The organism is Pectobacterium peruviense (assembly GCF_003312355.2).
GTDB classification, from domain to species: Bacteria; Pseudomonadota; Gammaproteobacteria; order Enterobacterales; family Enterobacteriaceae; genus Pectobacterium; species Pectobacterium peruviense.
Genome location: NZ_CP161826.1, coordinates 2,362,875 through 2,478,217, shown reverse-complemented (window position 1 = coordinate 2,478,217; position 115,343 = coordinate 2,362,875). Strand labels below are relative to the sequence as shown.

General features: G+C 49.7%; 107 protein-coding genes, 1 tRNA gene, 1 other RNA gene and 1 other annotated feature (2 of these 110 cut by a window edge). Of the genes, 42 read left to right on the top strand and 67 right to left on the bottom strand.

Annotated elements, in window-relative coordinates; genetic code table 11:
- On the top strand, positions 1-382 hold the 3' portion of the coding sequence (locus DUT67_RS11210) for a trimeric intracellular cation channel family protein (RefSeq protein WP_113627542.1). It extends 245 nt beyond the left edge of the window; only the last 382 of its 627 coding nucleotides appear in the window; its start codon lies beyond the left edge, outside the window; the stop codon is at positions 380-382.
- Between the two features lie 190 nt (positions 383-572).
- Here DUT67_RS11210 and DUT67_RS11205 read toward each other — a convergent pair.
- From DUT67_RS11205 to DUT67_RS11190, 4 genes are all read right to left on the bottom strand, one after another.
- Positions 573-702, bottom strand: a non-coding RNA gene (locus DUT67_RS11205) — RtT sRNA.
- Positions 703-744: 42 nt separating this feature from the next.
- Positions 745-829: transfer RNA gene (locus DUT67_RS11200), tRNA-Tyr, on the bottom strand.
- 154 nt (positions 830-983) lie between these two features.
- The gene (gene purU / locus DUT67_RS11195) at positions 984-1,832 is read right to left on the bottom strand and encodes a formyltetrahydrofolate deformylase (protein ID WP_039291718.1); all 849 of its coding nucleotides are present in this window, start codon (positions 1,830-1,832) and stop codon (positions 984-986) included.
- An 83-nt stretch (positions 1,833-1,915) separates the two neighbouring features.
- Positions 1,916-2,383, bottom strand: coding sequence for a YchJ family protein (locus DUT67_RS11190; protein ID WP_113627541.1), 468 nt, complete (start codon positions 2,381-2,383; stop codon positions 1,916-1,918).
- A gap of 132 nt (positions 2,384-2,515) precedes the next feature.
- On the opposite strand from DUT67_RS11190, the gene rssA reads away from it, so the two are divergent.
- The 3 genes from rssA (at position 2,516) to galU (ending at position 5,692) form a co-directional block, all read left to right on the top strand.
- Entirely contained in the window at positions 2,516-3,421 is a 906-nt protein-coding gene (gene rssA, locus DUT67_RS11185) for a patatin-like phospholipase RssA (RefSeq protein WP_048260196.1), read from the top strand.
- 137 nt (positions 3,422-3,558) lie between these two features.
- Positions 3,559-4,575: a two-component system response regulator RssB gene (gene rssB, locus DUT67_RS11180; protein ID WP_113627540.1), complete on the top strand. Its 1,017-nt coding sequence runs from the start codon at positions 3,559-3,561 to the stop codon at positions 4,573-4,575.
- Positions 4,576-4,780: 205 nt separating this feature from the next.
- Positions 4,781-5,692, top strand: a complete 912-nt coding sequence (galU, locus tag DUT67_RS11175) for a UTP--glucose-1-phosphate uridylyltransferase GalU (RefSeq protein ID WP_048260193.1) — start codon at positions 4,781-4,783, stop codon at positions 5,690-5,692.
- Between the two features lie 144 nt (positions 5,693-5,836).
- Here the strand turns inward: galU and hns are convergent, their stop codons facing one another.
- On the bottom strand, positions 5,837-6,244 hold the full coding sequence (gene hns, locus DUT67_RS11170; protein ID WP_048260190.1) for a histone-like nucleoid-structuring protein H-NS: 408 nt from the start codon (positions 6,242-6,244) through the stop codon (positions 5,837-5,839).
- Positions 6,245-6,637: 393 nt separating this feature from the next.
- Here hns and DUT67_RS11165 point away from each other — a divergent pair, with 393 nt between their 5' ends.
- Positions 6,638-7,234 carry a thymidine kinase gene (locus DUT67_RS11165; RefSeq protein ID WP_048260188.1) on the top strand — a complete coding sequence of 199 codons (597 nt, stop codon included), beginning with the start codon at positions 6,638-6,640 and terminating at the stop codon, positions 7,232-7,234.
- Between the two features lie 135 nt (positions 7,235-7,369).
- Here the strand turns inward: DUT67_RS11165 and adhE are convergent, their stop codons facing one another.
- Positions 7,370-10,045, bottom strand: a complete 2,676-nt coding sequence (gene adhE / locus DUT67_RS11160) for a bifunctional acetaldehyde-CoA/alcohol dehydrogenase (protein ID WP_113627539.1) — start codon at positions 10,043-10,045, stop codon at positions 7,370-7,372.
- Between the two features lie 1,079 nt (positions 10,046-11,124).
- Between adhE and oppA (DUT67_RS11155) the strand changes: the two genes are divergently transcribed.
- From oppA (DUT67_RS11155) to oppF, 6 genes are all read left to right on the top strand, one after another.
- Positions 11,125-12,723, top strand: a complete 1,599-nt coding sequence (gene oppA / locus DUT67_RS11155; protein ID WP_368350131.1) for an oligopeptide ABC transporter substrate-binding protein OppA — start codon at positions 11,125-11,127, stop codon at positions 12,721-12,723.
- Positions 12,724-12,914: 191 nt separating this feature from the next.
- Positions 12,915-14,552, top strand: coding sequence for an oligopeptide ABC transporter substrate-binding protein OppA (oppA, locus tag DUT67_RS11150; protein WP_113627537.1), 1,638 nt, complete (start codon positions 12,915-12,917; stop codon positions 14,550-14,552).
- A 53-nt stretch (positions 14,553-14,605) separates the two neighbouring features.
- Positions 14,606-15,526 (top strand): oligopeptide ABC transporter permease OppB, encoded by a 921-nt coding sequence (oppB, locus tag DUT67_RS11145; protein WP_011093880.1) that lies wholly within the window; start codon positions 14,606-14,608, stop codon positions 15,524-15,526.
- Positions 15,527-15,537: 11 nt separating this feature from the next.
- Positions 15,538-16,446 (top strand): oligopeptide ABC transporter permease OppC, encoded by a 909-nt coding sequence (oppC, locus tag DUT67_RS11140; RefSeq protein WP_113627536.1) that lies wholly within the window; start codon positions 15,538-15,540, stop codon positions 16,444-16,446.
- Between the two features lie 11 nt (positions 16,447-16,457).
- Positions 16,458-17,453, top strand: coding sequence for an ABC transporter ATP-binding protein (locus tag DUT67_RS11135; protein ID WP_113627535.1), 996 nt, complete (start codon positions 16,458-16,460; stop codon positions 17,451-17,453).
- Positions 17,450-18,484, top strand: a complete 1,035-nt coding sequence (oppF, locus tag DUT67_RS11130; RefSeq protein ID WP_113631963.1) for a murein tripeptide/oligopeptide ABC transporter ATP binding protein OppF — start codon at positions 17,450-17,452, stop codon at positions 18,482-18,484. Before DUT67_RS11135 ends, oppF begins: the two co-directional genes overlap by 4 nt.
- Positions 18,485-18,573: 89 nt before the next feature.
- Here the strand turns inward: oppF and DUT67_RS11125 are convergent, their stop codons facing one another.
- Both DUT67_RS11125 and cls read right to left on the bottom strand, forming a co-directional pair.
- On the bottom strand, positions 18,574-18,897 hold the full coding sequence (locus DUT67_RS11125) for an HI1450 family dsDNA-mimic protein (protein WP_005968702.1): 324 nt from the start codon (positions 18,895-18,897) through the stop codon (positions 18,574-18,576).
- Between the two features lie 55 nt (positions 18,898-18,952).
- On the bottom strand, positions 18,953-20,413 hold the full coding sequence (gene cls, locus DUT67_RS11120; RefSeq protein WP_048260174.1) for a cardiolipin synthase: 1,461 nt from the start codon (positions 20,411-20,413) through the stop codon (positions 18,953-18,955).
- Between the two features lie 195 nt (positions 20,414-20,608).
- Here cls and DUT67_RS11115 point away from each other — a divergent pair, with 195 nt between their 5' ends.
- Positions 20,609-20,785, top strand: a complete 177-nt coding sequence (locus DUT67_RS11115; protein WP_005968698.1) for a YciY family protein — start codon at positions 20,609-20,611, stop codon at positions 20,783-20,785.
- Positions 20,786-20,853: 68 nt separating this feature from the next.
- On the opposite strand, the gene DUT67_RS11110 is transcribed toward DUT67_RS11115, so the two are convergent.
- A complete protein-coding gene (locus DUT67_RS11110) occupies positions 20,854-22,527 on the bottom strand; it encodes a Tar ligand binding domain-containing protein (RefSeq protein ID WP_113631964.1) in 1,674 nt (557 codons plus the stop codon).
- A gap of 320 nt (positions 22,528-22,847) precedes the next feature.
- Positions 22,848-23,144, bottom strand: coding sequence for a YciI family protein (locus DUT67_RS11105; RefSeq protein ID WP_113627532.1), 297 nt, complete (start codon positions 23,142-23,144; stop codon positions 22,848-22,850).
- Positions 23,145-23,397: 253 nt separating this feature from the next.
- Between DUT67_RS11105 and tonB the strand changes: the two genes are divergently transcribed.
- Positions 23,398-24,150: a TonB system transport protein TonB gene (gene tonB, locus DUT67_RS11100; protein ID WP_113631965.1), complete on the top strand. Its 753-nt coding sequence runs from the start codon at positions 23,398-23,400 to the stop codon at positions 24,148-24,150.
- A gap of 133 nt (positions 24,151-24,283) precedes the next feature.
- Here the strand turns inward: tonB and yciA are convergent, their stop codons facing one another.
- The 8 genes from yciA to DUT67_RS11060 form a co-directional block, all read right to left on the bottom strand.
- Complete coding sequence (gene yciA, locus DUT67_RS11095; protein ID WP_103860731.1) at positions 24,284-24,706, bottom strand: acyl-CoA thioester hydrolase YciA; 423 nt, start codon at positions 24,704-24,706, stop codon at positions 24,284-24,286.
- 24 nt (positions 24,707-24,730) lie between these two features.
- Positions 24,731-25,297 (bottom strand): septation protein A, encoded by a 567-nt coding sequence (locus DUT67_RS11090; protein WP_113627530.1) that lies wholly within the window; start codon positions 25,295-25,297, stop codon positions 24,731-24,733.
- Positions 25,298-25,893: 596 nt separating this feature from the next.
- The gene (locus DUT67_RS11085) at positions 25,894-27,036 is read right to left on the bottom strand and encodes a hypothetical protein (protein ID WP_113631966.1); all 1,143 of its coding nucleotides are present in this window, start codon (positions 27,034-27,036) and stop codon (positions 25,894-25,896) included.
- A gap of 102 nt (positions 27,037-27,138) precedes the next feature.
- Positions 27,139-27,549 carry a hypothetical protein gene (locus DUT67_RS11080; protein WP_113631967.1) on the bottom strand — a complete coding sequence of 137 codons (411 nt, stop codon included), beginning with the start codon at positions 27,547-27,549 and terminating at the stop codon, positions 27,139-27,141.
- Between the two features lie 331 nt (positions 27,550-27,880).
- Entirely contained in the window at positions 27,881-28,597 is a 717-nt protein-coding gene (locus tag DUT67_RS11075) for a KilA-N domain-containing protein (protein WP_113631969.1), read from the bottom strand.
- Between the two features lie 726 nt (positions 28,598-29,323).
- Complete coding sequence (locus tag DUT67_RS11070; protein WP_113631970.1) at positions 29,324-30,040, bottom strand: BRO family protein; 717 nt, start codon at positions 30,038-30,040, stop codon at positions 29,324-29,326.
- A 315-nt stretch (positions 30,041-30,355) separates the two neighbouring features.
- The gene (locus tag DUT67_RS11065; protein ID WP_223254582.1) at positions 30,356-31,654 is read right to left on the bottom strand and encodes a site-specific integrase; all 1,299 of its coding nucleotides are present in this window, start codon (positions 31,652-31,654) and stop codon (positions 30,356-30,358) included.
- Positions 31,655-32,071: 417 nt separating this feature from the next.
- A complete protein-coding gene (locus DUT67_RS11060; protein WP_113627529.1) occupies positions 32,072-32,824 on the bottom strand; it encodes a YciC family protein in 753 nt (250 codons plus the stop codon).
- A 348-nt stretch (positions 32,825-33,172) separates the two neighbouring features.
- Here DUT67_RS11060 and ompW point away from each other — a divergent pair, with 348 nt between their 5' ends.
- Positions 33,173-33,808, top strand: a complete 636-nt coding sequence (ompW, locus tag DUT67_RS11055) for an outer membrane protein OmpW (protein ID WP_113631973.1) — start codon at positions 33,173-33,175, stop codon at positions 33,806-33,808.
- A 138-nt stretch (positions 33,809-33,946) separates the two neighbouring features.
- On the opposite strand, the gene DUT67_RS11050 is transcribed toward ompW, so the two are convergent.
- The 7 genes from DUT67_RS11050 to DUT67_RS11020 form a co-directional block, all read right to left on the bottom strand.
- Positions 33,947-34,678, bottom strand: coding sequence for an oligogalacturonate-specific porin KdgM family protein (locus DUT67_RS11050; protein WP_113631974.1), 732 nt, complete (start codon positions 34,676-34,678; stop codon positions 33,947-33,949).
- A gap of 385 nt (positions 34,679-35,063) precedes the next feature.
- Positions 35,064-35,870 carry a tryptophan synthase subunit alpha gene (gene trpA / locus DUT67_RS11045; RefSeq protein WP_113631975.1) on the bottom strand — a complete coding sequence of 269 codons (807 nt, stop codon included), beginning with the start codon at positions 35,868-35,870 and terminating at the stop codon, positions 35,064-35,066.
- Positions 35,870-37,063, bottom strand: coding sequence for a tryptophan synthase subunit beta (gene trpB, locus DUT67_RS11040; protein ID WP_173361630.1), 1,194 nt, complete (start codon positions 37,061-37,063; stop codon positions 35,870-35,872). The genes trpA and trpB overlap by 1 nt, the downstream gene beginning before the upstream one ends.
- 13 nt (positions 37,064-37,076) lie before the next feature.
- Positions 37,077-38,444 (bottom strand): bifunctional indole-3-glycerol-phosphate synthase TrpC/phosphoribosylanthranilate isomerase TrpF, encoded by a 1,368-nt coding sequence (gene trpCF, locus DUT67_RS11035; RefSeq protein WP_113631976.1) that lies wholly within the window; start codon positions 38,442-38,444, stop codon positions 37,077-37,079.
- A 7-nt stretch (positions 38,445-38,451) separates the two neighbouring features.
- Positions 38,452-39,450: an anthranilate phosphoribosyltransferase gene (gene trpD, locus DUT67_RS11030; protein ID WP_113631977.1), complete on the bottom strand. Its 999-nt coding sequence runs from the start codon at positions 39,448-39,450 to the stop codon at positions 38,452-38,454.
- An 83-nt stretch (positions 39,451-39,533) separates the two neighbouring features.
- A complete protein-coding gene (locus DUT67_RS11025; protein WP_113631978.1) occupies positions 39,534-40,112 on the bottom strand; it encodes a gamma-glutamyl-gamma-aminobutyrate hydrolase family protein in 579 nt (192 codons plus the stop codon).
- Positions 40,112-41,674, bottom strand: a complete 1,563-nt coding sequence (locus DUT67_RS11020) for an anthranilate synthase component 1 (protein WP_113631979.1) — start codon at positions 41,672-41,674, stop codon at positions 40,112-40,114. Before DUT67_RS11020 ends, DUT67_RS11025 begins: the two co-directional genes overlap by 1 nt.
- A gap of 31 nt (positions 41,675-41,705) precedes the next feature.
- Positions 41,706-41,810: a sequence feature (Trp leader region), on the bottom strand.
- 220 nt (positions 41,811-42,030) lie between these two features.
- On the opposite strand from DUT67_RS11020, the gene DUT67_RS11015 reads away from it, so the two are divergent.
- From DUT67_RS11015 to rluB, 3 genes are all read left to right on the top strand, one after another.
- Positions 42,031-42,903 (top strand): PHP domain-containing protein, encoded by an 873-nt coding sequence (locus DUT67_RS11015; RefSeq protein ID WP_113627522.1) that lies wholly within the window; start codon positions 42,031-42,033, stop codon positions 42,901-42,903.
- Positions 42,904-43,045: 142 nt separating this feature from the next.
- Positions 43,046-43,666: an L-threonylcarbamoyladenylate synthase gene (locus tag DUT67_RS11010; RefSeq protein WP_113627521.1), complete on the top strand. Its 621-nt coding sequence runs from the start codon at positions 43,046-43,048 to the stop codon at positions 43,664-43,666.
- A 160-nt stretch (positions 43,667-43,826) separates the two neighbouring features.
- Positions 43,827-44,711, top strand: a complete 885-nt coding sequence (gene rluB, locus DUT67_RS11005) for a 23S rRNA pseudouridine(2605) synthase RluB (RefSeq protein WP_113627520.1) — start codon at positions 43,827-43,829, stop codon at positions 44,709-44,711.
- Positions 44,712-44,782: 71 nt separating this feature from the next.
- Here rluB and cobO read toward each other — a convergent pair whose 3' ends face one another.
- Entirely contained in the window at positions 44,783-45,373 is a 591-nt protein-coding gene (cobO, locus tag DUT67_RS11000) for a cob(I)yrinic acid a,c-diamide adenosyltransferase (RefSeq protein WP_113627519.1), read from the bottom strand.
- 18 nt (positions 45,374-45,391) lie between these two features.
- A complete protein-coding gene (locus tag DUT67_RS10995) occupies positions 45,392-46,153 on the bottom strand; it encodes a YciK family oxidoreductase (protein ID WP_039294970.1) in 762 nt (253 codons plus the stop codon).
- Between the two features lie 357 nt (positions 46,154-46,510).
- Here DUT67_RS10995 and sohB point away from each other — a divergent pair, with 357 nt between their 5' ends.
- A complete protein-coding gene (sohB, locus tag DUT67_RS10990) occupies positions 46,511-47,557 on the top strand; it encodes a protease SohB (RefSeq protein ID WP_039294973.1) in 1,047 nt (348 codons plus the stop codon).
- Positions 47,558-47,613: 56 nt separating this feature from the next.
- On the opposite strand, the gene DUT67_RS10985 is transcribed toward sohB, so the two are convergent.
- Positions 47,614-47,883: a YciN family protein gene (locus DUT67_RS10985; protein WP_113627518.1), complete on the bottom strand. Its 270-nt coding sequence runs from the start codon at positions 47,881-47,883 to the stop codon at positions 47,614-47,616.
- Positions 47,884-48,252: 369 nt separating this feature from the next.
- Between DUT67_RS10985 and topA the strand changes: the two genes are divergently transcribed.
- A complete protein-coding gene (gene topA, locus DUT67_RS10980; RefSeq protein ID WP_048260152.1) occupies positions 48,253-50,853 on the top strand; it encodes a type I DNA topoisomerase in 2,601 nt (866 codons plus the stop codon).
- A 581-nt stretch (positions 50,854-51,434) separates the two neighbouring features.
- Positions 51,435-52,409, top strand: coding sequence for an HTH-type transcriptional regulator CysB (gene cysB, locus DUT67_RS10975; protein ID WP_048260151.1), 975 nt, complete (start codon positions 51,435-51,437; stop codon positions 52,407-52,409).
- Positions 52,410-52,543: 134 nt separating this feature from the next.
- On the opposite strand, the gene dtpA is transcribed toward cysB, so the two are convergent.
- From dtpA to DUT67_RS10920, 11 genes are all read right to left on the bottom strand, one after another.
- Positions 52,544-54,058: a dipeptide/tripeptide permease DtpA gene (dtpA, locus tag DUT67_RS10970; RefSeq protein ID WP_113627515.1), complete on the bottom strand. Its 1,515-nt coding sequence runs from the start codon at positions 54,056-54,058 to the stop codon at positions 52,544-52,546.
- Positions 54,059-54,742: 684 nt separating this feature from the next.
- Entirely contained in the window at positions 54,743-55,378 is a 636-nt protein-coding gene (gene nth / locus DUT67_RS10965; RefSeq protein WP_113627514.1) for an endonuclease III, read from the bottom strand.
- Complete coding sequence (locus DUT67_RS10960; RefSeq protein ID WP_113627513.1) at positions 55,375-56,082, bottom strand: electron transport complex subunit E; 708 nt, start codon at positions 56,080-56,082, stop codon at positions 55,375-55,377. The genes nth and DUT67_RS10960 overlap by 4 nt, the downstream gene beginning before the upstream one ends.
- Entirely contained in the window at positions 56,079-56,708 is a 630-nt protein-coding gene (gene rsxG, locus DUT67_RS10955; RefSeq protein ID WP_113627512.1) for an electron transport complex subunit RsxG, read from the bottom strand. Before rsxG ends, DUT67_RS10960 begins: the two co-directional genes overlap by 4 nt.
- Before the next feature lie 10 nt (positions 56,709-56,718).
- The gene (gene rsxD / locus DUT67_RS10950; protein WP_113627511.1) at positions 56,719-57,774 is read right to left on the bottom strand and encodes an electron transport complex subunit RsxD; all 1,056 of its coding nucleotides are present in this window, start codon (positions 57,772-57,774) and stop codon (positions 56,719-56,721) included.
- On the bottom strand, positions 57,775-59,856 hold the full coding sequence (gene rsxC, locus DUT67_RS10945) for an electron transport complex subunit RsxC (protein ID WP_113627510.1): 2,082 nt from the start codon (positions 59,854-59,856) through the stop codon (positions 57,775-57,777). It abuts the gene before it with no gap.
- Entirely contained in the window at positions 59,849-60,427 is a 579-nt protein-coding gene (rsxB, locus tag DUT67_RS10940; protein WP_048260136.1) for an electron transport complex subunit RsxB, read from the bottom strand. The genes rsxC and rsxB overlap by 8 nt, the downstream gene beginning before the upstream one ends.
- Positions 60,427-61,008, bottom strand: a complete 582-nt coding sequence (rsxA, locus tag DUT67_RS10935) for an electron transport complex subunit RsxA (protein WP_011093834.1) — start codon at positions 61,006-61,008, stop codon at positions 60,427-60,429. Before rsxA ends, rsxB begins: the two co-directional genes overlap by 1 nt.
- Positions 61,009-61,233: 225 nt before the next feature.
- A complete protein-coding gene (gene ydgT, locus DUT67_RS10930) occupies positions 61,234-61,449 on the bottom strand; it encodes a transcription modulator YdgT (protein WP_113627509.1) in 216 nt (71 codons plus the stop codon).
- Positions 61,450-61,723: 274 nt separating this feature from the next.
- Positions 61,724-63,229: an L-arabinose isomerase gene (araA, locus tag DUT67_RS10925; protein WP_113627508.1), complete on the bottom strand. Its 1,506-nt coding sequence runs from the start codon at positions 63,227-63,229 to the stop codon at positions 61,724-61,726.
- 36 nt (positions 63,230-63,265) lie between these two features.
- A complete protein-coding gene (locus DUT67_RS10920) occupies positions 63,266-64,951 on the bottom strand; it encodes a ribulokinase (protein ID WP_113627507.1) in 1,686 nt (561 codons plus the stop codon).
- Positions 64,952-65,324: 373 nt separating this feature from the next.
- Between DUT67_RS10920 and DUT67_RS10915 the strand changes: the two genes are divergently transcribed.
- The 7 genes from DUT67_RS10915 to DUT67_RS10885 all read left to right on the top strand — a co-directional run bounded on the left by DUT67_RS10915 (position 65,325) and on the right by DUT67_RS10885 (position 72,923).
- The gene (locus tag DUT67_RS10915) at positions 65,325-66,308 is read left to right on the top strand and encodes an arabinose ABC transporter substrate-binding protein (RefSeq protein ID WP_048260129.1); all 984 of its coding nucleotides are present in this window, start codon (positions 65,325-65,327) and stop codon (positions 66,306-66,308) included.
- Between the two features lie 96 nt (positions 66,309-66,404).
- Positions 66,405-67,928, top strand: a complete 1,524-nt coding sequence (gene araG / locus DUT67_RS10910; protein WP_113627506.1) for an L-arabinose ABC transporter ATP-binding protein AraG — start codon at positions 66,405-66,407, stop codon at positions 67,926-67,928.
- An 18-nt stretch (positions 67,929-67,946) separates the two neighbouring features.
- On the top strand, positions 67,947-68,933 hold the full coding sequence (araH, locus tag DUT67_RS10905) for an L-arabinose ABC transporter permease AraH (RefSeq protein WP_113627505.1): 987 nt from the start codon (positions 67,947-67,949) through the stop codon (positions 68,931-68,933).
- Positions 68,934-68,998: 65 nt separating this feature from the next.
- Positions 68,999-69,931 (top strand): arabinose operon transcriptional regulator AraC, encoded by a 933-nt coding sequence (gene araC / locus DUT67_RS10900; RefSeq protein WP_048260125.1) that lies wholly within the window; start codon positions 68,999-69,001, stop codon positions 69,929-69,931.
- Between the two features lie 116 nt (positions 69,932-70,047).
- Complete coding sequence (locus tag DUT67_RS10895; RefSeq protein WP_113631980.1) at positions 70,048-71,094, top strand: oxidoreductase; 1,047 nt, start codon at positions 70,048-70,050, stop codon at positions 71,092-71,094.
- Between the two features lie 146 nt (positions 71,095-71,240).
- Positions 71,241-72,233: a bile acid:sodium symporter family protein gene (locus DUT67_RS10890; protein WP_113627503.1), complete on the top strand. Its 993-nt coding sequence runs from the start codon at positions 71,241-71,243 to the stop codon at positions 72,231-72,233.
- 231 nt (positions 72,234-72,464) lie between these two features.
- Positions 72,465-72,923 carry an SgcJ/EcaC family oxidoreductase gene (locus DUT67_RS10885; RefSeq protein ID WP_048260121.1) on the top strand — a complete coding sequence of 153 codons (459 nt, stop codon included), beginning with the start codon at positions 72,465-72,467 and terminating at the stop codon, positions 72,921-72,923.
- A 98-nt stretch (positions 72,924-73,021) separates the two neighbouring features.
- Here DUT67_RS10885 and add read toward each other — a convergent pair whose 3' ends face one another.
- From add to manA, 4 genes are all read right to left on the bottom strand, one after another.
- Positions 73,022-74,035 (bottom strand): adenosine deaminase, encoded by a 1,014-nt coding sequence (gene add, locus DUT67_RS10880; protein WP_113631981.1) that lies wholly within the window; start codon positions 74,033-74,035, stop codon positions 73,022-73,024.
- Positions 74,036-74,156: 121 nt separating this feature from the next.
- Positions 74,157-75,134, bottom strand: a complete 978-nt coding sequence (locus DUT67_RS10875; protein WP_113631982.1) for an arsenic resistance protein — start codon at positions 75,132-75,134, stop codon at positions 74,157-74,159.
- Positions 75,135-75,235: 101 nt separating this feature from the next.
- Positions 75,236-76,786 (bottom strand): YdgA family protein, encoded by a 1,551-nt coding sequence (locus DUT67_RS10870; RefSeq protein WP_113631983.1) that lies wholly within the window; start codon positions 76,784-76,786, stop codon positions 75,236-75,238.
- 118 nt (positions 76,787-76,904) lie between these two features.
- A complete protein-coding gene (manA, locus tag DUT67_RS10865; protein ID WP_113631984.1) occupies positions 76,905-78,077 on the bottom strand; it encodes a mannose-6-phosphate isomerase in 1,173 nt (390 codons plus the stop codon).
- A gap of 239 nt (positions 78,078-78,316) precedes the next feature.
- Here manA and fumC point away from each other — a divergent pair, with 239 nt between their 5' ends.
- The gene (gene fumC / locus DUT67_RS10860) at positions 78,317-79,714 is read left to right on the top strand and encodes a class II fumarate hydratase (protein ID WP_113631985.1); all 1,398 of its coding nucleotides are present in this window, start codon (positions 78,317-78,319) and stop codon (positions 79,712-79,714) included.
- A gap of 63 nt (positions 79,715-79,777) precedes the next feature.
- On the opposite strand, the gene tus is transcribed toward fumC, so the two are convergent.
- Both tus and DUT67_RS10850 read right to left on the bottom strand, forming a co-directional pair.
- Positions 79,778-80,713: a DNA replication terminus site-binding protein gene (tus, locus tag DUT67_RS10855; RefSeq protein ID WP_113631986.1), complete on the bottom strand. Its 936-nt coding sequence runs from the start codon at positions 80,711-80,713 to the stop codon at positions 79,778-79,780.
- A 170-nt stretch (positions 80,714-80,883) separates the two neighbouring features.
- A complete protein-coding gene (locus tag DUT67_RS10850) occupies positions 80,884-82,152 on the bottom strand; it encodes an MFS transporter (RefSeq protein WP_048260109.1) in 1,269 nt (422 codons plus the stop codon).
- Between the two features lie 114 nt (positions 82,153-82,266).
- Between DUT67_RS10850 and DUT67_RS10845 the strand changes: the two genes are divergently transcribed.
- The 4 genes from DUT67_RS10845 (at position 82,267) to DUT67_RS10830 (ending at position 86,989) form a co-directional block, all read left to right on the top strand.
- The gene (locus DUT67_RS10845; RefSeq protein ID WP_113631987.1) at positions 82,267-83,163 is read left to right on the top strand and encodes a LysR family transcriptional regulator; all 897 of its coding nucleotides are present in this window, start codon (positions 82,267-82,269) and stop codon (positions 83,161-83,163) included.
- Positions 83,164-83,397: 234 nt separating this feature from the next.
- Entirely contained in the window at positions 83,398-84,615 is a 1,218-nt protein-coding gene (locus tag DUT67_RS10840) for an ROK family transcriptional regulator (protein ID WP_048260106.1), read from the top strand.
- 133 nt (positions 84,616-84,748) lie between these two features.
- A complete protein-coding gene (gene bioD, locus DUT67_RS10835; RefSeq protein ID WP_113631988.1) occupies positions 84,749-85,414 on the top strand; it encodes a dethiobiotin synthase in 666 nt (221 codons plus the stop codon).
- Positions 85,415-85,516: 102 nt separating this feature from the next.
- Positions 85,517-86,989 carry an MDR family MFS transporter gene (locus tag DUT67_RS10830; RefSeq protein WP_113631989.1) on the top strand — a complete coding sequence of 491 codons (1,473 nt, stop codon included), beginning with the start codon at positions 85,517-85,519 and terminating at the stop codon, positions 86,987-86,989.
- A 65-nt stretch (positions 86,990-87,054) separates the two neighbouring features.
- Here the strand turns inward: DUT67_RS10830 and DUT67_RS10825 are convergent, their stop codons facing one another.
- The 11 genes from DUT67_RS10825 to DUT67_RS10775 form a co-directional block, all read right to left on the bottom strand.
- Positions 87,055-87,354: a DUF1161 domain-containing protein gene (locus DUT67_RS10825; RefSeq protein WP_113627495.1), complete on the bottom strand. Its 300-nt coding sequence runs from the start codon at positions 87,352-87,354 to the stop codon at positions 87,055-87,057.
- A 104-nt stretch (positions 87,355-87,458) separates the two neighbouring features.
- Positions 87,459-88,079 carry a hypothetical protein gene (locus tag DUT67_RS10820; protein WP_113631990.1) on the bottom strand — a complete coding sequence of 207 codons (621 nt, stop codon included), beginning with the start codon at positions 88,077-88,079 and terminating at the stop codon, positions 87,459-87,461.
- A 152-nt stretch (positions 88,080-88,231) separates the two neighbouring features.
- Positions 88,232-88,582 carry a DUF1283 family protein gene (locus DUT67_RS10815; protein ID WP_048260097.1) on the bottom strand — a complete coding sequence of 117 codons (351 nt, stop codon included), beginning with the start codon at positions 88,580-88,582 and terminating at the stop codon, positions 88,232-88,234.
- A gap of 274 nt (positions 88,583-88,856) precedes the next feature.
- Positions 88,857-89,606, bottom strand: coding sequence for a bifunctional NADP-dependent 3-hydroxy acid dehydrogenase/3-hydroxypropionate dehydrogenase YdfG (gene ydfG, locus DUT67_RS10810; RefSeq protein ID WP_039291800.1), 750 nt, complete (start codon positions 89,604-89,606; stop codon positions 88,857-88,859).
- Positions 89,607-89,812: 206 nt separating this feature from the next.
- Positions 89,813-90,997: a histidinol-phosphate transaminase gene (locus DUT67_RS10805; RefSeq protein ID WP_113631991.1), complete on the bottom strand. Its 1,185-nt coding sequence runs from the start codon at positions 90,995-90,997 to the stop codon at positions 89,813-89,815.
- Between the two features lie 297 nt (positions 90,998-91,294).
- A complete protein-coding gene (locus tag DUT67_RS10800) occupies positions 91,295-92,512 on the bottom strand; it encodes a glycosyl transferase (RefSeq protein WP_113632011.1) in 1,218 nt (405 codons plus the stop codon).
- Between the two features lie 30 nt (positions 92,513-92,542).
- Complete coding sequence (locus DUT67_RS10795) at positions 92,543-93,367, bottom strand: mannosyl-3-phosphoglycerate phosphatase-related protein (RefSeq protein ID WP_113631992.1); 825 nt, start codon at positions 93,365-93,367, stop codon at positions 92,543-92,545.
- Between the two features lie 202 nt (positions 93,368-93,569).
- Entirely contained in the window at positions 93,570-94,532 is a 963-nt protein-coding gene (locus tag DUT67_RS10790; protein WP_113627490.1) for a GlxA family transcriptional regulator, read from the bottom strand.
- A gap of 43 nt (positions 94,533-94,575) precedes the next feature.
- Complete coding sequence (locus tag DUT67_RS10785) at positions 94,576-95,352, bottom strand: MBL fold metallo-hydrolase (RefSeq protein WP_113631993.1); 777 nt, start codon at positions 95,350-95,352, stop codon at positions 94,576-94,578.
- A gap of 206 nt (positions 95,353-95,558) precedes the next feature.
- A complete protein-coding gene (locus DUT67_RS10780; RefSeq protein WP_048260091.1) occupies positions 95,559-97,397 on the bottom strand; it encodes a hypothetical protein in 1,839 nt (612 codons plus the stop codon).
- Between the two features lie 28 nt (positions 97,398-97,425).
- Positions 97,426-98,316 (bottom strand): hypothetical protein, encoded by an 891-nt coding sequence (locus tag DUT67_RS10775; RefSeq protein WP_113631994.1) that lies wholly within the window; start codon positions 98,314-98,316, stop codon positions 97,426-97,428.
- A gap of 238 nt (positions 98,317-98,554) precedes the next feature.
- On the opposite strand from DUT67_RS10775, the gene pptA reads away from it, so the two are divergent.
- Positions 98,555-98,785 carry a tautomerase PptA gene (gene pptA / locus DUT67_RS10770; protein WP_048260089.1) on the top strand — a complete coding sequence of 77 codons (231 nt, stop codon included), beginning with the start codon at positions 98,555-98,557 and terminating at the stop codon, positions 98,783-98,785.
- A 70-nt stretch (positions 98,786-98,855) separates the two neighbouring features.
- On the opposite strand, the gene DUT67_RS10765 is transcribed toward pptA, so the two are convergent.
- Complete coding sequence (locus DUT67_RS10765) at positions 98,856-100,367, bottom strand: aspartate aminotransferase family protein (protein ID WP_113627486.1); 1,512 nt, start codon at positions 100,365-100,367, stop codon at positions 98,856-98,858.
- 9 nt (positions 100,368-100,376) lie between these two features.
- Complete coding sequence (locus DUT67_RS10760; RefSeq protein ID WP_048260087.1) at positions 100,377-101,759, bottom strand: diaminobutyrate--2-oxoglutarate transaminase; 1,383 nt, start codon at positions 101,757-101,759, stop codon at positions 100,377-100,379.
- Between the two features lie 412 nt (positions 101,760-102,171).
- On the opposite strand from DUT67_RS10760, the gene DUT67_RS10755 reads away from it, so the two are divergent.
- Positions 102,172-102,498 (top strand): hypothetical protein, encoded by a 327-nt coding sequence (locus DUT67_RS10755; RefSeq protein WP_223254583.1) that lies wholly within the window; start codon positions 102,172-102,174, stop codon positions 102,496-102,498.
- 65 nt (positions 102,499-102,563) lie between these two features.
- Here the strand turns inward: DUT67_RS10755 and DUT67_RS10750 are convergent, their stop codons facing one another.
- The gene (locus tag DUT67_RS10750) at positions 102,564-103,856 is read right to left on the bottom strand and encodes a glycoside hydrolase family 10 protein (RefSeq protein ID WP_113627484.1); all 1,293 of its coding nucleotides are present in this window, start codon (positions 103,854-103,856) and stop codon (positions 102,564-102,566) included.
- Positions 103,857-103,861: 5 nt separating this feature from the next.
- Positions 103,862-104,149, bottom strand: a complete 288-nt coding sequence (locus DUT67_RS10745; RefSeq protein ID WP_048260084.1) for a VF530 family DNA-binding protein — start codon at positions 104,147-104,149, stop codon at positions 103,862-103,864.
- Positions 104,150-104,338: 189 nt separating this feature from the next.
- Between DUT67_RS10745 and DUT67_RS10740 the strand changes: the two genes are divergently transcribed.
- The 3 genes from DUT67_RS10740 to DUT67_RS10730 all read left to right on the top strand — a co-directional run bounded on the left by DUT67_RS10740 (position 104,339) and on the right by DUT67_RS10730 (position 106,219).
- Positions 104,339-104,551 carry a DUF6500 family protein gene (locus tag DUT67_RS10740; protein WP_113631995.1) on the top strand — a complete coding sequence of 71 codons (213 nt, stop codon included), beginning with the start codon at positions 104,339-104,341 and terminating at the stop codon, positions 104,549-104,551.
- Positions 104,552-104,574: 23 nt separating this feature from the next.
- A complete protein-coding gene (locus DUT67_RS10735) occupies positions 104,575-105,222 on the top strand; it encodes a hypothetical protein (protein WP_048260082.1) in 648 nt (215 codons plus the stop codon).
- 238 nt (positions 105,223-105,460) lie between these two features.
- Positions 105,461-106,219, top strand: a complete 759-nt coding sequence (locus DUT67_RS10730) for a hypothetical protein (protein ID WP_048260081.1) — start codon at positions 105,461-105,463, stop codon at positions 106,217-106,219.
- 87 nt (positions 106,220-106,306) lie between these two features.
- On the opposite strand, the gene DUT67_RS10725 is transcribed toward DUT67_RS10730, so the two are convergent.
- From DUT67_RS10725 to DUT67_RS10710, 4 genes are all read right to left on the bottom strand, one after another.
- Positions 106,307-106,750, bottom strand: a complete 444-nt coding sequence (locus tag DUT67_RS10725) for a nuclear transport factor 2 family protein (protein ID WP_053075311.1) — start codon at positions 106,748-106,750, stop codon at positions 106,307-106,309.
- 219 nt (positions 106,751-106,969) lie between these two features.
- Complete coding sequence (locus DUT67_RS10720) at positions 106,970-107,743, bottom strand: SDR family oxidoreductase (RefSeq protein ID WP_048260080.1); 774 nt, start codon at positions 107,741-107,743, stop codon at positions 106,970-106,972.
- A 201-nt stretch (positions 107,744-107,944) separates the two neighbouring features.
- Positions 107,945-108,241, bottom strand: coding sequence for a YciI family protein (locus DUT67_RS10715; protein ID WP_048260079.1), 297 nt, complete (start codon positions 108,239-108,241; stop codon positions 107,945-107,947).
- A 199-nt stretch (positions 108,242-108,440) separates the two neighbouring features.
- Positions 108,441-109,247, bottom strand: a complete 807-nt coding sequence (locus tag DUT67_RS10710; RefSeq protein WP_048260078.1) for an SDR family NAD(P)-dependent oxidoreductase — start codon at positions 109,245-109,247, stop codon at positions 108,441-108,443.
- Between the two features lie 318 nt (positions 109,248-109,565).
- Between DUT67_RS10710 and DUT67_RS10705 the strand changes: the two genes are divergently transcribed.
- The 4 genes from DUT67_RS10705 to DUT67_RS10690 all read left to right on the top strand — a co-directional run bounded on the left by DUT67_RS10705 (position 109,566) and on the right by DUT67_RS10690 (position 112,586).
- Positions 109,566-110,054: a helix-turn-helix domain-containing protein gene (locus DUT67_RS10705; RefSeq protein ID WP_048260077.1), complete on the top strand. Its 489-nt coding sequence runs from the start codon at positions 109,566-109,568 to the stop codon at positions 110,052-110,054.
- Positions 110,023-110,622 carry a DUF1349 domain-containing protein gene (locus DUT67_RS10700; RefSeq protein ID WP_113631996.1) on the top strand — a complete coding sequence of 200 codons (600 nt, stop codon included), beginning with the start codon at positions 110,023-110,025 and terminating at the stop codon, positions 110,620-110,622. The genes DUT67_RS10705 and DUT67_RS10700 overlap by 32 nt, the downstream gene beginning before the upstream one ends.
- Before the next feature lie 55 nt (positions 110,623-110,677).
- Positions 110,678-111,574, top strand: coding sequence for an alpha/beta fold hydrolase (locus tag DUT67_RS10695; RefSeq protein ID WP_113631997.1), 897 nt, complete (start codon positions 110,678-110,680; stop codon positions 111,572-111,574).
- A 94-nt stretch (positions 111,575-111,668) separates the two neighbouring features.
- Positions 111,669-112,586 carry an aminoglycoside phosphotransferase family protein gene (locus DUT67_RS10690; protein WP_113631998.1) on the top strand — a complete coding sequence of 306 codons (918 nt, stop codon included), beginning with the start codon at positions 111,669-111,671 and terminating at the stop codon, positions 112,584-112,586.
- A 244-nt stretch (positions 112,587-112,830) separates the two neighbouring features.
- Here DUT67_RS10690 and DUT67_RS10685 read toward each other — a convergent pair whose 3' ends face one another.
- Positions 112,831-113,142: a nuclear transport factor 2 family protein gene (locus tag DUT67_RS10685; RefSeq protein WP_223254585.1), complete on the bottom strand. Its 312-nt coding sequence runs from the start codon at positions 113,140-113,142 to the stop codon at positions 112,831-112,833.
- Positions 113,143-113,284: 142 nt separating this feature from the next.
- Between DUT67_RS10685 and DUT67_RS10680 the strand changes: the two genes are divergently transcribed.
- A complete protein-coding gene (locus tag DUT67_RS10680; RefSeq protein ID WP_048260072.1) occupies positions 113,285-113,551 on the top strand; it encodes a DUF3811 domain-containing protein in 267 nt (88 codons plus the stop codon).
- On the opposite strand, the gene DUT67_RS10675 is transcribed toward DUT67_RS10680, so the two are convergent.
- Together DUT67_RS10675 and DUT67_RS10670 are read right to left on the bottom strand one after the other, a co-directional pair.
- Positions 113,548-114,414: an HTH-type transcriptional regulator ArgP gene (locus DUT67_RS10675; protein ID WP_368350130.1), complete on the bottom strand. Its 867-nt coding sequence runs from the start codon at positions 114,412-114,414 to the stop codon at positions 113,548-113,550. The genes DUT67_RS10680 and DUT67_RS10675 overlap by 4 nt on opposite strands.
- 224 nt (positions 114,415-114,638) lie before the next feature.
- On the bottom strand, positions 114,639-115,343 hold the final stretch of the coding sequence (locus tag DUT67_RS10670) for a methyl-accepting chemotaxis protein (protein ID WP_113632000.1). It continues 1,269 nt past the right edge of the window; the window shows 705 of its 1,974 coding nt (coding positions 1,270-1,974); its start codon lies beyond the right edge, outside the window; its stop codon occupies positions 114,639-114,641.

Below are 115,343 nucleotides of genomic sequence, written 5' to 3'. Positions count from 1 at the left end.
CCATTTGCATCGCTTGTTTCTAGTGCTGGATGCGATGGGGCTCATTGCTTTTACCATTATTGGTTGCAATGTGGCGCTGAAGCTGAATTATTCGATGACAGTAGTCGTCATGGCGGGGATTGTGACCGGGATTTTCGGTGGCATATTGCGTGATATTTTCTGTAACCGTACGCCAATGGTGTTGAAGAAAGAGCTGTATGCCAGCGTCTCGCTTCTCGTCGCACTTTTATATCTGGGTCTAAAATCGCTTAATATCAATCACGATATTAACCTGCTGGCGTCATTCACTATCGGTCTGGCTGTGCGTCTGGCGGCGATTCGCTGGTCATGGCAGCTTCCCGTATTCTCTTATGTTCCTGGACGCTGGAAAGGGAAGGTGTAAGGATATCTTTTCCCCCATTCCATAATATTGTGCTGATGATTGGTGCAAGTGGCGGTGGGGGAGAAATAACGCTAAGCGTTGCTCAAAACCGTACCGGTTTTGTCGAACCTTAGTCGAAGGTTCTCACCTTCCCCTGACGGGAATTTGATGCTTTGGTGTTGGGATGTAATTCAGAGGTGTTGCTTTGAAATGGTGGTGGGGGAAGGATAATTCGGCGCTTCGCACCTCACCCTGTGGGTCAACGCTAAGCGTTGCTCAAAACCGTACCGGTTTTGTCGAACCTTAGTCGAAGGTTCTCACCTTCCCCTGATGGGAATTTGTTGCTTTGGTGTTGGGATGTAATTCAGAGGTGTTACTTGAAATGGTGGTGGGGGAAGGATTCGAACCTTCGAAGTCTGTGACGGCAGATTTACAGTCTGCTCCCTTTGGCCGCTCGGGAACCCCACCACTGGCCTTGCTGCAAGAAGCTTTCGCTTCAAGCGGGGCGCATCATATCAAATGTCACGCCCCTGTAAAGCGGTATATATCAAAAATAAATGCGTCTGCCGTTTTTTTATTCCGTTCGGCGCATCCTTATACAAAAAGATGTCCGATCAACCAATTACAGAATAATGGTACGGTTCCCGTAGACAAAAACACGCTGCGCCAGCACGCGGTATAGTGCACGGCTCAGGACATTTTTCTCAACGTCGCGACCTGCACGCATCATGTCGTCACCTGAGTACGTATGGTCGACGTGAATGACGTCCTGCATGATGATCGGGCCTTCATCCAGATTATCGTTGACGTAGTGAGCTGTCGCGCCAATGATTTTCACACCACGCTCGTATGCCTGATGGTATGGGCGAGCACCGATAAACGCGGGTAAGAACGAATGGTGAATGTTGATCACCTGATTCGGATAGTGCTGAACAAACGCTGGGGTCAGTACTCGCATGTATTTCGCCAGCACAACGTAATCAGGTTTGTATTGGTCGATCTGCGCGATCATCTGTTGATCGTGCTCTTCGCGAGTCAGCCCTTCATGGCTAACCAAATGGAAAGGGATATCAAACCGCTCGACCAGCGTCTGTAACGTATCGTGGTTGCCGATGACGGCAGAGATTTCGACATCCAGACCGCCATACGCGCTTTTCATCAACAGATCGCCCAGACAGTGAGCTTCTTTCGTTACCAGAACGACGATGCGACGACGGCCTGCCGCGGTTAATTCGCGAGACGATCCTTCGGGAAGTGCGCTATCCAGATCGGCTAACAGTGTGGTGTCGTTGAAAATCCCTTCCAACTCGGTCCGCATGAAAAAGCGTCCAGTGCGATGATCGACAAACTCATTGTTTTGCACGATGTTCAGTTCGTGCTTATAACAAATATTCGTAATTTTCGCGATGAGCCCTTTTGCGTCGGGGCAAATGGTTCGTAATACTTTTCTTTGTATATTTTGGGATTGCATGAGTGTGTGGATCCTGTCCAAAAGCTAAAATAACGATCTGATGGTAACGCAGCGGTAAGGCCGCGTGGGCGACTGCCTGTGTTCTATTGTCCGCAACACTTTTTGTATTTTTTGCCGGAACCACACGGGCAAGATTCATTTCTGCCTGTCTGCAAATGAACGCCATCTATATAGTACCAGCGATTATGCTGGCGAAGGAAGCGTGAGCGCTCTCGCATCACTTCTGTACGCTGACTGTCGATTTCCGATATATAACGCGCGGCAAATTCCACATCCCCCTCATCGGGGGTTTTCCCTGAAGATGTTGCCAGTATAGTGAGGCCGAGCCACTGTGAATTCTGGCAGCTTTCAGTGAGAGACTCGCGCCATTTCTCGGGTTGGAGATCGGGATGCCAGGTAGCGATAAGGTAATCGACATCGAGCCTGACGTAGGCGGTGTAGCGCGACCTCATTAATATGACAGGCTCGGCGGCTATGGCGGCGTGCGTGAGGTAGGGTTGACAGCATGCGTTATACTGCAACCCACTGCAGCAAGGGCAAGATTCAGACACGATGTCTCCTGAAGAAAATTTAAGATAAAAACTGATAGATAATAAACAGATCCCTATGCAGGATGCCGATATGTTACCTAAGAAACTCTACGTGTAGCAATGTGCGCTAAAATGAAAACAGGTGGAACAATCATGCAGCGGAAGAAAATTGGCGTAGCCTTGGGATCTGGGGCCGCGAAAGGATGGGCGCATATTGGCGTATTTAATGCGTTAACTGAAATGGGGATCGAGGTTGATATTGTAGCCGGTTGTTCTATTGGCGCACTGGTTGGCGCGGCGTATGCCACAAACAATTTATCTTCAATGGATCGCTGGGTGAGAAGTTTTGGCTACTGGGACGTGATTCGTCTGATGGATCTTTCCTGGCAGCGCGGCAGTTTGTTACGTGGCGATCGCGTTTTTAACAGTGTGAAGCATTTGTTACATACAACAAAGATCGAAGATTGTGATATCAAATATGGCGTAGTGACAACAAACCTGAGTACAGGGCGTGAGCTCTGGTTGACAGAAGGTGATTTACATCAGGCAATGCGGGCCTCTTGCAGTATGCCAGGTCTGCTATCTCCCGTTAGATTTAACGATTATTGGCTGGTGGATGGTGCGGTGGTTAACCCTGTTCCCGTTTCTTTGGCACGGGCAATGGGGGCTGACATCGTAATTGCGGTTGATCTCCAGCACGACGCGAGCCTTAATCATCAGGATTTGCTGTCGATCAAACCGACGGCATCGGACATTGATGCGGAGAATGTTCCACAAGATTGGCGTAGTAGGATTCGGGAACGGTTACTGCGTGGGCGACGTCATCCAGCAGAAAATTCGCCAACGGCGATGGAGATAATGAGTACATCGATCCAGATTCTTGAAAACCGATTGAAGATGACAAGGATGGCGGGCGATCCGCCCGACGTGTTGCTGCAACCGCATTGTCCCCAGATTGCTACGTTAGATTTTCATCGGGCGCAGGAGGCGATTGATGCGGGCTATAAGGCGGTGGAAAAAATGCGTGATGAATTGCTGCCGCTAGCGAAAGAGGCATAGTGAAGAACCTATGCATGTCGTTCAGAGCGCACACGTAGCGAAGAAGACATGTATTAAGAAGATATAGTGTGCCGTCTATCCGGCGCATTGACGCTAAAGCAGATGTGATTATTCGGTGTTTGAAGTAAGGGGTACTGATGGAACAACCACTAGCGGGTAAGCATATTTTAGTCATTGATGACGAGGCCGTTTTTCGATCTGTGCTCGCTGGTTATCTGACTTCTCTTGGCGCTTTAGTTCAGGAGGCGGTTAATGGATTAGATGCTCTAAGTATTCTTGAACATTACCAACCCGATTTAATAATTTGCGATCTGAAGATGCCGACGATGGGCGGAATTGAATTCCTTGAGTGTCTGCGTTTGAAGGATAACGATACGCCAATACTGGTTATTTCTGCGACCAGCCAGATGGCGGACATCGCCAAAGTCTTGCGCCTTGGTGTTCAAGATGTATTGCTGAAACCGATTCGTGATTACATGCGTTTGCGTGAGGCGGTTATGTCTTGCCTCTATCCTGACATGTTCACCTCACAGTTGAATGAGATGGATCAACTGATGCAGGATATGGATTCCTTAAATCAATCTCCTGAAGCGGTAACGAAACTGCTCGCTCAGTTGCAGCCGCCCGTTCAGCAAACGCTTGCTCGCTGCCGTGTTAATTATCGTCAGTTGACGACAGCGGAACAACCGGGTCTGGTGCTGGATATTGCCGCGCTGTCGGACACAGAGCTAGCGTTCTATTGCCTTGATGTCACTCAGGGCGTCAATAATAATGGGACGTTGGCAGCGTTGCTGCTTCGGACGTTGTTTAATGGGTTACTTCAGGAGCATTTGGCCGATCAGCAACATCGTTTACCGTATCTGCCGACGTTATTAAAGCAGGTAAACCAGCTGCTGCGACAGGCGAGCCTAGACGGTCGTTTTCCTTTGCTTGTGGGATATTACCATCGGCAATTAAAACAGCTGATACTGATTTCTGCTGGGTTAAACGCGACGTTGAATGTTAACGAGCAGCAAATAGCATTGAATAGCGGTATCCCTTTAGGAACGCTTGAAGGCGCTTATCTCAACCAGCTAAATTATCAGTGCGAAGCGTGGCAGTGTCAGATATGGGGTGGCGGCGGTCGTTTACGGCTCATGTTGGCGACAGAATAGTCTGATAGACGAGACTGGCGCTGGTTTTGCGTAATACTTCTCTTTCGGTACTATTTTTTATTTCCTACTCTGTAGGGAGTTATCTTATTTTTATTGAACGCCAACGTTGGGACAAGCGTACCCTTGTTAAAGTCGTTATACTCTTCCGGTTATCTTGATTAGATAAATAAAGTTCATTATTTGAACGGTATATAAGAGGCTGTTTATGTCTATTGTGAATAAAAAAGTAAAAAAAGCGGTCATACCGGTTGCTGGATTAGGTACGCGTATGCTGCCTGCCACCAAAGCCATTCCTAAAGAAATGCTGCCGTTGGTAGATAAGCCGCTGATCCAATATGTCGTTAATGAGTGTATCGCCGCAGGGATTACTGAAATTATTCTGGTTACGCACTCCTCTAAGAATTCCATCGAAAACCATTTCGATACCAGTTTTGAGCTGGAAGCGATACTGGAAAAGCGTGTTAAACGTCAGCTGTTGGAAGAAGTCCAATCCATCTGCCCTAAACACGTCACCATTATGCAAGTCCGTCAGGGATTGGCGAAAGGGTTAGGCCATGCCGTATTATGCGCGCACCCGCTAGTTGGGGATGAGCCAGTCGCGGTTATTCTGCCGGATGTGATTATTGATGAATATGAATCCGATCTGAAGAAAGATAACCTGAGCGAAATGCTACAGCGTTTTTCTACTACAGGTCACAGCCAGATTATGGTTGAACCAGTTGAGAATGTAAGTAGCTACGGCGTGGTTGATTGCAAAGGCGTGGAATTAAAAGCAGGGGATAGTGCACCGATGGTTGGTGTGGTTGAAAAACCGAAAGCTTCCGAAGCGCCATCTAATTTAGCCGTTGTTGGTCGTTATGTCCTCTCTGCGGATATTTGGTCTTTGCTGGAGAAAACACCGCCAGGCGCGGGTAATGAAATTCAGTTAACTGATGCCATTGCGATGCTGATGGAAAAAGAAACGGTAGAAGCGTATCACCTGAAAGGTGTGAGCCATGACTGTGGTAACAAATTAGGCTATATGCAGGCATTCGTAGAATATGGCTTACGTCATGATGGTTTAGGCGAAGACTTCGCGCAATGGTTGCAGGAAACGATTGACGCAGAAGAAAAATAACAGAATGTAATAATTACCCTCTGTTTACAAAAACAGAGGGTAGCCTAAAACGGCGACATATCTGTTTTCTCTTTGCACAATGCGTTATAAAGAAAAACCCCCGATAAGTATCGGGGGTTTTTAGTATTCAGTACTTATAAACAATTACAGCAGGAAATCGTCTAAAGATTTACCTTGCTCTTCGATTGCTTTCTTGATTACTGCTGGAGTACGACCTTGACCAGTCCAGGTTTTAGCTTCACCGTTCTCGTCAATGTATTGATATTTTGCCGGACGGGCAGCGCGTTTGCTTTTACCTGCAACTTTCACTGAACCTAAAGATTGCAATAATTCGTTAGGGTCAATACCATCGGCAATCAGCATATCGCGGTATTGTTGCAATTTACGCGCACGTTCTTCAACTTCAGCCTGAACCTGGGTATCTTCTTCGCGGCGTTCATTAACCACGACTTCCAGTTTTTCCAGCATTTCTTCCAAAGTATCCAGGGTACATTCTCTTGCCTGGGCACGCAGAGTACGGATGTTGTTAAGAATCTTTAGTGCTTCGCTCATTGTGATAATCTCAAATTAATATTATTGGTGGCGTGTAGTGTGATAATAGAGTGCTATTTTCTTTTCTGCAATAGTCAAATTTGTAAGTTTGTTAAAAAACATCATTTTTAAAACAGAACTCACATCGTATGTTACATAAATATAAATACTTTCCTGTTATCATAAAAATACATTTTGTATGCCGTTTTTCTCTCTCAAACGACAGTGAATGGCTTATTGATGCCGCGCCGTTGTTATAAGGAATGTTTATATCTTTTATCGTAATGGTTAGCCAGTGGCTGCCGTATGGACAAGATATGGTCGGGGAATAGCCCATTGCACAGCATGAAGACGAGTTGTTACAATAAGTTTTTACGACACGACGATCATATAGCCTGTGTTTGGAGTAGCTGAGTGGCCCAACTTTATTTTTATTATTCTGCAATGAATGCAGGGAAATCGACGGCGCTATTGCAGTCGTCATATAACTACCAGGAACGCGGGATGCGCACGCTGGTGTTCACCGCAGAAATAGATAATCGGCATGGAGTAGGGATAGTAAGTTCACGGATCGGTCTTTCTTCCCCAGCATTATTGTTTAATCCGCAGACATCCTTATTTGAACTGCTGGAGAAAGAGCACCGCACTCAGCCCGTAGATTGTGTATTAATTGACGAATGTCAATTTTTAACCCGCGAGCAGGTGAACGAGCTTTCCGATGTCGTGGACCAATTAGATATCCCGGTATTGTGTTACGGGTTGCGTACTGATTTTCGTGGTGACTTGTTTTCCGGGAGTCACTATTTATTAGCGTGGGCTGATAAGCTGATTGAGTTAAAAACGGTCTGTCATTGCGGCCGTAAAGCCAACTGTGTATTGCGGTTAGATGCGCAGGGTAATGCCGTCCACGAAGGAGAGCAGGTCGTTATTGGTGGCAATGAGAGTTATGTTTCTGTGTGTCGTAAGCATTATAAAATTGCGTTGGGATTAACCCGTAAGGAAAGCGTGTAAGGCGGTTAAATATCCGGCTTGCGGGATGATTAATAAACGGTGCATTGAGACCTGCGCGTGTAATAAAAATGCCCAACCTTAAAAGCGTTGGGCATTTGTAGTGGACTAAACGATGAGGCCGTAACGGCTTACACCTTAATGTGCGGCTTTCTTGCCAGTTTTGGCGGCTTTTGCTACAGGTTCAACGGCTTCCGCTTTTACCTCTTCAGAGAACTTACGTCCATAGTAAGTATCCAGCAGAATCTGTTTCAGCTCGGAAATCAGCGGGTAGCGTGGGTTAGCGCCAGTACACTGATCGTCGAATGCATCTTCTGACAGCTTATCAACCTTGGCCAGGAAATCGGCTTCCTGTACGCCCGCTTCACGAATGGACGTTGGGATCCCCAACTCGGTCTTAATTTCTTCCAACCAGTTCAGTAATTTCTCGATTTTCTGTGCAGTACGGTCGCTAGGCGCAGTCAAACGCAGATGGTCAGCTATCTCTGCATAACGGCGACGCGCTTGCGGACGGTCATACTGGCTGAATGTCGTCTGTTTGGTCGGGTTGTCGTTCGCGTTATAGCGAATCACGTTAGAGATCAGCAGGGCGTTAGCCAGGCCATGCGGAATATGGAACTCCGAGCCCAGTTTATGCGCCATTGAGTGGCAGACGCCGAGGAAGGCGTTGGCAAACGCGATACCTGCAATCGTCGCAGCGTTATGCACGCGCTCGCGGGCAACCGGGTTTTTCGCACCGTCACGGTAGCTGTCTGGCAGATTTTCCTTCAGCAGCTTCAGCGCTTGTAACGCCTGTCCGTCTGAATATTCATTTGCCAGCACGGAAACATAGGCTTCCAGTGAGTGTGTTACGGCATCGAGTCCACCAAACGCACACAGTGATTTCGGCATGTTCATTACCAGATTGGCATCAACAATCGCCATATCCGGCGTCAGCGCATAGTCCGCCAACGGATATTTCTGCCCCGTTGCATCGTCGGTCACGACGGCAAACGGCGTGACTTCGGAACCGGTACCGGATGTGGTGGTAATCGCCACCATTTTGGCTTTGACGCCCATTTTCGGGAATTTATAGATACGTTTACGGATATCCATAAAGCGTAGTGCCAGCTCTTCGAAGTGTGTTGTAGGGTGTTCATACATCACCCACATGATCTTCGCGGCATCCATTGGAGAACCGCCACCCAGCGCAATAATCACATCGGGCTTGAAGGAGTGCATTTGTTCTGCGCCTTTGCGCACTATGCTCAGTGTTGGGTCAGCTTCAACTTCAAAGAAAACTTCGGTTTCCAGTCCGTGCTGTTTCAAGACGGAAGTTACCTGATCGACATACCCGTTATTGAACAGGAAGCGGTCAGTTACGATAAATGCGCGTTTTGCGCCATCGGATGCGACTTCTTCAAGTGCGATAGGCAGTGAGCCACGACGGAAGTAAATGGATTTAGGAAGTTTATGCCACAACATATTCTCTGCTCGCTTGGCTACCGTTTTCTTGTTGATCAAGTGCTTCGGACCGACGTTTTCGGAGATGGAGTTTCCGCCCCATGAGCCACAGCCCAGCGTCAGAGACGGAGCGAGTTTGAAGTTGTAGAGATCGCCGATACCACCCTGAGACGCCGGTGTGTTAATCAGGATACGCGCGGTTTTCATCATATTGCCGAAATGATTCACGCGCTCTGGCTGATTGTCTTGATCGGTATACAAACAAGATGTGTGACCGATCCCACCCATTGCGACCAGTTTTTCCGCTTTAATGACGGCGTCATTGAAGTCTTTCGCTCGGTACATTGCCAGCGTTGGAGACAGTTTTTCATGGGCAAACGGTTCGGATTCATCGACTGCCGTCACTTCACCGATCAGCACTTTGGTGTTTGCAGGGACGGTGATACCCGCCATTTCGGCGATCTTCGGTGCTGGTTGGCCCACAATGTCGGCATTCAGTGAACCGTTTTTCAGCAGAATGCCCTGTACGGCATGAAGTTCTTTGCCTTTCAGCATGTAGCCGCCGTGGGTGGCGAAACGCTCACGTACGGAATCATAAGCGCTGTCTACCACGATGACTGACTGCTCTGATGCACAAATGACGCCGTTATCGAAGGTTTTCGACATCAGGATAGAGGCAACGGCACGCTTAATATCCGCCGTTTCGTCAATAACAACGGGGGTGTTACCGGCACCTACGCCGATCGCGGGTTTACCTGAACTGTATGCCGCTTTCACCATACCCGGTCCGCCGGTAGCCAGAATCAGGTTGATATCCGGGTGGTGCATAAGCTGGTTGGATAAATCGACGGACGGTTGATCGATCCAGCCGATGATATCTTTCGGGGCACCTGCGGCAATCGCGGCTTGCAGAACAATGTCTGCGGCTTTATTGGTCGCGTTTTTTGCTCGTGGATGAGGAGAGAAGATGATCCCGTTACGGGTCTTCAGGCTGATCAGCGCTTTAAAAATCGCGGTAGAAGTGGGGTTGGTGGTGGGAACAATACCGCAAATCAGGCCAATAGGCTCTGCAATCGTAATGGTACCGAAAGTGTCATCAGTAGAGAGGACGCCACAGGTTTTTTCATCCTGATAGGCGTTATAAATGTATTCGGATGCGAAGTGGTTTTTGATGACTTTATCTTCCACGATCCCCATACCGGATTCAGCAACTGCCATTTTTGCTAGCGGGATACGGGCATCCGATGCCGCGAGTGCGGCAGCACGGAAAATCTTATCCACTTGTTCCTGACTGTAAGTGGCAAATTCCTGCTGTGCCTTTCTTACTCTTTCGACCAGTGCGTTAAGTTCAGCAACGTTGGTTACGGCCATAATGCTCTCCTGATAAATGTTAAACTCTTTCAGTCAATTGTTCGCCGGATAGAACAGTATAGATAAACGAGCGGGGTATGTTTCCGTTACCAAGCTATTCTTTCCTACCGACCTCACGTTAATTGACTCAAAGAGCTTGTCAGACGCCGTTATGGCGTGATTTCTACTTTTTAAAATACTGTAACCGCCGATATCGTAAAATTTTGAAATATTGTTTTGAAAATAGGTCAAAATTAAGAGGATTTACGCGTTCACTACGGTATGGAATGAGCATACCTATTTGTGGGTGCCTTTTTTGTGATCAATATCGAATTTTCTTTAAGCTGACACCATTCAGCATGATGGAGTTGATAATCAATATCATTCATTGAGTAAAGACGGGCGTTTTTCTACTCACAACGGAGCGGAAAGGCAGAATCGACGGCGGTGATGCCGATAATTGTCGGCGTCAATTCCGAGCTCAGCCTGTTCGTATAATAGAGACAACCCGTCGTATAAAACGTATTCGTATAAATATTGCTTATATCTTAATCGGGTTAGTTATTTTACGTGCCGCCTATAGCTGGGAAGTTGGGGACCATAAGGCGTGTATGGTTAGTAATGGAATTGTTAAAATAATAACATTTCGCTCAGATAATGACGCGGATAGGTAAGCATGCGTCATCATTTTTGTGCTGTGAAAATGATGAAACCCACTACGATGTTTTTTTGTTCAAAATCTATAAATTGCTGAATATTTAAAAAATACTTGCAAAATAAGATAAAAGACATTGATTATCATGGGGTTAATGTTTGTATCACGCTATTGCAATAAAACATCTACCCGCCTGTAGTAAAGAAAATTAAGCAACATCAATGTAAAAATATTGGCGAATGTGTCCGCTTTTGATAGCTTCGAGTGTCGACCTGTTATTCGTTATTCACCCATAAATTAATTTTATGATTTATTTGGATAATAGGCGTTCTTTTCTGCTCTATGTGACGGCAATTTTACGCATAGAGTCCGGTATGGCGTTGTATCAGACAGGGGCGTTTATAAAGTGAAAATTTGCAAAACAAAACGATGCTTTGTTACCAGTATGATTGCCGCAGCAGTGATGGCGTCATGCGTGAATGTTCAAGCTGCTAATGTACCTGCCGGTGTTGAGCTGGCGAAAGAACAGGTTTTGGTGAGAAACAATGGCGCCGAGGTGTCATCACTGGATCCACATAAAATAGAAGGCGTACCGGAATCCAACGTCGCGCGCGATTTATATGAAGGATTGGTGATTTCCGATCCTGATGGACACCCGATTCCCGGTGTGGCTGAGCGTTGGGAAAGCAGTGATTTTAAAGTTTGGACGTTCCATTTACGTAAAGATGCCAAGTGGTCAAATGGCGAACCCGTTACTGCACAGGATTTCGTTTATAGCTGGCAGCGTCTGGCCGATCCGAAAACCGTTTCCCCTTATGCCAGCTATTTGCAATATGGTCATCTGTTGAATATCGATGACATTATTGCCAGCAAGAAATCTCCCGATACGCTGGGCGTAAAAGCGCTCGATGACCATACGTTGGAAGTCACCTTAAGCGAGCCGATCCCTTATTTTTATAAATTACTGAATCACTCATCCATGTCCCCGGTAAATAAAGCGGCAGTGGAGAAGTTTGGTGATAAATGGACCCAGCCGGAAAACTGGGTAGGGAACGGCGCCTACCGTCTTAAATCCTGGGTAGTGAATGAACGGCTTGTGCTGGAGCGTAACACCCAATATTGGGATAACGCGAAGACCGTGATTAATCAGGTCACCTACTTGCCGATTTCTTCTGAAGTTACGGATGTTAACCGTTACCGTGCGGGGGAAATTGATGTCACCAATAATAAATTACCCATCGAGCTCTTTCAGAAGCTAAAAAAAGAAATCCCACAAGAAGTTAACATCAATCCCTATCTCTGCACGTATTATTACGAAATCAATAACCAGAAGCCGCCATTTAACGATGTACGGGTACGTACAGCTCTGCGCATGGGGCTTGATCAGGACATATTGACCAATAAAGTTAAAAATCAGGGTGACATTCCTGCCTATGGCTATATTCCACCCTTTACTGATGGCCTGAAAGCGCATACGCCAGAGTGGTTTACCTGGCCACAGGCGAAACGTAATGAAGAAGCGAAAAAACTACTGGCGGAAGCGGGTTATACCGCAGATAAGCCGTTGACGTTTAATTTGCTTTATAACTCGTCTGATTTGCATAAAAAAATGGCGATTGCGGCGGTATCGATCTGGAAACAGAATCTGGGCGTCGACGCGAAGTTAGAAAATCAGGAGTGGAAAACCTATCTCAGCACACGCCATCAAGGCAATTATGATGTCGCGCGTGCGGGATGGTGTGCGGACTATAACGAACCGACATCGTTCCTGAATAGTATGCTGTCAGATAGCAGTAACAACACGGCGCATTATAAGAGCCCGGCGTTCGACAAGCTGATGGAGCAGGCTGTTCAGGCGAAAACGGACGATGAACGTGCACAAGTTTATCAGCAGGCAGAATCGCAGTTAGATAAAGATGCGGCCATTGTACCGGTCTATTACTATGCGAACGCCAGGCTGATAAAACCGTATGTCGGTGGCATTACCGGCAAAGATCCGTTGGACAATGTACGGGTGAAGGACCTCTATATCATTAAGCATTAATCCGCAGCTATTTACGGTTTGATGCAAATGAAGTGAGCGAGCAGCGATTAATTTGGTGTTTAATCTCTGGTTACCCATTCCTACTCTGTGGGAATGGGTCGTGAGTCGAATCGATTAATCGTTTTCTCACAGGACTCTAATTCAGGAATCGTGCTGGGATAACTAACACGACAACATTACAGGAGAAAATAATGACACACATCACAACTAAAAAAAGAGTAGCTGCCGCTATTATCGCGGCATTAAGTAGCACGATGGCTGTTTCTGCCTTCGCCGCGACCGTTCCCGCAGGCGTTCAGTTAGCAGACAAACAAGAATTGGTTCGTAACAACGGCGCTGAAGTTTCCTCTCTTGACCCGCATAAAATCGAAGGTGTGCCGGAATCTAACGTGTCGCGCGATTTGCTGGAAGGGTTGGTCATTTCTGACGTTAACGGCAAAACCAGCCCCGGTGTAGCGGAAAGCTGGGATAACAAAGATTTTAAAGTGTGGACATTCCACCTGCGCAAAGATGCCAAATGGTCTAACGGTGAGCCGGTTACCGCGCAAGATTTCGTTTACAGCTGGCAGCGTCTGGCCGATCCAAAAACGGCATCGCCTTACGCCAGCTACCTGCAATATGGTCATCTGCTGAATATCGATGACATCATCGCCGGCAAAAAATCCCCAGATACGCTGGGTGTGAAAGCGATCGACGACCATACGTTTGAGGTCACGCTGTCCGAAGCCGTACCTTACTTCTATAAGCTGCCTGTTTACGTCGCAATGTCCCCAATCAATAAAACCGTTGTCGAAAAGTTCGGCGAAAAATGGACGCAGCCGCAAAACTGGGTTGGTAATGGTGCCTACAAGCTGAAAAGTTGGGTGGTGAATGAAAAAATGGTGCTGGAGCGTAACCCGCAATATTGGGACAACGCCCATACAGTGATTAACCAAGTGACGTATTTGCCGATTGCGTCTGAAGTGACGGACGTTAACCGCTACCGCAGCGGTGAAATCGACATGACGTACAACAATCTGCCAATCGAACTCTTCCAAAAACTGAAGAAAGAAATCCCGGATGAAGTGAAGGTTAACCCGTACCTGTGTACCTACTACTACGAAGTTAACAACCAGAAACCACCGTTTAATGATGTGCGCGTACGTAACGCACTGCGTCTGGGCCTGAGCCAGGATATTCTGACCAACAAGGTGAAGAATCAAGGCGACATTCCTGCCTATGGCTTTGTACCACCCTATATCGATGGCCTGAAAGCATCAGTACCTGAGTGGTTTACCTGGTCACAGACCAAACGTAATGAAGAAGCGAAAAAACTGTTGGCCGAAGCGGGTTATACCGCAGAAAAACCGCTGACGCTGAGCCTGCTGTATAACACTTCCGATCTGCATAAGAAAATGGCGATCGCGGCGGCTTCTATCTGGAAACAGAATATCGGTGTAGACGTTAAGCTGGAAAATCAGGAATGGAAAACCTTCCTCAGCACCCGTCATCAGGGGACCTATGATGTTGCACGTGCCGGATGGTGTGCGGATTATAACGAACCGTCAACCTTCCTGAACAGCATGCTGTCCGACAGCAGCAGTAACACCTCGCACTATAAGAGCAAAGAGTTTGATGCACTGGTGGCGAAATCCTTGCAGGTGAAAACTGACGAGGAGCGCGCTGCGGTTTACCAGCAGGCGGAATCACAGCTGGATAAAGACGCTGTCACCATACCGGTCTATTACTATGCGAATACCCGACTGGTGAAACCTTATGTTGGTGGATTAACGGGCAAAGATCCCCAAGATAATGTTTACGTGAAAGATCTTTATATCATCAAGCACTAATAATAATGGCTGGCGCACGCAACTGTGCTGCCAGCCTTTTATAGGTACGAGCAATGTTAAAATTTATTCTTCGCCGCTGTTTAGAGGCGATTCCAACGCTACTTATCCTGATCACCATCTCGTTCTTCATGATGCGATTGGCACCCGGCAGCCCTTTTACCGGTGAACGTAATTTACCGCCGGAAGTGATGGCGAATATTGAAGCTAAATATCATCTGAACGACCCAATACTGACGCAGTACGGTAATTACTTGCTGCAATTGGTACAGGGTGATTTCGGTCCTTCTTTTAAATACAAAGACTATTCCGTGAACGATTTGGTCGCGACGTCTTTTCCTGTCTCTGCAAAATTAGGGTTCGCGGCATTCATTCTTGCCATCGTTTTTGGTGTGAGTGCTGGCGTGATCGCCGCGCTGAATCAAAATACGAAATGGGATTATACCGTGATGGGCTTTGCCATGACGGGGGTGGTTATTCCCAGCTTTGTCGTCGCGCCGTTATTGGTGCTGATTTTTGCCATTACGCTGCGTTGGCTACCTGGCGGTGGCTGGAACGGCGGGGCACCCAAATACATGATTTTACCGATGGTAGCGCTGTCTTTGTCTTATATCGCCAGCATCGCGCGTATAACCCGAGGATCTATGATCGAGGTTTTGCACTCTAACTTTATCCGCACCGCGCGCGCCAAAGGGCTACCGATGCGTCGCATCGTTCTGCGCCACGCGTTAAAGCCTGCGTTGCTGCCCGTGCTTTCCTATATGGGACCCGCGTTTGTAGGGATTATTACCGGCTCAATGGTCATTGAAACCATTTTTGGTTTACCTGGTATTGGGCAACTGTTCGTGAACGGTGCGCTGAACCGCGACTATTCACTGGTACTGAGCTTGACGATTCTGGTCGGCGGCTTAACCATTTTATTTAATGCGATCATTGACGTGCTCTACGCTGTTATCGATCCGAAAATTCGCTATTAATTGGAGGCGTTATGTTTTGGAATCGAAAAAACGTTGAAGCGTTAGAGAACTTCACCGAGCAGACTGAGATTGAAGGCCGTAGTTTGTGGCAGGATGCGCGCCTGCGCTTTATCCATAACCGCGCTGCGCTGGCCAGTCTGTTTGTTTTGGCTGTGATTACTGTGTTTGTGATTTTTGCACCTCTGCTGTCTGCATTTGACTACGCCGATACGGACTGGGGAATGATGTCAGCCGCGCCGGATATGACGTCTGGTCACTATTTTGGTACAGACTCCTCCGGTCGTGATTTGTTGGTCCGCGTTGCCATTGGTGGCCGCGTCTCGCTGATGGTGGGTGTCGCGGCAGCGCTGGTTGCCGTGGTTGTTGGAACGCTGTATGGCGCGATGTCCGGTTATTTGGGCGGAAAAGTGGATTCAGTGATGATGCGTCTACTGGAGATCCTCAACTCGTTCCCGTTCATGTTCTTCGTCATTCTGCTGGTCACGTTCTTCGGGCAAAACATGCTGTTGATCTTCGTGGCCATCGGCATGGTGTCTTGGCTAGATATGGCGCGTATCGTGCGCGGCCAGACACTCAGCCTGAAACGTAAAGAGTTCATTGAAGCGGCGATGGTTTCCGGTGTCTCCACGCGCGGTATCGTGCTGCGTCACATTGTTCCTAACGTGCTCGGTGTGGTGGTGGTTTATGCCTCTTTGTTGGTGCCAAGCATGATTCTGTTTGAGTCCTTCCTGAGCTTCCTGGGGCTAGGAACGCAGGAGCCGTTAAGCAGCTGGGGTGCTTTGCTGAATGATGGTGCGAACTCAATGGAAGTGTCGCCATGGTTACTGTTCTATCCGGCGGCGTTTCTTGTTGTCACGTTGTTTTGTTTTAACTTTATCGGCGATGGCCTGCGTGATGCCCTCGACCCGAAAGATCGCTGAGGAGCATTAACATGAGCAAGATTGATTTAACGGGCGCGCAAGACGCGCTGCTACATGTTCAGGATCTACGGGTAACGTTTAAAACGCAGGATGGAGACGTGACGGCGGTTAATGACCTGAACTTCACGCTCAATGCTGGTGAAACTCTGGGGATTGTCGGTGAGTCTGGTTCCGGTAAATCACAAACAGCATTTGCGTTGATGGGGCTGCTGGCCCGCAATGGCCGTATTGGCGGATCGGCGCGTTTTCGTGGCAGAGAGATCCTCAATTTACCCGAAAGCCAGCTGAATAAGCTGCGTGCTGAAGAAATCAGTATGATCTTCCAGGATCCGATGACTTCGCTGAACCCTTACATGCGCGTCGGTGAACAACTGATGGAAGTGCTGATGCTGCACAAACGTCTGAGTAAAAGCGAAGCGTTTGAAGAGTCGGTCAAAATGCTGGATGCGGTCAAAATGCCAGAAGCGCGTAAGCGTATGAAGATGTATCCGCATGAATTTTCCGGTGGGATGCGTCAGCGCGTGATGATTGCGATGGCACTGTTGTGTCGGCCGAAATTGCTGATTGCCGATGAACCGACAACAGCATTGGATGTAACGGTTCAGGCGCAGATTATGACGCTGCTGAACGAGCTGAAGCGCGAGTTTAATACCGCTATTATTATGATCACGCATGACCTGGGCGTGGTTGCCGGTATTTGTGACAAAGTGCTGGTGATGTACGCAGGGCGCACGATGGAATATGGCGTTGCACGCGATGTCTTTTATCATCCGAGCCATCCGTATTCCGTCGGCCTGCTTAATGCCGTACCGCGTCTGGATGCGGAAGATGAGGTGTTGGCGACCATTCCGGGTAATCCGCCTAACTTATTACGCTTGCCGAAAGGGTGTCCGTTCCAACCGCGCTGCCCGTATTCAATGGATGTCTGCCATAGCGCACCTGCGCTGGAATCTTTTGGTGATGGCCGCTTGCGCGCCTGCTTTAGAGCTATTGAGGAGGTGGTATGAACAACGCGGACGAGAAAAAGGTGTTGTTAGAAGTGGACGATCTGAAAGTTCACTTTGATGTCAGAGATGATAAGCAGTGGTTCTGGCAGCCGCCGAAAAAACTGAAAGCGGTCGATGGTGTGACGCTGCGTTTGTATGAAGGTGAAACGCTGGGCGTGGTAGGGGAATCCGGCTGCGGCAAGTCTACGCTGGCGCGTGCCATTATCGGGCTGGTAAAAGCGACTGACGGGCGAGTCACGTGGCTGGGGAAAGATCTGCTAGGGATGAGCGCCGCCGAATGGCGCGCAGCGCGTAGCGATATTCAGATGATATTTCAGGATCCGCTGGCGTCGCTGAATCCGCGTATGAATATCGGCGAAATTATTGCCGAGCCGTTGAAAGTTTATCATCCAGAGCTTGATCGACAGACGGTGAAAGATCGCGTTAAAACGATGATGTTGAAGGTTGGACTGCTGCCGAGCCTGATCAACCGCTATCCACATGAATTCTCTGGCGGACAGTGCCAGCGTATTGGGATCGCGCGGGCACTGATTCTGGAGCCTAAGTTGATTATCTGTGATGAGCCGGTTTCTGCACTAGACGTATCGATTCAGGCACAGGTAGTGAACCTGCTGCGTCAGCTACAGCGTGAAATGCGCCTGTCGCTGATTTTCATCGCTCATGACTTATCGGTAGTGAAGCACATTTCCGACCGTGTGTTGGTCATGTACCTGGGTCATGCGGTAGAGCTGGGAACGTACGATCAGGTCTATCAAAACCCACAGCATCCGTATACCCGCGCGCTGATGTCTGCTGTACCGATTCCCGATCCCGATCAGGAACGCAACAAGAAGATACAACTACTGGAGGGGGATTTGCCGTCACCGATCAATCCGCCATCAGGTTGCGTATTTTGCACTCGTTGTCCCGTAGTCGGCCCTGAATGCTCGAAAACGCGGCCATTGCTGGAAGGGAGCTTTACACATGCGGTTTCGTGTCTGAAAGTCGATCCGCAAGCGCTGCTACCGATCTCGGAAGCGGAAGCACAGTAACGGGTTTTATCGGTTATTCATGTAAAAAAGGCGTCTCCTGCGGGAGACGCCTTGCGTTTAGGCGAGATAACTTATTCTTTCCACAGGGCTTATTCTTTCCACAGAATGTGACAAAGCTTGTGGTCTTTTTCTCGGCAAATCAGTACGCGAGCAAAAATATCAGTAATTTCTTCACCGTCTTGTTCAGCCAACCCAATCACGACTTCAGCGAAGAAATCCGGGTTCAGATCGAAATCAACGTGCTCCGCCCAGTCTTCAGCAGGATCGAATAACTCAGCACCGCCGCGCTCTTCGAATTGCAGGTTGAACAGCAGAATATCTGCCGGATCGAGGTTGTCGGCAGCGAGTTCCAAGAAAATGTCGTAGGCCTGTTCCAATGCTTCGTCTTCGGTCAGGCGATTATTCAAATCCATAAAGCGATTCCTGTTAATTCCCAATGGCCTTATTAGAACACGGTAAAACACGTATTTATAGCAGAGGGCTGAAAAAGTAGAACAGCCGCTCGACGATACGTTGCCAATAAGGGCGATTTTGCCACTGCGTCGCGTTTAACAGGCGTGAACGGGCGATATAGTCTTCCTGCACGCAGGCTAAATCGGTGCCGAATCCGGCATCGTCAATCACCAGCGTGATTTCAAAATTCAGCCACAGGCTGCGCATATCCAAATTCACCGTACCAACCAGGCTGAGCTGCCCATCAACCAACACGCTTTTCGTGTGCAGCAACCCGTCCTTGAATTGGTAAATTTTCACACCTGCGGCCAACAGTTCTGTGAAGAACGCACGGCTGGCCCAGCCGACCAACACGGAGTCGTTCTTGTGTGGAACAATAATGCTGACATCAACGCCGCGCTGGGCGGCGGTACAGATGGCATGTAGCAGATCATCGCTGGGCACGAAGTAGGGGGTCGTCATGATCAACTGCTTGCGCGCCGAATAGACGGACGTCAGCAGCGCCTGATGAATCATTTCTTCTGGGTAACCGGGGCCGGAGGCAATAACCTGAATGGTGTGACCACTCTCCTGTTCGAACGGCATGACGTTAACATCAGGCGGCGGCGGAAGCAGGCGTTTGCCGGTTTCCATTTCCCAGTCGCAGCAGTAAATAATGCCCAGTGTGGTCGCTACCGGGCCTTCAATACGTGCCATCAGGTCAATCCATTGCCCAACGCCAGCATCCTGCTTGAAGAGGCGGGGATCAACCATGTTCATGCTGCCGGTATAAGCAATACGGCTGTCGATCAGGATAATTTTACGGTGCTGTCGCAAATCCATACGGCGCAGGAAAGCACGAAACAGATTCACTTTCAGGGCTTCGACCACTTCTATCCCTGCGGTGCGCATTAGTTCAGGATGATGTTGACGGAAGAATTGAACGCTGCCAGCCGAATCCAGCAGAATGCGGCAATGTACACCGCGTCGTGCGGCCGAGATAAGAGAAGAGGTGACTTGCTCAACCAGACCACCGGGCTGCCAGATATAGAACACCATTTCGATGTTATTACGTGCGAGTTCAATGTCACGTAATAGCGCCTTAATCGTGTCATCAAACGTGGTCATCAACTGCAACTGATTGCCTTTAACGCCACCAACCCCTTGTCGGCGTTCACAGAGCTGGAATAATGCGCTAGCGACTTCACTGTTTTCCGTCGCGAAAATACGGCGATATTCCTTTAATTCACGTAGCCATTTTGCCGTTGATGGCCACATTTTGCTGGCGCGCTCAGCCCGACGTTTGCCGAGATGGAGTTCGCCAAATGAAAGATAAGCGATAATGCCGACAAGTGGCAGAATATAAATCACCAGTAGCCAGGCCATCGCTGAAGGCACGGCCCTACGTTTCATCAGAATACGTAAGGTCACACCTGCGATAAGCAACCAGTAGCTAAAAACCAGTAACCAACTTATTACGGTATAAAATGTCGACATAAAAGCAGCACAGTTCCCTTCTGCAAAGAATTAACAAAGTGTACGCATAGATTTATAAAAGGGGAAATGCCTTTCCTCTGAATAAAATAGCGTAATTGGATAAGAAGAGAATGACGGAGGGGGTGATTCACCGATTGTGGTCACGCATTAGGGGTATATAATGCCCAGCGCGAGTGGATTAACAAGAGTCGCATAATGAAACGCAGTCGGAATGAAGTGGGCCGCTGGCGGATGTTGCGTCAGGTCCAGCGTAGAAGAAGTCGCTGGTTGGAGGCGCAATCGCGTACTTACCGCCATATTCGCTCTGCCCGTTACTTGCAGCAGAAGCATCAACGGCGGGCATTACTCTATGCGGTAGCCTACGAGTGGTAAACCAGTGAGGAAAATAGCGACCCGAAGTATGGTCGCTATTTTTTATCACATAACAGATCTTATTCCGCTTATCCCATCACGGGAATGCGCTGCGTTATTTCTTTCTGGTCAATCATCGGGTTCACATCAGCCTCTGTCGAGGGCAGAATAAACAGCGACACCGAGGTATTTAAGCGTTCCGTTTGCTCCAACAGTGAGGAGAAGGTGTGTGCGGAGGCTTCAACCTGTCCTGCGTTTTCTCTGACTGTATCGTTCAGCGTGCTGAGCCGGGCTGTCACTTCATGAATGCTTTCATTCTGCTGGTGCGATATTTCCGAGATTTCGCTCAGGAACGTGCCAGTGCCTTTTGCCGTTTGGATGATATTCTGCAGGCTGTCATTCAGTTTGTTCACCAGCCGTGTTCCGGCGGTTACGCTGTTGTCTGAATCACGAATCAGCACATTAATACTTTGTGCAGAATGGCTGCTTTGCGAAGCCAGCGTGCCGACTTCACGGGCAACAACGGCGAAGCCTCGTCCCATCGCCCCAGCTCGCGCTGCTTCAATTGCGGCATTCAATGACAAGATATGCGTCTGGAATGCCACGTTCTCAATCATCCCAATGGCTTCCGTCATTTCGCGTGTTCTACCTGCAATATCCGACATCGCCGCCTTGACGTCATTCATCATCGTCTCACCCTGCGCGGCGATTTTGCTGGTGTCTTCCGCGTGCAAATTAGCCTGCTGGGTATGTTGCGTGTTTTGCTCGAGATGGTGGCTAAGCTGAATCACGTGTTCAGTCGTCACTTTAAGTTCGTGGGACTGACGATTCGCCTGCTCGGAAAGCCGATGGTTATCTTCAGCCACGCGATCGACCTGCGTCACCATGTGATCAACGCCCTGACGAACCTGATTAACCAAGGTCACCAGACCTTCCTGCATTTGGATGACGCTGGTATTGAGCTGTTCAACTTCCCGAGTTCCGCGTGTCTCTGTGTTGACCGAATGGGAAAGGTCGCCTGCGGCGATCAGTTTTAAATGGGCAATGATGTGCGTCAGAGGACGAATAATAACCCGATTAACGCCAACCCAGACGGCAATGGCGATCGCCAGTAAGAACCCTAACACCGTGATGAAAATGGTTTTCGCTTGATCGAGTGAGGATAAAAATTGTTGTCCATGCTGCTTTTGCAGCGCATCGGTATCTTGCAGATAGTGTGAATACTTCTGAGTAAAATCACTTTGATAGGCCTGAACTGGGACAGCAAAGAAAATATCAATCTGATTGGTGGTTTTTATTCCCTCAGCCAGCTCGACAAGCCCAGAATAAAGCTGGTTGTAACTCTTTTTCAGATCGACAAATGCTGTTGTGTCGGCTTCCGCCGTCGTGGTGGTTTCCAGTAACTGATAATGTTCTTTTGCCTGTTTTAGAGACACCTCCGCCTCATCCATCAGACTATGCCAGCTGCCTTCAGACCCGGTTTCTTTGTCTACCAACAGATAAATACCTGCGCGATTCAGTTTGTCGCTGGCATTCATCACTTCCATCCGCGCTTTATCCATTAACGCTTGTTGCTGGCGCAGGCTCTCGTTAGCAGAAATATCCTGCCGAACCTGCGTCATCGTTTGAGAAATGATGCCGACGGAAACCAATTGTAATAAAGAAAATAACCCAATGATCAATAACAATCCGGAGAGAATACTGAGGCGATGACGGCGGCGGATAGTAGCAACTCCGTTTCGCAAAATCGCAGGCATTAACATGATTGTCGACCCTCTATAGATGAATAGCGGTCAAACTATCACTGTTAAATGACTAAAATATTTCAGCTTTTGACCGGGAGGTAAGAGGCCATGATTTTCCCCTCCAATCATGACCTGTATCAATATACTTGTCATACTTCAAGTTGCATGTACGTTGGCTGCGTTCACTCACCCGAATCACTTACCTGAGTAAGCTCATCGGGATTCCTTCTCTTGCCGCGTTATTCAGCCTTATGGCTTCACCCCTTCGGGGCCAGCGCAAGCGCTGTTCAAAACGCTAACGTTTTGTCCTGAAACTCGAATTATTTAGAGTGTGACTCTTAAAACACTTTTTTGAAGGGTTTCACGCTGACGTGTTGATAGACACCGGCTGTGATATAGGGATCGGCGTCGGCCCATTCTGTTGCTTCGCCCAACGACGCGAATTCAGCGATAATCACGGAACCGCTAAAACCAGCCTGACCGGGATCTTCGCTGTCGATAGCGGGGAGCGGGCCTGCGGTAATCAGTCGGCCCTGATCGCGTAATGTCTGTAAACGGGCAAGGTGGTCTGGTCTTACCGACAGGCGTTTTGCTAATGAATCAACATTATCTTCAGCATAAATGACATAGAGCATAGCGACCTCACTGGTTAGGAAGATACCCTCTCTCGTTTGGGATACTGGGTAGAGATCCCCAGTGGCCAAACGCTATCGGGTAAGAAAAACGTGTTTTTATCATCATACGTGATGTTGTTCGAGGACAATAGGTTGATTTGCCAGACTAATCCCCCCACGATTTCTGTTTTTTTTTACAATTCCATGCGTTGTTATTGAATATGATTGCTATTTGCATTTAAACTTGGGCGGCATAAGAGGATAAAGACAGACTATGCCGCAAAAAAAGTTTTTTTTAACCCGCCGTTACTCATGGCCATTCATACTTTCAGTTGGTTTTCACGGTTCACTGATTGCAGGTTTGCTGTACGCATCGTTTAATAATTCAATCGAATTACCGCAGGAATCTAAGCCTATCAGCGTTGTGATGGTTAACCCTGCGGCTTATGAAGCGGCACCGGCTGCCAAATCTGCGCCAGAACCAGAGCCAGTTAAGCAACCAGAACCGGAACCGATTCCAGAACCGGAGCCAGTGCCGCAGCCGGTTCCTATACCATTACCCGAGCCTAAGCCCAAGCCGCCAAAACCTAAACCGGAACCTAAGCCCGTGAAGAAGGTTGAGCAGCCGAAGCCGGTTAAGCGGGAGCCAACCGTTGAAAAACAGCCGCCTTCGCCGTTTACCAGCGAAGAGCCGACGCGCAATATCAATAATGCGCCAGTGAAGCAGGCGCCTGCGCCCGCAGCAAGTTCACAGTCAAGTGGGCCGCGCCCGTTGAGCCGCGCACAGCCACAGTATCCTGCACGCGCGTTCTCTTTGCGTGTTGAAGGTCGAGTGAAAATGCAGTTTGATGTGGACGACTCTGGACGCGTTGATAACGTTCGCGTGCTTTCTGCCGAACCGCGCAATATGTTTGAGCGCGACATCAAACAGGCGATGCGCAAATGGCGTTACGAAGCAGGCAAGCCAGGTAAAGATCTGGTTGTGACCATCGTCTTTAAAATTGATGGCGGTGCAGCCGTCGAATAATTCACGTCAGGACAAAAAAGAAACGGGGCGTCATCAGCTAAAGATGACGCCCCGTTTTCGTTAGTTTTTCCTATCCGTTAATTATTCAGGGTAGGTAGTGTGTTACAGCTACGCCAAAAAATGACGTCAGACGTTACTCGCTTGGTGTGAAGTTGCTTTTACCTGCTGGCAGCTCACGCGGATGGCCTTCTTCATCGACTGCGACGTAGGTGAATAACGCCTCCGTAGCCCGATAGCGCTGACCAATCGGCTCAGACGACACTTTCTTTACCCACACTTCAACGTTGATGTTGATAGAGCTACGGCCAGTGCGTAAGCAACGCGCATAGCAGCAAACCACATCGCCCACGGCAACAGGTTTTAAGAATGACATTCCATCAACCCGTACAGTAACGACACGTCCCTCGGCGATTTCTTTCGCCAAAATCGCACCGCCCATGTCCATTTGCGACATCAGCCAGCCGCCAAAAATATCGCCATTTGCATTGGTATCGGCTGGCATTGCCAGCGTACGGAGAACCAGTTCACCCTGTGGTAACACGTTTTGTGTGCTCATTGTGTATGCCTCGGTTTAGCGCGATTACTGTTGCTCGCTTTTTTCTTCTTCTGATTTCTCTTGGTCATTAGGTAAGTGGCGATAAATATAGACGCCACAAATCAGCGTAAACAGCAGCGTCACACCGGTCAGACCAAAGACTTTAAAATTGACCCAAACGCTTTGCGGTAGCCAGAAAGCAATATAGATATTAACCAATCCGCATACCAGAAAGAACATGGCCCAGGCGAAATTCAATTTTCCCCAGACGGACTGCGGTAACGAGAGCTCTTTACCCAGCATCTTCTGAATCAGTGTCTGTTTCATGACAAACTGGCTAACCAGCAGGGCAATGGCAAACAACGCGTAGATGATGGTGACTTTCCACTTGATGAACAGATCGTTATGGAACACCAGCGTGAGTGTGCCGAAAACGACAACCATCGCAAAGGTGACCAGCGTCATTTTCTCTATTTTGCGATACACCACCCAGGTGACCACAAGTGACAGCGCGGTTGCCGCAATCAATGCACCCGATGCGATATAGATGTCATAAAGTTTATAGGCCGCAAAAAAAACGACCAACGGTATAAAATCAAGAAGTTGCTTCATTATGTCAATCCATCACTCAACAGTGTCGTAATCATAACCCGCGAGAGTTATCCGATAGCGCATGCCATTATCCTTTATTGTGGAACACCATTCCCGAGATATTGTAATAATTTGCAGAAAATTACAGTGAGGAACTAGAAGTGATAGAGCCTGAGGAAGCACTAGGATATCCCTTGGTGCGGCTTGCAGTCTATGTTTAAGCTCTCCGAGGTGTCAACCGTTTATGTCACCTTTGGGTCACTTCTTGTGTCACTCTGAGCTTCCACTCGCGGGCCTCAGGACCTTAAAGCAGGGAGCCTATAGGGTTGGCCTTGTTGGAGCCGAAAGGTTTCCTAAGGTGTCTCTGGAGGGCATGCGGGGGAGTTTATTCACCTAAGAAGTGTTACATACCCACTCAGATTTTTGTGACAATTTCTTAGACCCCTTTCACGATGTGGTACACCAGAAGGAGGACCAGATAGATGAGCATTAGGTTTGACATAGCGGCCTCCTTAATGAAGTGTACTCATGAACTATTTCGTTAGTACGATTTAAACCCTCAGAGTTTATCTCCAAGGGTCTATTAGTTGCGATGATGTGGGGCTAAAGGCTAGGCGTTAAGCGCTCTTGAATGTCAGACGGTGGACTACTGGAAACTCAGCGGTCGCCTCTACGTTGAACTCACCTTGCTTCACTTTGACGGAACCCGTTGCCATAACGTCGATTACTGTAATCAGTTCTACGTCATAGCCTGCGCGTCGAGGGTCACGGGTCACGATAACCTTGACAGTATCGCCCGCTTTGGTAGACCGGAAGGACAACATAGCGAACCCTTTAGGCAGCAAATAGACGCCAGTGTCTTCACCTAAGTAGCCCATGATAGTACAGCCGAATAGCTCACTGGCGTCTTCATGGCCTGCGCGTTGGGCTGCGCGCTCTAAGACGGCTTCCAGTTTCTCAGGGACCATCAACGCATACGCATCAAGGGTAGCCCCTAGGTGAACCGGAAGGTTGATAGCCAGATAATCTAAAAGGTCCTCAGCGGCGTCTTTAGGCTTAGAACTCAATGCATCGCATTCAATGGTCACAAGGTCAGGGGTCTTAGAAAGGACCTTAGCGACATTACCAGCCATGATACGGCAGAATTGAAGCTGCATGTTTGCAACGGTTTGATGCAGTGAACCATCAGTCCAGCCGCCCATCATATCGAAATCTGATACGTGGGTAGCGGTGGAGCACAGGATACCTGTTTGGGTATTGTCATCACCATGCAAGACAGGGGCGACCATCACCGCAGACCCAGCAATAGCTTTCGCTGTAGGCAGGTTAGAACGGTCACGCTTGCCGCCAGGATTGAAGGTAACTGTGCGGTCCTCCAAAAGCTGCACGTTAAGCGGTGTAGGCAGGGAAGCAAATGGTCGGAACTCAGACGGGAAGATGTGTTGTTGCATCGCATCAGCGAAATCGCCATCGTTAAAGGTGGACTCAAGGGAAGCCTCTAGCGCTTGGATGTAATCATGAACATCATTACCGAATGGCTGTGGGCGTCCTGAGCGGTCCGTATAGCCAACATTAAGAATGCCTCCAGTGCTATCAGACATGCTGACAATTTCGGAGCGGCTGGCATCGGTTCCCCATACGGAATTGGGGACCTTCTGACCGTTGGCATCGACCATATGAGCCTTGAGGTCATCCAAGGTTTTAACTTTAGGCTGGGTCGTATCGATACGTTTAATTTGGTTGTTGCTGCGAGTGTTCATAAGGTAATTCCTCCTCAAAATAGTAATGAATAAATGAATGCTGGGTGAGTGAGCTACAGGCTCCACTTAAGGAGGCTCTGTAGGCTCTTACAGGTGGCTAAATCACAGCCCGAAAGCGGCACCTTTATTTCCGAACTTACGCTGTGCTTCTTCGATTCTGCGTGCTTTCTCCGCTCTCTCAGCTGCAATCTCGGCAGGTGTCGCGTGCATAGCAGCCATACGCTCACGGTGTTGTTCAGCTTCAATACGCTTGCGCTCAGCTTCTTGACGAGCCTGTGCGTTACTCTCAGACCACCAACGGGAATACTTGAGGTAATCACCAGCATTCAGGCCAGCGGCATGAACATCATTGAGGATTGAGTTGGTCTTACCTGCATCATTACCGCAGCCATTGAGCATGGTCGGAATGACAACTTCACAGAAATATTTGGTAGATAACTCCTGACCAAATACCAGTACGGTTTCCTTGTCAGCAGATAAGGTGATATCAAGTTTACGGTATGCGATAGACATAATTTGGTTCTCCTTTGAATTGAGTGAATGAACTTATCGGTCGACCATAGGCGCAATGAGGCCTACGGTGTCTCCCCGCATCGGTCAGTTCAAAAGAGGTGATTGATAGTTGGAACTAGAAGCTAGAAGAAGTCTTTAGGGGACAATCCGGCGCTCACAGCCATGAGACATAGCGCACCCTTCGAGTAATAATCTGCTCGGCCATGCTTTGGCGGTAGACCAAGTTTGCTCACAAGGGCTGATGTTTTGATGGTCATTAGGTTGAGCGCTTGGCGACCTTCAGGCGTCCGAGGGTCAATCTGGGCGTTGTGATGGTGTTGAGTGGTCATGATTACAGAGCCTTACGCTTCTGGCGGTATTCTTTAGCTTTGGCTTTAGAGCGCGCCTCAATCAATCCACGCCAGCGTTGAGCATGTTTCTGCATCCAAGCATATCCACGCGCTGTGACTTGCCACTGACTCTTACCCATGACCTCTTTTGCGACAAAAGAGCCATCGCTGAACGCTACTTTAGGCGGCTTGATTGTCTCGATACCGTCATCACGGTTGCGAACCTTAATGAACTTCCCGCTGCCTAATAGGCCCTCTTTGAGTATCTGAGGAGCGAGACCTAATGACTTGCAGGCCCATGACCACGGGACAGCGCCACCACGGGTTAACCGCCCATCAAATATGTCGGCTTTAGGGGCTGCTATAGATAACTCAGCGTTAGCTTCGTCAGCCTGTAGTATAGCGATACGTTCCCGCATGATTGCGTCATTACGCATGAACACGAAAGCATCAATGACCAATGAATAGAAATCAGTCGAGACCCACATAGCATAAGCAATTGTCCCTTTCTCCGTAGCCCATGTACCACCGCCATCACCATTCACGGTCCGGAAATTTCCGGAGCGGTCAAGTTGTGTGCGGACTTGGTTGTTCCACTCTGAGGGGCGCTTACTGTCCGGCAGGTCCAGAGTTCTATAAATATCGTTCAGATTCCACATTTGATTTTCATCGCATGTGAACGAATGACCATTGATAATGATTGGTAGTAATGTATTCATAATTACGTGTACTCCTTATGCAATGCCCCTATGTCACACCCACGGTCAGCCAACCAGACCCCACGTAAAGGGAACTGACAGCGGCACAAGGGCATTGCATAAAGACTGGTTTGAGGTTGAACCGTGTGAAGGCTCGGTGATTGGTGGAAAGTTGAAGCGTGGTGTTGCTCTAATAGTGAGTCGTTATTGCTGGAGACCAGTTAGCGTTTCAGTTTGAAAAATAGCTCAATGAGGACGACTCAAAGTTGAGGAGTCATAGACCAAATGAAGGTGGGTGACCATGTCTGATATCTCTAGGCTTATCTTCAAGATAATTATTTAGTTATTGATTTTAATTATAATTAGCATCTTTAGGATGGGCTTTAAGAATCTCTAGGCTCTATCTTATAGTGAGTCGTTATTGCTGGAGGTCGGCTATCAGGTTCTCCTTAAGCTGTCTTAGTAAGGGTCTCTAGGCTTAGTCATCTTTGTTAATATTATCTATTGATAAACAATCCTTGAGGGAGCTTTAAGAATATCTCTGGGCCATCTTTAAGGTTTTATCTCTAGGCTTAGCTCTGGGCCTAATAGTGAGTCGTTAATACTTGGTGGTCATAACACTATGTTTTTATTGATATTTTATCTCAAGAATAACTTCTCACGGACCCTCTGGATTCCTTGAAGTGCCTTCGTGATATAAGTGATTGAATATAAAGACCTTGTGGCTTTCAGGAGTATTGGAAGATGCTACCAATGTGACGGTGTCACGCCTATCTCAGAGACCAGCCTAGAAACGCCTAGACCCTCAGCGCACTCGTTGTACTGCTTAGCGCTAATCGCATGGAACACGTTGGCCTTGGCTTGTCCCTCATAAGGAGACTTAGCGATAACCTGCATGGGCGCTGGTATCTTCCACTCTAGGATTGTCTGCTTAAGACCCGCAACCTCATCACGCAGGTCATTAAGCATGAGGCGCATCGCGGAGAACTCTGCTGCAAACTGGATACCTTCAGGTGTCTCTGAGGTCTCAACGTTGTAGCTTCCAGTTTTCCGAATGGATGGTAAGACCTCCTCGGTTACCCACTTGCGGAATGGCTTCGAGGCTTCAGAGCGTCCACGTAGAATCATTGAATACACAGCCGCCTCATCGAACAGCCAAACATTACGCCACCGTGGGCAATCCTTTAAGATCGCGCAATTAGCGATCTTAGACTGCAACTCATTGACCTGTAAGGCTTTTCCAGATACATCTTTCTGTAAGAATAGGCGCACAGCCTGAGCTGGGTCCTTAAGACCAGCTACACGCGCAACCTGTGTTGCCTTAAAGAGCAACTCATGGTCTGGATGACCTGTGATAACTTCCAGCGGCAGGCCTGCGAATGTCATTAAGGATAATTTGATGGTGTTAGTTGTGTTCATCGTTTGGTTGTTTTCATTAAGATATTCTCTCGGTAGCCACCTCATGTGGCGACTACCTGAAGACTACCCTCTTAGCCCATTAAGAATTGTGCATCAAGGCGCTTATCGACTGGCAATGCGTGGTTCAGAGCGACTGCCTTAAAGTTGTCGCAAAGGAGACGTTCGCCTGATGGATAACGCGAGGTGTGCTTAAAGCTACACACTTGTTCTTCTATAGAAGCCCTTAAGTGAGTCATAGCCTTAGTTGGTTTGTGCGGGCATCAATGAATATCATCAATGTAACAGTGTCACTTTTTTGACTTATGGATGCCCGCGAATCCTGCCTTGAGATACCCTTTAAGCGGTGCAATCTCCAATATTTTATTGACCAGTACCACTCAACGCTAACCTCAACGCATCACTCAACCGCCCAATCGCATGACCCTTACCGTACAGGTCATAGGTGATGCTCTGTGAGCTGTGCCCTAAGACTCCTTGAGCGTCTGCAAGAGGTACACCAGCCGCTTTAAGCTTCCCTGTAAGGGAATGCCTGAGGCTATGCATACAGACGTTCTTAGTGTCTTTCAGGGCGTCTATGGAGCCTTTTATGCTTCGCCCAAAGTAAGCCGTATAGGTTCCCGCAGTCATCCCAAAGATAGCGGTCTTAGGTTCCCTTGTGTTGACGAACTTAAGGAACGCCTCAAGGTTGAAGCCATAAGCACCATCAATTAGCGGTATAAGCCGGATGCTATGCTTGTTCTTCACCTTCTTACCTTCATCATCGTTGATATCGATACAGGTGATACCATCGACTACTACGATATTCTCCTTGGTCAACTGTGCTACTTCCGCAGACCTAGCGCCTGTGATGATTGAGACCAGTACAGCCCACCTACGGGCCTCTGGAGCGCTTTCGGCTGCCTTAAGCACCATCTGTATTTCTTCATCGGTCATCGCTCTACGTTTACTTTCAGCGTCCTTAGTGAGCTTCATCTTCTCGATTGGATTGCGACCATGTAAATGACCATTCATCAAAGCGTAATCAATAGCCATGCGCACCTTAACAAACAGCTTGTTCACTGTGATTGCTGCTTTGCCATTCGCTAACAATTCATCACGCGCTTTAAGCCACGCTGAGCGGTCCATAAGGTCCACTGGAGCGTAGCCCCTTACGGTACTAAATGATGACTGAAGGTCTCGATAGCTTGAAGTTGCCAGAGTGGTTACTTTCTCGGCTAATGTCATGCTGACAAGGTCGTCATAGGCGAAAACTGACGAGCTACCACCTTGCTGATTCTCCAGATTTGACGAGAGGACGCCAATAGTTGACCCTTGAGTATGGTTATTGGCGCTATCAGTGTCATTGTCAGCAACGAAATCTAGTAGACCAGTCGCATCGCCATAATCAACACGCTTCTGGCCTGCCTCTAGGACCTTCAGGGATTCCACTATGTGGGCCTGTTGGACCGCGCTCAGTCTCTCAGTGGCGGCTATATTACGCAGATTAACCTTGGCATCTTCTAGCCACGCTATATCGAGACCATTCCAGTAATCATCGGTCGCCTCAGTCAGTAGCCATTCAGCCATAGCTTTCAGATGCTCTCTAAGCTCCTCTTTGCTCACCTCAGGGTTATCCAATAGGAAAGCCTTAGCGGTGGTAGCAAGTTCTTTCTGACGCATTACAGCGATGCTCCTGTTAGTGGTTCTGGTCGATACTGATATGAATGGCTTGGCGTGGCCCTTTAAGCGTAGACGGATAGTGTAACGTCCAGAGCGCCTACGGACTAGCTGAGGAGTCGCTAAGGTTCCCAGCGCTATGTGGGCTTTTTGTGTCACCTTTATGTCAGGGCATTGAGTGATTCCTTTAGACCTAACAGATAGGGACACAAAGTCGAGTGAATTATTATGCAGTAAGTGTGAGTTAATATTCATTAAGTTGACCGTAAGCTCTCTTAAAGTGAATAGAAGCTCAGATCTCTAAGCAGTCCTTAGTAGGAATCTCACATGATTTGCAGAAAATTACGATTGGGTAGATAGCGAACGGGGATTTGGCGAGGCCTATGCCACAGAGCAGTGGCATAGGCGGAATACGAGAAATTAAGCGCGCAGCAGCATATAAAGGCGGAACAGATAAATGAGCAGGATAGCGGAGATCAGATTGCTTAACCCGTTCAGAACTATGCTGAGCACCGTGGGTGAGGAAATCGGTAACTTTGACACGATCAGCAAAATAGCAATTTTAGCCAGCAGCCACATCACGATGGCAGGTGCGGTGGCACGTAAGTTGCCATAGGCCAGTTTGGTGCTCGTTTTGATGGCGCTGAAAATCCCGCTTCTTTCAGTGACGACAATCACGGGTGACAAACTCAGCGCAATAGCCAGCAACACGCCAGGAATGACCAGAAGCATCATGCCAAGCTGGATGAGCAGGGTGCACAGCAGGATGAGGAAAAGCAGACGCAGTAAAAAAGGTGCGGATGCGCCAATGGCGCGCAGGGCACTGGTGCGTTGTCCGTCAGAAACCAACTGGATTAACATCAGAACCCCGCCCGTCAGCAGTACGTTGCCCACTAACGCAGCAAAAGTGCCTGCCGCTGACATTTTCAGCAACACGGTTTGTTGTTCCGGTGTCATTTGCTGAATCAAATCCATTAAGCCAGATTCGACAGAAGATGACAGATCGCTGCTGGAACTGCTCAGAATCTGTAACTCGTCTCCAGAAGGCGATAACGCATGATTCAGTATGACAGTAATGAATGCCGTCAACAGTGACATCATTAAGATGCTGATGAACTGGTTACGGGTAAAATTCATTGTGTCACGGTACAACGTGTTAGCCGTGATAGGCATGCAGGCTCCTTGAAAAAGATAAATCGACCGAAAGAACTTAACTCGCGATTGTAACCTGTTAATCCGCGCTGTGGCACCCCGTCAACGATACAATGCTGCTTTTCCCTTCACTCAAGATCAATGTGACATTGCTACCCATAGTCGTTCTCCTTGTTATCGGTGACGTGTTTTACGGCGCCAAGCGGTTTTTGATCTGGATCAATTCCATGAAATTTAATTGGTTAGTGATAAATGATTCAGTTCAATTTGGGCGTGGAATCTTTAAAAGATGTGATCTGGCTTAAAACAAGAATACCTACTTAGGGGTATATTTCGCTCGAAATTTAAACCCTATATATGGAGTGGGTAATGAAAAAGACATCTTTCTTATTGTTGGCGGCGGCATTAATGCCCGCATTGGCGCAGGCTCATCAAGCGGGTGATTTCATTGTACGGGCAGGAGCAACGACGGTACGTCCCGTTGAAAGCTCAGATAACGTGCTGGGTAGCCTGGGATCGTTTCAGGTTAATAACAATACTCAGTTGGGTCTGACCTTCAGCTACATGGTGACGGATAACATTGGTGTTGAATTGCTGGCTGCAACCCCGTTTAACCACAAAGTCGGTTTGCAAAGCACTGGGACAATTGCGGAAGTGAAACATTTGCCGCCGTCTCTGGTAGCACAATATTACTTTGGTGATAAAGAAGATACGCTGCGCCCGTATCTCGGCGTAGGTGTGAATTACACCCTGTTCTTCGATGAGAAATTTAATGATACAGGGAAAAGTGCAGGGCTAAGCGATCTGAGCCTGAAAAACTCCTGGGGTATTGCTGCTCAGGCTGGATTGGATTACAACCTGGATAAGAACTGGCTGCTCAATATGTCCGTGTGGTGGATGGATATTGATACCGATGCGAAATTTAAAGCCGGTAACGATCAGCAAAGCGTGCATACCCGTCTCGACCCGTGGGCGTTTATGATTGGTGCAGGTTATCGTTTCTGATTACGAACGTAATCTTGTGCGAAGAAGAATAAAAAAACGGCGAAGTTAATAACTTCGCCGTTTTTATAGACAGGAAATAACAAACCAATAAAGAAATACTATTTACTATTGAAGCTATTTTCTAAATGGCGTTAACCATTAGAAACTGTACTGAACACCAACACGGTAGCGAGTCTGGCGTTCGTCAGTGATTGTACTGCCTTTGACGTTACCGACCTGCGCATAAGGTGTCCAGTTTTTGTCGAATTTGTAAGCCAATTTAATATCGTGGCTCATTTCATAATTCTCGCTATCAGACAAATACCAAGGAGCGCCTGCTTTGTTGTTCTTGTTGTATTCGAATTCGTATTCAACCACAAAGTTGGCTGGCAGTTTATAACCCAGTGTACTGGTGATGGTGTAGCCAGTGATAGCAGTAGGGTTTGTAGCAGAATTCGGGTTACCGATGTTATTGCTGTTACGCAGATAGGAGGCACGGTAACGCAGACCATAGTACAGGGAATCGGTGATGTTGGCCGTTCCTTTGATATATGGACGATAGTTATTGTTATTGGAAGTGGAAACCATGTTTAAACCACCTTCCAGCCCAAAAGTTTTATCAAACTTGTACAGGTAACTGGCGGTCACTTCTGTGCCGTTGCTGACAGTTTCGTTAAACGGTTTATTTGGTTTTTTATCGCTGTCAGATTGACCCCACTTGGCTTCCATTGACAGGCCAAAACCGTTATCAAAACGGTGGGACATCAGCAGGCGATCTTTATGATCGTTCTTTGCCGTATCTTTCATTTCGTGACGATAATCAATCGTCACCGCCATGGAGCTTAAGCTGATTAAGGAGGTTACCACCATCGTCAATATTTTAACTTTCATTTTATTATCCCAAGTCAAAGAGAATTATTATTTAAAAACGCGCTGCCACTTTTGTTCAGCGGTTCCATTCTATTTATTATTTCTTACAGTAATGTGAACAAGATCGTTAAAAAGAGAAAATTTCAAATGATCTCAATTATGTGATTTTCTTCGTATTTTATTGGTGGGATTTATGCGGTTTAAAAAATAATGGTTATTTTATTTATTTCTTTAAAATGGGGGTAAATAATTATTTCAATTTGAAATCAATTCTTACATTTATAATGAATTAGACATTAAATAATAATTGAATATATTTTTCGTTAATTAAATAAGAAATAATTTGAAACACTATTTGGCGCGCGACATTGCTTGCGTGAAATACAAATCACGCGCCTGAAAGGTGTTATGAACGCGTAGCCGCTTTCATTTCACTCACAAAGGTGTGTAACTCTGACAGCATGACATCGGGCTGGTTCAGATTTTTTTCGATAATCCGTACGATCGCAGAGCCGGAAATGGCACCCGCGGCACCTGACGCTATGGTTTCACGCACTTGGGCAGGGTCAGAAATGCCAAATCCCTGTAGCGGTGGGGCAGCATGATACTCGTTCAGTTTGGCCACCAGATGATTCAGCGGCAACTGAGCACGCTTTTCTGCCCCGGTTACGCCTGCGCGTGAAACCAGATAGGTATAGCCACGGCCATAAGAGGCGATCTCTCTCAGAAGTTCATCATCGGCATTGGGTGGGCAGATAAAGATAGGAGCAATGCCGTGTCGCAGCGCTGCCGTACGGAAAGCGGCAGATTCCACGACGGGAACATCCGCTACTAAAACTGAATCGACGCCAACCTCTGCACAGCGCTGATAAAACGCATCAATGCCGTTGCTGAAAACCAGATTGGCATACATCAGCAAACCGATCGGAATTTCTGGGTATTTCTGACGTATAGTCGCCAGCATTTCGAAACATTGCCCTGGCGTGACGCCTGCGGCAAAGGCGCGCAGGTTAGCATCCTGAATGGTTGGGCCGTCCGCTAGCGGGTCAGAGAAGGGGACTCCCAACTCTAGCGCATCGGCACCGGCGGCAATCAACGTATCGATAATTTTCAGTGACTGCTCAGGGGACGGATCGCCTAGCGTGACAAAGGGGACGAACGCGCCTTCTTTTTTCTCTGACAGGCGTGTAAACAGCTGTTGGTAGCGCTCCATTAGATTTCTCCCCGATCTTTCAAAATATCGTGCACGGTAAAGATGTCTTTATCACCACGGCCGGACAGGTTGACGACCAGCAGTTGCTCTTTCTCCGGCTCTGCTTTGATCATCTTCAAGGCGTGTGCCAGCGCATGGGAGGATTCCAGTGCAGGGATAATACCTTCACCGCGGCAGAGCGCTTTGAAGGCATCCAGCGCTTCATCGTCGGTGATCGAAACGTAGTCTGCACGGCCGATGCTGTTCAGGTAGGCGTGCTGCGGCCCTACGGATGGGAAATCCAGCCCAGCGGAAATAGAGTACGACTCTTCAATTTGTCCGTCAGACGTTTGCATCATCGGGGATTTCATACCGAAATAGATACCGACGCGGCCATGTTTTAACGGCGCACCGTGTTGGCCAGATTCAATGCCTAAGCCGCCCGGCTCAATGCCGATCAGGCGAACGTGAGTATCGTCGATGAAATCAGCGAACATGCCAATTGCGTTAGATCCACCGCCGACACAGGCCAGCACCGCATCTGGCAAGCGACCTTCTTTTTCCAGGATCTGCGCTTTCGTCTCTTCGCCAATCATGCGTTGGAATTCGCGTACGATAGTTGGGTAAGGATGCGGACCTGCCGCCGTTCCCAGCAGATAGTGTGCCGTTTCATAGCTGCCAGACCAGTCACGCAGCGCTTCGTTACAGGCATCCTTCAGCGTGGAGGAACCGCTATGAACTGGAATCACTTCTGCACCCATCAAGCGCATGCGGAAGACGTTCGGCGACTGACGCTCAACGTCTTTTGCACCCATATAAACGCGGCATTTCAGGCCAAGCAGGGCGCAAGCTAGCGCCGTCGCGACGCCGTGTTGGCCCGCACCGGTTTCAGCGATGATTTCACTTTTACCCATGCGCTTAGCCAGCAATGCCTGTCCAAGCACCTGATTCGTTTTGTGCGCGCCGCCGTGCAGCAGATCTTCACGCTTCAGGTACAGCTTGGTTTTCGTCCCAGCCGTCAGGTTTTTGCATAGGGTTAATGCTGTCGGGCGACCCGCATAGTTTTTCAGCAGATCGGTAAATTCAGCCTGAAATTCAGGATCTTTTTGTGCGCTGACGAAAGCCTCTTCCAGCTGGCGCAACGCCGGGATGAGGATCTGCGGAACAAACTGTCCGCCGAATTCACCGAAATAAGGGTTGAGTAATGTCATAATTTTCCCGTCTGTTTTAGTGTTGCTGCTGACGTAACGTCGCAAAAACGGCAGCAATTTTATGTGAATCTTTTTTCCCCGGTTCGCTTTCCACCCCGGAATTGAAATCCAGCCCTGCGCAGCCTTGCTGTGCCGCCAGCGCGCAGTTATCGCTATTCAGTCCTCCGGCTAACAGCACGTTATCCAGTGACTGATTGTCCAGCAGCGACCAGTTGAAAGTTTTACCGCTGCCGCCCTGACCGTTGTCAAACACGTAGCGATCGACGTGAGTGAGATTACGCTCTGGCATCACATCCGTGATGCTCAGTGCTTTCCAAATTTGGCACGCTGCAGGTAATTGCTGGCGTAGCTGGTCGATCGTCTGTTGATCCTCATCGCCATGTAGTTGAACAGCCGCTAACCCCAACTGCGTCGTGATAGCAACGATATGTTCGACGGGCGCATTGCGGAAAACACCGACATAGCGTAGTGGGGCTCCGGTGATGACATCGGTGGCTTGTTTGGCGTCAATATAGCGTGGAGAACTGGCGACGAAGATTAATCCGCCGTAGAGTGCACCCGCTTGATAGGCTGCCTGTGCATCTACTGCACGCGTCAGGCCGCAGACTTTGTTCTCACCTAGAATGACGCGGCGTACTGCACCGTTCAGATCCGGCTCGGACATCAGCGAACTGCCGATCAAGAATCCCTGAGCAAACGCGCTGAGTTCACGAATCTGCGTATGGCGGTTGATGCCGGATTCACTGATCACGATTACGCCAGCGGGCAGACGCGGGGCGAGTGTCCGAGTACGGTTGAGGTCAATGGAGAGATCGCGCAGGTCGCGGTTGTTGATCCCGACGACACGGGCCTCAAGCTGAATGGCGCGCTGTAGCTCTTCTTCATTACTGACTTCCGTCAACACGCCTAGCTTTAGGCTGTGCGCCACCTCGGCCAGTTGCTGATACTGCTCGTCGTCCAGCACCGACAACATCAGCAGAATGGCATCGGCCTGATAGTAGCGCGCCAGATAGATCTGGTAGGGCGAAATAATAAAGTCTTTGCACAACACCGGCTGATGTACTGCCGCGCTGACCTGTGGCAGAAAGGCAAAGTCGCCCTGAAAATATTTCTCATCGGTTAAAACGGAAATGGCGGACGCATAATCTTTATAGACCTGAGCAATCGCTACTGGGTCAAAATCGTCGCGGATTAACCCTTTCGACGGCGACGCCTTTTTGCATTCCAGAATAAAAGCGGGCTTATCCTGTTTCAGCGCCTGATAAAAGTCGCGCTGACTGGGAACGATCTCATGCTGAAAAGAGGCCAGCGGCTGCGCTTTCTCTCGTTCCGCAACCCAGAGTGCTTTATCACGCACAATTTTATGTAAGACGGTTTCCTGCATGGTTCTATTATCCTCTGGCGGACAGGGCGATAACACGCTGATAAGCCTGCCCGCTATGAATGACTTCAAGTGCCTGTTGCGCATTCTGGCGCAGATCTTCTTGTCCGAACAATCTCAGGAGCAATGCAACGTTGGCGGCAACCGCAGCGGCGTGCGCGCGTTCACCTTTACCTTGTAGCAGCGACGCGAGAATGTCACGATTTTCTTCCGGTGTACCGCCTTGCAATGCTGACAGCGGGTGCGCATCCAGACCGAAATCGCGATGCGTCAGTTCGTAGGTTTCGATCTCGCCGTTATTTAACTCGGCAACCTGCGTGGGTGCATGAACCGCAACTTCGTCCATTCCGCCGCCGTGTACCACTGCGGCACGCTGGTAGCCCAGCACCTTTAGCGTTTCGGCGATAGGGCGGACTAATTCGGGGCTATATACGCCAATCAGCGCCAGCGGTGGGCGTGCTGGGTTAACCAACGGTCCCAACACGTTGAAGACGGTGCGGGTTTTGAGCTGCTGACGAACCGGCATAGCATGGCGAAAACCCAGGTGATATTGCGGAGCAAACAGGAAACACACACCCAAATCGTCTAGCGCCTGACGTGAATCCTGCGCGCTCATATCCAGCTTAATACCGAAAGCGGAGAGCAAGTCGGATGAACCGGAACGGCTAGACACGCTGCGGTTGCCGTGTTTGGCGATTTTCAGGCCACAGCTGGCGGCAACGAATGCACTGGCGGTTGAAATATTAATGCTGTTCGTGCCGTCACCGCCCGTGCCGACGATATCGGCAAATAAATAGTCAGGGCGCGGAAACGGCTGAGCATCGGCCAGTAATGCCGCAGCGGCCCCGGCGATTTCATCGGGATGTTCGCCACGTACTTTCATGCTAATCAACGCCGCTGCCAGTTGGCTGGCTTCCAGCTCACCGCGGATAATGGCACCAAACAGCGCCTGACTTTCCTGACGGCTGATACTTTCCGCGCGGTATAATTTTTCCAGTATGTTTTGCATGATAAATACATCCTGAGCAGTAGACGGTACTCGTGCCTTAGAAGGCTGTTGCGTAGAAGACAGTTGCATAATCGTATCCCTCGTTAAGCCAGTGCCCAGTCCAGCGTTTGTTCCAGCAGTCGAGCGCCGTGTGTGGTCAGGATCGACTCAGGGTGGAATTGAAAACCACAGACGCGATCCGCATCGTTACGCACCGCCATCACCATCGTGTTGAAGTGTGCGTTGACGGTCAGCGTAGAAGGAATGTTACTGCCAACCAATGAGTGGTAGCGGGCAACGGGCAATGGGTGAGGTAAACCGCTAAACATGCCGCTGGTATCGTGGTCAATGGCAGACGCTTTGCCATGCAGGATTTCACCCGCTTGACCGACATGGCCGCCGTAGGCTTCTACGATGGCCTGATGGCCGAGGCAAATACCGATAATCGGCAACTGACCACGCAGGCGTTGCAGCAGCTCAGGCATACAGCCTGCTTCGGCTGGTGTTCCAGGACCGGGAGAGAGCATCAGAATCGGTTTTTCCATCTGTTGTAAACGCGTGATGATGACGTCGGCAGGCAGATGATTACGGTAAATCACGACCTGATGGCCGCTGGCACGCAGTTGATCCACCAGGTTGTAGGTGAATGAGTCGATATTATCGAGCAGCAGGATGTCGGCCATCAGAAGATCTCCTTTGCATGGTGCGCACTGGCAATAGCTCGCAGCACGGCGCGGGCTTTATTACGTGTTTCGTCGGCTTCGGCCTGCGGATTAGAATCAAGAACCACGCCCGCGCCAGCCTGAACGGTGGCAATACCGTCTTCGACATAGGCGGAGCGAATGACGATACAGGTATCCAGATCGCCGTGAGCGGTGAAGTAGCCCACCGCGCCGCCGTAGCTGCCGCGTCGGGTTTTCTCACTTTCTGCAATCAACTGCATTGCCCGAACTTTCGGTGCGCCGCTCAGCGTGCCCATATTCATGCAGGCGCGATAGGCGTGCAGTACATCCAAATCTTCACGCAGTGTGCCAACGACGCGGGAAACCAGATGCATCACAAAGGAATAGCGGTCCACTTTGGTCAGGTCAGCAACGTAACGGCTACCTGGCTGGCAGATGCGCGCCAGATCGTTACGGGCTAAATCCACCAACATGAGATGTTCGGCCAGTTCTTTATGGTCGGTACGCATTTCCAGCTCAATGCGGCTATCGAGATCGCGATCCAGTGAACCATCCGCACGGCGACCGCGCGGACGAGTACCGGCAATTGGGTAAATTTCGATTTGGCGGCTGTCAGCATCGTATTTCAGCGAACTTTCCGGCGAGGCACCGAACAGCGTGAAATCCTGATCCTGCATGTAAAACATGTAAGGGCTAGGGTTGTTATCTTTTAGCGTTTGGTAGGCGGCCAGCGGTGAAGGGCACGGCAGAGAGAAACGGCGTGACGGCACGACCTGAAAAATCTCACCGATGCGGATAGCTTCCTGCATCTGGCTGACAACGTCACCAAAGGCCTCATCGCTCTGGTTACAGCTCAGCGTCATGTCTTCAATAGGTTGGCGCGGCAGGGCTGGAGCCGGTTGAGTGAGCTGAAGTTGCAATTGTTCCAGACGCTGTTGCAGACGCTGCTTTTCGCTGTGGCTTGGTGTAAACAGGCTGGCTTGTAGGTCGGTCACGCGCTTTTGATGGTCAAGCACCAGCAAGGTTTCTGCTAGGTAGAAGCAAAAATCCGGGCAACGCTGCTGCTGGCTTAGCGCAGGCAATGCTTCAAACCCAGCGACCAGATCGTAGGCGAACAGGCCACCAAGGAACATGGCTTCACGCTCGTCCGTTGGGCAGGCAACCAGCGTCAGAATCTGGCGTAGGGCATCAAACACGGACAGCGAACGTAGGCGAGCATCTTCATCCTGCATGTCGTCTGCCAGTGGAAATGTGAGTTCACGACCGTTAGGACGCGGCTGATTGATAATTTCCACAGGCAGCGCAGCATCCAGAAGTGGTAGCAGGCTGGCACCGTTTGCGGTTAATGCCTGAACGGAAACCTGCTGGCCGAGAACGGTGATGCGCAGTGCGCTATCAATGATTAACAGGCTTTTCAGGTTTTCCTTGCTGTCGATTTCAGCCGACTCTAACAGCAACGTGGCAGGTCTGGCACCGCAAAGCTGATGGAAGATGGCGCTGGGGTCGTTACGATAAACGGCCTCAGTACGCAGCAGTTCCAGTTTAGGTTGTGTTGTTTGCATTCTTGCTACCCGTTAAATGTTGTGCCCATCAAATAAAAAACCCGCTTAGTTAAGCGGGTCTGGGAATATCTGCATGTGTGATAACAGCGATGCGTGATTAGTCCACCCGCGATAGGGAAGCGCGCCACCAACCATGTTTCATCATTTTCTGCGTTGCCATTATCATCATCTCGCTGTTTGTGTACCGATCAATGTCTGCGTACTGAACTTGCGTACTAGTTAACTGGTTCGGCGATAAAATGTCAACACCTTCAATAGGATTATTTTATTACTCAGGTAAACGGCAGGGATTACCCTTTTCTTCCTATTAATGGCATCATGCGGCCTTCGCATAGTTCTTGTTAATGGGTAGGCTTGTGCCAGAAGATTCTCAACCGATATCGTCATTTCCACTTTATGATTTGCATAGCCATACTACGGCGTCTGATGGCCTTTTAACGCCGACAGCGCTGGTCAGCCGGGCGGTAGATATGCGGGTGAGCGTGCTGGCCATTACCGACCACGACACGACGGCTGGGCTTGAAGAAGCACAGACTGCGATTGCACAGCAGGAGTTGGCACTAAGGTTAATTCCCGGCGTAGAGATCTCCACGCTGTGGGAAAATAATGAGATCCATATTGTCGGCTTGGGGATGGATATTGCACATCCTGCGTTACGTGGGTTGCTGCAACAGCAGGCGGATAATCGGCAGAGTCGGGCGGAACAGATCGCGACTCGGCTGGAAAAATCCCGGATTCCCGATGCGTTGGCTGGCGCGCAGCGTCTGGCGACGGGAGGTCAGATCACACGGGCACATTTTGCACGTTATCTGATCGAACTGGGCATCGCGGCGAATATGAATCAGGTGTTTAAAAAATATCTGGCGAAAGGAAAAACTGGCTACGTGCCACCACAGTGGTGCTCCATCCCGCAAGCGATCGAGGCGATTCATCAATCTGGCGGTGTATCGGTGTTGGCTCACCCTGGCCGCTACGATCTGACGGCAAAATGGTTAAAACGCCTGTTAGCGACGTTTTCCGAAAGTGGTGGGATCGCGATGGAGGTGGCGCAATGCCAACAAGCGCCGGATGAACGAACGCAGCTTGCTCGCTATGCGCGTGATTTCAACCTAATGGCGTCGCAAGGATCGGATTTTCATCTGCCTTGTGCCTGGATTGAACTGGGTCGCAAACTGTGGCTACCTGCTGATGTCGAGCCCGTTTGGCATCATCCATTATTGGCAAAGTAGCGGGGCATTACCGTCTAATGACATCGCTATCTCATGAAATAACAATCTTTTACCACCGACACGTTCTATAATAACCCTATTGCATTATGACGCGGTGTGGGATGAGCAACGCCGCGATATGTCAGACGCACGAGGTAGGGTCATGAGTCAGTTTTTCTATATTCATCCACAAAATCCGCAACCACGATTAATCAGCCAATCGGTGGAGTTTTTGCATAAAGGTGGAGTGATAGTTTATCCAACAGATTCCGGTTATGCATTGGGATGTATGTTGGGCGAAAAGAACGCGCTGGAACGCATCTGTCGGATTCGCGATCTGGGTAGCGATCATAACTTCACGCTGATGTGTCGTGATCTGTCCGAACTATCGACGTACGCCCATGTTGATAATTCGGCTTTCCGGTTGATTAAAAATAATACGCCGGGTAATTACACGTTTATTCTGAAAGCGACGAAAGAGGTTCCTCGCCGCTTAATGAATGAAAAACGCAAAACTATCGGCCTGCGCGTGCCGTCTAATCCTATCGCACTAGATCTGCTGGCCGCGTTGAATGAACCACTGATGTCGACAACGCTGATGCTGCCGGGAAATGATTTTGCTGAATCTGATCCAGAAGAAATTCAGGAAAGATTGGGAAAACTGGTGGATCTGATTATTCACGGTGGTTCGCTTGGTCAACAGCCTACGACGGTGATCGATTTGACAGAGTCCGTACCGCGCGTTGCTCGTGAAGGCACTGGTGACGTCACGCCATTCTTATAAGCGCTGCGGCGGCTGTAACAATGGGAATACAAATGGCGCGAAGATCGGTATAATCGCGCCAGCATTGCATATGACGAACGATTTTTACGTAACCTGCTGAATTTTATCGGCAGTTATGACTCCCCCCGACGCCTGGGAAGGCGACACTAGAGGTTGCTCAATGAGCGAAAAGTTACAAAAAGTTCTGGCGCGTGCCGGACATGGCTCACGCCGCGAGATTGAAACTATCATTCAGGCTGGACGCGTTAGCGTTGATGGTAAGATTGCCACTTTGGGCGATCGCGTTGAAGTGACGAAAGCCACCAAAATCCGTATTGATGGTCATGTGGTTACCGTTAAGGAAACCGAAGAAACCGTGTGTCGCGTGCTGGTGTATTACAAGCCAGAAGGCGAGCTGTGTACTCGCAACGATCCTGATGGACGTCCAACGGTGTTTGACCGTCTGCCGAAAATTCAGGGTTCCCGTTGGGTTGCCGTAGGGCGTCTGGATGTGAACACTTCCGGTCTGCTGCTGTTCACGACTGACGGGGAACTGGCCAATCGCCTGATGCACCCGAGCCGTGAAGTTGAACGTGAATATGCTGTGCGGGTTTTCGGTGAGGTTGACGACGAAAAGATCAAACAACTGAGTAAAGGCGTACAGTTGGAAGATGGTCCTGCCTCGTTCCGTACTATCCGCTATCAGGGCGGTGAAGGTCTGAACCAGTGGTATAACGTCACGCTGACAGAAGGGCGTAACCGTGAAGTTCGTCGTCTGTGGGAAGCGGTTGGCGTGCAGGTTAGCCGCCTGATTCGCGTGCGTTACGGCGATATTACGTTGCCCAAAGGTATTCCACGCGGTGGCTGGGCAGAAATGCCGCTGGAACAGCTGAACTATCTGCGTGAATTAGTGCAGCTTCCAGCAGAGACAGTGTCGAAACTGCCGGTTGAGCGTGAACGCCGTCGGGTGAAGGCGAACCAGATCCGCCGTGCGGTAAAACGTCACAGCCAGATCAACAGCGCGCCAGCACGTCGCACATCTCCAAAGCCGAAACGTAACGGCTAAGCTTCTCTATACGGGCAGCTTTCGCTGCCCGTTTTCATTTAGCCCATTACTGATAGCTATGGGACTAAAGACTACCAGTCAATGCCTTTTTGTGCCTGAATCCCGTTATCAAACGCATGCTTTACTGGACGCATTTCCGTCACGGTATCGGCCATTTCGAGCAAATCACGGTGGCAGCCACGACCGGTGATGATCACAGTCTGTCCTGCGGGGCGCTGCTTCAATGCAGTGACAACGTCACTTAAATCTAGATAATCATAGCTAATCATATACGTCAGCTCATCTAATACGACGAGGTCAAGCTGTGGATCGGCCAGCATCCGTTTCCCTGCTTGCCAGACATGTTGTGCCGCTTCGGTATCCGTCTGGCGATTCTGCGTATCCCAGGTAAAACCGGTTGCCATCACCTGAAATTCTACGCCGTGCTGCTGCAGCAGATTCTTTTCACCGTTTGGCCATTCACCTTTAATAAACTGGATCACACCAGCCTGTAACCCGTGGCCTATCGCCCGCGTGACGGTGCCAAACGCGGCTGTCGTTTTCCCTTTCCCATTCCCAGTGAACACAATCAGGATACCGCGCGTTTCATTCGCGGCGGCAATGCGGGCATCGACCTTTTCTTTCAGACGCTGTTGGCGCTGCTGGTGGCGTTCATCGCTCATATTGAGTGCTCTTGTCTATTATTCGGCTGGACCGGCTTTTCTACCTGGCTGAGCATCAAAACTCATCCCTGTTTTACGGCGGCTATCATCGCCCATCAGGTAGAGATACAGCGGCATAATATCTGCCGGCGTTTTCAGTTTCATCGGATCTTCGCTGGGGAATGCCGACGCGCGCATACCCGTACGCGTTCCGCCGGGATTAATACAGTTCACCCGCAGATTGTGCGAACGATACTCATCTGCCAGCACCTGCATCAGGCCTTCTGTAGCGAACTTGGATACGGAGTAGGCTCCCCAGTTAGCACGACCTTCGCGGCCGACGCTGGAACTGGTGAAAACCAGAGAAGAGCATGGCGATTTCAATAACAGCGGCAGTAGCGCTTGCGTCAACATGAAAGTCGCGTTGACGTTGACCTGCATAACCTGATGCCAGATCTCCGGTGTTTGCTGTACAACAGGGACAATTTCCCCGAGTAATCCGGCGTTGTGAAGCACGCCATCCAGATGGGGTACAACCTGTGACAGCTCGTCAGCCAACTGAAAGCACTGTGCAGAGGATAAGGCCAGCATATCGCAGACGACAACGTGTGCTGTCGTACCGTGTTCTTGTTCGATCTGCTGCTTAACCGTTTGCAGTTTACTTTCCGTTCGTCCTAATAAGATAACGTGTGCGCCATACCGAGCATAAGTCAGTGCGGCTTCCCGACCAATGCCGTCACCCGCGCCGGTGACCAGAATGATGCGGTTTTGCAGTAAATCGATTTTAGGTTGGTAGTGCACAATGAATTCCTCTTGCCGCGACGCAGAACGTTCACGCTTCAGATAATAGACCTGCCATAGCATATCGACCCGATGCGAGCTGTCGGGGCGTGCGGTTCGGAACGTCAGGTGAAGGCGCATCCAAACAGGGCGAATGGGGGTGTTATGCCTCAAATACCGCACGTTTTCAATGAGACTGCCTCTATTTATCCCTGTGCTGTTGTAAAAAGCAGCAATAGGCATAAAAACCACAGGAATAACATCGCCATATTGCGTGCCATCAGTTAGGTTATAGGAAGGGAATGGCGCGCGACGTCAAGGCCATGGTTGGTGAGTAGGCCAACATTAATTAATACTCAGTCAATGAGGACGGTGTTTGTGGAATTACTTTCTCTGTACGGTTTATTCCTGGCTAAGGCACTCACCATCGTGGTGGCTATTGGTGCGTTAGTCGTTCTGGCATTCGGAATGACGCAGCGTAAGCGCCAGCATAAAGGTGAGTTGCAGGTCACGAATCTGGGCGAGCAATATCAGGAAATGCAGCGTGAAATGCAGACCGCTTGTATGAGCGACACCGAACGTAAGCTGTTATCTAAACAAGAAAAAAAGAAAGAAAAAGAAACGGCTAAGCAAGATAAACAGCGCGCCAAGCGTGGCGAAGAGAAAAGTGTAAAACCGTGCCTGTACGTTCTCGATTTCAATGGCAGTATGGATGCGGGAGAAGTCAGTTCGCTACGTGAAGAAATCTCCGCCGTACTCGCCGTGGCGAAACCGAAAGACGAAGTGTTGTTGCGTCTCGAAAGCCCCGGCGGTGTAGTACACGGTTATGGGTTGGCCGCGTCGCAATTACAACGTCTGCGTCAAGGCGGCGTACGTTTGACGGTTGCGGTCGATAAAGTGGCTGCCAGCGGCGGATATATGATGGCCTGCGTGGCCGACCGTATCGTAGCAGCGCCTTTTGCCATTGTGGGTTCTATTGGCGTTGTGGCACAAATCCCCAATTTCCACCGTTTGCTGAAAAACAAAGACATTGATGTTGAACTGCATACCGCGGGTGAGTTTAAACGTACATTGACGCTGTTTGGTGAGAATACCGAACAAGGCCGCGAGAAATTCCGCGAAGATCTGAATGTCACGCATACGCTGTTTAAGGACTTTGTACAGCAGATGCGTCCGTCGCTGGATATTGATTCTGTTGCAACCGGAGAGCACTGGTTTGGCACTCAGGCGAAAGATTTAGGACTGATAGATGCTATCGGCACCAGTGACGACCTGCTCATTGCCGAAATGGCGAATCATGAAGTATTAAGCGTACGCTATACGCGCCGTAAACGTCTGCTGGATCGTCTGACGGGCAGTGCGGGAGATACCGCTGAACGTCTGATGCTACGCTGGTGGCAGCGTGGTTCGAAGCCTCTGCTGTAACCGAGTATCGTTAAGCCGTATAACATCAAATGCCCGCAAACTGCGGGCATTTGCGTCTAATCGACCAAATAGTATTTTTCGGATAAAACATGCGCAAGATGTTTGAACATGTTAAATACAGCAGTACTTTTTAAGGTTGGTATTCCGCTCTCATCGAGAAAAAACTCACCGCGAAAAACGAGCACGCCGCTTTTTTGTTCTACGCTATCAGCGACCATTCCGTGCAAATAATCATCGTGATGTTTAATGATGTCATTGGCTTCAATTAATAAGCTCTGGCGGTCAATAGGACGTTTTTCTTCATTAACCCGTTGTTCAGGTGACATGATTGCTACTCCTGTACTCACCCTTGAAAAAGGGGGTAGTTACACTATATCAACAATGTTATTTCGAAAACCAATGCGGCTATTTCAAAAATCAACACTGTTATTTCAAAAACTGCATCAAGAGAAAGGGTACTGCGATACGGTTTCAGCGTAAAGTGCAGATTATGATGCAAATGGGCTACATTTTAGGGGCTTACCTGCCGATATTCAATTTAGCAGGAAGCGGATAAAACTGGATTTCCATGCTAATTAGGTTGCGTGGCAGTATTTATCAGGTAGAGTGTGGGATTTTGCGCAGTCAGTAGAATCCGCTCTGAATGCCCCGAAAAATATCTGATTTTCAGAAGAATTCAGCAGGTAATAGTACATATGGGTAAAGCTCTCGTTATCGTCGAGTCCCCGGCAAAAGCCAAAACGATCAATAAGTATTTAGGCAATGACTACGTGGTGAAATCCAGCGTCGGTCATGTGCGCGATTTGCCGACGAGCGGCTCAGTTAGTAAAAAGAGCGCGGACTCAACGACTAAAGATAAAACGAAAAAGAAAGTCAAAAAGGATGAAAAATCCGCGCTGGTTAATCGTATGGGCATCGATCCTTATCATGATTGGAAAGCCAACTACGAAATACTGCCGGGTAAGGAGAAGGTTGTCTCCGAATTAAAAACGCTGGCGGAAAATGCCGACCACATCTATCTCGCAACCGACCTTGACCGCGAAGGGGAAGCCATTGCCTGGCACCTGCGGGAAATTATTGGTGGTGACGAGCAGCGTTTCAGCCGCGTAGTGTTTAACGAAATCACGAAAAATGCCATTAAACAGGCGTTTGAAAAACCAGACACGTTGAATATTGACCGCGTTAATGCACAGCAGGCGCGTCGGTTTATGGATCGCGTGGTGGGTTACATGGTTTCCCCACTGCTGTGGAAAAAAATTGCCCGTGGCCTGTCCGCTGGGCGCGTGCAGTCGGTTGCAGTACGCCTGATTGTCGATCGCGAGCGTGAAATCAAAGCGTTCGTGCCAGAAGAATACTGGGAATTGCACGCCGATTTGCTGGCGGGCAGCGATATTCAACTGCAAATGCAGGTAACGCACCACAACGGCAAACCCTTTAAGCCGGTTAATAAAGAGCAAACGCATGCGGCGGTCAGTCTGCTTGAAAACGCACGCTATGTCGTTGGTGACCGTGAAGATAAACCGACCAGCAGCAAACCGGGTGCGCCGTTCATCACATCCACGCTGCAACAGGCTGCCAGTACACGCCTCGGCTTTGGTGTTAAAAAGACCATGATGATGGCCCAGCGTCTGTACGAAGCGGGTTACATTACCTACATGCGTACCGACTCAACGAACCTCAGCCAGGATGCGCTGACGATGGTGCGTGGCTATATCGGCGAAGAGTTTGGCAAGCGCTATTTGCCTGAGGCGGCGACCGCCTACAGCAGCAAAGAAAATTCGCAGGAAGCGCATGAAGCCATTCGTCCTTCCGATGTTGGCGTACTGGCCGACAGCCTGAAAGATATGGAAGCCGATGCGCAGAAGCTGTATCAGTTGATTTGGCGTCAGTTCGTTGCCTGTCAAATGACACCTGCGCAATACGACTCCACCACGTTAATCGTGGAAGCGGCAGATTATCAACTGCGTGCGAAAGGCCGTACGCTGCGTTTTGATGGCTGGACGAAAGTCATGCCAGCGTTGCGTAAAAATGATGAAGATCGCACGTTGCCAACTGTGGCCGTGGGCGAGGCGCTGTCACTGCAGAAACTGCTGCCAGGGCAACACTTCACCAAACCACCTGCACGTTATAGCGATGCCTCTCTGGTTAAAGAGTTGGAAAAACGTGGGATTGGTCGTCCATCTACCTATGCCTCTATTATTTCAACCATCCAGGATCGCGGCTATGTCCGTGCGGAAAACCGCCGTTTCTATGCCGAGAAAATGGGTGAAATCGTTACCGATCGACTGGAAGAAAACTTCCGCGAATTGATGAATTACGATTTCACCGCGCGAATGGAAAGCCGTCTCGATCAGGTTGCCAATAATCAGGCGGAATGGAAAGCGGTGCTGGATGAGTTCTTCAAGGAATTTAGCCAGCAGTTGGAAAAGGCTGAGCAGGATCCTGAAGAAGGCGGCATGCGACCCAATGCAATGGTGTTAACCAGCATTGACTGCCCAACCTGCTCTCGTCAAATGGGTATTCGTACCGCCAGCACCGGTGTGTTCTTGGGCTGTTCCGGCTATGCACTGCCGCCGAAAGAGCGCTGTAAAACCACGATTAACCTGATACCGGAAGCCGAAGTGCTGAACGTGTTAGAAGGTGATGAAGCCGAAACTAACGCATTGCGTGCTCGTCGTCGCTGTGAAAAATGTGGTACAGCGATGGACAGTTACCTGATTGATAATCAGCGCAAACTGCACGTTTGTGGGAATAACCCAGCCTGTGACGGATATGAAATCGAAGCTGGCGAGTTCCGCATCAAAGGCTATGATGGCCCGATCGTTGAGTGCGAGAAATGTGGTTCCGAAATGCACCTCAAAATGGGACGTTTCGGTAAATATATGTCCTGCACCGGCGAGACTTGCAGCAACACGCGTAAGATCCTGCGCAATGGCGATGTTGCGCCACCGAAAGAAGATCCGGTGCCGTTGCCTGAGTTACCTTGCGAGAAGTCTGATGCCTATTTCGTATTGCGTGACGGTGCGGCAGGGGTCTTCCTTGCGGCCAATACGTTCCCGAAATCTCGTGAAACGCGGGCACCGCTGGTAGAAGAACTGGTTCGATTCAAGGATCGTTTGCCGGAGAAACTGCGCTATTTGGCAGATGCCCCAGCGACGGATAAAGACGGCAATAAAACCCAGGTACGTTTTAGCCGCAAAACCAAACAGCAATACGTCTCGTCAGAGAAAGACGGCAAGGCAACAGGCTGGTCCGCGTTTTATGTTGATGGAAAATGGGTTGAAGGGAAGAAGTAATCTCTTTCCGCCATCCTCTGACCAACTGTGGTTGTGCAGAGAAAATAGCTAAATCAAGCCAGCCGTAAGGCTGGCTTTTTTGATCGCAGAATATCTCTTGATAAAACAGATGTATGAAGATTGTCATGCGGTAGCATGAGGATTGTTGATCCGTGATAGAGAATGATGCGGTTTACCTCGGTGATAATCGCACGCACTGCGTTCTTTAATCACCGACGTCATGTAAAAATGGTTATATAAAAATAATTTTTATGATTAAATGACATTAATTGATGGAAATATGCGCCGGACGATTAAGGCGTAATCAAGGTCAATATATCCCAAATAATTCGAGTTGCAGGAAGGCGGCAAGAGAGGGAATCCCGATGAGCTTACTTAGGTAAGTGATTCGGGTGACAAATCTGCTGGGAGCGGATTTGAACGCTGCTTGCAGCGGCCCTTTAGGGCGAGGCCCACGACGGGCCGAGTATTTGAACGCAGCCAACGCACATGCAGCTTGAAGTATTACGGGTATAAAACGGAACGTCGTTAGAACGTCGTGAGATGCCACGCGCACACTTCAATTGGGAATGGGATAAATTATGAAACTACAACAGCTTCGTTATATTGTTGAAGTTGTTAATCACAACCTAAATGTGTCTTCTACCGCAGAAGGGTTGTACACCTCTCAGCCAGGGATCAGTAAACAGGTCCGCATGCTGGAGGATGAATTGGGCATTCAGATTTTTGCCCGTAGTGGAAAACACCTGACACAGGTGACCCCCGCTGGACAGGAAGTCATCCGCATTGCACGCGAAGTGTTGTCGAAAGTCGATGCCATCAAAGCGGTCGCCGGAGAGCATACCTATCCCGATAAAGGGTCACTGTACGTCGCGACTACCCACACACAGGCCCGCTACGCGCTGCCAAGCGTTATCAAAGGTTTTATCGACCGCTATCCTCGCGTGTCGCTGCACATGCATCAGGGCTCGCCGACGCAGATTGCCGAGGCTGTTGCGAAAGGATCTGCTGATTTTGCTATTGCGACAGAAGCGCTGCATCTGTACGACGATCTGATCATGCTGCCGTGCTACCACTGGAATCGCGCAGTAGTCGTAAAACCGGATCACCCGCTGGCATCCAAAACAGACATCACTATTGAAGAGCTGGCCGCTTATCCCATCGTTACCTATACCTTTGGCTTTACGGGGCGTTCTGAGCTGGATACCGCGTTTAACCGAGCGGGTCTCACGCCGCGCATCGTCTTTACCGCAACAGATGCTGATGTGATTAAGACCTACGTGCGTTTAGGACTGGGCGTGGGGGTGATTGCTAACATGGCGGTTGATCCGCAGACGGAAACCGATCTGGTGACTATCAACGCGAACAGCATCTTCAGCTATAGCACCACGAAAATTGGTTTCCGCCGCAGTACATTCCTGCGCAGCTACATGTACGATTTCATCCAGCGTTTTGCTCCGCATTTAACGCGTGATGTTGTCGATTCTGCCGTTGCGCTGCGCTCGAATGATGAAATTGAAGCGATGTTTAAAGACATTACGCTGCCAGTGAAGTAAGCATCAACAGCCGTACTTAAGCCTTGAAAGCAAAAAAGCCAGACAGTGTCTGGCTTTTTATCATCTATCTATCCTCAAACGCTTCACCAACAACACCTCACCCCGTTATCCGAGCGAGGTGTTAGGGCGGGTTATCAGACAGATGCTGTGGTCGTGACGGTATCCACAGGGGCTTCGGAGACATCCTGCGTCATACGTGTCAATTTTGGTGCGGTCAGCAGCATCAGAACGGCGATGATACCCGTGACGATGCCAATCTGCAGGAAGACATTGCTATAAATCTCAAGAGACGCGTGCGGATCTACGACGTTCTCAGGCACGGCCATCATATTGGCGACGTAGCCTGCGATAATCGCGGCACCGGCAGATGTCAGGAACCAGGCTCCCATGATGAAGCCCATCAGACGCTGTGGCACCAACTGAGCGACCATTGCCAGCCCCAGACCGGAAATCATTAACTCCCCGATACTTTGCAGGCCATAACAGAGGATCAACCAGTTTACGGACACGATACCCTGTTCGTTAGCCATACTCGCGCCCCACGGCAGCACCAGAAATGCGCCGGAACACAGCACCATACCAATCGCAAATTTGTGCGCCATCGGTAGCTGGTCACCCATTTTGTTGTAAACCGCAGCCAGAATCGGGCTGGCAACCATGATCCAGAATGGGTTGAGCGCCTGATACTGCTCTGGCTCAAAGGCAAAACCTAAAATCGTGTGCTCAACGTTGCGGATAGCAAAGAAGTTCAGCGATGTTGGCATTTGGTTGTACAGCACGAAGAAGACGACGGCTTCCAGCATCAGCAGAAGTGCCACGATCATTTTCCGGCGTTCAGCACCGCTCACCGCCAGCATTTCTTTGATGAAGATAGCAACAACAGCCAGTGAAATAAGCGTCAAAATCCAACGTGCGACGCTCTGGTTGTGCAACAGCCAGGTGGAAATGGCGACCAGCGCGACAATACCCACCAAGGTGACGGCCAGTTTCGGCAGATTAATCGGTTGGAAATCTGGCTGAGAACCTTGCGTGCTGACCCACTTACGGCAGAACATGAAGTTAACCAGCGTCAGAATCATGCCAACCACGCTCAGAGAGAAGGCAACGCCCCAGCCGTAGTGCGCGGCAAGTACCGGTGTAGCCAGCATAGAGAAGAAGGAGCCGATGTTCACCGACATGTAGTACATGGTGAAGGCGCCATCAAGACGCGGGTCGTCTTTCGCGTAGCAGGTAGACAGCAAGGCAGATGGGTTGGCTTTAAACAGTCCGTTACCGACGGCAATGGTTGCCATACCGATATAGACCCATGTAACGCTGTGGCCCGAGTAGGAAATCATAGCGTAGCCGAATGCTAGCACGATGGCACCCAGCACGATCACACGTTTGGTGCCGAGGACTTTATCACCCAACCAGCCGCCAATGGCGACGAAGCCGTAAACCAGCGCGCTGAAAGAGGAGAAAAGGGTGATGGAATCTGTTTCGGACATGCCCAACATTTTGACCAGATAAACCGCCATAATGCCCTGCAGACCGTAGTAACCAAAACGCTCCCACAGTTCGATACTAAAGATGAGATAAAACGCTTTTGGCTGTTTGAACGCGTTAATGCTGACGCTTTCGGTGGATTCGCTGTTGTTTGCTGTTGACACAAAGACCTCTGATTTTACATATCTCGTTTTTTTTAACGAGAAAATAACAAGAGTGAGACAGTGAAACTGCAACCTCTTTTGATTGTTATGGGGAGGAAAAACGGCGTTATATTGACGTTATTTTACGGACAGACAAGTCATTTGACATGTTTTGTTACAAGTGGTTTTTGTCGTGGGATAAAACCAGAAAATAAATGTTATGCAGAGTTTAATTTCGCAACTTGCTTTTGCATCAAATGATTATCTCGGTTTTCCGCATTTGTTTTTTATGAAAGTGATATAATCTGCCTTTTACTTAAAATCAAGACAATATCATTAATTATGAATGAATATGCGGTTTAATCTTTTGCATATTACTAAATATGCAGTGAGTGTAAAAAAGCATCAGTGGTAGGCAATAAGATAAATATCGATATAGTTTTTATGCGTGACTATCAATCACTAAATTTTCTATTAAAAATAACTTATTAGCCTTAAATAGTGGTTAATTGTATTTTTATACAGTTCTCTTGAACGAGGCTCCGCTAGAAAGGGCGTGGTTATTTGAGCTGTGAGGCGCTGCGAGCGTGTCTGACTCTGGTAGTAGGAAAGCTAAGAATGAGAGAGCGAAAGACGGTGCGAGTGTGGAATCATCGAGAAGAAGGTCTGGTGATAGCCGTTTCACCAGACTACAACAGATTAAAATTAGGCGTCGACCTTTTCGCCGAACTCACATAAATCCTCAATCAGGCAGGAGCCACAGCGCGGTTTACGAGCAATGCAGGTGTAACGGCCATGCAGGATTAACCAGTGGTGGCAGTCGACTTTAAATGCTGCCGGAACAACTTTCAGCAGTTTTTCCTCTACCTGTTCTACATTTTTACCCGGTGCGAATCCTGTACGGTTACTGACGCGAAAGATATGGGTATCAACAGCAATCGTCGGCCAGCCAAACGCGGTATTCAAAACAACATTCGCTGTTTTTCGTCCTACACCGGGCAACGCTTCTAATGCGGCACGATTTTCAGGAACCTGTCCCTGATGTTTTTCCAGCAATAGGCGGCAAGTCTTGATGACATTTTCCGCTTTGCTGTTAAACAGACCGATCGTCTTGATATAACCCTTAACGCCAACTACACCGAGCTCAAGCAAGGCTTCGGGCGTGTTGGCAACAGGATAGAGCTTTGCGGTTGCCTTATTGACGCTGACGTCGGTTGCCTGTGCAGAAAGCAGTACGGCGATGAGCAATTCAAACGGTGTGCTGAAATTTAACTCAGTCGTCGGATGGGGATTGTTGTCGCGTAAACGCGTTAAGATCTCAACCCGTTTAGCTTTGTTCACAGCGATTCCCCCACGGCACCGGTTGTTGGCACCATTTTCCCTTCGGCGGTAGCGGCACGCGCTCGGCGTTGTTTCATTTTCTCATCGATCAAATATTTCACGGCAAGCAACAGTCCCAGGCCGATAAAGGCACCCGGTGGCAACATCGCCAGCAGGAAAGGGGAATCGAGATGGACAACCTCAATACGGAGGACTTTAGCCCAACTGCCCAGCAGCAAGTCTGCGCCGTCGAACAGCGTGCCGTTACCCAGAATTTCACGCAAAGAGCCGAGCACCACCAATGCGCTGGTTGCCCCCAGTCCCATTGCCAGTCCGTCAATGGCGGAAGGGAAGACGGCATTTTTAGACGCAAAGGCTTCAGCCCGACCGATAACGATGCAGTTCGTCACGATCAGCGGAATAAAAATCCCCAGCGATTGATATAAACCGTAGGCATACGCGTTGATCAGCATCTGTACGGTGCTGACGACGGAAGCAATGATCATGACGTAAATCGGAATACGGATTTCCGCGGGTACCCAACGGCGCAGCGCAGAGACGGCCATGTTGGTACAGGTGAGAACGAGCGTAGTTGCCAACCCGAGTCCCAGCGCGTTAGTCGCGGTTGATGACACCGCCAGCAGGGGGCACAGACCCAGCAATTGAACCAGTGCCGAGTTGTTCTTCCATAACCCGTCAATGAAAAGCGCTTTGGTTTGACTCATTGGTTCTCTCCACAGGCGGACAGCGTGTTGATTTGTGGCGGTAGCGTTTGCAGATAAAGCGCGCTGCGCTTCACGCTATTAATAACGGCACGCGGCGTGATGGTGGCTCCGGTAAACTGGTCAAACATCCCGCCTTCTTTCTTCACTGCCCAGCGGCCGTCATGTTCACCTTGTACCATTAGCCCATTAAACCGCGTGATCCAGTCAGAAATTCGTACTTCGATTTTATCACCCAGCCCCGGCGTTTCATGGTGCTCGGTCACGCGAACGCCGAGTACCTTTCCATGAAAATCGGCACCCACCAGCAGCCGAATGGCACCAGAATAACCATCCGGTGCAGTACTTTCCAGTGCAGCGGCTACCGGTTCACCATTCTGTCGGGCGATGAAAACCCGATGCGGTGCTGACGATCCTAGCGCCGGATTGGTGACAACGTAACACTCCTTCTGAATATCACTGTTGTATAACTCGGCGGGAACCACCTGATCCAACAACATCTTTTGCTGCAACAGCGCCTGATGAGAGATCGTTGGTTCCGTCAACATATTCACCACGGCAGTGACTGCGGTAGTGGAAGCAGCAAACAGAGCCAGTGTTGTCGCGTGGCGGCGCATTGTCGTCATCATGGGCGTCTCCTCAGCGATGGTGGCCGTAAGCGCGTGGCTTGGTGTAATAGTCGATTAGCGGCACAGTAATGTTCGCCAGTAGAACGGCAAAGGCTACGCCGTCTGGGTAGCCGCCATAGGTGCGAATGAGCCACACCAGTAACCCAATCAACGCACCGAAAATCAGACGGCCCCGGTTCGTGGTTGATGCCGTTACCGGATCGGTAGCGATGAAAAATGCGCCGAGCATGGTCGCACCGGACAACAGATGTAATATCGGTGGGGCAAATTTATCCGGCGCGATGAGCCAGCTTAGCAGGGCGCAGAACATCAGCGACAGCAGAAAACTGACTGGAATATGCCAGCGAATCGTGCCGCGCATCAGCAAGAACAGCCCGCCGATGAGAAAACCGATATTAACCCACTGCCAGCCAATACCAGACAACGATTGTGCAAACATCGGCTGTTGCAGAATGGCTTGCGGCGTCTGACCAGAGCGTAAGCTGGTTTTAAACGTATCCAGCGGGGTGGCCTGACTCACGCCATCAACATTGTGCATCAGTTGCTGCATGGTATGCCCGTCAGGCGTGTGTCCGGTAAAAATGATGACGAGCGCATCATGGAAACTGATCGAGATGGTTTGCAGTGGCTCGGGTGGCAACCAGCTCGTCATCTGGACAGGGAAAGAGATTAGCAACACGACATAGCCAATCATTGCGGGGTTAAAGGGGTTTTGCCCTAATCCGCCATACAGCTGTTTGGCGATAATGATAGCGAAGACGGTTGCCATGACCACCATCCACCACGGCGCGAGCGGCGGTAGGCTGATTCCGAGCAGCACAGCGGTCAGTAACGCGGAATTATCAGCCAGGGTAGTTCGAACCGCAAACTTCCTCAGTGACAGTGTCACGCCTTCCGCAATAAGCGCGGTGGCAGACGCCAGCCCGACCTGAATCAAGTTGCCGTAGCCAAAGAAATAGACCTGCGCCAGCATGCCCGGCAGGCAGGCCAGAATAACCCACAGCATGATGCGCTGTGTGCGCTGTTGGTTATGTGTGAACGGTGAACTCGCAATTCTAAAAGCCATTTATTCCTCTTGATGTAACGATGCCTGCGCGGCCTTACGGGCTTTAACACGAGCGATAGCGGCGGCAACGGCAGCCTTACGCGGATCTTCCGGCTCTTGTACTTCAATGGCCGCGATCGGTTCTGATGTTGTCTCGGAAACGACCGGAGCAGTTACTTCTACGTTGGTTGCAGGCTGCTGCGCGGCTTTACGAGCTTTAACGCGAGCGATAGCGGCGGCAACGGCAGCCTTACGTGGATCTTCCGGCTCTTGTACTTCAACGGCCGCGGTGGGTTCCGCTGCTATATCGGGAACGGCTGATAACACTGCCTCTGTCGTATTTAATTCGGACTGCTGTGCAGCCTTGCGGGCTTTAACGCGTGCAAGAGCAGCCGCTACGGCGGCTTTACGTGGATCAAGCTCGTCAGGCATAACATCAGCCGCAGGTGTTTCTTGTTGAGCTTCTTTCTCTCGCACCCGTTCTTCACGTACTAATACTTTACGTGCGGCACGCGCAGCAATGGCCGCACTGTTATCCGGCTGCGCATCAGGGATTACCGTGATGGGCGAACCGATCTCGGCTTCTCCAGTTTGTTTGCGCCGCACGCGCTCCAATGCGGCCTGAACGGCGTCTTTGTCACTGTTGGATACGCCAGCTGCAGCTTGTTTATGGCGCAGTTCACGCGCGGCCTTTTCCCGTTCCAGACGAGCCTGTTTGGCATCAAAACGCACTTTGGCCTGCGCGGCACGCTGTGCGTCTTCGTCAATGGCCCGAATCTCGGCCTTTTCCTGACGATAGTACTGCACCAGCGGAATATTGCTGGGGCAGACGTAAGCGCAAGCACCGCATTCGATACAGTCGAACAGATGATGATTACGGGCTTTTTCGTGTTCTTGTCCGCGACTGAACCAGTACAACTGCTGCGGTAAGAGACCCGCAGGGCAGGCATCGGCACATTTGCTACAGCGAATACAGGATTGTTCCTCGGCAACCGGCTCCATTTCCGAATGTGACGGCGCGAGCAGGCAGTTGCTAATTTTGACGATAGGCACGTCCAGCGACGGCAGAGTAAAGCCCATCAATGGGCCACCCATCACCACCATCGGCTGTTTAGTGACGTGGAATCCACCCTGTTTGAGCAGGTGGCGTACTGGCGTCCCCAGCCGCGCCCACACGTTACCGGGCTGGCGCAAGGCTTCACCGGTCAGTGTCACTACGCGCTCAGTGAGCGGTTCACCGTCGATCACGGCGCGTTTGATGGCGTAGGCCGTGCCGACGTTTTGCATGAGCACGCCAATCGCGGCGGAGTGTTTACCGAACGGGACTTCTTTGCCAGTCAAAATTTTGGTGAGCTGCTTGGCACCGCCTGACGGATACTTGGTAGGGATGACGCGCAACTGCATGTCGCTGCGTTTGCCCAAGGCCAACCGCAGAGAACTGATGGCTTCCGGCTTGTTATCTTCGATTCCGATCAGAATGCGTTTCGGCTGCAACAGGAATGACAGAATCTCGACGCCCTGAATAATCTCATCGGCACACTCCTGCATGAGCCGATCGTCGGCGGTAATGTAGGGTTCGCATTCTGCGCCGTTGATAATCAGGGTTTCAATCCCACGCATCCCGCCTTGTAATTTAGCTGCAGTAGGGAAGCCTGCGCCGCCCAAACCCGCAATGCCCGCCTGATGCAGGTGGGCAAGCAAGGTATCGACACTCTGCGCGCGGTAATCCGCATAGGTCTGTCGCTCGCACCAGCGATCTTCGCCGTCAGGCACGATAATGATACTGAGTTCGGTCAGGCCAGAAGGATGCGCCGTCGTATGCTGGCGAATCGCGTTCACGGTTCCCGATGTCGGTGCGTGAACGGGCAGTGTACGGCCTTTTCCCCGCGTCAACGGCTGGCCACGCAGCACTTTCTCACCGATGCTGACACAGATTTCGCCTTCCGGCCCAAGATGCTGCTTGAGCGGAATAATGAACTGTTCTGGCAGCGAGATCTGGCGTAGTGGCGTCTGGCTGGACTGCGTCTTCATTTCCGGCGGATGAATGCCTCCGTCGAAATCCCAGATCCTGTCTTTTCTAAAGGCGGAAAACAGCTTAAGCATGTCGTTCTACTTGAATAACGCGTACTGGAATCGTATCGAGATCCCATTTCCAGTTAGCGGGAGTCGGAGCGATGGGCCGTAATTCGATACAGTCCGTGGGGCAAGGGGAAACGCAGAGATCGCAACCAGTGCATAAATCGCTGACGACGGTATGTACCGCTTTGGTACTGCCGATGATGGCATCAACCGGGCAGGCCTGAATACACTTGGTGCAGCCGATGCAGTTGCTCTCATCGATCCAGGCAACATGACGTGCAGGCGCTTGAATATCAGCATCGCCTTCCAGCGGCTGCGGGTCGACGTTGAGCTTTTCAGCCAGCTTCAACATCATCGCTTCACCGCCGGGGCCGCATTTATTAATGCTTTCACCATTTAGCGCCACCGCTTCGGCGTAAGGCCGACAGCCAGGGTAACCGCACTGGCCACACTGGCTCTGTGGCAGCATGGCTTCCACTTCTTCCACGATCGGATCGTTTTCGACTTCAAAACGACGTGAGGCGTAGCCAAGCACCAAGCCGAACGCCAGCGCGAGTGCGCTTAATGCCGCAATGGCGATCCAGATAGCGGTCATCAGAATTTCACCAGTCCGGTAAAGCCCATAAATGCCAGAGACATCAGGCCAGCGGTGATCAGTGCAATCGAAGAACCTCGGAACGGCGCCGGAATGTCTGACACGGCGAGGCGTTCACGGATGGCGGCAAAAAGAACCATCACTAGCGAGAAGCCTGCGGCACCGCCAAAACCATAAATCGTCGATTGCAGGAAACCGTGCGACAGGTTGATGTTGAGCAAGACGACGCCAAGTACGGCACAGTTGGTGGTGATCAGCGGTAGGAAAATCCCCAGCAGGCGATACAGCTCTGGGCTAACTTTGCGCACGAACATCTCGGAGAACTGCACCACCACGGCGAGCACCAGAATAAAAGCCATGGTGCGCAAATAGAGAATATCGAGCGGGACAAGAATAAATTCGTTGATCAGCCAGGAAAACATGGAGCCCAGCGTCATCACAAACGTGGTCGCCATTCCCATGCCAATCGCCGTCTCTAGTTTTTTGGACACGCCCATAAAGGGGCACAGCCCAAGAAACTTCACTAAGACGAAATTATTTACCAGAAGGATGCTAACAAAGAGCAATGCGTATTCGGTCATTACGGTGCCTAGAAAACAAAACCGGACTATTATCAGGCATTGTTGGGTTTTCGACAACATACCCAAAGTAGGGGTATAGCCGTCTACTTCAAGGAGCGGAGGATCTGGCTCTCTTAATAAGAGAAACGCCGGGCTATCAAACAGCAACGCGCAGTGCGTTCTGAGCCATAGCCCGGAAGGTGATTATTGCATAACTATTCTTTTTTCACCGATAGCTATTTATCACTACAGAACGTGATGCCAAACAGATTTTGGCACACAGCCGAGATCGAATAAGCGCCCGCCGGATGCTAATTCAGCCCGCCGATGGTCAGCTGCACGATACATGTTGATGATTTCCTGACTATCGGTCAGAGAGTAATTGAGATGATCAAAGAGTTTTTCCAGACTTTCTGTTGAGCTGACTTTCCTGAATTTAAGCAAATAGTCATGAGCGGTCATGGTGAATTGGTCTAATAGTTATGTGGTTGAGATGACTAAGTATATTCAAGCAAGAAAGCCTGTCTAGAGGGGGAAGTAATAAACTACGCTTATTTTTCAACAACAAACGAATGAAAATGAAAAATAATGAATTGACAGGAAAATAACCGACTTTTAAGGCTACGCCGAATGGCGGAGTGATAACACACCAGAGAGTAGGAACGATTAATGCCTATAAAGGGGCAGATTGTGTACGGATGAAAGATCCATACACAATCTGCCCCAAAGCGTGGAATTAGCGACTACAAAGTTTGTAATACACCTCATTCCAGCGCAGAGCATCTTTGAATTCGTGGAGTCGGGTTTCGTTGTCGATCACCAGCAGTTCAATGTTCTGCATCTCGGCGTAAAGCCGCATATGGTCGAGATCCAATGCCTGACTAAAGACGGTGTGGTGTGCACCGCCCGCCAGAATCCAGGCTTCGGCCGCCACTTCCAGCGACGGTTGCGCTTTCCAGATGGCGCGAGCAACCGGCAATTTTGGCAACGGATGTGGCTGCTCAATGGTATCGACCAGATTAACCAACATTCTGAAACGGTCACCCATGTCGATCACGCTAGCGTTGAGAGACGGTCCGGCAGGCGTGGAGAATATCAAACGAGCAGGATCGGCTTTTCCGCCAATACCAAGATGCTGTGCATCCAGAATCGGCTTCTGCTCTTTCGCAATGGTAGGGCAGACTTCGAGCATGTGGGAACCGACGACCAGATCGTTACCATTCTGGAAGTTATAGGTGTAGTCCTCCATAAAGGATGTCCCGCCCGACAAACCGCCGGCCATCACTTTCATGATGCGCAGCAACGCGGCGGTTTTCCAGTCGCCTTCACCGCCGAAACCGTAGCCTTGCTGCATCAGACGCTGTACCGCCAGACCCGGTAGTTGTTTCAAGCCGTACAGATTTTCAAAATCGGTGGTGAATGCGTGATAGCCGCCTTGTTCCAGAAAGCGCTTCATCCCAAGTTCGATCTGGGCTGCATCCAGCAGGTTCTGACGATTAGCCCCGTTGAGTTTCACCGCATCCGTCAACTGGTAACTGGTTTCATACTCTTCGATCAGTGCATCAATATCGCCTTTGGAGACGGCATCAACCACGGCGGTTAAATCGCCCAGTCCCCAGGCACTGACGGAGTAGCCGAACTGAATCTGTGCGCCGACTTTATCACCTTCGGTGACGGCGACTTCACGCATGTTGTCGCCAAAGCGCGCGACCTTCAGCTGTTTGCTTTCCTGAATGGCAGCGGCAACACGCATCCATTTGCCGATGCGAACATGCGCGTTCTTATCCTGCCAGTGGCCGACCACCACCTGATGCGCTTGGCGCATCCGGGCACCGATAAAGCCAAACTCGCGTCCGCCGTGCGCCGTCTGATTCAGGTTCATGAAATCCATGTCCATGGTATCCCACGGCACTTCGGCATTGAACTGGGTATGGAATTGCAGTAGTGGTTTACTGAGTACGCTCAGGCCGCCAATCCACATTTTTGCCGGAGAGAAGGTGTGCAGCCAGGTTAGCAGGCCGATGCAGTTATCCTGGTAGTTGGCATCGCGACACAGTGCCAGAATTTCATCTGGTGTTTTCACCAACGGCTTTAGCACCAGCTTAACCGGCAGATTGGCTTGTTGATTCAAACCCGCAACGACTTTTTCCGCGTTCTCTTTTACCTGACGCAACGTTTCCGGCCCATAGAGATGCTGGCTACCGATGACGAACCAGACTTCAAGCTGCTTAAAATGATCCATGATGACTCCTGTACGTGATCCCCAGAGGGATAAAAATTAGTTTTTTGCCGTAGACGTTGGGCTATAGGCTGGTTCCGCGAGACGGCACCACTGCTGATAGCGCTCATAAAGCTGTTGATAGCGGGCAACGCGCTGGCTGTCTGGCATCAACGTGCGTTCTATGCCGCTGGCCATATGCTGTTGTGCGGTTGGGATATCGACGTGAACGCCAGCGGCGACGGCGGCAAAGATCGCAGCGCCAAGCGCACAGCACTGGTCGGATGCGACGATCTGCAAGGGACGATTCATTACATCGGTACACACCTGCATGATGACGGGGGATTTCCGCGCGATGCCGCCCAGCGCCAGCACGTTTTCGACGGGGACACCTTGTTCTTCAAAGCATTCCATAATTGCGCGTGCGCCAAAGGCGGTAGCGGCAATGAAACCGCCAAACAGCGTAGGGGCATCGGTGCCCAGATTCAGATCGGTAATCACGCCTTTTAAGCGCTGGTTGGCGAACGGCGTTCTGCGGCCGTTAAACCAGTCCAGCACGATAGGCAGGTGATCCAGCGTAGGGTTGTCCGCCCAGTTGCGGGTAAGCCTTTCCAGTAGCTTGGCTTCCATCGCCTGTAGTGACGTTTTAAGTTCAGGATGATCTTTCGCCGCTTCCTGTAACGACCAGCCCAGCAGCCTGCCAAACCAAGCATACATGTCGCCAAAGGCGGACTGTCCGGCTTCGAGGCCGATATAGCCGGGGACGACGCTGCCGTCTACTTGCCCACAAATACCGGCGATGGTGCGGTCAGCAATGCGCTCTTCATCAGCGATCAGAATGTCGCAGGTGGAGGTGCCAATCACTTTGACCAATGTATAAGGCTGTGCGCCCGCACCGACGGTACCGACGTGGCAGTCAAACGCGCCGCCTGCAAGCGTGACCGTCTCAGGGATGCCGAGCCGCTGCGCCCATTCTGCGGTGATGGTGCCGACCGACTGTTCGGCGGTCCAGGTATCGGTAAACAGTGGGTACTGTAATGTCTCTGTCAGGCAAGGATCGAGCGCGTATAGGAAATCTTTCGGGGGGAGTCCACCCCAGCTCGGATGCCAGAGTGATTTATGTCCGGCGCTGCACCGGCCACGACGAATGTCGGCAGGCGCTTGTGTACCGGAAAGCAGGGCGGGCACCCAGTCGCACAGTTCTATCCAGGAAACGGCCGCCTGACACACTACTGCATCTTCGCGCGATACATGCAGGATTTTGGCCCAGAACCATTCGGATGAGTAAACACCACCGATATAGCGGGTGTAATCGGGGAACTGACCGCTGCGGCACAACGCATTAATGGCATCCGCTTCTTCTATTGCCGTGTGATCTTTCCACAGCACGAACATCGCATTGGGGTTGTTGGCAAACTCGGGGCGCAGCGCCAGGATCTGGCCTTGTTCATCAATGGGAGCGGGCGTTGACCCGGTTGAATCCACGCCAATACCCATGATGCTCTGCCGCTGGTCGTTCGTCAGGCGAGAGACCACCACTTTGATCGCCTGTTCCAGCGATTCGATATAGTCCAGCGGATGATGTCGGAACTGGTTGTTGGCAGGCTGACAATATTTACCCTCACGCCAGCGGGGGTAGTAGACCACTTCTGTTTCCAGCTCTTTCCCGCTTTGGCAGTCAACGGCTAAGGCGCGTACCGAATCACTGCCAAAGTCGAGACCAATCGTAATAGCGCCCGCGCTCATGCTTTGCTCCTCATTAATCCCAGATCGTTGGTGTTTACGATAGGCAGGGATAACGAGAGGCGGTTAGGAGTGGTTAGCTGGAAGTATGTATTTTTCTGTCGCGAGCAGCCATTTTGTGAAGCCGGTCAAAGGTTAATGATTGGTTAAATTTGCTAAATGTATGCACAAACCTGTCATTGTTCCGGACTGTGATAGCGCTCTATATTCTTATCGGTAATAACGGCTAAAACATAAAGCGTCTGAATGCTACTGAGTAAAGGAATCACGCTAAGTCTGTGTTTTTCCTTTATCCGGACCGGAAATACCTTACCAGGAACTCGAACTCGCTTCAGCGTCGCTGGCGAATGAAAAGATAATTACACCGGAGAACATCATGCATAAATTCACTAAGGCGCTGGCAGCAATCGGGTTAGCCGCTGTTATGTCACAATCAGCTATGGCAGAGAACTTAAAGCTGGGGTTTCTGGTTAAGCAGCCGGAAGAACCCTGGTTCCAGACCGAATGGAAGTTCGCGGATAAGGCAGGAAAAGATCTTGGTTTTGATGTGATAAAAATTGCGGTGCCTGATGGGGAAAAAACCCTGAACGCGATTGATAGCCTAGCGGCCAGCGGGGCGAAAGGGTTTGTTATTTGTACCCCAGACCCAAAATTGGGGCCGGCCATTATTGCAAAAGCACGTAGCTACAACCTGAAAGTGATCGCGGTTGATGACCAGTTCGTGAACGCTAAAGGTCAACCAATGGATACAGTGCCGTTGGTGATGATGGCGGCCACCAAAATTGGTGAGCGTCAAGGTCAGGAACTGTATAAAGAAATGAACAAGCGTGGCTGGAAAGTGGATGAAACCGCTGTGATGGCGATTACTGCTGATGAGCTGGACACCGCTCGCCGTCGTACTTCTGGCTCCATGGATGCGCTGAAGGCCGCTGGCTTCCCAGAAAAACAGATCTATCGTGTGCCAACCAAATCCAACGATATCCCCGGTGCGTTTGATGCCGCTAACTCCATGCTGGTTCAGCATCCTGGCGTGAAAAACTGGCTGATTATCGGTATGAACGACAACACCGTACTGGGTGGCGTTCGTGCGACAGAAGGACAGGGCTTTAAAGCAGCAAACGTTATTGGTATCGGTATCAACGGCGTGGATGCGGTGAGCGAACTGTCTAAAGGTCAGGCAACGGGCTTCTTTGGCTCACTGCTGCCAAGCCCGGATATTCACGGCTACAAGAGTATCCAGATGCTGAATGACTGGGTCACCAAAGGCGTCGAACCGGAGAAATTCACCGAAGTGACCGACGTGGTGCTGATCACTCGTGACAACTTTAAGGTCGAACTGGAGAAAAAAGGCCTGATGTAATCTCGCCTGATTTCGTAAAGATGCGGATAACGCCGGTCAGCATGATGCTGGTCGAGGTTATCCGCGCTCTACCTGTATCGTTATGAGGAAACAGACATGACAGCACAGTCACCCTATTTGTCGTTTCATGGGATCGGTAAAGAATTTCCCGGTGTTAAGGCGCTTTCGGATATCAGTTTTTCCTGCCATGCCGGCCAGATCCATGCATTGATGGGGGAAAACGGGGCGGGCAAGTCGACGTTGTTAAAAATCCTGAGCGGCAACTATTCACCGTCAGCGGGCGAAATCCACATTCAGGGCAAACCTGTGCAGTTTAGTAATACGATGGATGCCCTGAATGCGGGCGTTGCCATCATTTACCAGGAACTGCATTTGGTGCCGGAAATGACGGTCGCCGAGAACATCTATCTGGGCCAACTGCCGCATAAATACGGCATGGTGAACTATTCACTGCTGCGCTATGAAGCCAAACTGCAATTACAGCATCTGGGATTGGATATCGATCCTGATACCCCGCTGAAATACTTGTCAATCGGGCAATGGCAAATGGTGGAAATCGCCAAAGCGCTAGCGCGTAATGCCAAGATTATTGCTTTTGATGAACCGACCAGCTCGCTGTCTGCCCGTGAAATCGAGCAGCTCTTCCGGGTGATTACGGAATTGCGCAGTGAAGGCCGGATCATTTTGTATGTTTCGCACCGGATGGAAGAAATTTTTGCACTGAGCGATGCCATTACCGTGTTTAAAGATGGCCGCTATGTGTGCACGTTTGACGATATGCAACAGGTGAACCATGAGTCGCTGGTACAGGCGATGGTTGGGCGTAACCTTGGGGATATCTATGGCTATGCCCCGCGTCCGCACGGCGAGGATCGCTTGACGCTGAAAGAGGTAAAAGCGCCGGGCGTGAAATCCACGATTTCCCTGAACGTGAAGCAGGGGGAGATTGTCGGGCTATTTGGTCTGGTGGGAGCGGGCCGCAGCGAACTGATGAAAGGGCTGTTTGGTGCGACCAAAATCACCAGCGGTCAGGTGCTGTTGGATGGCAAACCGCTGGTGGTGAATTCCCCCATCGATGCGATTCGCCAGGGTGTCATGCTCTGCCCAGAGGATCGCAAAGCCGATGGCATCATTCCGGTGCACTCGGTGCGTGACAACATCAACATAAGCGCAAGACGTAAGAGCCTGAAAGCTGGTTTTATTATTAATAATCAGTGGGAAGTGGATAACGCGTCGCAGCGTATTGAAGCGCTGAACATCAAAACGCCGTCCGATGAACAGCTAATTATGAATCTTTCCGGCGGAAACCAGCAGAAAGCCATTCTTGGCCGCTGGCTGTCCGAAGAGATGAAGGTCATTTTGCTCGATGAACCCACGCGCGGTATCGACGTCGGCGCGAAGCACGAAATTTATCATGTCATCTATGAACTGGCGAATCAGGGGATCGCGGTGCTATTTGCCTCCAGCGATTTACCAGAAGTGCTTGGGCTAGCCGACCGGATTATCGTCATGCGCGAAGGTGCCGTCTCCGGCGAACTGCTGCATGCCGATGCCACGGAGCAGAAGGTGCTCAGTCTGGCTATGTTACGAACCCCCGATATCGAATCTGCGGTTGCCTGACCGCGAAGGAGCAAAACAATGTCAACGGTTACGTCTGCAACCTCAGAAAAGAAGAAAAACGGTATGGGACTGTCCCGCATTTGGGATAACTACGGCATGCTGGTGGTTTTTGCCGTGCTGTTTCTTGGCTGTGCGATTTTTGTCCCAAACTTCGCCTCATTTATCAATATGAAAGGGCTGGGGCTGGCGATTTCTATGTCCGGTATGGTGGCCTGCGGGATGCTGTTCTGTCTGGCTTCCGGTGATTTTGACCTGTCGGTGGCTTCGATTATCGCCTGTGCTGGGGTCGCGACGGCGGTGGTGATTAATATCAGTGAAAGTCTGTGGATCGGCGTCGGTGCCGGTCTGCTGCTGGGTGTGGCTTTCGGTCTGCTTAACGGCTTCGTGATTGCCCGCTTGAAGATCAACGCGCTGATTACAACATTGGCAACGATGCAGATTGCGCGTGGTCTGGCGTACATTATTTCCGATGGTAAAGCGGTAGGGATTGAAGATGAGCGTTTCTTCGCTCTGGGATATGCCAACTGGCTGGGCTTGCCTGCGCCAATCTGGATCACCATCGGTTGTATGATTCTGTTTGGCCTGCTGCTGAACAAGACCACGTTTGGTCGTAATACGCTGGCGATTGGGGGTAATGAAGAGGCTGCGCGTTTGGCCGGCGTGCCGGTTGTGCGTACGAAGATCATCATTTTCGCCTTGTCCGGTCTGGTCTCCGCTGCGGCGGGAATCATTCTGGCGTCGCGTATGACCAGCGGCCAGCCGATGACGTCCATCGGGTATGAGCTGATCGTCATTTCTGCCTGTGTGCTGGGTGGCGTATCACTGAAAGGCGGGATTGGTAAAATTTCCTACGTAGTGGCTGGGGTACTGATTTTAGGTACGGTAGAGAATGCGATGAACCTGCTGAATATCTCTCCGTTTGCCCAATATGTGGTGCGTGGCCTGATTCTGCTGGCGGCGGTTATCTTCGACCGCTACAAACAACTGTCGAAGAAAACGGTATAAATGCCCGTGCGGCAGGCTAGTCATCCTGCCGCGTCTTATCATTACTAGCGTGTATCGGAGGCCTGATGTATCACCGTATGGCGCATGAATCTCAGCCTAATCCTCTGCTGCCAGGATATTCGTTCAACGCTTACCTAGTGGCTGGTCTAACGCCGATTCTGGCTGAAGGGCCGCTCGACTTCTTTATCGATCGTCCTGATGGGATGAAAGGCTACATCATTAATCTCACCATGAAAGGACAGGGGCAGGTCTTTGATGGCGATGAGACCTTTTTCTGTAATCCTGGCGATCTGCTGCTGTTTCCGCCTAAATCGAAGCATTTCTATGGCCGCTCATCGGGCAGCGACTGCTGGTATCACCGCTGGGTCTATTTTCGGCCACGTGCCTACTGGGCTGACTGGTTGGAATGGCATACCAAAAGCAGCGGCATCGGGCGTATGAGCCTGCCGAATAACCAACTGTTGCTGGAATTCGACAGACTGTTTGCCAATATCGAGCAGACGCAGCGTTCAGGACGGCGTTTTTCGGAGGAACTGGGCATGAATCTGCTGGAGCGTCTGTTGCTCAGAGCGATGGAAGAAGATCCGCAGAGTCCGCAAAAGATCATGGATCCACGCGTGATTGAGGCCTGCCAGTTTATTACCAGCAATCTGGCCGGAGAACTGCGTATTGATGAAGTCGCACGACACGTTTGTCTGTCGCCGTCGCGGCTGGCGCATCTGTTCCGTGAGCAGGTGGGCATTAATATTCTGCGCTGGCGTGAAGATCAGCGTGTGATTCGCGCAAAGCTGTTATTGCAGACGACGCAGGAATCTATCGCCAACATTGGTCGCGTGGTGGGTTATGACGATCAACTCTATTTCTCACGCGTGTTCCGTAAGCGGGTCGGCGTCAGCCCCAGTGATTTCCGTCGCCGCAGCAGTGAAATCAACTATCCGGCGGCCAAAACGCTGCCCGTGGCATGGGGAGAGCGCATACCCAATGCCGTGAGCGGTTAACGAACATAAAATCGCGCTAGATTCCCCTGGTGATTATCCCTCTCTGCAATCTGGCGGATGACGGGTATATACTGAGTGAGAAATCACAAAGTCAAAATAAGCTAAGGGGAATTGTCATGAGTGAGACCGTTCGTGTTGGGTTGCTGGGCTACGGTTATGCCAGTAAGACATTCCACGCGCCGTTAATTGCAGGTACGGCAGGTATGGAGCTGGTGGCCGTGTCCAGCAGCAATGCTGAAAAAGTGCATGCGGATTGGGCAAATCTGCGGGTGGAGAAAGACCCGCAGACATTATTTAACGATCCCGATATTGACCTCATTGTTATTCCTACCCCCAATGACACACACTTCCCGCTGGCGAAACAGGCGCTGGAAGCAGGCAAGCATGTCGTCGTCGACAAACCTTTCACCGTGACGTTGTCACAAGCATGCGATCTGAGTGCGATTGCCGAACGCGTCGGAAAAGTGCTTTCTGTTTTCCATAATCGCCGTTGGGACAGCGATTTTCTGACGCTGAAACAGCTGCTGGCGGCGGGAACGTTAGGAAATGTGGTGTATATGGAATCGCATTTCGATCGCTTCCGCCCCGAGGTTCGCCAGCGCTGGCGTGAAGACGGCAGCGAAGGCAGCGGGATTTGGTACGATCTTGGGCCGCACTTGCTGGATCAGGCGCTGGAGCTGTTTGGCTTGCCGGTGGCGATTCAGGTAGATATGGCACGGTTGAGGCCTGGCAGTAAGGCAATTGATTATTTCCACGCGACGCTGATTTACCCACAGCGCCGGGTTGTCCTGCACGCCAGCATGCTGGTGGCGGCGGCGTCTGCCCGCTATATCGTGCATGGCACACGCGGCAGCTTTGTAAAATACGGTCTTGACCCACAGGAAGATCGCCTGAAAGCGGGTGAACGTCCACCGCTGGCCGACTGGGGGCAGGATAAACACGATGGCGTGCTGACGCTGTCTCGCGATGGCATCACGGCGGAGCAAACGATCGCCACGATTCCGGGTAATTATCCGGCTTACTATGCGGCAGTGCGCGATGCGCTGACGGGTAAAGGCGAAAACCCCGTCAGCGTGCATCAGGCGATTCAGGTAATGGAACTGATCGAACTGGGGCTGCTGTCTCACGAGCAGAAAAAAGCCGTCACGCTGAAAAATAACTAGATTTGCCGCGTTTTATTCCAGATAGTTAACGGTTTGTTTAAATAGGCGATCTTAGGATCGCCGTAGACTGCCGTTTTGGGCGATCTCCGGATCGCCCGTATTGTTAGGGCGTTAATTAGGCTAAGGCTAGGGGAAAGGTGTCGGGCATGGGGTGGTTACAACGGTTACGCATTGATAAGTTTTTATTGGTTCTGATTTTGGTCGTGGTGACGGCATCGATTCTTCCTGCTGAAGGCACCGTGAAGGTTTTCTTTGAATATCTGACAACGGCGGCGATTGCTCTGCTGTTCTTTATGCATGGTGCGAAGCTCTCGCGTGAAGCGATTACCACCGGTATGGGGCACTGGCGTTTGCACCTCGTGGTGTTTGCCAGCACGTTTATTCTGTTCCCGCTGCTGGGAATGGGCATGAGCCTACTGTCGCCAGTGGTGCTGACGCCAACCTTGTATCTTGGCTTCCTCTACCTGTGTGCGCTACCCGCAACGGTACAGTCGGCGATTGCTTATACCTCAATGGCTGGCGGTAACGTGGCGGCGGCGATCTGTAGTGCTTCAGCATCCAGCATTTTAGGCGTGTTCCTCTCACCGATTCTGGTCGGTTTGTTGATGCATACGCAGGGGGGAGAAACGGATACGCTGCATGCTATCGGTTCAATCATCATGCAATTAATGGTGCCTTTCGTTATTGGGCACCTGTCTCGTCCGCTGATTGCCAAGTGGGTCGAGCGTAACCGTAAGCTGATTAATATTACTGACCGGTCATCGATTCTTCTGGTGGTTTATGTCGCCTTCAGCGAAGCGGTCGTGCAGGGGATTTGGGGGCAGATCAACGGGTGGTCATTGCTGGCGGTAGTCGGTTGCTCGATAGTCCTGTTAGCCATTGTGCTGGTGGTGAATACGCTGGTTGCGCGCAAGCTTGGCTTTAACACCGCTGATGAAATAACCATTGTTTTCTGTGGTTCGAAGAAGAGTCTGGCGAACGGGATTCCGATGGCAAATGTGCTGTTCCCCGCCGCGGCTGTTGGTGCGATGGTGCTGCCGCTGATGATCTTCCACCAAATTCAGCTAATGGTGTGCGCCGCGCTAGCACAGCGCTATGCCAAACGGTTAAACAAGGAACAAGAGACACCTCATCAGTAAGACATTATCGATCTCTCGCTATATAAAATAACGCCCTCGACCTCATACAGTTCGGGGGCGTTGTCATTTGTGACTGCTTAGAAACAGATTAAATAATCTATTACAGTGATAGTTTCTAAAGTGTATCACTTTCTCGATCCGTTACGTTATAACAATACCGGCTCATCAAGATTCATTGTCGATAGAGCAGGATGCAGTTGATGATAATTATTATTTGAGATCGAGGGAAATATGTTTAAAAAAACGGTGTTAACTTTAGCGATGTTAGGGACGTTGGCTTCCGCATCTGTGCAGGCCGCTCAACATATGGAGTGTGTAAAAACCAGTCAAAAAGAGATTGCATCGTTATTTGACCGTTGGAATACCTCGCTACAAACCGGTGATGCGAAGAAGGTTGCGAAAAACTATGCGTCAGACGCGGTGCTGCTGCCGACGCTGTCCGATAAACCGCGGACGACTGACGCAGAGCGCATTGATTACTTTGAACATTTTTTGGCAAAAAAACCAGTTGGTAAGATTGACACTAGCACAATACGGATCGGTTGTAATAAGGCTGTTGATACCGGAACGTACACTTTCACATTCGGTGATGGTAGCGTAGCCAAAGCACGCTATACCTATACTTACGCTTGGAACGGCAAACAATGGTTGATTACCACGCATCATTCCTCAGCGAATCCGAGTAGTTGATCTCTGTAGCTTATCTGTAACAAATTCGCATCAAGCGGCTAACGAGAGTTAGCCGTTTTGGTGTGTCAGGCAGAAATGACTACAGGACGTCACGGTGATTAGGCAGAAGCCCGCTTACGCAGAACCTTTTCACGCAATTGTTGTTTTTCCTGCTCGCTGATAAATGCGATGTTCAGGCCGTTTTCCTGTGCTTTACGCGTTTCTACCGCCGTCAGGCCGGCAGGGGGAGCTGCGACCTCATATTCGTGGCGAATCTCAATGCCTTGAACCGCTGGGTCGTCTGTGTTGATGGTGGCTGGAATGCCGTAACGTAGGAAGTGGATCAACGGATGTTTATCCAGTGATTCCACCGTGCTGGTTTGAATGTTAGACGTCAGGCAGGATTCAATACCGATTCCATTCTCTGCCATGTACGTCATCAGGCGAGGATCGATAATGGCAGTTACGCCGTGCCCGATGCGCTCGGCGCCCAGATGATTAATCGCCTGCCAAATACTTTCTGGCCCAGCCGCTTCACCCGCGTGAACGGTGATGTGCCAGCCGGCATCGCGCGCTTGTTGGAAATGAGAGGTAAACTGCGCGCCAGGGTGGCCGAGTTCATCACCCGCCAGATCGAGCGCCACGATGCGATCGCGTTGTGACAGCAGGGCATCGAGCTCTTGCTGGCAGGCCTCGGTACCGAATGTCCGACTCATGATGCCAATCAGACGAATATCGGTATCGAAATCACGGCTGCCTGCCGTAATACCGTCGATCACCGCCTCAACAACGCCAGCAATCGGTAACTTATGATTCATCGCCATATAGTAGGGAGAGAAGCGCAACTCGGCGTAATCCAGCCCAGCTTTCATGGCATCTTCAACATTCTCGTAAGCGACGCGGCGACAGGCGTCCAGTGAACCGAGAACGGCGACACCCCAGTCGAGTTTTTGTAAAAAACTCAGTAGATCAGGTTCATTTTGGGTGACCTGAACGTGAGGGCGGAGTGCGTCAAGATCGCTGGCAGGTAATGCAATATTGTACTGGCGTCCTAGATCCAGAATGCTCTGGGCGCGGATATTGCCATCCAAGTGTCGGTGGATGTCCGTCAACGGCAGGTGTAAATCAATCATAATGTTATTGTCTGATTACTGTTTTTCATACGACAAAGTATAAAAAGAAATCGTGGTAAATAGCTAATTGTTACCGATAAAATTCAAGCGTTCTGGACAATCGTTGAGCAAAAACAATCTGTTATTGGTTTTCTTGCTCAATTTCAGGTGCGTTTAACTTAGGGATAACCCGGATATACATGAGTTCACTGAGTAATTCGACTAAGGTTTGGCTGACGATCACGGCTGGCAGTAACGGTAGCGCGCCCGGTATTGCCAAGGCCAGCGGTAGAATAACCAGAGAATTACGTGTGCTGGCGCTAAAGGCCACGGCTCGTCCGCTAGAGGAATTCAATCGAAACGCACGGCTAGTTAACCAGCCAAGCAGCGGTGCCAGCAGCGCGAAGAGCAGGTAAAACGGTACCGCGAGTAAAACGGATTCCCAAGTAGCACGCAACTGCGGAATGACTGCTGCCACCACGATAAATAACACCAGCGCCGTAGCGGGAACCGGCAGATAGCCCAATGCGTCCGAAAATGTCGCCATAATACGCTGCCGCGCCGCTAGCCATTGAAGAAGCGCTGCCAGCGCTAAAGGTATGGCGATGAGCCAGATAAATGCGTCGATAAAGGGCGCGAAAACGATGAGTCCGGCGGCATCGTGGCCGAGAAATAGCGTCAGGTAAAAGGGCAACGCCAGCATTTGTAGCATCAGTAATATAGGCGTTGCGGCCAGCAGGCGTCCGGCATCGGCGCGTCCCAGATGCGCAAATGTCACCACGTAATCAATACACGGTGCGAGTAACACCAATATGATGCCTAGCTTCACCAGAGGTTCGGCGGGGAGGAAGGGTAACAGCGCCGCGACCAGCAAGGGAATCACGATGAAATTGGCAACGAGAAGCGCCCCGATGAATCTGATCTGAGTGAGGCTTTTCCCGATCGTGGTCAGCGGAACCTGCAGAAACGTGACAAACAGCATCAGCGCCAACGCGGGATTAATCACGGCATCTAATCGCTCGGTTCCCGGCAGAACTCTGGCTGTTGCCGCTGCCGCTACTACAGCAAAAAAGTAGATCGCGGCCTGATGCGTTTCCATAAAAGGTTTCAGCGCGGACATGACGTTATCTCAATATCAAGCAGAAGATTTAGGGCAGAAAAAACGGTGGCAGCAAGTGCGACCACCGTGTGTTTTAGAGCGTTATATTACCGGGTGCTGGATTATTGCGCCGGTGGTGTGATCGGCTCTTGTGGTGCACCAGGCTGGGATTCGTCACCTTCTTCCGTTGGAACGGAGAAGTAAGGTGCGATGAAATCGGCCAGTGCTATCTTGTTACCGTTGAAGTCAATTTGACCATCAGCGTAGAGCAGTGAGCTGGTAATCGCATTCTCCTTAGTCACACTCATCTGGTTCATTTGACCAATGTCCGCCATCATCTTAGCTTGCTGCTGCGCCATTTCTGTCGCCTGCTTTTGCTCTTCATCGTTAGCTGGTTTCGGCCCCGCCTGCACCATTAATTCTGCCAGCATATCCAGCGGTACGTTGAGTTTGGCATCGAGCTTTTTGACCGATTGACGAATGATTTTTTCTTCATCCGATACTGTAGCGTCAGCGGCTTTATCCGTGCTCTGTAATGGGTCAGTTAAATCCAACGCCAAGGTGAACGTGCCTTCGCCTTTGCTGTTTTTCCAACTGATCGGGGAGATAGCAATGCTCGGGTTGCCTTTCAGCAGTTGTGGCAGGTATTGCAGAATAGACATAGCGACTTCGTGCTGATAGACGTCGGGGTTCATAGCACTCGGATCTTGCAACAGTTTCTGCACTTTTGCCTGATAGGCGGTGAGGAACTGCTTGGTACCCGCGCCGTCAAGCTGTGAAATAGACATGCTCACGTTACCTGAGCCCAGATTGCGGTCGCCGATAACTAAGGAGCCCAGCGTAATGGCCATTTTGCCCGCCAGATTTTTATCATCTTCCGTTGCGCTACTTTGCAGAGAGAAGTCGTTCAAGGTAACGGGATCGCCGCCTTCTACGGTAAACGTCATCGTTTTAAGAGATAGGGCTCCATCGCCTAAATCAATATCGAATTTGCCTTTTTGATTGGTCCCTTTGATGGCGAAATCGGTGACATCGACGTTCTCGGTTTGACCCCAGGCGTTTTTCCTTTCCATCTTCACGCTGCTGATGGTGGTGTCCAGCTTGCTGCTGCGCAGATCGTGCCCGATATCCAACAGTGCTTCTGCGCCGCTGAAGGAGAATTTCTGTTCTGGCGTCTGATAGTCGATCGGCACTAGCGTAATGAGTGACTGTGTATCACCGCTGTAAGCAACGCGGGTTTCGGCCGTGAAGAACGGTTTGTCTTTGGTCAGCTCAAACCAGGCTTTGACTGCCGGGGTGTTGGCCAACTCGGTATGAACAGAGGCCATCGACGGCGCGAGATTGAATTTCTTTAGCTGTGCTAGCGGGAACGGCCCGTGAGAGACAGTTTCATTGAAGACGAGCTCTTCACCCGGCGCAAGGAACTGTGTCCCTTTTGCAGTGCCATCGGTCTGTAAAACATAGGCCAGCGTGCTGCTGAATATTCCGCCTTGATAATCTCGATAGACCACTTTTAACCCAGCGTTCGGGTAAGCTTGTTTGATCTTAGTGTTCAGCGTATCGGTAAAACCATCAATTTGCTGAGCCACCTGTTTGCCGGTGTACCAGGATGCGCCGGTCCAGATGGCGCCCAGAGCAACAATAACGCCTACGGCGACTAACGACTTCTTCATTTTTATTCATCCTTTAGTAAAAAAATGCGCGTTTTCAACGCGAAACGCGGGTAACTCTCAACGTAATGCGCAGGTAACTTTCAACGCAATACGCGGGTAACACAGCGTATGGAACGAGTTATCGGTTAAATACGCGAGCGAGACGCCCCTGTCCCTCAACCGTTATCGGTGATTCATTGGCAGAAATAAAGCAGGATTCTCCTGGGCGTAGCGAGAGCCGCTGCTCATTTTTTTGCAAGATGGCATGGCCGTCAACGCAAAATACAATGGCAGCACTGTCTTGGCTGAGCGTTTGTGGGCTCTGGCTCAGTTCGTGCAGTGAAAAAGCAAAATCATCAACAGGAATGGGGAAGCTGAGTTCATTACCCTGTCGGTGTGGCGTAGTCAGTAATTGGTTTGCGGGTTTGCCTTCAAACACGACATTTTCCAGCAACTCTGGAATATCAATGTATTTCGGCGTTAACCCTGCACGCAGCACGTTATCCGAGTTAGCCATGACTTCTAATGCCACGCCTTTTAGATAAGCATGCGGCGTTTGAGCAAATAGGAACATGGCTTCGCCGGGTTGAAGTGTAATAACGTTCAGCAACAGTGGGGAAAACAACCCGCTGTCATCGGCATAGTCGTGTGTAATCGCGCGAATGGTGGCCCACGGCTCGTCATTTTGACTATTTAGCGCGGCCTTCAACACGCCGAGTGCACGGGATTTTTGCTCACCGTCCATGCTCAGCAGATTAGTGAACAGCATGGCGAGATTCTTTGCGTCGGGCTGTTGTAAAAACGCGGCGATTGACGGGTGCGCACTGGCAATCGGCTCTAGCAGGTGCACAATTTCAGATAATTCTCGGAACCCGTTCATGGCCTGAAAGGGCGTTAACGCGTAGACCAATTCTGGTTTGTGATTGGCGTCTTTGTAGTTTCTTTCGGCAGCATCCAGCGCGATACCTGCGGCATTCTCTTTCGCAAAGCCTTGTTCTGCCGATGATTTACTTGGATGAACCTGAATAGAAAGAGGCTGTTCTGCACACAATACTTTAAACAAAAAAGGTAATTCGCCAAAACGTTGCGCGATCGTTGCGCCAAGATGGGCCGTCGCGTCTTCAGCAATCATCTCACGCAGGCTGCGAGTGTTGCCTTTTTCATCAATAATCGCCGAACTACTTTTAGGATGGGCCCCCATCCAAAGTTCCGCCATTGGTAAATCATTAGGGTTATCAATGCCATAAAGCTCAGTTAACGCGTGTTTGCTGCCCCAGGCGTAGTGCTGGACGCAATTGAGCATTTTTTGCATGTCGGCTCCCTGCTATTACATTAATTGTTAGTTTCTGTGATGCTGGCTGTTAACTACTTGAATGATTATGAATACACTGCATCTTCTTCGCTTCATGGTAATGTTTTATGTAGCGCGATGCCAGACCGTGTTAGTAGACACAATAAGTGTGATAGGCCAGTCAGTGTTATCAGAATAGGCCCAGCGATGTGATTCGATGTCTTCTATTATTTGAATCTGTGTTTTAAGGAGGAAAGGTAATGAGCACGACGCGTAGTGAAAAAGACTCAATGGGGCCAATCGATGTTCCTGCTGAACGTTTATGGGGTGCGCAAACACAACGCTCACTGGAACATTTCCGTATTTCTGAAGAAAAAATGCCTCGTGCGCTGATTTATGCGCTGGCGCAAACCAAGCGTGCGGCGGCTCGCGTCAATATGGATCTCACACTTCTGCCTGCTGATCGGGGAAATGCGATTATTCAGGCAGCGGACGAAGTGTTGGCTGGTCAGCATGCCGAAGAATTCCCGTTAGCGATCTGGCAGACGGGGTCTGGCACGCAAAGTAATATGAATATGAATGAGGTGTTGGCTAACCGCGCCAGTGAACTGCTGGGTGGAGAGCGGGGCAACAATCGACGGGTTCATCCCAATGATGATGTTAACAAAAGTCAGAGTTCTAATGACGTATTCCCAACGGCTATGCATGTTGCGGCCGTGGTTGCGATCAACGAACACCTGATTCCTGAATTGAAGGCATTGCATGCCACTCTGGCGTCGAAAGCTGAGCAGTTTAAAGACATCGTCAAGATTGGCCGTACGCATTTACAGGACGCGACGCCGCTTACGCTGGGGCAGGAAATTTCCGGCTGGGCCGCGATGTTGCAGCACAATTTGAAGCACATCGAAAACAGCGTACCGCATATTTGCGAATTGGCGCTCGGCGGTACCGCTGTAGGAACGGGATTGAATACGCATCCTGAATATGCGGTGCGTGTGGCAGCGGAACTGGCGCAATTAACCGGTCAACCGTTTGTGACTTCGCCGAATAAATTTGAAGCGCTGGCGACCTGTGATGCGTTGGTTCATGGGCACGGAGCCTTGAAGGGGCTGGCTGCGTCGTTAATGAAGATTGCCAACGATGTGCGCTGGCTAGCATCGGGTCCACGCTGTGGCATCGGCGAACTCAGTATTCCTGAAAATGAACCGGGCAGTTCCATCATGCCAGGCAAGGTCAACCCGACTCAGTGTGAAGCGCTGACAATGCTGTGTTGCCAGGTGATGGGCAATGACGTTGCCGTGAATATCGGTGGTGCTTCCGGTAACTTTGAGCTAAACGTGTACCGCCCAATGGTGATTCATAACTTCCTGCAATCGATTCGCCTGTTGGCTGACGGCATGAAGAGCTTTGATGAACACTGTGCGGTGGGGATTGAGCCGAATCACGATCGCATCACTCAACTGCTGAACGAATCGCTGATGCTGGTGACCGCGCTGAACACGCATATCGGCTATGACAAAGCGGCTGAAATTGCCAAAAAAGCGCATAAAGAAGGGCTGACGCTGAAGGCGTCCGCACTCAAACTGAACTACCTCACTGAAGCACAGTTTGATGAGTGGGTTCGACCGGAAGATATGGTCGGTAGCCTGAAAAAGTAATGGCGCTGTAGTCAGCGTTTTATCACGTAGCCTGCCGATATCTATCCGCAGGCTTTTTCTTTTTTATTCTGGTGCGTCGGTATACAGATGCAAACGCGGGATGAGCAGGCGAAGTTCGGCGGCTTTCGGTTTGTGCTTATGTTTGATGTTGTGGGCGTCATAAGGATTAAGTTCGCCGATGATCGGCACATCGCCCCCAGATTCTTGCTGACAAAGCACGAGTAGGGGAGACGGGCAGGGATGTTGCACTTGTTTTTGCTGCTCGGCATACCACACGCGTGCGATGGGCTGCACTTTCACCTGACGTTTGATCTTCAAGACAGCGTCTTCCGGTAACTGCAATACGGCATCCATCTCTTGTTCCACATGCTCAATCCATTGCGCTTTGGTATACGGCACCGTATGTTTTGCGGCGTTCAGGCTTTTGGTCAATTTCTCCAGCAATTCTCCACGTGTCATGTTTTTGATGATGTGTTTATTCGCCCAACCAAACCGGACTGACGCTGGGTTGGTTATAAGCGTCAACGAACGGTAAGCACTGAGCGTGATCAGTCCTTTCAGATGCGAGTGGACGAACTCAAAGCGCTGTTCCGGCTCTAGCCCAGATTCGATGGTAATAATCTGCTCTAGCTCTTTTTTCAACGCATTAATTTCCGCAATAAGCGAGTGTGCCTGCTGATATTGTGCCGTATTTACCGCAAAGCAGAGAGCGCCCGGCAAGCGAATCGCGCTTTTACTGCTGAGTGTTTCCGGATAGTGGTGAATGAACAGACGCTGAAAATGCGCTAGCCCTTTATCACGAGCCTCCTGGCCAACGTACTGGGTGACGGCGATGTGCTCAATCGGATCATGCTCCGTTCCTTTTTCCACAGGGGGAAGGGAGTAGACGCGACCCGCCAGCAGTCGATACGTTGAAAACAGCTGCTGCATCACGGCAAGCTTGGTTTCTAACGTCTGAAAACAGAGGTTCATGCGCTCGATTAGCTGGTAGCGATTCATCTATAAAGCCAATTTAGTTACAACATACTTATGTTTATACTCATAAACACACGCTTCGGCAATTGCGATTATCATTATTTTCAAACAGGGCTGGTGGGGAATAGAGCGAGAGTGGGTAGGAACAACACGGAGTTTACCCTGACTCAGGTAAACTCCAGTAAGAAAAGAGATTAAAGACGGTGTTTTAGTATCAGGCTAACAACCAGCGCGAGAAGTAAGAGCGCCGCAAGGAACAAAGTGATCCCCATCCAGCCGAATGAATGCCAGAAGAATCCCCCTAGCGTACCCGCCAGGCTTGATCCCAGATAGTAAGAAAAGAGATACATGGACGAAGCCTGACCTTTCGCGCGACGCGCCCGTTGCCCAATCCAACTGCTAGCCACCGAATGGGCGGCGAAAAAGCCAGCGGTAAAGAGCATCATCCCACCAAAAACAACGAATAGCGGACTCAAAGCCGTCAATCCCAGTCCCGTTAGCATCAGAAGGATAGAAATACTCAGCACCGGGCCACGTCCGTAGCGGGACGTTAACGCCCCAGCTTTTGGCGAACTGTAACTTCCGGTGAGATAGACCACGGAAAGTAAGCCAACCACCGCCTGACTGAGTAAATACGGTGGCGCCAACAGCCGATACCCGATGTAGTTAAACAGGGTAACGAACGCGCCCATCAGCAAAAAACCCTCAAGGAACAGCAGCGGCAGTCCTGCATCGCGCCAGTGCAGTTTGCTATTCAGCAGTAGCGTTTTCGGACGCAGTGAACCGGGGCGAAAATGGCGTGATTCCGGCAGAATTCGCCAGAACGTTATCGCCGCGATGAGCGCCAGTACGCCGATGACACCGATAGCAACCCGCCACGGAAAATAGTCCGTTAACACGCCGCTAACCAAACGTCCGCTCATCCCACCAATCGAGTTACCGCTGATATATAACCCCATCGAAAATGCCAACACGCTGGGGTGAATTTCTTCACTTAGGTAACTCATGGCGACTGCCGCGACGCCACTTAGCGATAGACCAATCATCGCCCGCATAATCAATATACCGTTCCAACTGGTCATAAACGCACAAATTACGGTACAGATTGCAGCCAGCATCAGCGACACGACCATCACATTTTTACGACCAATCGTGTCGGAGAGCGGGCCGGTGAACAGCAGCCCAAAAGCCAGCATCACCGTTGAGACGGAAAGCGACAAACTGCTGGTTGCTGGCGAAATACCAAAATCCTGAGATAACACCGGCAACAGCGGTTGCACACAATACAGTAAGGCGAACGTTGCTAATCCAGCAGAAAATAGCGCCAGCGTGACGCGCATAAATTGTGGCGTACCACGGGTGATATAGGGTGTTTTACCGGAAAATTTCGGGACAGTATCTTCCGCAGCGTCGGCCGTAGAAATAGGCCAGTCGTTCGGTGCAGAAGATGGCAGGTTACTCACAATAATTCCTTAGCGGGAAAGATAAATCAGACGTAAAACAACAATAAGACGATCATAGAAGAGTGATATTATTTTGTATAATATATTAATAATCATGATTGATACTTTTAAAATATGAATATCGAACTACGTCACCTTCGCTACTTTATTGCGGTCGCCGAAGAGCTGCATTTCGGTCGAGCCGCGGAAAGATTACGGATTTCTCAGCCGCCACTGAGCCAACAGATTCAGATTCTGGAAGAGCAGGTGGGAGCAAAACTTTTAGCGCGCAACAACCGGAATGTTCAGCTCACGCCAGCAGGCGAGATGTTCCTGAAAGAAGCCTGGTCGATCATCAGCCAGGTTGATCAGGCGGCGGAGCGGGCGTCTCGCATTCAACGCGGTGAGATTGGGGAATTAACGATCGGCTTTACGTCGTCCGCGCCGTTTATCAAAAAGATCTCTAGCAGCCTGCTGCGTTTTCGCCAAACGTACCCAGAAGTGCATATTCAAATGATGGAGCTCAACACCAAGCAGCAAATTGAACCGCTGCTGAATGGTAAACTCGATATCGGTATTATGCGCAATAATCCGTTACCAGACGCGCTGGATCATCAACTGCTACTACGTGAACCGCTGATTGCCGTGGTGCAAGAATCCCATCCTTTAGCGCAGCAGGCCGCAGGGCGAGCAATCAACATCACACAGTTGGCAAATGAGCCGTTCGTTTTCTTCTCCCGCGCGGTTGGAACCGCACTGTATGACGATACGCTGACGCTGTTGAAACGCTATGGCATCAGCCCTTACATCACGCAAGAGGTGGGTGAGGCGATGACCATCGTTGGGCTGGTATCAGCGGGATTGGGCGTGTCCATTTTGCCTGCGTCGTTTTTGCGTATTCGGGTTGATGGCGTGAAATATTTGCTGCTGGAAGAAGAGGACGCCACAACGGAGGTTTGGCTGGTTACGGCGCGACATCACCCGCAAAGTGCAGCGGCTAACATGCTGATGTCGCTGATGTTGGCCGGATAATAGTTAAAATATGCGCGCTAAATCACATAACGAATCAAATATTTGACGAGTTTAGTGAAAAGCCCCACCATACCCGCAGTTTTTTTATTTTGCAGCGTGAAAAATAGTCATGCCGCAATAATAAAGATAAATTTTTCAACAGCAGTGCCAGTTATGCCCTAAATAATTCGGGTTGTAGCCAACGCATAGGCAGCTTGAAATATGATGGGTATATAATGCGTAGGAGCCAGGTTTGTGATTGCCGACGGTCAACCAGGACACATCGATCAAATCAAACAAATTAATGCCGGTGCAGTTTATCGGCTGATCGATAAGTACGGCCCGATATCACGTATCGAACTGTCCAAACGCGCTCAGCTCGCGCCCGCCAGTATAACCAAAATCGTTCGCGAACTGCTGGAAGCTCATCTGGTACAGGAAACTGAATATCAGGATGTCGGCAGCAGAGGGCGTCCCGCTATCGGCCTGATTCTAGATACCCAAGCCTGGCACTACCTTTCTGCACGCATCAGCCACAATACCCTGTTATTGGCGCTGCGCGATCTCAGCAGTAAGCTGGTTGTGGAAGAAGAGATCCCGCTTCCCGCAGAAGCCCCGCAGCCGTTGCTTGACCGTATTCTGAATGAAATCGACCAGTTTTTTATTCGTCACCAAAAACGGCTGGAGCGATTAACAGCAATCGCAATTACTGCGCCAGGTATGATTGATGCCAGCAAGGGCATTATTCATCGGATGCCGTTTTATGACGTTGAGGAAATGCCGATTGGCCCCGCACTGGCACAGCGCACAGGGCTGCCGGTGTATTTGCAGCACGACATCTGCGCCTGGACGATGGCCGAAGCGTTATACGGTGCCTCACGCGATTGTCAAAATGTGATTCAGGTGGTGATCGACCATAACGTCGGTGCGGGCGTGATTACCGGAGGACGCATTCTGCACGCTGGTAGCCGGAATCTGGTCGAGATCGGGCACACACAGGTCGATCCTTATGGCAAGCGTTGCTACTGCGGCAATCACGGCTGTCTGGAAACCGTCGCCAGCACGGAAAACATGCTGGAGTTGGCGCAGCAACGCATGAATACGTCCATGAGTTCGCTTTTGCACGGTTCACCACTCAGCGTGGAAAGCCTGTGTGACGCTGCACTCAAGGGCGATCAGTTAGCCAAAGATATCATTAATGATGTCGGTAATAACGTGGGTCGAATTGTCGCCATCATGGTGAACCTCTTCAATCCCGATAAAATTCTGGTCGGTTCCCCTCTGAATAAAGCGGCCAGTATTTTACATCCCGCCATTTTAGGCTGCATTCAACAGCAATCATTCCCACCCTACAGCCACAATATCCAGGTAGAAGCGACCCAATTCTACAATCAGGGCACAATGCCCGGTGCCGCACTGGTAAAAGACTCGCTCTACAACGGCTCACTGCTGGTTAAATTGTTGCAGGGATAGCCATAAAGACGTAGAGCAACAAAACATTGCGCTAACGCAAACCGCCCGAATGAGGCATAGCCTAGACTTTCACGCTTGGAAAGCATTTTAGCTGTGCTTGTTTTTTGGTATTCAGGTGGTCTGGAGTTATCCCATGTTGAAACGTATTTTTGTCACTGGTACTGATACCGCCGTTGGCAAAACAGTGGTATCCAAGGCGCTACTGCAAAAACTGGCGCTGGCAGGCAAATCGGTTGCAGGCTACAAACCGATAGCAAAAGGGTGCGAAGAGACGGAAGCGGGCCTGCGTAATAAAGATGCACTGCTGCTACAAGCGGCCTCCACGCTGGAACTGCCCTATAACATGGTTAACCCTATCGCACTGCGAGAAGATGAAATCAGCGCCAGTGAAGGCACCATTGATTACTGTGCGATGACGCAAGGCCTGCGCCACATGAGCGAGGTGGCTGACATCGTAGTGGTTGAAGGCACCGGTGGATGGCGGACCATCATGAACGATCTGCGGCCGTATTCCGAATGGGTGGTACAGGAACAGCTGCCTGTCGTGCTGGTTGTTGGCATCAAGCTGGGTTGTATCAGCCATGCACTGCTGACAGCGCAGGCGATCATCAACGATGGTTTACCGCTGGTTGGCTGGGCGGCTAACCGTATTAACCCCGGACTGGCAAATTACGCAGAAATTATTAACGTTCTGCGGAAGAAAATCCCGGCACCGCAAATAGGTGAACTGCCTTATTTACCGCGTGCCGAACAGCGGGACCTCTCGTCTTATATCGATCTTTCTGCCGTCAGCTATTAATTTCGGTTGTCCTCTATTCCCGCATCTCTGCGGGAATAAATTTTCTCCGCCACGCCACCTGTTATACTCACAGGCAGTTTTTCTTCTTATCCTGAAAATATAATGAAAACAGAGAATAACCAGAAACAAACACCTGTTCCACATCGCCATTGGATTCTAATCGCCTGTATGTTGGCCATGTTTACGGCGGCGATTGAAGTGACAATTGTCGCCACAGCGCTACCTACTATCATCGCGGATTTAGGTGGATTCTCCCTATTGGGTTGGGTCTTTGCGGGTTATTTACTGACACAGTCGATCAGCATCCCGATTTATGGCCGATTGGCCGATCTGTATGGTCGTAAGAAGATTTTCTTCTTCGGCATGGTGGTATTCCTGCTGGGATCGATTCTGTGCGGATTCTCGACGCAGATGGGTTGGCTGATTGTCTTCCGCACCTTGCAGGGGTTGGGTGCTGGGGCGATTACACCGATTGCGTTCACCATTGTTGCCGATGTGTACAGTTCAACCGAACGCCCGAAAATACAGGGCTATTTGTCCAGCGTGTGGGGCGTTTCCGCCATTATCGGCCCGTTGTTGGGGGCGTTTATTGTGCAACACTTCAACTGGGCGCTGGTCTTCTGGGTCAATGTACCGATTGGGCTATTTTCTATCTTCCTGCTGGCCCGCTATCTGCCGACGATCAATGCCGTTCGTCAGCACCAGTTGGACTGGACGGGGGCGTTCTATCTGGTGGTGTCCGTTGCCAGTTTGCTAATGGCACTGCTACAGGCTGAGGTATTTGGCTATTGGGTGATTCCGTTGCTTGCGCTCTCCGTCGTGGGCGGCATTCTGCTGGTTCGACAAGAAAAGCGTACACAGGAGCCGCTGTTTCCGCTGGTGTTGTGGCGTAATCGGGTCATTATCGCCGGTAATCTCGGCGGATTAGTCGTCGGTGCAGCGATGATGGGCGTGAGCGCCTTTTTGCCGACGTTTATTCAGGGCGTGATGGGGAGAACCCCATTGGAAGCTGGCAGTATATTGGCGATGATGTCGATTGGCTGGCCGCTGGCAAGTACGCTGAGCGGGCGGTTAATGCTGTGGACGTCTTACCGGTTTACGGCGATGTGCGGCGGTATTGTACTGATTATCGGCAGCCTGACATTGTTAACGGTTCAACCGGACAGCAATCTTATGTGGGCGCGGCTAGCCGCATTTTTGATCGGTTCGGGAATGGGGCTGAGCAGCACCACGTTTCTGGTATCGATACAAAACTCGGTGGACTACTCCATTCGTGGCATTGCGACAGCCTCCGCCATGTTTACCCGAATGCTGGGTTCTGCGCTGGGAACGGCAATTCTTGGCGCCACGTTGAACATCAATCTGCACTGGCGATTACCGGAAGTGAGCGATCCGCTCCAGACGCTCATGGATCCGGCCAAGCGCATCCTGCTGAGCGTAAATCAGCTCGATACGATGGCATCGCAGGTCGCGTCGTCAATCCACGGCGTATTTATCGTTTCTGCACTCATCGCGGCAATCACACTGTTTTCCGCCAGAATGATCCCCGCGAGCCAACGCCCAGGACAGACGTAAGCCAGACAGAAATAACAGCAAAAGAAAAGGCGCGAAAGCGCCTTTTGAACATCCAGAGGAGGAGATTATGGTGTTGTTGTCGGTTGGCCTTCTGCTGGCGCAGGTGCGTTTTCAGCATTAGCTTCACCATCGGCATGACGGGTGTAAACAATCTTGTGTGAATCACTCTCGCAGTGACCAACCACCTGACCACCGGCCTGATTCACCTGGTCGTTCGGTACAATATCCAGCGTAAAACCGGATTCTGGCACACCATTGGCGATGATTTTCTGGGTAATATCGGCTTTCACACTCTCGCAAGACGCCTGTGCGGCCAACGGCGCAACCAGGAATAACGCAGCACCAAAAATGACGGTCTTTTTCATCTTTTGATCCTTTTCTCTGAAAAAAGTCTCTTTGAGTATATCAAACGATGAAGATAACGCGAAAAAGCAGCGGAATCAGGCCGTCAATGACGGCCCGTATAGACTTAAACACAGGGGCCAGTGGCACAACCGTACATCATAAACAGCGGAAAAAGGATAACGGCCGGAATCATGAGAGGAGCAAGCAGTACTTCTTTACCCGAGTTATCGCTGCTATTGATTACAACGGGGATTGGCTGCGGCAAGCGTCCATTGTCTGTCGGGCTGACCAGCGAACCTTCTTTCTTACTGAACGTGCCTTTTGCGCTAAACGTGACTTCGCCTTTTCCCATCGTCGTGGGAATTTGGGCTGCGTAGAGCTCGCGTAAATCGACTTCCTGCTCCTTGGTTAGTCGGCGAGTATCAATCATGTTTTTATAGCTCGCATAGACTTGACCATTATTATGGAGAGAAAAATCGACCCTTACACCCATGATGATGTCTTTATAATCGCGATAAAACGCGTAATAGTCCTGATACTCCTTTTGCGTTCTTGCGTCGGGGAATGTGTAAACGTAGGTATTGGACTCAGCGATAAGCGTCCCGTTGTTATTGGCAATATGCGTGATGTTGTCTGTTTCTGGATACGTGCTTGCGCATGAACTGACCAACAAGCACATGATCAGCAGACCCCACAGCTTGATGTGAAAAGAGCGTGAAAATAGCCGTGCTAAATCCATATTCATCCTGATGCACTCCATTTGGGATAAAAACGTGTGTTGCTACGGTATAGCGATAATCATTGAATGTTACGGTGACGTCATCTTCGAATGCAGGCTAATGCGCTGCAATACGAAGATAAAAGGGGAAACCCACGCCAGAAGGCGTGGGTAAAGAATTATGGATTAACTGGACGACCGGTGCGACGATCGAGGCAGCGATCGGTTGTGTTTTCCCAGTAAGCATTGACGTTATAGCTTGCGTTACATTTCTCACGCCCATCAATGGATTTTTCAGTTTTATCGAATTCTTTCTCAACGCGGTTATTAACTTTATTACGCAGCGAGCGGGTTGAATCCCATTGCTCTTTGCTTTGACGCGCCGCTTCTTTCGACAACGCGCTGTCGCCAGAGTCGACAATGATATGGCGCGTATCAGCCAGTGCGGCAGGCTGCCAGGCAGCAGAAGCGATAACCAGAGAAAGCGGGATGAAGGCCCGAATCAAAGAGGAAAAGGAGTAGTGGTTCATGTTTCACCTTGACAGAACGAATGATAAAAACAAACGCCGATGCCGTAAAACGATAACAAGCGCACGGCAAGCGATAGACAACAAAAGGCGACCGCCGTTCCCTGTAACCTTCGCGCTTCGTGCAAAACGAAAGGTTGCCTATAAGGATAAGTATACATCCTTCGCTTCAACGGCACTATAACCGTGCAACATCGGGTTAAATGCTGTTTGTGACGCCATAGAAAAGGGCATGAAACCACGTTCACACCCTTAATTCTCGTCCTGTCGGCGATTATCAGCCTTCGCGATGTACGCTTAACCCTGCAAAAGATTGGCTAACTGGCATCATTTCCAGCGTGTTGATGTTGACGTGTGCTGGCAGGGTAGCAACCCAGAAAACGGCTTCAGATACATCTTCAGCGGTCAGCGGCGTCGTGTTGTCGTAGGTTTTACTGACTTTGTCGTCGTTACCCTTGAAACGCACGGCTGAGAACTCAGTTCCACCGACCAGACCCGGTTCGATATTCGTCACACGGATTCGGGTTCCAGACAGATCGGCGCGTAATCCCAAGCTAAACTGCTGCACGAACGCTTTGCTGGCGCCGTATACGTTACCGCCTGCGTATGGCCAATTTCCTGCGGTAGAACCGATGTTAATAACATGACCGATATTGCGCTCTACCATGTCAGGTAGCAGCGCGCGCGTCATAAACACCAAGCCTTTGTTATTGGTATCGATCATATTTTCCCAATCGTCTACCGATGCCTTATGTGCAGGCTCCAGGCCTAGCGCCAGTCCAGCGTTATTCACCAGCACATCAATCGCCCGCCATTCGGCAGGCAGAGAGGCAACGGCCTGCTCAATCGCCTGACGATCGCGCACGTCTAATTTCAGCGGATATAACGCATCACCCAGCTCAGCCTTCAGCGCATCCAGACGTTCCTGACGGCGGCCCGTCGCGATCACTTTATGGCCCGCGCTAATAAATTTACGGGTAATTGACTCACCAAACCCAGCTGTTGCACCGGTAACAAAAATAATCATGCTTTTTTCTCCCTGACCGTTTTCATATTCTGTTTGTGCCTGATATCGATATAAATAATGAAAGGCATGAGATCATTTAGCCGCGCAATTCCCCGTGGGTCAAGCGTTACTCCGGTTTCAACGATACGGTTCAGGAATAATTGCCCCTCAGGAAGAGGGGCGGATATCGCGCCATAACAGTGCGACAAGACAGGTATAACGGATAATTAAATCCAGTTCTTGTTACGGAATTCTCGCATGGTATCCGCGACCCACTGCATTTCCTGCGGTGTGCCTAGTGAGATACGGCACCAGTTATCCGCCGGAGGAAACGCACGGCCTATCAGCACACCGGTGTCTGCCATATGCTTTTGGTAATCCTTGAGCGGAACGACCAACTGATGGAAAACAAAATTCCCTTCTGACGGCAAGTACGGCAATTTCAGGTCATCTAGCGTCTTCAACAAGATTTGACGCGATACATCATTACTCTTTTTACTGTAGGTAATAAATGCCGCGTCGTTCATGGACGCCAGTGCGGCATCCACGCCGCTAAAGTTAATTTTTTCACCCGCGACATACCGTCCCATCAACGCAATCACGGTGGGATGCGCAACGGCATACCCAACGCGCATACCGGCCATCGCGTGTATTTTTGAGAAGGTTTTGAGCAGAATAATATTCTCTGCGCCTTGAGTAATCATCGGCGAAATAGAGCGAAAACGTGGGTCATTGACGAATTCGGCGTAGGCTTCATCGACGATAAACATCGTATTGGCAGGCTTGCTGACAATCCACGGTTCGATTAAATCCGCAGGCGTAATCGTGCCCGTTGGGTTGTTAGGATTGACCAGATAAACAATGGAAGGGCCACTGTAACCCGCAACGGCCGCTTTTAGCCCTTCAATATCGAACGCCCAGTTGTCGAGCATTTTGACTTTTGTGACTTTCATTCCGGCAATTTTGGCAAAGTGCTCGCCGTCACCGTAGGTTAATTCAGGAATGACCAGTTGCGCATCCAACGATGCGTAGGCTTCAATCGCTGCTCGGATACCCTCGGATGAGCCTGCCGTCAGCAAAATGGAAGGGGCCTCCACCTGATGATGCGCTGCCAGTTTATTGCCAAGCATCAAAATTTCATTCTTTGCGTAGCGGTTGGCTTTCACCACCGCATCACGTGCGGCGGCTTGCGCCTTGGGTGACATCCCCAGTGGATTCTCATTGAAGTTAATACGGATTGGGTTATCGGCCGACGGTGCGGTAAATGCTGCGCTCTCAGGCTGTGTCTCGGCAAACACTCGCGAGCTTAATCCTGTGGTTACCGCAGCTGTCCCCAGCAAGGCGCCAGAAAGTTTTAATAATGCTCTGCGTTTCGGGTTTAACACGTCGCTTTCATTGATTAAAAAATTCATCAAAACACTCTCCTTAGTTACATAATGACAGGAGAGCTAAAGCATAAAGCGCGCCAGTTTTCCCAATCGCTCGATCTCTAATACCTTGTCAAATAGATGAAATAATATTTTCTTACGACAAGTTTTCCCGTATGGCGGGAAATTTCACCTTTTCTTGCGTATCAATTAAAGGTAAAAAAAATTGATTTATTCATCAGGTGATTAAATCAAAGGATCGGTGTTACTTATGCAAGAGATCCATCATGACGCATAAAATGATGCATCATGATGCGCTTGCCCTACGAGATAGCGATTGAGTCACGCTTCCTGATTGTCGGCTTCTACCGCAGCGTACAACCGGTCAAGAATGTCGGGAAAAGCAGACTGCACGCGGTTCCAGCTCGGTACAAACGGTTTATCACCTGGGCTATCGCTGAAGGCATGGCCGGAAAAGGTGATCACATCGGAAAATAACTCCACAGCCGACTCTTCTTTATGGCGGTCAAAACTCAGGCCGTTCATACGGGCATCGTGTTCGAAGGCATCGATCATATCAAGAGCAGTGCGATAGTAGGTCGCACGCAGGACACGGAAAGAATCCGTGGTGATATTCACACCAAGAATTGCTAGCTTGCGATACAGCGCTTTTGTGATATCCGCCGCCATGCGCTGCAATCCTGCGTTCGGATCGTCTTCAGACATCGGCTGATGTTTATGGTCGTAGCGATCCGCGATATCTACCTGACAAATGCGGCGAGTTGCCGTTCCTCTATGGATCTCTGATAGCACACCAATCTCCAGTCCCCAATCGCTTGGAATGCGCAGGTTATTCAGGATTGCGGTGCGCATCGCAAATTCGCCGGAAAGCGGATAACGGTAACTGCGCATGTAATCCAGATAGTCGGAATTACCGTAGACCTTTTGCAGCGATTTCAGTAACGGATAAACCAGTAGGCGTCCCACGCGGCCATTCAGTTTTCCCTCAGCAACGCGGGCGTAATAGCCTTTGCAGAAGTCGTAACTGAAGTGCGGATTCGCCACAGGATAGAGCAGGCGAGCCAACATCGCACGATCATAGGTGACAATGTCACAATCGTGTAAGGCGACACAGGCAGAGCGACGCGATGCCAGCGTGTAACCGACGCAAAACCAGACGTTTCTGCCTTTGCCGGGTTCACGCGGTGCCAGCGATTTTTCTGCCAACTCGTCGCTGAGTGCTTTTAGTCGCGGGCCATCGTTCCACAGAATACGGTGCCGCTGCGGTAGACGAGAGAAAAATTCTCGAGCGTAGAGAAACTGTTCCCGATCGGCGCGATCCAGCCCAATCACAATTTCGCCAAGGTAAGGAACCTGGGATAGCTGCTCGATAATGTGGCTCAGCGCAGGACCTTCCAGCTCAGAATAGAGCGATGGCAAAATCAGTCCCATACTGTTTTGCCCGGAAAATACCTGAAGTTCATACTCCAACTCTTCCGTACTTCTTTGAGTGAGATTGTGAAAATTGGTAATGATTCCATCTTGATAAAATTCGCTCATCATGTGCTCCCATACCATCTTGTGGCTCATTCATGCCAAGAAATGACCGTTGCCGATAAAGTGATCCAGTCCTTCGCTCCAGCCCCGAGGCCCTGAATTCTTTGTGCAATATTGTTCACCGCCATACGACTCAGGGAGGCTAATAATTTGATTTTCAATACCTTTAATTAATACAGCACAGTCTACGGTGCATAAAAGAGAGATATCGTTCGGGCCATCGCCGAGGCCGAGGGTTTTGACGTCAGTATCGTATTTCTCGATATACTGTGTTTTTATCCAGTTAGCCGTAAATCCCTTACTCGTTTGAGCGTTCATGACATGATAGAAGCGACCGCCTTGCGTCAGCGCCAAACCCACATCCGCTAATAATTGGCGAAAATGCGGTAATCTGCTGGCATCATCCAGCCAAAGTAACGGTTCAGAAGCTTCACGCTGTTGCGCTAATCGGGCGTCTTGCTCGCTTAACCCTGTGACTTCGGCTACTTCCTTAACGCTCATATCGCCAAAGCCTTTGAAGCAAAAACCGGATGCGCGCAGTTGCTTTAGCTGTGTGCGAATAATGGAATACCCTGAGTCCATCCTCTTCCTTGGGTAGTCAGGATGGGTTCGCCATGTCGGCGGCAGTGTCGCAATGGCGCCGTTTTCAGCAATATAAGGATAATCATCCAGCCCAAGCGCCTGCCGTAATGGCTCAACTTCGGCCGCTGTTTTACTGGTGGTAATAATCAGCGGAATTGCTTCATTCGTCAGCCGCGTCAACCAGGGTTGCGCGTCATCCCATCGGTAGGTCTCATGGTCAAGCAACGACCCATCGAGGTCGCTGAAAATAATCAGCTTCGTATTGCACATTTGCATAAGTTCTCCATGTTTTATCGTGGATAAACAGAGAGTAACGATGGACGGTTAACGTTAGTCAGAAAGGGCGTGTGTTTGTCAGTGAGGTTGGTATTCGTGGTGTTAATAAACGTGATCATAATCACACTTTAAGGATAGGAGGCAATCCGTATCTTCACCAATAATATAATGATCTGGCTACTTTTCGGCAGGCTGATGAACATCAGCGGACGCTGCTTTTATCCTGAAACGTTTTACGCCAGTCGGTCGGGCTAACGCTAAAACGCTGTTTGAACTGCTGTCGAAAGGTTACTACTGACTGAAAACCCACATTATCCGCAATCGCTTCGATGGAGTGGGAGGTCGATTCCAGCAATGTCTGGCTATGATGGAGCCGTTCCGCCGTTAACCAGCCGCTAACCGTCATGCCTGTGGCTCGGAAGAAATGTCGGGTAAATGTCCTGCGACTCATCTGCACACGGCTTGCCAGCGCATCCAAAGAGTGGGGCGAACTGAGATGGCTGCGCAGATAGTCCAGCAACTGATTGATTTTACTATCCCGCGTATTTTCCGGCACCGGATGTTCAATAAACTGAGCCTGCCCACCTTCACGGTAAGGCGGGATCACCAGACGGCGGGCAGCACGGTTAGCGATAGCGCTGCCGCAATGTTGACGAACCAGATAAAGGCAGCAGTCTATTGCCGCTACCGTGCCCGCAGACGTAATCAGATGTTCATCTTCGACATAGAGCGCGTTGGTATCCAACTGCACATGAAGAAAGCGGGCGATAAAATCCTGCTCAAACGCCCAATGTGTCGAGGCGCGGCGTCCATCTAGCAATCCGGCATAAGCCAGCACATAAGTCCCCAGACACAATCCGGCGATCTGTGCTTTGCGGGCTTCGGCAGTGCGTAGCGCATCCAGAAGCGGTGCAGAAGGGCGTATTTCTGGGTGGCTCCAGTGCGGGACTACGATCAAGTCGGCGTTTTCTAACGCGGAAAATCCGTGTTCAACGTTGATAGAAAACCCGTGTTCTGATGCCACCATGCCCGGTTTTTCTGCACAGAAAAAGATCTCAAACTGTTTTTTTTCATAGAGCATGTCGCTGAAAACCATGCTCGGTATAGATAAATGAAACGGGCTAAAATTCTCGGAGACAACCACCGCGACGGTTAGCACAGCCATAATAGCCCTCGTTCAAGATAAATATGTTCCGGTATTATCCGGTTTAGAATTGCACGCTTTCACCATCGTTCGGCACGTGCACGATGGACTGAAGTTTTTCTTCGTGCAAATAGTCACGCAGTTCAGCACGACTCAGAAGGCAATGGTTCACCGCTTCCATATGCGTTGCGACTATCGCTGCATTGGGTACAAGTTGATACACACGTCGTATATCTTCTTTTCCCATGATAATAGAACCGAAGCCGGGAATAACCGCATTGCCGATATTCAGCGCCACAACATCGGGCGTGTGATGCGTCAGTGCAGCAATAACATGCTGATTCCAGACGGTATCGCCCGCCAGATAAAACGATTTCTCATGAGCATGTCGAAAGACAATCCCGCAGACATCACCCAGTCGTTCCGCCATCTGTGGATTAGCATAGGTTTCATCAGAACCGTGTTGACCGGATGTTTTGATCAGCGTTATGCCGTTGTATTCCGTCTGTTCACCCAATACACGTACGGAGGTAAACTCCGCCTGCCGAATGATGTCAGCATCCTGCGCATTTTGGCTGAAGATCGGCATTGTTTTCGGGATAGCGTCGATGGCTGCATCATCCCAATGGTCGAGGTGCGTATGCGTCACAATCACGGCATCAACATCCAGAATTGCCGCCATAGGCAAAGGAAGATCGACCAGTGGATTACGCAGATGTGCATTTGCCGTTCCCGGGAAGCTGGGATAGGTCGCCTTTGGTGCCAGCATCGGGTCAATCAGGAACGTTTTCCCACCAAATTCCAGTCGTAATGTCGCATTGCGAATCTGCGTTATTTTCATCTTATTGCTCCTATATCCGGTTAACTGGCAGCGCTGTTACGCGCCAAACAGGAGCAGTATAAGAATCTGGCAGATCGCTAACAGTGGCCTAAATGACACTCTTCGATGAGTTTAGGCCAATTTGTCTCAAGCGGATTGTTTATCATCGGCTAGCTGAAATACCTGCCTCAGAATGAGGCAGGTATAAGGGTAACCACTCGGTTGATTTACGCTTTCGACTGTATGCGGTCGCGATACCGGTTTAGTTCTTCCAGTTTGGCCGATGCGGCCTGCTTACGTTTGAAGGCGATGTCCTCGATCTGGCTTGCCGAGGTACTGAAATAGGATTTCAGTTCATCACCAGTCAGGTACGTGCCGCTCAATCTGTTCAGCTTGCTCCAACCGTCTTTGAAGTTATCCACAAACTTGGCTGACACGATGCCAACGGCCTGCCATTCAGCCGTTTGAGTGATGAAGAAATCATTCGTGTTCCGTTTGATGCGCTTCGTGAAACTTTTCGTCGGCTGATTCCGATCGAGCGCTTTCTGGAGCAGATCTGACTGCTCGGTCGAACTTTCTACGACGCTCTGCATGAAATTCGCAAACGTTTTGAAGAAAAAAGAGATTTCGACAATAATTTCACGCATCCGCTTCAGCGCTTTGAGGCTCAGGCCCAGAGACTGGATCGCCAGTTGAATGGTTTCTTCTTCGGTTCGTTGTCCCTTTAGCAGGGCGTTGATTTTTACCAATTCCGCAGCTTGGGTACGTTTCTCTTTTTCATAAGCCTCGACCTTTTCCAGCATTTTCATCTGCATGTCGCGGAGACCTGTCGCCTGTTTTTCTTGTTTCTCTGCCATTCTTCCCATGTTATCGCCAAGGGATTCCAGCGCGGCATTTAAGGCTTTCAGCGCGGTTTCTGTCGCCGAAATCTTGCTGACCTTTTCTTTGATTTCTGCACTGTTGTCTTTGATTCTATTATCGAGAGATTCCAACTGCACCGCTTTCGCGTCTGCATCGATCTGTGCGTCCTCTTCAATTTTTTCCTTTTCGGCCGTCAGCTCCTGATTCTTCTTCTCCAGCTCAGCTTTTTCACGCTCAGCGGTCGTTTTTTCGGTACGTTTGTCAGCAATTTTTCCCTTGGTTTCTATTGCCTTCGCTGTTGTGTCGTTCTCTTCTGTCGCAGTTTCCGCATTGATCAACTGCCGTGCCGTAGAGTTAACTGAGGCGGCAACCAGCGATGCGCCTCCCGTGGCGACCCCTGTGATACCAGCGGTAATTGCCGGAACCATGGATGAAATCATCTGTGCGCCGACGCTCACGATAGACATGATAAAAGCGCGATCCTCAGCCGTTTCTGCTTGCGATTTATATTCGTTCGCCATTTTTTCATACTTGGCGATATCGATCTGCAGGTCTTGTACCAGGCTGTCCAGTTTTTCGCGTTGTGCATTGTTCTCAGCAATTTCTTTTTCTATCTTTTCCTTATTTTTCAAACGTGCAGATAACGCCAGCTCTCCCTGCTGTGTCGTCTTGGTGGTATCGTCAATAATGCTATCGTAGGTATTCGCGATCTTTGTCAAATCGGCACTGACCCGCTCAGCCCGTTTCTTGATTTCTTTGGCCAGATCCACTAAATCCTCGCCAATGAAATCTTGCAGATCCTGAGGATCATTGCTGTCACGGGCCTCTGCCCAGTCACCGAACAGGGTGCGTAATAATTTGAGAATCCGTTCAGCATCCGTCGACGCGCCGCGCATTTTCTGTTCGCTTTCCTGCTGAGCCGCAATCAGGCGACTCATCAACTTATCAATCTCAACCCTGATCTTTCCTTCTTCCTGGGGCGTTGTGTTGTAGGCGATATAAAGCAAATCGATAGCGTTATCGGTGTCTTCCTTGGATCGGGAAACGTCATAGGTGCCCTCAATCCTCCTGATGTAATCCTCAACCAGAGGGTGGTTAACATCAGGCAACGCCACATTATTACTGTCCAGAATTTCCTCGACTTGGGCGTCAATACGTTTATTGACATCGAACTCGATACTGATGATTTTATTTTCAGCAGCCATGTTTCTCTCCTCAGATTCAGCAAAAAGGTTAGTTTGTGCAGATACGCTCGCCACCCGGAAGTTGCAGGCCGTTTATGTCGAGCAATTCTTGAGACTTAAGCAGTAAAACATTCAACGATTCAGATTCTTGGCGCAGGCGATTCACAATAAACCGCCGGTCTGAGGCTGGGTCGAGTCCGTTAAGTTCCGCAATAGAGTCGGCAAACCTAGCGAGTAGGGTGGCGTTATCCTGTTTGAGCTTTCTGATCTCGGCTAATGATACTTTGAGCATGCCGATCCTGTTTTCGACTGCCGCAATATCAGCGCTGTTTTGCTCAGACTTCGTCTGGTTTTCATGTAACCGTGCTTCAGCCTGATTATTTTCATTACGTGCTGCCTCGTACCGTTCTTTGGTTGCAGTGGCCCGAATGTCGATTTCCTTCCTTGCGCCGTCCAACCTGCGCAAATCCCCGTTCAGACCCGTAATTTCTCCGGCAAAGTCACACATGAAACCCAAAAAACCAAACTGACGTTTGCAATCGTCAAGTGCAGCCTCTCTTGCACGAATTTGATGCTTGATTTCCTGCATCTTGTTTTCCAGATCCTGCCGTTCCCTCGATGCCATTTCGAAACGGTTGGAAAACTCCTTAGCGGCAAATGCTGCACGCTCTAACTCGGTAGCTAATTTCTGTTTCTGGGCGTGTAGTTCACCCGCCGTTTCCTGCAATCCATTACTATTAGCCTGAAATTCTGCTTCCTTGTCGGTGTAGCACTGTCCTTTGATGGCGAGGGTTGCATCAATACGCTGCGCGTTAGTAATCTGCGCATTGAATGCTTCAATTTCGGATGGCGTCAGCGTTTGAGTCGCCGCTGACAGAGAAAGGGATGTAGCAAAAAATATGGTGAGAAAAGCAACCCAGAGATAGTTCAAGTGCCGCATGTTGGATTCTCCCTATTAATGTTACCCGTGAGGGGCCGTCATTCTACGGGCTACGGTAACAATAGGGCGCATTACTGCCTATACGGCATTTAGCCGTTTGGCGAATGTCATACGCGTGGAGGTAATATCTGAGAACATGATGTTATTTGTGCGCTGTGCCGTCTTCATACACACTAGCTATCTTAACTAACTGGCTAGCTTATCAACGTACTGTTTCATCACTGAAAAGGACCATTCCATGCCCCATATTGATGTCAAACACTTCCCAAGGAATCTGTCTGAAGAAGAGAAGAAAGCCGTCGCGGAAGATCTTGCTGCGGTCCTGAAGAAGCATTTCGGTTCTTCCGACGAATCGCTTTCTGTCGCGTTAAACGAAATCCAGCCGGAGTGCTGGAAAGATGACGTTTACGACCCGTTCATCAAGCCGCAGTTGGACACATTGCCGAAAAAGCCGGGATATTCGTATTAAAAAATACGCAGTAAAAAGCCGATAACGTTTTGAGTGTTATCGGCTTTTATGCTGCTGTAGAGCAGGGGAGTTATGCGGTCAGCAGTTGCTGTGCCGTGCTTTCAACCAGATCCAGCAGAACTTTGACATCGTCCAGGCTGACCGTTGGGTTCAGCAACGTCAGTTTCAGGCAGGTAACACCGTTAAACTCGGTGACACCTACGTTGGCACGACCTGATTCCAGCAATGCATCACCAATACGTTGATTAAGCAATGCAATAGTTGCGTCATCCGCTGTTGCCAACTGCAGTGTGCGATAGCGGAACAGAACACTTGCCAGTTGTGGTTGCATCACTAATTCCAGCGAAGCGTGTTCATCCACATACTGGGCAACCTGCTGTGCCAGCGTGACGCCGTGATCGATGATCGCCGCATACTGCTGTTGGCCTAACGCTTCCAGGCCCATCCACAGTTTCAGTGCATCAAAACGACGCGTCGTCTGCAATGACTTCGACACCAGATTAGGCACGCCTTGGGCTTCATCGAACTCAGAGTTCAGGTAAGCCGCCTGATAGCGCATCAGTTCATAGTGGCGAGCTTCTTTCAGCAAGAATGCGCCGCAGCTGATGGTCTGGAAGAATTGTTTGTGGAAATCCAATGTAATGGAATCCACCAATTCAATACCGTCCAGATAATCGCGATACTTCTCGGACAGCAATAGTGCACCGCCCCAAGCCGCATCAACATGCACCCAAATCTGGTGTTCCGCTGCCAGCGTCGCAATCGCTCGCAGAGGATCGATTGCACCCGCGTCAGTTGTTCCCGCTGTCGCGACAATCGCCAGAATCTGCTCGCCATTAGCCTTGGCCAACGCCACTTTCTCAGCTAAATCGTTCAGATCCATCCGCGCGAAGCGATCGGTTTTCACCAGCGTAACGCATTGATAACCCAAGCCCAGTAAAGCCATGTTCTTTTGCACCGAGAAATGGGCATTTTCAGAACAGAACACTTTAATTTTCTTCAGGTTACCGACTAATCCATCTTGCTGGATCGAATGCCCTTGACGTGCGAAGAAGGCATCACGCGCTAACATCAGCCCCATCAGATTGCTCTGGGTGCCACCGCTGGTGAATACGCCAGCATCACCAGACTGATAGCCGACTTGAGTGCGCAGCCATTCAATCAGCTTCATCTCAATGATGGTCGCTGACGGGCTTTGATCCCAAGAGTCCATGCTTTGGTTGGTGGCGTTAATCAACACTTCAGCCGCCTGGCTGACCACTAAGCTAGGGCAGTGCAGGTGAGCGACGCACTGTGGATGATGCACCGACAGGCTGTCTTTCAAAAAATACTCAATTGCACGCTCGATAGCAGCCTGGTTACCCAAGCCCTGAGGATTAAAATCCAGCGTGATGCGTTCACGCAGTTCAGCAACCGTTTTCCCCTGATACATCTCAGGCTGTTGCAGCCACTGCATAACGGCTTGACTACTCTGCGTAATCGCTTCCTGATAGGCTTCGATACTTTGCGCAGAAGAGGCCAAAATCGGGTTGATTTTTGTTTCAACTGCTTCTGTTTCAACTAATTGGGACATCGTGGTCATTCGCTCCACTCAGACTGGCTTCACGCCAGCAGACAGCAGGGCGTTTTCAAATTTATCCAGGAAGATTTCCAATTCAGCATTGCTGATCAGCAGGGAAGGCAGTAGACGCAGAACGCAACCATTACGGCCGCCGCGCTCCAGAATCAGGCCTGATTCAAAACATTTTTTCTGCAACAGCGCAGACAGATCGCCGTCAGCCGGGTAGCAACCCATATGATCCTGCGCTTCGTCAGGCTTAACGATCTCAATCCCGATCATCAAGCCCAGACCGCGAATGTGGCCGATCACTGGATAACGTTTTTGCAGCTCGGCCAGTTTGGCTTTCAGCCATTCACCTTGCTCAGCGACTTTATCTGCCACCTGATTGTCTTTGAGGTGCATCAGCGTCGTCAGGCCAGTTGCCATTGCCAGTTGGTTACCGCGGAAAGTGCCAGTGTGGTGACCTGGTGCCCAGGCATCGAACTGCTTCTTGATACCCAGTACGGCTAATGGCAAGCCGCCGCCGACCGCTTTGGACATCACAATGATATCTGGCTCAATACCAGCGTGTTCAAAGGCGAAGAATTTACCGGTACGTGCAAAACCAGCTTGAACTTCGTCGATGATCAGCAGAATACCGTGTTCCTGCGTCACTTTACGGATACGCTGCAACCACTCGGCCGGTGCCGGGTTCACGCCGCCTTCACCCTGAACGGCTTCCAGAATGACAGCAGCAGGTTTGCGTACGCCACTCTCAACGTCGTTGAGCAGGTTTTCAAAATAGTAGGTTAATGCTTTAACGCCAGCGTCACCGCCAATACCCAGCGGGCAGCGGTACTGATGCGGATAAGGCATAAACTGGACTTCAGGCATCATGCCATCGACCGCTTCTTTCGGTGACAGGTTGCCGGTTACCGACAGCGCGCCATGCGTCATGCCGTGGTAGCCACCAGAGAAGCTGATCACACCAGAACGGCCGGTGTATTTTTTTGCCAGTTTCAGTGCAGCTTCAACCGCATCGGCACCAGAAGGGCCGGTAAACTGGAGGCAGTACTCTTTGCCTTGGCCAGGCAATAAGGAAAGCAGATATTCGGAGAACTGATCTTTCAACGGCGTGGTCAGATCAAGTGTATGTAACGGCAAGCCGCTAGTAATGACACGTTGGATGCTTTGCAGCACGTCAGGATGGTTATGACCAAGCGCGAGCGTACCCGCACCAGCCAGACAATCAAGATATTGATTATTCTCAACATCGGTGATCCACACGCCTTCGGCTTTCGCAATTGCCAGAGGCAATTTGCGTGGATAACTCCTCACGTTCGATTCAAATTCAGCTTGTCTTGCCAAATAGGTTTCATTGTTTCCGTTTAATGAATTCGCACCTAAACTGTCAATACGGACTTTATCCGTCATCATATCTCTCCTACAACCGTGTGCTCGCTGGCAACCACGGTTGAATAAATGAATTAAACACGTAACTACTATAAGAAAAACGCGGCCAATATAGGGTTTTTCAGTCACCGACTCAATGATTTATTTCGTTTCGAAACCTTTATTTTTTCACATAAAAATCAACTGGTTGAATGATTAATTGCTAATCATGATGCCATGGCTATCTTACATGCTTATTAAATAAGCAAAAAATATTTCCTGGCAAAGGGCGAAATTGGACAGAAAAGCAGAGAGCCACACGACAAATGGCCTACGGTGAGATCGCTTCTGACTCATGGCGCTTCACATAAATCATTTTTCGATCAATAAGTTGATTGGTTTCTAAGCAGGATAGGTAAAAAGTGGTATGCCATTCCAGAAGTGGTGACTGCTGATGTCGCGTTTTATTATCGATCCTGCCACAGCAGACCGAGTTGCTCCTGCATGCGGCGTTTATCGACATTCACAATCAGAGACGGATGACGGAGGCAAAATGGCTATTTATATGACTCAACAGATGAGTAATCCCAAAACCATTACCATCACTTACTACCGGAAGCAAAGCAGCGAACATGTTAGCCACGATGAATCAGGGCGTTTCACGAAGGATGCCGTGGATAACTATGCAAAATTTAATAACCTTCGCACCGAAGAGGTTGTTAAAGGGAACTATAAGAGTGGGCAAGGCGTGCCAGTGGGCGGTAAAGTTTTTCAAATTTAAGTGCTAAAAAGAAAGCCCGCCAAGTCTGCTATTAGACCCTACGCGGGCTTCTTTTTGTATGACAGCTAGCTGCCCCAGCGGTTCCTTAGGTAATTAACGGCTTCCTGAGTTTGTGGCTGATTAAGATAATTTTCTCTGAACAGAATTGTGCCATTAATGTGCGGCGTAGATTCGTTCAAATCGAGCTGCTTTTTCAACTCTGGCACGCCACCCTTTATCATCCAATCGGGTTCATTCTTTGACGGTTCACCCACTTTATACAGTGCAACGCCAATATAGAGACGCGTGCTTGTGGGCTTCACCACATCCGCCCACCATTTTGCCAATACATCGTAGCGAGCCGCGTCGCGCGCGAAAGGCCAGTAAAGCTGCGGGGCGATGTAATCTAACAGCCCTTGCTGTACCCACAAGCGGGTATCGGCATAGGCTTCATCATAAGCGGCTGCGCCTCGTGTGTCGGAACCTGCCGTATCGTGCGACCGGTTGCGCCATACGCCAGCAGGGCTGACACCGAATTCAACCTCGGGTTTCAACTGCTTGATGGTGCGCGAAACCTGCTCAATCAGCTGTTGCGTATTGTGTCGCCGCCAGTCGGCTTTTGAGCCAAATCCCTGACCATATTTTTTAAAGGTCTCTCCATCGTTAAGCGCAGAATCGGATGACTCAGCATAGAAGTAGTCATCGAACTGCACACCGTCAATCGCGTAGTGCGCCACGACTTCAGCCACGATACTGGTGATCCAGTTTCGTGCTTCCGGAATTCCAGGGTCGAGCACAAAGCGATCGCCAGCAGTGCGAATCCAGTCACGATGCAACACAAATACGCTAGCCGGATTCTGCGACAACGTGCGATTCAGCTCAGTAACGGTTCCTGGCTTGGTGTTGACGGATACGCGATAGGGATTAAACCAGGCATGGACTTTCATACCGCGTTTGTGCGCCTCATCAAGCATGAACTGGAGCGGATCGTAACCAGGATCCTCACCAATATGGCCCGTCAGCATATCTGACCACGGCAATATTTTAGAAGGCCAGAGTGCGGTGCCATCAGGCTTAATCTGGAAAAATACGGTATTGATACCGAGATTTTTCAATTTATCCAGCTTGCCTTTCAGCGCGTCCTGCTGCTGAGTAACTCGGATGGCAGGGCTGCTGGCATTGACTGATGTCACCGGCGGCCAGTCGAGACGGGAGACTGTCGCCAACCAGACTCCGCGTACCGGTTCCTGACTTTGCTGAGGTGTGACCGGAAGAGGCTGTTTAACGGGAGGGACTGGGGTGACAAGTGAACTCGGCGGCTTGGACGCGCAACTGGCAAGTAGAAGCGCAGCAGCAATAAGTACGACTGGCTTTTTCACGTTGGTTAGCTCTTATTTTTGCGACTATTAGCCCATGGGTCAACGGCACTATCATCTGATTTTACGGGAGCAACATCATCCAGAGAATCAAGATACAGCGCTTCAACTTCGGCGCGAGCCCACGGTGTCCGACGCAGAAACTTTAAACTGGATTTCACACTTGGATCGCTTTTGAAGCAATTGATGTTGATTAATTTACCCAGCTCAACCCAGCCAAAACGGTCAACCAGCGCATTAACTTGCATTTCAAGCGTTACGCCATGTAAAGGGTCTTTAGAAATATGAGCGGTCATGTAGTAAAAGTCCGGTAGTTTCAGATGTTGTGTTCAGAATTGGGCTGTTAGCAAGGGAAGGGTACAAGAAAGCAGGGCGAGCGGCAATGTTGTGCAGCCATGTGAGTATGACAACGTTGGTACCAATACACAGGATTACATCAGCAAAGTGCTAGTATGAGCATCCTCAGTAATCATCAAGGAAAGGTAATGAGAGCCAGCATTCAGACGAAGATCGTGAGAGTATGTGAAGCCAAGATTGCGGCTAAAGGAGATAATGTTGGCGTGTCATTTTATGCTTTTTTTGCCAACAAGAATGACGATCCGGAATTACTCATGGAAGTCGCTCAATGGTGGATCATGGAGATGAAGCTAGACCACTTTGAAAAAGCCAGAAAGATCATATCTCTCCTTACACGCTAGACAATAATAAATAAGGGATTTTAATGCTCTGTAAATCGACATCGGTGACTTTGCCTCTGCTAGTAGCATCGGTACTCTTGCTGACAGGATGCGCGCCAGCACCGGATCTAACGCAGTGGAAACGTCCTAATACGGACATCGACGGCGTGCGCATCGCTATGGGTAAATGCGGGGTGCCGCTCCCCGGACCCGATATCCCCAAAACAGACAATGAATCAGTTCTGTATTACCAATGCATGGAGAGTATGGGTTTTACCCGTAAAGACGGATTCAAAATTTGCAGCGTTCGTGTCTACCATGATACCCCAGCCTGCATTAAGCAAGAGCAGGGGTACTCTTTGAGTCAGCGCCAGCTAGAAGCGCTGCCTTTTGTCGCAGACAGAGGGTTTCATCCGATTAAGCCGGATTCCGGCGTGAGCCAATTTTCCTTGATTAGTTGGCGTAAAGCGGGAGCATCGCGGCATTTTTCTCATGAAATCGAAAACGACAAACAAGCACTGGCGGCGATGTATCAATGCGGTTATCCGCAGCCTTTGGGTTCGGTGCCTTACGTGCCGACACTGCGCAAAGCCGCGGATGCTCAACGATGCATGCTGGATAAAGACTTCGAGCCGAAGAACAAACTTAGTCTAGTCTGTCGCAATTACCCGCAAGTCACGGGCTGCCAATGATATGAAGTAAATGTACTCTGGAGCTAGTCATAGAAAAGGGGCTGAATCAAAAAGGAAAGTCAGTATACAGGGGGAAAATATCAACAGTTTCTCTGGCGCTACAGAATAAGGGTAGCGTTGTCGAGGGAGGGGGCTGGTTTAGCTAAAGGATAAAATTATGGTTGGTATTCGTTCCATTCTCCCAACCAGTAATATCCCCTTAGAGAGTTTTATGGGTTTAACATATTAAAGGTTTCTTATGATTGATTATCATTATGAATTGAATGACATTCGTGAATATATTAATAAATTATCTATTGGGAGGATTGAATACATTGATAAAATAAGCGCACCATTCATTCCTGATTTATCTGATAGCTTTAAATTAGATGGTTCTAATGTCGTTCTGATAGGGCAGGAGACTAATGGCTGGCACGGTAATTTGTTTAACGCCATCAGTGATGAAGAAAAAATAGACAAAATAATATGTAACAGTAAATCATCGCATAAAAAACTTTTATCGCAAGGTAAGGTTGATAGTTCATTTCTTCGCTACATACATAAAATAAAAGAGTCTAATAATGGTGAGCTTGTTCAATGGCTTAATTTTTATCTTTGTGATTACAAAAAATCATCATTTTTTAATCTTAAAGGAAAAAACAATGATCTATATGAGTTCATCACAAAAAAATCAGTTTCTATATTATCTCGCCAGTTAAATAAACTCAAACCAAAGGTTATATTTTTTGCTGGTAAGTACCATAACAATTTCCCATTATTAGAAGATGCTATGAATTTAACTTCGCGTGAGAAATTAACTTCTAAAAATAAAAAAATAAGCTTGATGTTATGGAATGGAGAAACGTTAGTCATTAGAATCCCCCACCCTGGTTCATGGAGTAAGGTTTCAAGGCAGGCTAGATTAGATGCTATTGATTACATGAAGTTATTTAATTCTCTTAATGATGTCGAACAGTTTAAAAAAATAACGCAAGTTCCTTCGATATGTCATGTTTAGAACATGAAAGGAACGATTGGCGTTATTAAAAATAATATCGTTCTTACCGTAAAACCGTGGCCAGTGTTACTTGGCCACTATATCTACTTAGCTTTGTGCTGCGGCGATACGTTTTCCAACCTCGGCGGAAAGGTCTATTACGACGCTTGCAGGACGCATCATTACGACGAAATCAGTGATCTTACCCGCATCATTAAATTCAATAATATCGACACCGGTGAGAAGTTCGTCACCCATGCTGGCTTTGAACTCTAAAACGTAACCTGATTTGCTGGAAAAGTGTCTAGCATACTGAAAGTTTTCAAGTACGCTGAAGACTGCTGGCAGAATCACCATCAGTGGCCCCTTGCCGTGGTAGGGGTCTAATGTCGACGGGTTACTGAAAACAACATCTTCAGCCAGTAAATCAGGCAGCCGTTTCCAATCGGCTTCAGCGACGATGCGATGCCACTCCTGAAGCCCGGACTGCACCGCTGCATTAGGTGAGGCCTGTTGGATGTTGTGCTGGCTATTCTGTTCTGCGTTACTCATATTTATTTCCTTCCACTTATTAGTCATAAGATAATTAATGCCATTTCACAGCAGATAAAAAACATGGCAGTTTTGGGTATTTTCTCTAACAATCAGTCTCAGAATGGTGTTAGGAAATATGCCCATCTCACAGGAAAATTTAATATGGGCACGACTTCCTTTTTAGATCATGGAGTCGTGCTAGTGCTGACATTTACCATTTTAAGAAATAGCCGGTTTTCAATTGCTATAGCGTGCGGCTGCACGGCTGTTGCTGAAACCTTGGGCAAGCAGCATTCTTGCATGCTCAAATGCATTCCATTCCTCAATGTCAGGAACAGGAGGGATTGTGACCAGCTCCTGACGGTCAAAACCGATAAGTGCGGCGTTGACTAACTCTTCTACCTCCATGACGTCAGGCACGTTGCTGATATCAGCTCCGATACGCTCGTAAATTTCAGTGCGCGTGGCGGCAGGCAGGACAGCCTGGATATAAATATCTCTAGCATTCAGCTCACTTGCCAGGCTTTGAGAGAGAGTCAGAACATAAGACTTAGTGGCTGCATAAATACCCTGAGAGTATTCGGGTAATAGCGCCAGCACCGAGGCAATATTAATGACAGATCCACGACCTTCCTTTACCATCGCTTTTACCGCAGCAGAAGCGAGAAGGGTGGGCGCAACAACGTTAAGCTGCAGAAGATTTTGCATCTTCTCTGGCTCTGCTTCTGCAAATCCGCCCGCCAAACCTGCGCCTGCATTGTTGACAAGAATATCAATGAAAGGGCCGTCCTGAAGGCGCTGAATCACCTGTTCAAGTTGGGTGTTTTCTGTCAGATCGGCAGTTATCACCTCGATGTCAACGGCATGAGCGCTGCGCAATTCAGTAGCTAGATTTTCGAGACGTTCAGTTGCGCGTGCAACCAGTACCAGGTTGTGACCACGCGCTGCGAGACGGCGTGCGTATTCAGCACCGATGCCACTGGATGCACCGGTAATAAGGGCTGTTGTCATATTTTATATTTCCTAATCATTGTTCAATAATGAATATGTAAAAAAGGTAAAAGCAGAACACCGATTGAAATCCTGAGAATGGGCTTTCCAATATCGGCATTTTTTAATTGTCTTTTAATAAAAACTGATAGGGCATAAATTCAGCTCGGTTAATTCCTATAAATAAGTAATGAAATTATTATTCATCATGAAATAGAATTGTCAGTCACGTGACTTAAGGCTGAGCATCACATAATGTTCGTAATGTCCTACGCCATTTTTCACAACCGGATCTTCTGACGTTAGTGCGCTGATATCCTGTTCATCGGCGATTTGAAACAGCGATACGCCATAACCACCATTTTCATCAATGACAGGACCATGAGCAATGATAGTGCCATGATCCATCAGGCTATTAAGGTAAATACCATGCTGGGTCATTAATGATTTTTCATGCTCGGTCATTGTTGACAGAAAGTCACTTCTTGGAGGAATAAATTTGCACAAATAAAATTTCACAATCTTCTCCTAGTACATGATATTTTTAATATGAACAAGTGTTAATTAGACGGTACGGAATCATAGTCACACTAGACTTAACCCGAAATATGATAAGAGCATATTCATCACGCAGAGTTATTTAAACAGACATTATCTCAATGCAATGAATGTAAAACTTCCCCGTGTCAGTCCAGAAAAAATATGTGGATGATGATGATCAAACAGCACTCTTCACGCTCTTAATAATTGAACTTTCAAACATGCCAGGCGCGTACTGTTGCAGGAAAAGAATCATCCCCGTCATCTTGCCAACCGGATTACTGAATTTAGGTTTTTTTGCCTCGATGAGATTACCGATAGTTCTCACTACGGCTTCCGGAGATTCGGCGTCCTCAATTCCTTTTTGCGTAGCGGCATTGGCCTGAAGACGATAAGAATCATAATCCTTAATACGTTCTCCGGTGGCTGCGACGGCATTATGGCCAAGATTAGTTTTAAACCATACCGGTTCGACCATACTTACGCTGATGTTGAAATGCTCAAGTTCAAAACGCAGTGATTTGAAGTAGCCTTGTACTGCATGTTTTGACGCGGTGTAGTAGGAGAGGTTGGGTGGCCCTATCAGGCCGACAATCGAACTGACCGTGATAATCTGCCCATGTTTTTGTTCTCTGAATAAAGGGAGAAGAGCATTCGTTACCCGCACAGTTCCCCAAAAATTAGTTTCGAACTGCTTCCTACCCAAATCGATCGACGTTTCTTCAGCCAGGCCTGTCACCATATAGCCAGCATTATTGATAAGTACGTCTAAACGGCCGACTTCGCTTATCACATTTTGTCTGAAAGCGGCAACGGAGTCCTCATTGTCAATGTCAAGTTTCAGCAATTTGAATGGGACATTGTGTTGGTGCTTCTCGGGTTCACGGCTGGTACCAATGACTGTGTGTCCGATTTTTTGCAGACTTTTGGCAACGAGCAATCCAAAACCTGAGGATGCTCCCGTGATGATGATCGTTTTTTTCATGCTGTTGTATCCTGTGAAGCACCGCTAACAAGCGATTTTTATGAAACCTGATGCACTTAGCTGACAGCAGTCGCGCTGCTATTTCCCGCAGTTGCAGATCAATAAGCAGTGCTGCTGACGTGTCAGAAAAGAGGCCCTTGTCTATCTGGTCTACGCGTTCCTCAATATTGGACGCTTGACGAAATGGATGTTAGTATCGTTTAGATATTGAGTCAATACAAAAAAGATAGTTACAAGGCAGGACAGCGTTCCCGGGTATCCAATTTTGAAAATGTGTTTTAAAATCAATTAAGTTCCAACCTAATTTTAGTGAATATTATGAAAAATAAAGATTTCTCAAGCGGATCTTGTCCTATTGCAAGAAGCCTCGTTTTTTTAGGGGATGCATGGACAGTGCTGATACTCAGGGATGCCCATGCCGGAATGACTCGTTTTGATCAATTCCGTAAAAGTCTGGGCATTGTGCCAACGATGTTAACCAAGCGACTGGCCTCACTGACTCAGGAAAATCTTCTGCAAAAGAGGCTGTATTCAGAACATCCACCACGCGAGGAATACGTTCTCACAGAGTCGGGACGGGACTTTTTACCTGTGCTGTTTATGTATGAAGCATGGGGACGAAAATACCGCGGAGAAGGTGAACTCATGCGGATCCTTGATGATGAAACTGGACTTGAAGTGCAGCCTGTCGCGATAGACCGTATTAACGGTGCTGAAATCGGTACCAGACCGTTTCACATCGTGCAGCCTAAAGATAGCGGAAATGTAACTCAAGATGGAGGCAGTAATGACATTGTCAGGAGCTGAGCAAAATACATGGATAAATCGTCCTGAATATTCAGAAGTTAGCGAAGACAGAATAGTCATAGTGAGTGATGCGCACACGGACTTTTGGGAAAACACGCACTATGACTTCAGCCATTACACCGGACATGCGTACGGGAAAGAAACTGAGAGCGATTTCACTTTTCAGGTCAGAATCAAAGCGGATTTCAAAGCGCTGTACGATCAGGCTGGGGTTTTCATTGGAGGAACGGAGACTGCCTGGATTAAGGCCGGAATAGAATTTAATGATGGACAGCCAGCTATCGGATGCGTTGTCACTGACAATAACTCTGACTGGTCGACAGGAGTTTTTCCGGGAAATCCAGACGACTTTTGGATGCGGGTAACATCTAAAGGCGACGTCATACGCATCCAATATTCGATTGACGGGAAAAATTGGCCCTTGCTGAGGTTGTGTACATGGCCAGGGACAGGAAAAAAATTCATTGGCGTCATGTGCTGTTCTCCTAAAAGAAAGGGATTAAGCGCCGAGTTTACCGACATCTTATTGACTCCTCCGTTCGATAAGGAGCTTCACGACCTTTCGTAGTAACAAGCAATACCGATGTTCATAAATCCGCGGTTAAAAGGTCATGGAGTTTATTATGTACGGTCATATACGACATAACGGTGTCAATATTGCGTTTGAGAGTTTTGGCGATGAATCGACAGAAGTTATCATCCTTGCCGCTGGACTTGGATCTCAGATGATCAGTTGGTCGGATGCATTTTGTCAAAACGTTGTAAGCAGAGGCTATCGTGTTATTCGTTTTGATCACCGCGATGTAGGGTGTTCCTCACATTTCTACGACTCTCCTGTTCCAAATATGGGGGAGGTTAATAAAGCCATGTCAGCAAACCGTCAACCAGACGTTCCTTACACGTTAGATGATATGGCGGGGGATTTAATTGGTCTGATGGATGGCCTTTCCATCGCAGCGGCACATTTTGTAGGCAGGTCAATGGGGGGGATGATCACCCAGATTATTGCCGCTCATCACCCTGAAAGGGTGCTGTCGCTCTCAATAATTATGTCGAGTTCCGGAAACCCTTCTTTGCCACAGACAACGTCGGACGTCATGGCTCTGATGACGCAGCCTGCTCCCAATCCTTTCCTTAATGAACCCGAATATCTCAATCACCGCCTGCGACTGGCTGAGCGGTTAGCGGGTAAGATCTATCCCTTTGATGTCGAAAGGTACCGCAGCCAATTCAAAGAGGAACTCAGGCGTTCTTTCAACCCTGAGGGATTTGCAAGACACATGGCGGCGCTTGTTGCTTCTGGAGATCGGCGGGCACTGCTGGCCAGGATAGCGGCTCCGACACTGGTGATCCACGGAACTGATGACCCTCTGTTTGTACCTTCACATGGTGAAGACGTTGCCATAAATATCCCAGGAGCGGAATTTATGCTTATTGACGGCATGGGACATGATATTCCGAATCAGCTAAATACCCTCGTTACTGATGCTGTAGTACGGGTCGCACAATGCTGGCATTAGAGATCCTCGTTACGTCCTATCTAGGGAAGCGAGTTTTCTTTTGAAAGTTACTTTTAAAAACATTCAAATCAGGCTCTTACAGGAATGAAATAAGATGATACGAATCCCGCATCATGATGCATTTGCAAAAGTCGAGCAGATACATAAGGGCTGGTCAAGCGACAAGAAGTACTATGTGGAGACTGCCGGGGGAGAAAAGTACCTGCTTCGCACTTCCGATGCCTCCGAATACGAAAAAAAGAAGTCTGAGTTTGAGATAATGCAGAAGTTTACTGACGCTGGAATCAAGCTCTCTTTTCCTGTCGACTTTGGCGTATCTGATAATGGCAAGAGCGTCTATCAGCTTCTCTCCTGGATCGAGGGCGGAGAGGCTTTGGAGGTGCTGGAAACTCTTACTGAAGACGAGCAGTATGTTTATGGCAAGAAGGCTGCTGATATGCTGAGGCAAATGGAAAAAATTGACCATAAGCCAGCATCGCCTGAATGGGCTCAGCTCTATGGAGAAAGAATTGAAAAATACATTGAGCGTTATTTAAACTGCCAAGAAACCATCGAAGATGCAGATAAGCTCATCGTATATCTGCGTGAGAACATTAATCGGATCGGTGAGCGCCCGACAAGTTTGATGCACGAGGATTTCCAGACGGACAACATGGTAATTTCTCCGGAGGGAGAGTTGTACGCCATCGATTTTCAGATGTGCGGGAGTGTCGATCCCTATCTTGCCATGATGTCTGTTGATTTTACCGCAAGGTCTAGCGTTGCCTTCGCAGTGGGGCAGATAAACGGATATTTTGGTGAGGAAGTTCCAGATGAGTTCTGGAAGTTAGATGCATTCTACAGACTCACGGAGATGCTTTATGCCTATCCCATAGGCATAGGTCTTGGCGGAGAAGCAGCAGAAGAGATGCGGCAGATATTCGATGGCGTAGTAAAGCATTTGGATTTCGATAAGCCGAGCGCCCCAGATTGGTATGTGGAAAATAAGAAACGTTGGCAGTCTAAGGAGTGAGTGATGCCAGTTAATGCAGGATTCATGTTATAGGGACGTAGAACCTGCAATTCTTCCATAAAATAACAAACGGTTAAAAATTAGCGAAGCATGCTGTGTGGACTATGAACGATGATCAATGTGATACCTGAGTGGATACAACAATGACAAACAGGTTGCCATGTCCATCAGGATCCATTGCCGTTTACAGTCGGAGATAACCAACTGGTTGAGTGAGTACATGACGCAAGAAACGAGAGGGACGTCAGAAATTACTAACGTATTGATTTATCGCAACGTGGATGTGACTTATGAACTTATTTACCACTACAGGTGATTTAACATAATATACATTATGCGAACCAATGAGCAACCAGGCAGGAACTGGCAGTTTCGCTGAGCTATTGAATCGGTTATTCACGTAAAATTCTCTCAGCGCCTCTTTTCCTACCATCGCCGATGTTTCTGACGGCATGCGGTATGCTTTGAAGTCTGGCGAAAAACAGGCCACGAATGCATCTATATCATGCTCGTTATAAGCCTCAAACTGCGCTGCTACGGCCCACTCTGGTGACATTACTTCTCTCCGTTATACGTTTATATTCATCGTGCTACTGTGTCTGAATAGCCAAGTTAAAAACACGCTGTGCGATTTATCTGGGACTCAGGGTATTTTCCTCTACAATGTGTTTTCCAGCTCGCTTACTAGGTCCATTCCCATGCCCAGACTGACTCAGAAAGACATGACAGAAAGTGAACAGCGTCAACTTAAGACGTTACTCGATCAGGCGAGAAAAAAACAGGATCGTCCGCTGACCAATTCTGAGAGTAATCATATTAAAGATGATTACATCGATAAACTGATGAAGGAACGTGAAGCCGTGGCAAAGCAAGCGCGGGCCGATAAGAAGAAAAATAAATTCAAGCCTGACTCCTCTACAACCTATGAATGGTCTGCTAATACGAATTTACGAGGCCGCCGCTAGCGTCCTGGCATTGGTGATTGAAAAAGATGCGTAATGGCCGCTGCTCGCACACTCTGACTTAATGCTTCCAGCGGCACAGAGCGGATATTCCAACGGTGCCAGTACAGGCGGATATCAATCGGGTTGCCGATTTGCAACTGAACCAGTTCGCTTTTTTCTGTATAAGGTGATGCCATATGTTCAGGGATCATCCCCCACCCTAGCCCTCTGAAAATAGCGCCGACAAAGGCTGCGGTTGAAGGGACAAATTGCTGAGGCGGTTCAATCACTTCAGGAATCAGAGATTCTATGAATAAGGACTGTAGCCGGTCTTTATTGTTAAATATCAGGAGCGGCGCTTTTTGCAAACTGTCTGCATTAATGCCGTCAGCAAAGTACGTATCGTGAAAAATCTGTGAGCAATAGGCGCGATAGCGCATCGTTCCCAGATATTCTACGCCGCATCCTTGAATCGGCTCCGAGCTGGCACTGACTGCAGCCATGACCCGACCTTCACGCAGTAACGTCGCTGAATGCTCCTGATCCTCAACGAGGATGTCGAGCAACATACCAGACTGGTGACAGGCATCTTCCATCGCATCCAGAAACCACCCATCTATAGAGTCCGCATTTACCGCCACTGAGATACTCTGTCTGGCTGGCATTTCAAGCGTACTGAAGAGCTCATGCTCCAACATATCTATCTGTTCTGCATGCCGAAGTAACGCTTGTCCCGTCGGCGTTGCACGGCAAGGATTCCCCCTTACGATCAATACCTGACCAAGCTGATCTTCCAATTGCTTGATACGCTGGCTGATGGCAGACGGCGTGACATGAAGTTTACGGGCCGCAACCTCAAAACTGCCGCTACGGACGATCTCCATGAACGCTCTCAGGCAAGGATAATTTAGGTGCATGGTTATTTTTTCTTAACAAGATCAGGATGATTTAATTTGCCTTAATTAAAGGAACGATACAACTTTCACAGAATTATGAATGCTATACGCGAATCGGGGAAAGTTTGGGGGAATGTGAACAGGCATTACAGGCGTGTCAGTCGGATATATCAGCCCGGCGACCTTATGGTCGCCGGGTGATGTGTGTGTTTTTATCTTAAAAGCGCGTGAGGTAAAGCGTGCTGCTGCTCCAGACGGAAATGCTCTATCGTTTGCGCCAACAGCATGGACTGATCTTCCAGCGAACTGGCGGCGGCAGACATCTGCTGTACCAATGCTGAGTTTTGCTGCGTTACGCCATCCATTTCATTGACGGCAATCGTTACCTGACTGATGCCTTTCGCCTGCTCATCCGATGCGGTGACAATCTCACCAATAATGCTTTGTACCGAACTGACGGCATGCGTCATATCCTGCATGGTTTTACCCGCATCGTTCACCAGTTTCACGCCGCTTTCAACACGCTTGCTGGACTCTTCAATCAGGGCGGCAATTTCTTTCACCGCGCTGGCGCTGCGCTGTGCCAGGCTGCGAACTTCCGATGCTACAACGGCGAATCCTCTTCCCTGCTCACCCGCTCGCGCCGCCTCTACCGCCGCGTTCAGCGCCAGGATGTTGGTCTGGAAAGCGATGCTGTTAATCATGGCGGTAATGTCGCCAATTTTCTTCGCACTATCGTCAATCTGCGACATCGTCTGCACCACCTGACTAACCAGCGATTCACCGCGCTGAGCTATCTTCGTGGCATTCTCTGTCAGAGTCGTGGCCTGATGGGCGTTGTTGGCATTATGTTTCACCGTGGCGGTGATCTCTTCCATGCTCGCTGCGGTTTGCTCCAGCGCGGCAGCCTGCTGCTC

Excerpts from the sequence above, each read along its gene's own strand:
- trpCF (WP_113631976.1), bottom strand. The coding sequence starts at position 38,444 with ATGCAGGAAACCGTCTTACATAAAATTGTGCGTGATAAAGCACTCTGG.
- oppF (WP_113631963.1), top strand. The coding sequence starts at position 17,450 with ATGAACAACGCGGACGAGAAAAAGGTGTTGTTAGAAGTGGACGATCTG.
- ydfG (WP_039291800.1), bottom strand. The coding sequence starts at position 89,606 with ATGATTATTTTTGTTACCGGTGCAACAGCTGGGTTTGGTGAGTCAATT.
- cls (WP_048260174.1), bottom strand. The coding sequence starts at position 20,413 with ATGTCGACATTTTATACCGTAATAAGTTGGTTACTGGTTTTTAGCTAC.
- ydgT (WP_113627509.1), bottom strand. The coding sequence starts at position 61,449 with ATGACCGCTCATGACTATTTGCTTAAATTCAGGAAAGTCAGCTCAACA.
- tonB (WP_113631965.1), top strand. The coding sequence starts at position 23,398 with ATGCCGCAAAAAAAGTTTTTTTTAACCCGCCGTTACTCATGGCCATTC.
- DUT67_RS11065 (WP_223254582.1), bottom strand. The coding sequence starts at position 31,654 with ATGCGTCAGAAAGAACTTGCTACCACCGCTAAGGCTTTCCTATTGGAT.
- trpD (WP_113631977.1), bottom strand. The coding sequence starts at position 39,450 with ATGCAAAACATACTGGAAAAATTATACCGCGCGGAAAGTATCAGCCGT.
- DUT67_RS11010 (WP_113627521.1), top strand. The coding sequence starts at position 43,046 with ATGAGTCAGTTTTTCTATATTCATCCACAAAATCCGCAACCACGATTA.
- purU (WP_039291718.1), bottom strand. The coding sequence starts at position 1,832 with ATGCAATCCCAAAATATACAAAGAAAAGTATTACGAACCATTTGCCCC.
- add (WP_113631981.1), bottom strand. The coding sequence starts at position 74,035 with ATGATTGATTTACACCTGCCGTTGACGGACATCCACCGACACTTGGAT.
- DUT67_RS10890 (WP_113627503.1), top strand. The coding sequence starts at position 71,241 with ATGGGGTGGTTACAACGGTTACGCATTGATAAGTTTTTATTGGTTCTG.
- DUT67_RS10845 (WP_113631987.1), top strand. The coding sequence starts at position 82,267 with ATGAATATCGAACTACGTCACCTTCGCTACTTTATTGCGGTCGCCGAA.
- DUT67_RS10830 (WP_113631989.1), top strand. The coding sequence starts at position 85,517 with ATGAAAACAGAGAATAACCAGAAACAAACACCTGTTCCACATCGCCAT.
- DUT67_RS11070 (WP_113631970.1), bottom strand. The coding sequence starts at position 30,040 with ATGAGGTGGCTACCGAGAGAATATCTTAATGAAAACAACCAAACGATG.
- DUT67_RS11135 (WP_113627535.1), top strand. The coding sequence starts at position 16,458 with ATGAGCAAGATTGATTTAACGGGCGCGCAAGACGCGCTGCTACATGTT.
- DUT67_RS10735 (WP_048260082.1), top strand. The coding sequence starts at position 104,575 with ATGCTCTGTAAATCGACATCGGTGACTTTGCCTCTGCTAGTAGCATCG.
- ompW (WP_113631973.1), top strand. The coding sequence starts at position 33,173 with ATGAAAAAGACATCTTTCTTATTGTTGGCGGCGGCATTAATGCCCGCA.
- DUT67_RS11060 (WP_113627529.1), bottom strand. The coding sequence starts at position 32,824 with ATGCCTATCACGGCTAACACGTTGTACCGTGACACAATGAATTTTACC.
- trpA (WP_113631975.1), bottom strand. The coding sequence starts at position 35,870 with ATGGAGCGCTACCAACAGCTGTTTACACGCCTGTCAGAGAAAAAAGAA.
- topA (WP_048260152.1), top strand. The coding sequence starts at position 48,253 with ATGGGTAAAGCTCTCGTTATCGTCGAGTCCCCGGCAAAAGCCAAAACG.
- DUT67_RS11080 (WP_113631967.1), bottom strand. The coding sequence starts at position 27,549 with ATGTCTATCGCATACCGTAAACTTGATATCACCTTATCTGCTGACAAG.
- DUT67_RS10720 (WP_048260080.1), bottom strand. The coding sequence starts at position 107,743 with ATGACAACAGCCCTTATTACCGGTGCATCCAGTGGCATCGGTGCTGAA.
- DUT67_RS10695 (WP_113631997.1), top strand. The coding sequence starts at position 110,678 with ATGTACGGTCATATACGACATAACGGTGTCAATATTGCGTTTGAGAGT.
- rssA (WP_048260196.1), top strand. The coding sequence starts at position 2,516 with ATGCAGCGGAAGAAAATTGGCGTAGCCTTGGGATCTGGGGCCGCGAAA.
- yciA (WP_103860731.1), bottom strand. The coding sequence starts at position 24,706 with ATGAGCACACAAAACGTGTTACCACAGGGTGAACTGGTTCTCCGTACG.
- bioD (WP_113631988.1), top strand. The coding sequence starts at position 84,749 with ATGTTGAAACGTATTTTTGTCACTGGTACTGATACCGCCGTTGGCAAA.
- DUT67_RS10730 (WP_048260081.1), top strand. The coding sequence starts at position 105,461 with ATGATTGATTATCATTATGAATTGAATGACATTCGTGAATATATTAAT.
- DUT67_RS11020 (WP_113631979.1), bottom strand. The coding sequence starts at position 41,674 with ATGCAAACAACACAACCTAAACTGGAACTGCTGCGTACTGAGGCCGTT.
- DUT67_RS10895 (WP_113631980.1), top strand. The coding sequence starts at position 70,048 with ATGAGTGAGACCGTTCGTGTTGGGTTGCTGGGCTACGGTTATGCCAGT.
- DUT67_RS11075 (WP_113631969.1), bottom strand. The coding sequence starts at position 28,597 with ATGAATACATTACTACCAATCATTATCAATGGTCATTCGTTCACATGC.
- DUT67_RS11050 (WP_113631974.1), bottom strand. The coding sequence starts at position 34,678 with ATGAAAGTTAAAATATTGACGATGGTGGTAACCTCCTTAATCAGCTTA.
- DUT67_RS10875 (WP_113631982.1), bottom strand. The coding sequence starts at position 75,134 with ATGTCCGCGCTGAAACCTTTTATGGAAACGCATCAGGCCGCGATCTAC.
- DUT67_RS10745 (WP_048260084.1), bottom strand. The coding sequence starts at position 104,149 with ATGACCGCTCATATTTCTAAAGACCCTTTACATGGCGTAACGCTTGAA.
- DUT67_RS10775 (WP_113631994.1), bottom strand. The coding sequence starts at position 98,316 with ATGCGGCACTTGAACTATCTCTGGGTTGCTTTTCTCACCATATTTTTT.
- DUT67_RS10915 (WP_048260129.1), top strand. The coding sequence starts at position 65,325 with ATGCATAAATTCACTAAGGCGCTGGCAGCAATCGGGTTAGCCGCTGTT.
- DUT67_RS10780 (WP_048260091.1), bottom strand. The coding sequence starts at position 97,397 with ATGGCTGCTGAAAATAAAATCATCAGTATCGAGTTCGATGTCAATAAA.
- manA (WP_113631984.1), bottom strand. The coding sequence starts at position 78,077 with ATGCAAAAAATGCTCAATTGCGTCCAGCACTACGCCTGGGGCAGCAAA.
- DUT67_RS10870 (WP_113631983.1), bottom strand. The coding sequence starts at position 76,786 with ATGAAGAAGTCGTTAGTCGCCGTAGGCGTTATTGTTGCTCTGGGCGCC.
- oppA (WP_113627537.1), top strand. The coding sequence starts at position 12,915 with ATGACACACATCACAACTAAAAAAAGAGTAGCTGCCGCTATTATCGCG.
- cobO (WP_113627519.1), bottom strand. The coding sequence starts at position 45,373 with ATGAGCGATGAACGCCACCAGCAGCGCCAACAGCGTCTGAAAGAAAAG.
- DUT67_RS10710 (WP_048260078.1), bottom strand. The coding sequence starts at position 109,247 with ATGAAAAAAACGATCATCATCACGGGAGCATCCTCAGGTTTTGGATTG.
- rsxA (WP_011093834.1), bottom strand. The coding sequence starts at position 61,008 with ATGACCGAATACGCATTGCTCTTTGTTAGCATCCTTCTGGTAAATAAT.
- oppC (WP_113627536.1), top strand. The coding sequence starts at position 15,538 with ATGTTTTGGAATCGAAAAAACGTTGAAGCGTTAGAGAACTTCACCGAG.
- oppB (WP_011093880.1), top strand. The coding sequence starts at position 14,606 with ATGTTAAAATTTATTCTTCGCCGCTGTTTAGAGGCGATTCCAACGCTA.
- fumC (WP_113631985.1), top strand. The coding sequence starts at position 78,317 with ATGAGCACGACGCGTAGTGAAAAAGACTCAATGGGGCCAATCGATGTT.
- cysB (WP_048260151.1), top strand. The coding sequence starts at position 51,435 with ATGAAACTACAACAGCTTCGTTATATTGTTGAAGTTGTTAATCACAAC.
- DUT67_RS10760 (WP_048260087.1), bottom strand. The coding sequence starts at position 101,759 with ATGACGGATAAAGTCCGTATTGACAGTTTAGGTGCGAATTCATTAAAC.
- DUT67_RS11125 (WP_005968702.1), bottom strand. The coding sequence starts at position 18,897 with ATGGATTTGAATAATCGCCTGACCGAAGACGAAGCATTGGAACAGGCC.
- DUT67_RS11110 (WP_113631964.1), bottom strand. The coding sequence starts at position 22,527 with ATGTTAATGCCTGCGATTTTGCGAAACGGAGTTGCTACTATCCGCCGC.
- rssB (WP_113627540.1), top strand. The coding sequence starts at position 3,559 with ATGGAACAACCACTAGCGGGTAAGCATATTTTAGTCATTGATGACGAG.
- DUT67_RS11115 (WP_005968698.1), top strand. The coding sequence starts at position 20,609 with ATGAAACGCAGTCGGAATGAAGTGGGCCGCTGGCGGATGTTGCGTCAG.
- hns (WP_048260190.1), bottom strand. The coding sequence starts at position 6,244 with ATGAGCGAAGCACTAAAGATTCTTAACAACATCCGTACTCTGCGTGCC.
- tus (WP_113631986.1), bottom strand. The coding sequence starts at position 80,713 with ATGAATCGCTACCAGCTAATCGAGCGCATGAACCTCTGTTTTCAGACG.
- DUT67_RS10700 (WP_113631996.1), top strand. The coding sequence starts at position 110,023 with ATGGAGGCAGTAATGACATTGTCAGGAGCTGAGCAAAATACATGGATA.
- araG (WP_113627506.1), top strand. The coding sequence starts at position 66,405 with ATGACAGCACAGTCACCCTATTTGTCGTTTCATGGGATCGGTAAAGAA.
- rsxG (WP_113627512.1), bottom strand. The coding sequence starts at position 56,708 with ATGATGACGACAATGCGCCGCCACGCGACAACACTGGCTCTGTTTGCT.
- DUT67_RS11025 (WP_113631978.1), bottom strand. The coding sequence starts at position 40,112 with ATGGCCGACATCCTGCTGCTCGATAATATCGACTCATTCACCTACAAC.
- DUT67_RS10765 (WP_113627486.1), bottom strand. The coding sequence starts at position 100,367 with ATGACCACGATGTCCCAATTAGTTGAAACAGAAGCAGTTGAAACAAAA.
- araC (WP_048260125.1), top strand. The coding sequence starts at position 68,999 with ATGTATCACCGTATGGCGCATGAATCTCAGCCTAATCCTCTGCTGCCA.
- oppA (WP_368350131.1), top strand. The coding sequence starts at position 11,125 with ATGATTGCCGCAGCAGTGATGGCGTCATGCGTGAATGTTCAAGCTGCT.
- araA (WP_113627508.1), bottom strand. The coding sequence starts at position 63,229 with ATGGATCATTTTAAGCAGCTTGAAGTCTGGTTCGTCATCGGTAGCCAG.
- DUT67_RS10805 (WP_113631991.1), bottom strand. The coding sequence starts at position 90,997 with ATGAATTTTTTAATCAATGAAAGCGACGTGTTAAACCCGAAACGCAGA.
- DUT67_RS11085 (WP_113631966.1), bottom strand. The coding sequence starts at position 27,036 with ATGAACACTCGCAGCAACAACCAAATTAAACGTATCGATACGACCCAG.
- DUT67_RS10675 (WP_368350130.1), bottom strand. The coding sequence starts at position 114,414 with ATGGAGATCGTCCGTAGCGGCAGTTTTGAGGTTGCGGCCCGTAAACTT.
- DUT67_RS10815 (WP_048260097.1), bottom strand. The coding sequence starts at position 88,582 with ATGAACCACTACTCCTTTTCCTCTTTGATTCGGGCCTTCATCCCGCTT.
- rsxD (WP_113627511.1), bottom strand. The coding sequence starts at position 57,774 with ATGGCTTTTAGAATTGCGAGTTCACCGTTCACACATAACCAACAGCGC.
- DUT67_RS10795 (WP_113631992.1), bottom strand. The coding sequence starts at position 93,367 with ATGCAAATGTGCAATACGAAGCTGATTATTTTCAGCGACCTCGATGGG.
- araH (WP_113627505.1), top strand. The coding sequence starts at position 67,947 with ATGTCAACGGTTACGTCTGCAACCTCAGAAAAGAAGAAAAACGGTATG.
- DUT67_RS10885 (WP_048260121.1), top strand. The coding sequence starts at position 72,465 with ATGTTTAAAAAAACGGTGTTAACTTTAGCGATGTTAGGGACGTTGGCT.
- DUT67_RS10800 (WP_113632011.1), bottom strand. The coding sequence starts at position 92,512 with ATGAGCGAATTTTATCAAGATGGAATCATTACCAATTTTCACAATCTC.
- DUT67_RS10685 (WP_223254585.1), bottom strand. The coding sequence starts at position 113,142 with ATGTCACCAGAGTGGGCCGTAGCAGCGCAGTTTGAGGCTTATAACGAG.
- DUT67_RS10820 (WP_113631990.1), bottom strand. The coding sequence starts at position 88,079 with ATGAATATGGATTTAGCACGGCTATTTTCACGCTCTTTTCACATCAAG.
- galU (WP_048260193.1), top strand. The coding sequence starts at position 4,781 with ATGTCTATTGTGAATAAAAAAGTAAAAAAAGCGGTCATACCGGTTGCT.
- DUT67_RS10680 (WP_048260072.1), top strand. The coding sequence starts at position 113,285 with ATGCCCAGACTGACTCAGAAAGACATGACAGAAAGTGAACAGCGTCAA.
- rsxB (WP_048260136.1), bottom strand. The coding sequence starts at position 60,427 with ATGACCGCTATCTGGATCGCCATTGCGGCATTAAGCGCACTCGCGCTG.
- DUT67_RS10740 (WP_113631995.1), top strand. The coding sequence starts at position 104,339 with ATGAGAGCCAGCATTCAGACGAAGATCGTGAGAGTATGTGAAGCCAAG.
- adhE (WP_113627539.1), bottom strand. The coding sequence starts at position 10,045 with ATGGCCGTAACCAACGTTGCTGAACTTAACGCACTGGTCGAAAGAGTA.
- DUT67_RS10705 (WP_048260077.1), top strand. The coding sequence starts at position 109,566 with ATGAAAAATAAAGATTTCTCAAGCGGATCTTGTCCTATTGCAAGAAGC.
- DUT67_RS10755 (WP_223254583.1), top strand. The coding sequence starts at position 102,172 with ATGTCGCGTTTTATTATCGATCCTGCCACAGCAGACCGAGTTGCTCCT.
- DUT67_RS10985 (WP_113627518.1), bottom strand. The coding sequence starts at position 47,883 with ATGTCACCTGAACAACGGGTTAATGAAGAAAAACGTCCTATTGACCGC.
- rsxC (WP_113627510.1), bottom strand. The coding sequence starts at position 59,856 with ATGCTTAAGCTGTTTTCCGCCTTTAGAAAAGACAGGATCTGGGATTTC.
- DUT67_RS11090 (WP_113627530.1), bottom strand. The coding sequence starts at position 25,297 with ATGAAGCAACTTCTTGATTTTATACCGTTGGTCGTTTTTTTTGCGGCC.
- DUT67_RS10960 (WP_113627513.1), bottom strand. The coding sequence starts at position 56,082 with ATGAGTCAAACCAAAGCGCTTTTCATTGACGGGTTATGGAAGAACAAC.
- DUT67_RS10825 (WP_113627495.1), bottom strand. The coding sequence starts at position 87,354 with ATGAAAAAGACCGTCATTTTTGGTGCTGCGTTATTCCTGGTTGCGCCG.
- pptA (WP_048260089.1), top strand. The coding sequence starts at position 98,555 with ATGCCCCATATTGATGTCAAACACTTCCCAAGGAATCTGTCTGAAGAA.
- DUT67_RS10690 (WP_113631998.1), top strand. The coding sequence starts at position 111,669 with ATGATACGAATCCCGCATCATGATGCATTTGCAAAAGTCGAGCAGATA.
- rluB (WP_113627520.1), top strand. The coding sequence starts at position 43,827 with ATGAGCGAAAAGTTACAAAAAGTTCTGGCGCGTGCCGGACATGGCTCA.
- DUT67_RS10725 (WP_053075311.1), bottom strand. The coding sequence starts at position 106,750 with ATGAGTAACGCAGAACAGAATAGCCAGCACAACATCCAACAGGCCTCA.
- DUT67_RS10790 (WP_113627490.1), bottom strand. The coding sequence starts at position 94,532 with ATGGCTGTGCTAACCGTCGCGGTGGTTGTCTCCGAGAATTTTAGCCCG.
- DUT67_RS10920 (WP_113627507.1), bottom strand. The coding sequence starts at position 64,951 with ATGAGCGCGGGCGCTATTACGATTGGTCTCGACTTTGGCAGTGATTCG.
- DUT67_RS11105 (WP_113627532.1), bottom strand. The coding sequence starts at position 23,144 with ATGCTCTATGTCATTTATGCTGAAGATAATGTTGATTCATTAGCAAAA.
- DUT67_RS10785 (WP_113631993.1), bottom strand. The coding sequence starts at position 95,352 with ATGAAAATAACGCAGATTCGCAATGCGACATTACGACTGGAATTTGGT.